Origin of the sequence: Enterococcus pseudoavium NBRC 100491, assembly GCF_001544295.1 — a bacterium.
Classification (GTDB): Bacteria; Bacillota; Bacilli; order Lactobacillales; family Enterococcaceae; genus Enterococcus_A; species Enterococcus_A pseudoavium.
Window position 1 is genome coordinate 1 of the sequence record NZ_BCQF01000001.1, and the last position, 115,343, is coordinate 115,343.

The window sequence follows — 115,343 nt, forward strand, 5'->3', positions numbered from 1 at the left end:
CATCTAAACTTAGATTCCAGTTATTCGGCGCTAGTACTCCTGTATAGCCCGCTGTTAAATTCTCATACATATTAGCTGTAGCGGTTGAATACAGCCCACTAACTGCGGCAGCTTTATTGATTCCTGGAACATAGTGACCAAGATTAATCTTCCACCCATCAGATGTATAATTATTTGCGACATCCCCTGCAAATTTAATCGCCCCATCTGACACAATCCAATGATTTGAAACAAATTCGCTGCGAATGGAGTTGACTAATCTTGCCGCATACACTGTCAATTCCGTTCTACGAGCTTTGTTCAGATCAGACATTCGATTGATCTTAATCGATTTATCTGTCTGATTAGATTTGTATTCTCCAGCTAACACCCTTTTAGAATCCCTGTCCTATCAACTAAATTTTCAAAAATATCATCATTTATGATACGGTTCCCCTGCATTAATCCGGAAAGAGCGGTAAATCTGCTCTACTAAAATCAGTCGCATTAATTGATGTGGATAAGTCATTTTACCGAACGAGATTTGGGCATTGCTGCGTTTTAGGACTTGATCACTTAAACCTAATGAACCGCCAATCACAAAAACAAACTGGCTTTTGCCACTTGTTTGTAATTGATCTAGGGTCGTAGCGAACTCTTCACTGCTAGGATTTTTTCCATTGATGGCTAGCGCGAAGACATATTCTTGCTCTTTAATTTTAGCAAGTATTCGTTCGCCTTCTTTTTCTTTGACTTGCAGCATCTCGGCCTCACTCAATTTTTCCGGCGCTTTCTCATCGGGAACCTCCACTAACGAAATTTTACAGTACTTGGATAAACGTTTCGTGTATTCACTGATTCCTTGAACAAGGTATTTTTCTTTTAATTTACCAACAGAAATAATTTTGATATTCATATTCTTCCACCTTTGTTTCTTTTGATTTTCAGCTAATCTTACCAAAAAATTGGCTCAAGCTATTTTTTTATTCTGACTTGTCCACTGATAGGAAATTAATAAACCTGTTCCTAATTACTTTTTCCACGGACTTATGCACACTAATCACAGGCTTATCCACAGATCCCTGCGCTGTTTTTCCCGTTTTTACAGGATTATTAAATACAAACATACGTTTACAGCTGTTTATCCCCGTTATACACACCCCTGTGGATAAGCTTCTTCAACCAATTAACAAACTTTTCCCTTAGTTTTCCACTAATTTTGTGGAAAACTAACTTTTATCATTTTTCTACATATTCCTCCGAAACTTTTTCATAAAAAAATCAAATCGGTATAGTAGACTTACCTTACAAAAAGATACTATACTTAAAATATAATGTAAAACTTAGTAGAGGTGGAGGAAATATGACAAGAAAAGATATTACACCAACACCCAAAAAGTCACCAGGCTTCTTTAGACGATTTGGGATTAGTTTATTAGGTGGCGTGTTGGGCGCCGTATTAACGATTGGAATTTTTTATGTAGCAAATGGTTCGCTGTTGGCACCAAATAGTCAAAATGCTAGCGGTTCACCGAGTGCAGGGAATACTGAGGTCAGCAATATGAAAGTTGACGTAAATTCTGATATTACAGATGCAGCTAGTAAAGTTCAAAATGCAGTTGTCTCTGTGATTAATTTGCAAAAACAGCAATCACAAAGCGGTTTGGGCGGATTTTCTGATATTTTTGGCAGCGATAATAATGATGAGCAACAGTCTGAAGATAACAGTGGACAATTAGAAGAAGCTTCCGAAGGTTCAGGGGTCATCTATAAAGTGGAAGGAAATACGGCCTACATCGTCACCAACAATCACGTTGTTGAAAAACAGGACGGTCTTGAAATTCTCTTGAAAGATGGTTCAAAAGTTAAAGCTTCCTTAGTCGGCACAGATCCTTATACTGATTTGGCTGTGCTAAAAGTCGATTCTGAAAAAGTAGCAGACATCAAACCCGCTACTTTTGGTGATTCTAGCAATTTGAAAGTCGGTGAACCAGCGATTGCTTTAGGCTCACCTTTAGGTTCACAATATGCTAACTCAGTAACTTCAGGAATCATTTCTTCCTTGAATCGCCAAGTCGTCAATCAAAATGACGAAGGTCAAACGGTGAATATCAACGCGATTCAAACCGATGCGGCGATCAACCCAGGGAATTCCGGTGGTCCATTAGTCAACATGGCCGGTCAAGTTGTAGGGATCAATTCTAGCAAGATCGTCCAGACTGAATCGAATGTCAGCGTTGAAGGAATCGGTTTTGCAATTCCAAGTAATGATGTTGTCAACGTTATTAACCAATTGGAAAAAGACGGTAAAGTCATTCGCCCAGCCCTAGGAATTTCAATGGTCAACCTTTCAGACTTATCCACTGAGCAACTGAGTGAAATCATTAAAGTTCCAAGTTCAGTGACACAGGGCGTCGTTGTGGCAAATGTTCAAGCATCCACACCTTCTGACCAAGCCGGTCTGAAAAAGTATGATGTGATTACTAAGATCGACGATACGGAAGTCGCTTCCGGTGTTGAATTACAATCCGAATTGTACAAACATAAAGTCGGCGACACGGTAAAAGTAACTTACTATCGTAAAGATAAGAAAGAAACAGTTTCAATCAAATTAAGTATTGATTCCAATTCATTGAAATCAACGACTCAGCAAGGGAATAATTAATAAAAAGGAGGGTGTGACAAGATTTTGTCACACCCTCCTTTTTTATTGCCCTACTTCAAATTTTCCACCAATTTTTGCAGTCTCTTCCAACACTAAAATACCTTTTTTCTCTGGGGCATCTGGCAGATTTAATTCCTTCGCTGAACAGATCATCCCAAAGCTTTCAACACCGCGTAAGCTGCCGGGCCAAATCATTTGTCCGTCTGGCATCATCGCACCAGGTTTGGCAACGACAACTTTCTGTCCAGCGGCAATATTGGCTGCACCGCAAACAATTTGTAAAGTCGCACCACCATCGACCTCAGTCTCTGTGATATGAAGATGATCTGAATCTGGGTGCTCCACACAGGTTTTCACATACCCAACTACAAATTTGGGTGACAAGTCAGCTACTAAACGTTCTTCAAAACCAGCTAATTTTAATTGGTTATTTAAAACTTCAACGTCCTTTTCTGTTAACTCTACTTGACCGTTACCATGAATCGGTAAGTACTCAGAAACATTAAAAAAGTTCCAGGCAACAGTTGTTCCATCGATTGTTTGAATCCGAGCTACTGGACCTTTTCGTTCAGCTCTATTTTCTTTATTTTCATCGTTTTTGACGATTACCATCAACGTATCGCCAACATTCTCTTTATTATACGCAAAAATCACGTTTTTACCTCCAGTCATATTCCCCTCGTATCTTAACAAATCTAGCAGGACTTTTGCATGAGATTTTTTTCATTTCTATTTTATAAACGGAACAAATCCCTTTTACCCAAATAAAAAGCTGGTTCCCCAGCTTTTTAATCAGCACTTGGATGAACGATCAAAACATCGCATAAGGCTTCTTTAATAACATAACTAGCAACACTTCCAGTCATGAAGCGTTCGACCGCATTCAAGCCAGATTGTCCTACCATGATCAAATCAATTTCATACTTTTTAGGTAACGTCTTGGCCATCGCTTCTTTCGCAGAGCCATAGGCAACGATTCCTTCAATTTTTTCGTAGCCAAATTCTTTTCCAAAGGCTTTACACTCATTGATCAGATTTTTTGCATCTGCAGCTAATTGATCCATGATATTTTCATTTAATGGGGAGTAACTCATGAATGTATAGATTTGATGATCAATCACATTGGCGACATAGACAGTTCCTTGATTCCGCTTAGCAACAGCCAATGCTTTCTTGAAGGCTTCCATCGCTTGATCGCTACCATCGATCCCAACTAAAATATTTTTATAAGATTGTGTGAACATTTTAATCCCTACCCTTCTACTCGTTGCAAAAAGCCAGCAATTTCATCTTTTGTCTTACGATTTTTATTGACCAATCGGCCTAATTCTTCGCCCTCATTCACTACGACAAAACTAGGGATTCCAAAGATATTCCATTCCGCCGCAACGTCGATGTATTCGTCACGATCGACTTGAATAAATTGAAATTGCGGAAATGCTGCCTCGATCTCTGGCATCTGTGGTTTGATGAAGTTACAGTCTCCGCACCAATCAGCTGTAAAAAAGAAAACATTTTTTCCTTTCTCAGCGTAATCGGCTAACTCTTCAATACTTTTTGGAATAATCATTGCGTCACGACCTTTTCTTTTACTACCTTGATTATACACTTTTCGATCTTTTTGAGAAAGAAGCTTACTCCTAGTGTTTCATACCAGTCTCCTACTTATTTTATGTTAAAATAAGTTTGAACAGAAAACAGCAGGACTCTATACTTGCTGTCTTGCCTCGTTGACGCTTCAGCTACTATCTAGTTAACGAGTAGCCAACTAAAAAAAAAAATTGCTAGAAACAAGGAGGTTGATACTATGGATCAAGTTAAGAAATTTGCCAAAGGGCTTGCGATTGGATCATCGATTGGATTAGCCGCGGGAATTGCGGCAAATCATTACTACCGAAAACAACAAAAGATGTCCCCTGATAAGGTCTTAAATCAAATCAAAGCAGCTTTTTTAAAGGAAGGACCGATCGAAGGGTCGTGGATTTCTTTTGAAACGGAGCATATGCAAAAGTTCGCCATCACGATGAATGTCCTTTCTGGTGGGATCACTCGGACAGAAGATGACCATCTAGTTGCCTATGAATTCAAAGCTGATGCTAAAACCGGTGCTGTACTAAGTATTGAGCGTGTTATTAATGACTAACATAAAAAACGAATGCCTGATCAGAGATCAGAGGGCATTCGCTTTTTTTATGTTAAATACAGCTGCGGACAAAAAAAGAGAATCAAAAAAGACCTCGTCAACTTAACCGAGGTCCTTTAGGTATTAACTTATTTTACTAAACGATAAATGGCATCTGCATAAATTACTGCAGAATTTAAAATATCTTCTACTGACATATATTCGTTGGCTTGGTGCATCGTATCTTCGAAACCTGGGAATTGCGCACCGTAAGCAACCCCGCGTTCTAATAAACGACCAAATGTGCCGCCGCCAATGACTTTTTCTTCTCCTTTGATCCCTGTATGTTCTTCAAAGGTATCTAGCAAAGTCGCTACCAATGGATCATCTGCTGGTACATAGTGAGGAAGCATGTGATGCGCGCCTTCTGTCACCTTCACATCTGAGCCGAATAGTTCTTCTAATTTGGCTTTGATTTCGTCATTTGTCGTTCCTTTAGGATAACGGAAATTCAACGTGATACGGTTATCGTTTTCTTGACCGTCCTTAAAGCTGAAGATTCCAGCATTCATGGTCAATTCACCCATTTTTTCATTGTTGAAGGCTACACCTAATTTTTTACCATAAACATCTTCATGGATGTAGTTTGCGCTGTTTTCAATAAAGGCTTTCGCACCTTTTTCGAAGTCATAGTTGTTTAAGAAGACGGCTAAGAAAGTACCCGCATTTGTTCCTAATTGAGGAGATGCGCCATGAGCAGCTTTTCCGTCTAGGTGTAACGTCACCGTATCGCCAGAGACTTCAGCTTTACCACTGACTGGATTTTTCTCTACATAGTCTGCGAAGTCTTTCGCTAATTTTTCAGTAGCTTCGGCATCGGCAACTTTCACTTCTGCCACGGCATTACCAGGAACCATATTTTCACGTAGTCCCGCTTCAAAATTCACTAAAACATAAGCCGTTCCGTTTGTACCATCGAAATGAGGGATCATCGTAACATTCCCTTTTTCCCCATTGATGATTGGGAAGTACGCATCGGGTGAGAAACCAAAATCAGGTTTTTCTTCATGTTCGAAGTAGTAATCCATATCTCCCCAGCCGCTTTCTTCGTCCGTACCAAAGACGAAACGGATCTTTTTAGAAATTGGCAAACCTAATTCTTTGATGATTTTTACTGCATAATAAGCCGCTACTGATGGGCCTTTGTCATCGCTTGAACCGCGCGCATACAATTTTCCATCGCGAATTTCTGGTTCGTAAGGATCTGAATCCCAACCATCACCAGCAGGTACCACATCTAAGTGACCAAAGATCCCTAAAGTTTCATCGCCGTCACCATAATCAAAATGGCCGGCATAGTTGTCGACGTTTTTCGTTGTGAAGCCATCGCGTTCTGCGATTTCAAGCATTTTTTCTAATGCTTCCACCGGTCCAGGTCCGAATGGTGCTTCTTTGGTTGCTTTGTCGTCCTCACGTTCACTTTTAATCCGTAGTAAAGTGAATAGATCTGCTAATAGATCTTCTTTGCGTGCTTCGACTTCTTTTTTAAAATCGATTGTCATTGAAAGATTCCTCCCTTAATTATAACCACTCTAATGATAGCATTCTCTGGACTAGAATAAAAATGAAAACTCTTTAATAAATCATACGACAGATTGCGACCTTTCCCTTATAATAAAACACATAATAAATAGTAGCCGATTAGAATTGATTAATGCGCTAAAAATAAATTATCGAGTGAAAGCAGGTGACTAAATGATCAAATTAAGCGAAGCTATTTTAACTAAAGTCATCACGAAACGACCAGCCATTTCTCATAAGGGGACCTTTGGCCGAGTCGTTTTGATTGGCGGCAATCAGCAATATGGCGGTGCCATTATCATGAGTGCTGAAGCCTGCATCAAAAGTGGCGCAGGTCTGACGACGGTCATCACCGCAGAAAAAAATCATAGTGCCTTACATGCCCGCCTACCTGAAGCAATGGTTGTTGGTTTTTCCGAAGAAAAGCTAATCACTTCTGTTTTGGAAAAAGCTGATATGATCTTAATTGGCCCAGGCCTCGGTCTGGAGCAAGAAGCCTTGGCTCTTTTAAAAAAAGTATTACAAATGCAACAGACGCGACAGTGGCTAGTGATTGACGGTTCGGCTATTACCCTGTTCAGCGAGCACAACTTGGGCTTAACGATTCCAGAGCAAACGGTTTTTACGCCACATTTAGCTGAGTGGGAACGCTTAAGTGGTCTAAACTTTGCAGAGCAAACCGAGGAGAACAATCGCATTCAGCAAGCTCTCTTAGGCGCTAAGATTGTACTAAAAAGTCATCGCACAACGATTTACGATGAAGCCGTAATTTGCTATCAAAATACCCGCGGGAATCCCGGAATGGCTACCGGCGGCACCGGTGATACGCTGGCTGGAATCATTACGGGTTTCTTAGCTCAGTTTGAAAAAAATATCGAGACCATTGCAGCAGCCGTCTATCTTCATAGCTTGATTGGTGATGAATTAGCTGAACAAAATTATGTTGTCTTACCTACATCAATTAGTGACGCTTTGCCTCGCTATATGAAAAAATACGTAGATGAAAGGAACTAACCATGGAAAAATATCCCGGTTATAAACGCAAGCCATTCTATTATGAAACAGATAAAATGGGGATCATTCATCACTCTAATTACATCCGTTGGTTTGAAGAAGCCCGGGTAGATGCTTTGACCTTTATGGATTGGCCGTTTGAAAAGATCGAAGCTGACGGTATCATGATCCCCGTCTTAGGCGTTAGCTGCGAATACAAAGAAATGATTCGTTTTGGCGATGAAGTCCTGATTAAACCGATCGTTACAAAATACACTGGTACCCGCTTGGACTTTGAATATCGTATTTATAAAGACACTAAATTGGTCACAACGGGAACGAGTCAGCATTGCTTCATGTCCTACGAGACAAATCGACTAGTCCATTTAAGAAAAAGTCACCCCACACTACATGAGCTCTTCCTAGAATATTACGAAACAACCCAAGCTGAACGATAAAAAATGCACGAACCTACTTTTGAGGTTCGTGCATTTTGCGTTTATTATTTATATTTTTTCTTCAAGTATAGATAGAATGGAATACCTAGTAGTGTAATCAAGATCCCGATCATTGCTAATTGGAATTGGTTGATCAATGTCATCACTAAGATGAAGATCCCACCGATGATGGCAATAATTGGAATGATTGGATAAAGTGGCACTTTGTAAGGGCGAACCAAATCTGGTTCTGTTTTTCTTAATTTGATAACTGCGATAAAGACTAATGTGTAGAAGATCCAAATAACGAAGACCAACATATCTGTCAACATATCGAATCCGCCGATCATCATCATAGCGATGGCGATGACTAATTCTAAGATACCTGCGATATAAGGAATTTGGTTTTTGTTTAATTTAACTAATTTGTCAGAGAATGGTAATTGTTTTTCTAGACCCATTGTATAAGGAAGACGCATACCAGTCATTGTGTATCCGTTGATCGTTCCGTATACCGAAATTAAGATCCCGATCGTTACTAATTTACCACCCATGCCGCCGAAGATTTTTCCAGCAACATCCATTGCAGCATTTTCGTTACCTGCTAGTGCAGACATATCCATTGTGCGCAAGAAAGCAAATTGAACTAATAAGTAAACAACCATGATCCCTAAGATCCCACCGGCAATCGCACGAGGTAAATCACGTGCTGGGTTTTTCAATTCTCCAGCGATATTCCCAACGTGGATCCAACCATCATAAGCAAACATTGTTGCTAATAGACCGGCACCTAATGCTGGAGCAAATCCACCCACAGCTGGGCCTGCTTGAACTGGGAAGAGGCTAACCGATACATCACCTTGACGTAATAACCCGAAGATAACGATCAATGCTAAAGGAACCAGTTTACATACTAAAGTGATTGATTGGAACATTCCGCCGGCTTTTGAGCCTAGGAAGTTGATCAACATAATCGATGTAGCTGCGATGATGGCAATCGGAATGATCGCTCCATCACCCATACCGAATAAGTTCTTGAACTGAGTGGCAAAAATAATTGCTAAAGCGGCTACGTTTGCTGGGAAGTAGATAACTACTTGTGCCCAACCTAGTAAGAAACTCCAAAACTCACCATAAGCTCGTTCGATGTAGCGTAACATCCCGCCTGTTTCTGGAATTGCTGCTGCTAATTCTGCACCAGTCAGCCCCGCACAGACACTGATTAAGCCCCCTAAGAACCAAGATAGCATATGTAAGCTCGTTGATCCGGTTACTGCAGCAACACTAGCTGCTTTAAAGAATACTCCCGCACCGATTACAGTACCCATTACTGTCGATAATGCTGGGAAAAATGTCATTGTCCGCTTTAATTCGCCTTCATGCGAAACCACGGCATCTTTTTGGTCGACTGCCATTGTTTTTCCTCCTTAATTGTGAAGCGGCTGTTTGCTCACTTCTTAACTTGATTTTTAAAACAAATAGCAGAAGTTATTCCATAAACGAAATAAAACAAAAAATTGCACTATACCAAGTATTTAATAACTTCTATCATTTGCTCGAAAATTATTTTAACACTCGGAAAGAAAAAGGGAAACGTTATTTTTAACATTTCCTTTTTTCTTATTTACTCCTCATGCTCTATTAAGAAAGCCCTTAATTTTAAGAATTTACGCTATCAAAAGAAATTTTAGTTTCGACACCTTCTGCTTTAAATTTCGCTGATAATTTTTCTAACATTTCATCAGTCATTTTGTCTAAGTCAAAGCTTGGTTGGAAGTCCCATTCTTTGCGCGCATCACTATCGTCAATTGAGTTAGGCCATGAATTTGCGATTCCTTGACGAACAGGATCAACATCATATTTCAATTCAAACTCTGGAATCCGACGACGAATTGAAGCTGCGATTTGTTCTGGATCAAAGGCCATTGCTGTGATATTGAATGAGTTGCGGTGCTCTAAACGACTAGCATCGGCGTTCATTAATTTCACAATTCCTTCAATTGCATCATCCATGTACATCATGTCCATGTAGGTACCTTTGTCGATGAATGAAGTGTAAGATTTATTTTTCAATGCTTCGTAATAAATGTCAACTGCATAATCTGTTGTACCGCCACCAGGTTCTACTTTATATGAGATCAAGCCTGGGAAACGAACGGAACGAGTATCGACACCATATTTAGTATGATAGTAGTTTTCTAATAATTCACCCGCAACTTTAGTTACACCATACATAGTCGTTGGATGCATCACTGTATCTTGTGGTGTGTTATCAGGTTCTGCATCTGGTCCGTAGGCAGCGATTGAAGAAGGGGCAAAGAATTTTGTTTCTGGTCCGATTTCACGAGCGACTTCTAAAGCATTCATCAAGCCAGTCATGTTTAAGTTCCAAGCAAAAGCTGGACGTTTTTCAGCAGTTGCCGAAAGTAAAGCAGCTAAGTGAATGATTGTATCAACTTCATAGCGTTTTGCCATATCTAAAAAGCTGTCATAGTCCGTAACATCTAATTCTTCAAATTGACCATTTTCAACAACTGGGCTACCTTCGATTGTGCGAATATCAGTTGAAATAACATTTTCAACACCTAGATCTTTGCGTAATCTTTCTGTTAATTCTGAACCAATTTGTCCTAATGCGCCTGTAATTAATACTTTTTTCATGAATGTGACTTCCTCTCTCTTTATGTTAAATTTAAAATTTTAATTTGACTGCTTATTTGATGATGTCTAGTTCCTTACCAACTTTTTCGTAAACTTTGATTGCATCGTCTAACATTTCTTTCGTGTGTCCTGCGTTAGGCATGTTACGTACACGGCCTGTTCCTAATGGTACAGTTGGGTAAACGATTGGTTTTACATAGACACCGTTTTCAATTAATTTCTTAGAAAATTCTTGTGCTAATCTTTCATCGCCAACGATTACTGGTGTGATCGGTGTTTCTGAATGACCAATATCATAGCCGATCCGTTGTAATTCTGATTTGAAGTAGTTCGCATTTTCCCAAAGTTTTTCAACGTATTCAGGATGAGTTTGAATTAAATCAATTGCTTCGATACATGCACCCGCAGCTCCTGGTGTTAGTGATGTTGAGAATAGGAATGGACGTGCTTGTGATTTCAACCAAGTGATTAGTTGTTTAGTCCCAGCAACATAACCGCCGACAACACCGATTCCTTTTGATAAAGTTCCCATTTGGAAGTCAATATGATCTTGCATGTGGAAATGTTTGACTGTTCCGCGGCCTTCACCCATAACCCCAGTTCCGTGAGCATCATCCACGTAAGTGATGACATTGTATTTTTCACAAATTTCAACGATTTCAGGAATTTTTGCAACGTCACCGTCCATTGAAAAGACACCGTCTGTGATGTACATTACTTTGTTGTATTCGCCGCTTTCAGTTGCAGCTTTTGCTTTTGCTTCTAAATCTTCCATATCTTGGTGCTTGATCCGAATAATTTTTGCTCCTGATAAGCGAGAGCCATCAATAATTGAGGCATGGTTTAATTCATCTGATAAAATCGCATCGCCTTTTTTCATAACTGCTGAAATCGCACCCATGTTACAGTTAAAACCAGATTGGAAAGCAATGGCCGCTTCAGTTCCTTTGAACTCAGCAATTTTTTCTTCTAATTTTTGGTGAATTTCTAAAGTTCCATTGATTGTCCGAACAGCTCCAGCACCTGCACCATAGTGTTTGGTTGCAGCAACATCAGCATCGATCAATTCAGGTCGTGTTGCAAATCCTAGATAGTTGTTAGAAGCTAAGTTGACCATTTTTTGACCATTTACCGTAATAATCGGCCCATTGCTTCCTTCCAAAACATCGATTGTATTGAACAATCCCTTTTCTTTTAAATCTGCCAAGTTCGTTTCTAAAAATTGATCAAGAACTTTTGAACTCATAACTATTCTCCTCCATACTGATTATTGCGCAATTAAAGTTGTTATTTTTTTGCTCTTAAAAAGCCAGCAGCTTTATTTTTGTTTGCGCTTTCGTAACTTACACACTTAGTTTATAAGCGTTTGATAACGTTTACAACTTTTAGACTCTACAATTTCTTGAATTATAATAAAAGTGAGAGTTATTCTAATTTTTTTTATTCAACAACTAAAAAAAGAAACCTATTCTCTAGTTTATTCTAGATTTTTTTAAATAATCTGAGTAATTTAGCATATTTATAAATTCACAATATTTCGGTATCGCTTTCTTTTTATATGGTAAAAAATTAAAAAACATTGATTTAACAGTATAATATAGTTAAATCTTTTATCTATTTTTATCACAAATAAACTTTTCACCACTCCCGTTAGCTTTTATTTTTTTAAATAACTTTTTCTCATCATTTACAAATAAATAAAAACTGTATTTTCATATAATGGAGATATTTTGGGAAAACTGCTCTCTTTTTTGATTTAAACCGTAAAAAAACTTACCCAAAACTAGCTGAATCTAGTTTTGGGTAAGTTTTTTTGTTTCTAATCAATTATTTAACAATCTTTTTAACCATATCTAACAATCATCTTTGAGTTGTGCCGGATCACTCCGACACAACTCTACTCGCTTTATTATGGTAAATCATTTCCAGCCGCAAAGTACACATCATACCATTCTTGTTTGGTTAATGTAATGTCTCCGCCAGCTGCACTTTCTTTGATGCGGGTTGGATTCATCGTTCCTAAGATCACTTGCATGTTAGCTGGATGGCGCAAGATCCAGGCTGTTGCGATGGCATTCTTATTCGTAGCATATTTTTTCGCTAGTTTTTCTAATAGTTCGTTCAATTCTGGGAACTTCTCGTTATCGATAAAAACTCCTTCAAAGAAACCATATTGGAATGGTGACCAAGCTTGGATCGTCACGCCTTGACGACGCGAAAATTCTAGCACCCCACCATCATGATCGAACGAACGAGTATCAGTCATATTCGTATGCATCCCATAATCGATCATGCCTGTATGCATAATTGAAAACTGCAATTGATTGATCAATAATTTTTGATCCACGTGTGCTTGGAGTAATTGAAATTGTTCTGGATTGAAATTTGATACTCCAAAATGACGTACCTTGCCGCTAGCTTGTAAAATATCAAACGCTTCGGCAATTTCTTCGGGCTCCATCAAAGGATCTGGTCGATGAAGCAGATAGCTATCCAAATAATCAATTTCCATCCGCTCTAAGATTCCATCTACCGAGTCCAATAAATGTTGTTTTGAGAAATCATAACGCTTCTCATCGCCAGTCACGATGCCGCCTTTTGATTGAATGAAAAATTTATCGCGCGAAATTTTTGCTTCTTTCATGGCTGCACCAAAAACTAGTTCGGATTTTCCATCGCCATACATATCTGCTGAATCAATAAAATTGATCTCATTTTCCAAAGCTGTCTCTAAAACTTCTGCTGCTTTAGTAGGCGTTAGCGCTGCCATTCGCATGATTCCTAAAGCAATCGCTGAAGTTTTCCAATAACTATTACCGATTTTTCGTTGTAACATCCGATTCATCCTCTCTAATAACACTTTTGCTTACCTATTAAAGTATAGACTATTTTCCCAAGAAAAAGAATTCTTAGTACTTTATATTTTTCTCTGCTATAAATAATTGGACATGTGACACTTGACCCTCCGATTGTTTCTTCGTATGCTTATTTTTAAAAGGGGGGCGCTTAGATGTACTCAATGCTGAAGAAAATTATTACTGAAAAAGATATTTATCGTCAAATCCAGATTTTAGAACAGTTGCTGAATCACTATCAGCTAACAGCAAAGGAACTCGCAGGGAAAATCAGAACAACTGAGCGTACCATCTTTTCCGATCTTCAGATTATCCGCGAATATCTCCCTGAACACTGGGAGTTAGAAACTGATAATAACGGGATTCAGTTACTTAATTATGCAAACTCATTCACTAATGATCTTTGGGAAACCTTTCTTCCCCACTCAGTGAGCATACAATTCATCAAACAATTATTCTTTTCCAAAGAATTAAATATCCCTGCTTTCCTTGCTGAAACGGGGATCTCCTACGAAACACTTAAGCGCTATCGAAAGAAAATGAATGAGCAGTTAGCTCCTTACAATATAACCATCCGTTTATCGGCACGCCAAGCACAACTTATTGGTGAAGAAAGTGCTATCCGGATTTTTTATCACCGGTTACTGTTACCCTTTACCCACAACAATTACTTTTTTGAAGACTATACCATTCACGAGGAACACTATTTAACCTTTTTAATGAAGGATATTTCTGGCGATTCAGCAGTAAAAACAGAGCAAATCTTCGGTATCTGTTGGTTTTTTATCAATAGTATCCGAATTAAAGCTGGTTGTCGGATCAATCATTTTACATTTTCAGAAAAAGACCCACTTTTTCTGCTTTATCAAACCGCTTTAAAAGACTTATATAAAAAAGAAGGCATTTATCTACAAAATGAAGAAATCTTTTTTGCCTTTTTCTGTTTTTTAGAAAGCTGGAATTACAATAATCGCTTAGGAAAAAAAGTTTCAGAGGTGCTAGCTAAAGAGTATCCACTGTTGCAGAAGAAAACACAACAAACAGTTCAAGCAATCGCTAATGAGCTACATTTACCAGCATTACCTCAAACGACACTCCCAGCCAATTTATTGTTACTCGCGTTAAAATATGCCGAATCGCCGGCACTTTCAAAGCAATTCCAACTCGAATATCAAGAATTACTTCTACAAAGAAATGAAGAATATGCCGTTTTGACGGAAAAAAGTACAGAACTCTTTAACAGTCTGCCTCAATTTTCTGCGATCGGAGATACGACCTATTTCATTAATCTCTTTTCGCTGCTCAGTCAACAAGCCATTTTTACGATTCGACCTCATTCAAAAACGGTCTTCTTTGTTTTTCAAAGTGAACCTGCCTGGAAAGCTTTTCTGCAACAGGAATTAGCAGACCTTTTAGGCAAGCGAGTCAACTTAGTCTCCCTTGAGGTTTCTCAACTGCAAGAAGTAGCTATTCAACCAGGAGATTTGATTCTTTCTAATATCCCATTGGATTCTGCAACGACACCCGTGATCTACTTATCCACTATCCCAACTAAAAATGAGCTCAGTCAACTGACTGAACTCACTTCTAATTCTTATCTTTAATCGAAACGATTAGTCATTTTGGTATTGACTGATCGTTTTTTCCTTTCTGCGAAAAATCCCTTTACTGATCCTTTTCTCGATTTCAACAACGAAGAACAGCAGCAACGCGTTCCCTAAGATTACCAATTGCTGTGTCAGACTAAGTGCTGTCGTTCCAATCAATTGCTGTCCTAGTGGTAAAAAGACAACTCCTAGTTGAAGGACAAAGAGAATACCTAGTGAGATGAACAGAAATTTATTTTCAAAGAAACGGCGATTAATCGCTGGATCAAACTGCTCACGGCAATTGATCATGTAAACAGCTTGACCTAAAACAATACTTTGTAAAAGAATTGTCTGTTGCAATGCTACTCCTTCAAAGCGCATTGACAAGAAGTAAGCCGGAATCATAATCAGCAAGGAAACATACAGGATTCTAAAAAAACTGTAGCCCGATAAAATCCCTGTCTTTGTATCTCTCGGTGGACGAGTCATCGTATCCCGGCTCGCCTTCTCAAAACCTAATGCGTAAGATAGCGTGATTGTCGTTACCATGTTGACCCACAAGATTTGGATCGGTGTCAGCGGCAGCGGTTGATTCATCAGCAAGGCCACAATTACGATCAGACCTTGAGCTAATGCTGTGGGTAAAAAGAAATTGATCGTCTTTTGTAGGTTATCAAAAATTCGACGGCCTTCCTTGACTGCCTTGACAATCGTATAAAAGTTATCGTCCGCTAAAACCATGTCAGCGGCCTGTTTACTGACTTCACTGCCTTTGATCCCCATCGCGATCCCAATATCAGCCTGTTTTAAGGCGGGGGCATCATTCACTCCGTCACCAGTCATTCCCACGACTTCTTCTTTTTTCTGAAGTGCCGTCACAATTCTCAGCTTGTGCTCTGGTGTCGTGCGGGCAAAGACATCTACTTGTCCCACCACTTCAGCCAAGTCATTATCGGTCATTTGGTCAATATCAGCACCCTCTAAAATTTTTGACGTGTGCTTCAAACCAATTTGTTCGCTGATTGCTTGTGCAGTTGCCTTATGGTCGCCAGTGATCATCTTAACAGAAATACCCGCTTGCTGCGCTTTTTCAACTGCTCGAATCGCACTCTCTTTTGGTGGATCAATAATACCTGCTAAGCCAACGAAAGTCAGTCCTGTTAGCTCATCATGAGTCAATTCTGCTGATGATTCGACAATTTTATAAGCAAAACCTAATACTCGCTGTCCCCTGCTAGCTAATGCAAGACCTTGCTTTTCCCATTCAGCTTTTTCAGCTCCCGTTAATTGAGCTTTTTCTAACAGAACTTCGGGTGCTCCTTTAACAAAAATAATTTGGTCTTGCTTATTAGGATGCAGTGTTGCCATATATTTATACGCAGAACTAAAAGGAATTTTCCCTTTAATTGGTTTTAACTTTTGATTTTCTTCAGCAACATATTTCAATAAGGCTAGTTCAGTTGGATTACCTTGAATTGCTTCAACCGTTTGTTCATCTTGTGTCTTTAGATCTTGGCAATTATTCATGATTTCTTTAACGATTTCCATTTCTTCCGTTACGACTTCCGTTACCGTCATCTCATTTTTCGTCAACGTTCCTGTTTTGTCTGAACAGATAACGGTCATCGATCCTAAGGTCTCAACTGCTGGCATTCCCTTGATGATCGCATTTTCCCTTGCCATCTCTTTGACACCCATTGAAAGAATCATCGTTAAAACAGCCGGTAGCCCTTCTGGAATCATTGCCACAATTAACGCGATACTCGCAGCAAACATCAAGTTCCAATCCATCCCGTATCTAAAACTCGTAAAGAATAATAGGAAGATAATCAACGCCAAAATCCCTCTAAAAATTTGTTTGTTTAACTGATGCATTTTTTTAACTAACGGTGTTGTCTGGGCTTGAATCGACTGCAAAGCATGATTAATTTTACCAATTTCGGTATCATTTCCTGTTTCAACCACTACTCCTTTCGCCGTTCCCGTTTGTACTAAAGTTCCCGAAAACGCCATATTCAATTGATCTCCCGCTGATGAGTCCTTATCAATTACCGTAATTACTTTTTCAACGGCTTCTGATTCCCCCGTTAAGATCGCTTCCTCTACCGTCAAATCATGAACTTCAATTAATCGTAAATCAGCCGGGACAACATCACCAGCTTTTAACAAGACAATGTCACCTTTAACCAATTCTTCAGCAAGTAATTGAATTGGTTGGCCCGTACTCAGTACAGTTGCTTCTTGGCCCATCATTTGTTTCAAGCCATCCAAAGATTCCTCTGCTTTCCGCTCTTGCCAATATCCGACCAGTCCGTTTACGATGACTACTAGGAAAATAATGGCGCCTTCGATAAATTCGCCAGTCAAGAATTTTAACAAAGCAGCGATGATTAGCACGACCATTAATAAATCAGTAAAATGTTTCGCGACCTTCTGCCAAGTCTTCAACTGTTTTTTTTCTTCAATTTTATTTGGTCCATTTATCATTCGTCTTGATTCTCGTTCTTGTTTCGTTAAGCCTGCTGTTTGTGACTGACTCTTTTGGAGAGTCGCTTCTGTCGAAAGTTTATACCATTTCATATTGTTTCCTCCATATCATTTAGTTGATACCTTAAGTATACGGAGAAAAGAACCTTTTTAAGGTCGATAATTTCAGATGGGCCTGAAATTATTGTGCAAAAAAATAGTCGCACTCCTGTATTGGAGTGCGACGACCTAACTATATTGGCTTAATATAAAACATTTTATAGTTCACCAGTGTACTAACAATCAAAAACAATCATCTCATACAAACTATCTCTGGATATTTTACTTGAACTTGACCATCAGTTTTAAACAAATAAAAGAGGATCTGACAAGACTTTTGTCAGACCCTCACTTTTCATTATTTAGCTAATGAATCTTTAGCTTGGTCAGCTAGTGCTGTGAAAGCAGCTGCATCGTTAACTGCTAAGTCAGCTAACATTTTGCGGTTGATTTCGATACCGGCAACTTTAAGACCGTGCATTAATTTTGAGTAGCTCAAGCCATTCATACGAGCTGCAGCGTTGATACGTGCAATCCATAATTTACGGAAGTCGCGTTTCTTTTGGCGACGATCGCGATATGCGTAGTTGTATGAATTCATTACTTGTTCTTTAGCTGTTTTAAATAGAGTGTGTTTAGAACCGTAGTAACCTTTAGCTAGTTTTAGTGTCTTTTTACGACGTTTACGAGTTACTGTTCCACCTTTAACACGTGCCATGTTTAATTCCTCCTAATAAATATAAATCATTGAATTTTTAAAGTTGTAAAGCGGGTGCGCAATTATTTCATGCGTGCCAATTGTTGGCGGATACGTTTGTAATCGCCTTTTGATACCATAGACGCTTTACGTAATTGACGACGTTGTTTTTTCGTTTTTCCGTGGAAACGGTGACTTGTAAATGCGCGGAAACGTTTTAAACCACCGTTACCTGTGCGTTTTACACGTTTTGCTAAACCGCGATGTGTTTTTTGTTTTGGCATGACTAAAATTCCTCCTACTTTTCATTTCGCATACTCTTCAACTAGAGTCAAAGAAGCATTCTCAAACTTATTGCTAGTCTTTCTTCTCTTTCGGTGCAAGCACTAAGAACATGCTACGTCCGTCCATCTTCGCTTTTTGTTCCACTGTCGCAATATCGGCAGTTTCTTCAGCTAAGCGATCAAGAACTTTTTGACCAATATCTTTGTGGGTAATGGCACGGCCCTTGAAACGGATCGAAGCTTTCACTTTGTCGCCTTTTTCCAAGAATTTACGTGCATTACGAAGTTTTGTATTAAAATCGTTCACGTCGATAGTTGGGCTCAAACGAACTTCTTTAACGTTAATCACTTTTTGTTTCTTACGCGCTTCACGTTCTTTTTTCTGTTGTTCGAAGCGATACTTCCCATAATCCATGATACGGGCAACCGGTGGTTTTGCACCAGGTGCTACTAGGACTACATCAAGGTTTGCTTGTTCAGCAATTTTTAGGGCTTCTACTTTCGATTTCACACCTAATTGTTCGCCGTCTTGTCCGATCAAACGTACTTCACGTGCACGAATGCCGTCGTTAACCATCATATCCTTTGCTATGGTCATTCACCTCCAAATTTTTTGAGAGAAAAAAAGCGAATAAAAAAACGAGTTCTTTACGAACCCGCACGTAGTTTGACTCATCATCTGACTCGTCATTAACTATCTAGCCCAGCGAGATGTTCGCGTAAGGCGAGAAGCGGGTGCTTCTGCTTTCATTTCTCAACTCTACTAGTATACAAGCTGCGTTTCGAATTGTCAACCGCTTTAGACCTATTTCTATTCATTTTCAGAAACTTTCTATTGAGTTTTCTTTAGTTTGTATGCTAACCTATAGATGGACGCCGTTTTACACCTTGCATGACAGCAACAGAATAATACATAGTTCGAATCCGCAAAGATATTACTACAAAAGGAAGTGATAGGATGGAACAATCCTTTTTTAAAGAATTGATTCATTACAACAAACCAAAGGAATCACCTGTTCGTCTGATCGGTGCCGGCCTTTGTATGATCAGTGTTTTATTCACCGGCTATTTATCCCACCAGCTAGCCATCTCTAGCTACGGCTCTTTAGGTATTTTCACCTTTCTCTATTATCAAAGACTTCCGTTAAAACAATTGATGTTACGTTTAACAATAGTAGGTACTTTTTTGACTGCCGCCAATTTTCTTGGCATGCTCTCGACGCACGCTGTCTGGACCGCACCAATCGTGGTGGCTATGGTTGGGTTTTTAGGACGTTTTTTCTTCCGGCTATACGGCATTGCTAAACCAGGCCCATTTTTTATTGTCATGGTCACGGCAATGGGCGTCAGCACCAATGTTCCCTTAGCTAAAATCCCAGTAATGAGCAGCTACTTCTTTATCGGCGTACTCTTTTCCTTGCTTGGTGCTTTTATCATGCATTTCGTCGAGAAGGATTCCTTCCCTGTAAATCAAGTAAAAAAGACCCTAAAGGAACGGATTAATGAAGATCCAGCAGTGGTCATTGATAGCCTTTTATATAGCGGTATCTTATTTTTTGCCGTCTATCTGAGCATGGGGCTGCAATTGAAGAACCCTTACTGGCTAGTCGTTTCCTGCGCCTCCATCTTACAAGGAGATAACCTGCGGGCAATGGCGCATCGCAATATCCAACGCATTTTCGGTACGATCATTGGGTTGGCCATTGCCGCATTCCTGCTGAATCTGCCTTTATCGGTTTTTGAAACATTGTTAATGATTACGGCCCTGTTTGTAACGGTGGAATATTTCGTGAAACGTAACTACGCGATCGCGCAATTCTTTACCACCCCGATGTCATTGATGCTCTCCATGCTGGTGAAGCAGCAATATCTCTACACCTTGATCCAGTTCCGTTTTCTCGGCATTGTGATCGGCAGTTTGCTAGGCCTACTCGCCGCATGGATGATGACCACCAGCTTGAGTTTTTACAATCGAAAATTTCATTCCAATTAAAAGTGACAAACAGAAAACCGAGTGGGAACACTCGGTTTTTGCTATAATGAGGACTATATAAATTGAAGGAGGCTCCTCTATGTATCGATTGATTGCTTGTGACTTGGATGAAACCTTGTTAGACAAAGGTCGACACGTTTCAAAAAGAACGCAGGAAACAATAAAAATGGCAGAAGCGCAAGGCTTGGTATTCGCACCGGCCACAGGACGCGGTTTTTACTCGATTAAACAAACCTTGGAAGAATTGGATGCTGCAAACAAAGCCAATCACTATATGATCGGTTTTAATGGCGGTGTTGTGGTGGAAAACCAAGGACCTACCATTATCAAGGATTTCCCTATGTCCTACGACATTCTGTCACGCTTGTTTGAATTTGGCTCCAACTATGAGGTGGCGATCCATCTTTACACGTTTGATCAAACCTATGTCTATCATAGTAATCCTGAGGAAGATGCCTACTTAACGACGATTCCTCATGAAAAAAGATTCGATGATGATATTCACTTTTTAAAAGACCAAGTATGTTACAAAGCTTTGTTTCAAAATTTGGACCGCAGCTATTTAGAACAATTAGAGCAGGAAATGCCTAAAGAGCTGCACGATGTATTGGAGATTAGTTATTCCTCTAACCGTTATATCGAATTCAATCCAAAGGGCGTCAATAAAGGCGCAGCATTGCGAACATTAGCAGATCATTTAAGTATCCCAATGAATGAAACCATCGCCATTGGAGACAATATTAACGATCTAGCTATGATTCACGAAGCCGAATTAGGGATTGCGGTCGCGAATGCCGTTCCCGCTGTAAAAGACGCGGCGCAGCATACAACCGTTGCAGATCATGAACAAAGCGCTGTGGCTGAAGTCATCGAAACCTTCATTCTATAATCTATAATAGAAAAAAGCGAAGCAACTCATTTGAGCCTGCTTCGCTTTTAGCGTATTCTGCGCCATAAAATCAAAATCAACCACGCGGATAAGCCCAAGCTGATCACTACTGTAATCACCCACCCAATTTCGGAATGCGTAAAAGGCAGCGGCATATTCATCCCAAAAAAACCAGTCACGATCGTCGGGATCGTTAATAGCAATGACCAGATCGTCAAGATTTTCATCGTGTCATTCAGATTATTGTTCAATAAATTATTGTAGGTGCCGGATAACTGATCCAAGATCTCACTCGATAGTTTGGTCATCTCGACTGCCTGCTTCGCTTCGATTAAGGCATCGTCCAGCTCTTCTTTTTCCTTATCTGAAAAGCTTGAAAAAACAGCCTGAGCCTTGACCTGTTCTAAAAGTACCGCATTTTGCTTCGTGGCCGTCACTAAGTAGACTAACCCAATCTCCAAATCAGACAGTGCCAAAAGATTTTTATTCGTTGTTTTTTCCCGCAATTTCTTATTCAACTGAATCCGTTGGCTATCGACTTCCTCAACTAACGGAAAATAATAATCAGAAATTAAAAAGAGCGTATGAAACAACAAACTCGCGGTACTTTGATTCGGCTCATTTGTCAATAAATTCTCGATAACATTCTCCACATAAGCCGTCCGCTCGTTTACAAAAGAAAAGAAATAATGATCCTTCAAAACAAACGCCATTGGACTCGTTTCATAATGATTGTCCTTCTTCAGCAAGTTCGGCACGTTGAAAATCAGCAGCAAAGCTTTTTCCATCGGATCATATTCTACCCGCGCACGTTCATTATCATCCAGCGCATAGGTCAGCATCTCATCACTGATGGCGAAATCCTCTCGCAATTTCTTTACTTCGTGGGCTTGCGTGCTATCTACATTGATCCACGAGCACATATCCTGATTGAATGTCTTTCTGCTGTCCATCGGAACCCTCCTAGTCTAAATCGCTCTAGTCCAGTATACCAAAAACTTGGCTTCGATAGTTCAATCTCGTTCCTCAACAAAAAAACAGAAACGAAGTCCACTCGTTTCTGTTTTCAATCCCTTATTAGCCTTTAACGCCACCAGCAGTAATCCCTTCAACATAATACTTTTGCATCACCATAAACAACAACGTAATCGGGATCGCAATAATTACACACCCCGCTGTAAAAGGCATAAACCAGTGATTAATTTTATCTGGCTGCAGCATCGTGAATAATCCGATCGCTACGGTATATTTCTGTTTTTGCTGTCCCAGAATCACTTGAGCAAAAATAAAATCCATCCACGGAATCATAAACGTCATTAAGGCCGTATACACTATGATCGGCTTAGACAGCGGCAATGTGATCTTAAGGAAAATATCTTTTTTCGTAGCGCCATCAATCATCGCCGATTCATCTAATGAATACGGAATCGTATCGAAAAAGCCTTTGGCAATATAAAAACCTAACGCGGCTCCAGCGGAATAGACAATGACTAATGCAACCAGCGTCCCATCAAGCTCCATCGCTTTGAGAATATAATACACAGCGATCATGCTCATGAAGGCCGGAAACATATTCAAAACTAACGCTAATTTCAAGAAACGGTTGCGAAACTTAAACTTGATTCGAGAAACAGAATACGCGATGGCTACCGTAATAAAGGTTGAAATAAGACACGTAGCGATGGCGACAATCAGTGTATTCATAAACCAGCGGGCAAAGGGATACGAACTATTGGTGAACAACATTTTGTAATTTTCTAACGTGAAGGTTTTTGGAATAATGTAATTGACCGACATGGCTCCTTCCCCACGAAAGCTGGTTAGGACAACCCATAAAATTGGAAATAGCCAAATCACTGAAAGAATGATCAGCAAGACATAAACAAACGTTAAGGTACGGCGTTTTTGCTTTTTCATTATTGCAGACCTCCTTCATAAGATTTCGAGCGCGTATAGGCCAACAAGCTAAATACCGCACTCAACACAAAGATAATGATCCCGATAACACTAGCCAAATTATAGTCGCTAGCGATGACCGTCAGCTTGTAGAGCCAAGTAACCAGCAAATCGGTATCGCCTGCTTGATACAAAGCAGAATTGTTCGGTTTGCCCTCTGTTAATAGATAGATCACATTAAAATTATTGATGTTGCCAATAAATTGCTGGATCAAATTTGGTGTCATAATCAACAGTATTTGCGGAAACGTAATCGAACGAAAAATTTGGAATTTGTTGGCGCCGTCAATCTCAGCTGCTTCAATCTGCTCAGTTGGCAGATTCATAATGATTCCAGTCGCAATCAACATCGTTACCGGAATCCCGACCCACATATTGACAAAAATAATTGAAAATTTGGCCCAAGTACCATCACTTAGAAATGGCAGCGCATTTGAAATCAAGCCCCACCTCTCTAGCAGCGCATTCACTGGTCCCCAATCGGCCAATAAATTACGCATAATCAGCAAAGAAACAAATTGCGGTACCGCCATCGTAATGACGAAAATTGTCCGAAAGATCTTTTTTCCACGTAAGCCTTTGGTGTTGATCAATAATGCTAACAAAATCCCAAAGAAGAAATTGGTTGCTGTCGCTGCCACGGCCCAGATTAGTGTCCAAGACAGTAACGGCATAAACGTCTCGGCCATACGTCCTGTCAAAATATTTCTAAAATTCGCGAATCCGACCCAGTCAAATAAATGTCCAGGCGGCAAGTGATTATGATCGTAATTGGTAAAAGCCAAAGCGATCATATAAACCAAAGGTAAAATCGTAAACAACAGTACACCGATCAATGGTATGACCATCAGCGTCATATGGAAACGCCCATTAGTCAGTGTCTTCAGATCCTCCCTAAAGCTCGGAATCTTCTTATGTTCCTTGTTCAAGACGAATAATTTACGATTACTCTTTAAGCTGCACCAATAGATATAGAAAAATATTCCACAAAAAATAATAGCTGCTAATCCATAAATCATCAATAACATGGAATTGTCGCCTTCAACAGAAACCTTCATCTTTATTCCATCAATCGTCTGCCACTGCATTCCTTGCGTTTTCGTTCCTAAAGTTATCAAGCCAATAATTCCAGGAACAATCTGATACATACAGGCGATAATAAAGATAATTTCAGCGAATAAAAATAAAAATCCTTTGAAGAACTGCTTATTTAGTAGATTACTGAATCCCATAATCACAAACGACAGCTTTGTTTTGAGATCACCTTCTTTGAACACTTGTTTCATCGAAAATTCTTCGCCGTAAGTCCCGGCTATTTCCATCGACAAAACCTCCCTTTTTTTAAAATAAGTTGGTCAACGATACAAAAAGATTTCGGAGCAAAAAAATGATTTCTTTTGCCCCGACATCTACTAAATCTTACTTATCACCAGAGATATCCTTCACTAACTGATCCAGCTTCGCTTGGTATTGATCTGGCTTGATTTTTCCATTATAAGTATCGCTTAAAACAGCAGCTGAGGCTGTCCAGAAATTCGTCATTTCAGGAATCTTCGGCATAACGACGGAGTAATCCGAACCACTCATGGTAACGACCGCATTCGCTAATTCATCATTCGTCACATAATCGGCTTCTTGAATCGTTGTGTTCGACGGAATAATGTTTCTTGTTTCATCTTTAAATTGTGCTTCTTGCACGGCTTCGCTAGATAAATAAGAAGCAAGCTTATAATCTGCAGCGATTTTCTTCGAATCGCCATCAGCTGGTGCTTGGTTTACTGCATACAGCTTCACACCCAAAAAGGCTTTTTGTTGAACCTCATTGCCGCCGATAGTCATTTTTGGATAAACTGCAATCCCTAAATTATCTTCTCCAACTGCTTCGATGGCTTTTTCTTTATCCCAAGGACCAGATTCGAAGGCTGCAATCTTCTCATTCTCAAATTGTGAAATATAATCGTCCCCGACATTTACAAAGCCAGAATTATCTTTCTGATCAGCAATCCATTGTAAGACTGAAACCCCAGCAGGATTGTTCCAATCCGTGCCTTTCACATCTTCTCCAGTATCACCGAACAGCTTGTCACCGACTGACATAAATAATGGTCCGATTTTATAAGCATCGACAGCCTTCAAATTCGCACCAAATGTCGCGTTTTTAGTGATGTTCTCATAAGAGCTGACTTGGTCTTCACTTAACATTTTTTTGTTATAATACAGAACTTGCGATTCAATACCGTATGGGAACGCATACACTTTATCTTTGTAAGTCGCGCCAACCAATGCCGTTTCTGATTGATCTGACTTGATCTCATCTGCATATTTTTCGGGAATCTCCTGAATGACTCCTGAATCAACTAATTGTCCTAATTGATCATGAGGGAGCGCAAAAACATCTGCGGCGGAGGAAGGATCCTTTTTCACATTTTCCTGTGCTTTCGCATCTTCTGTTTCAACGACCTTCACATTGATATCTGGATTTTCCTTCTCGAAAGCCTCTAAAACTTTTGTGTAGAATTTTTTTGAATCCGTGGTAATCCATAACGTGACATCTGTTTTATCAGATGAGCCGGATGCTTTCTTATCGTCAGAGCCTGACCCGCATGCCGCCAATGTTAAGGCTGCTGCTCCTAACATCACCCCTGATAATAAATACTTTTTCAAATTGCTCTTCATTCTGCTTCCTCCTGCATAAATTGAATTTTTGCTACAAAACACATTATGCAACCGATTGCGCTAAATTGCAAGAGGAAGCGCTTAAATTATTTTATTTTTTTAAATTAAACTATACAAAATGATAAATCATTTCTCATTTTCTCTATATGAAAAGAGCGAAAAACCAATAATAAAGGCTTCCTATAACAAAATACTTACCAAAAGAAACAATTCAATTATTAAAGATATAAATATATTTATTGCAACCGATTGCGCAATATGTGATAATTACACCACAATAATCTATGAGTAAAAGGGAGTATCAATATGGTCGAACTGAATCTGAAGCACATAAACAAAAAGTATCCCAACAACAATAGCTATTCCGTGAAAGATTTTAATCTCAAAATTGAAAATCGTGAATTCATTGTCTTCGTCGGTCCTTCCGGCTGTGGAAAATCCACTACGTTAAGAATGATCGCCGGCCTAGAAGGTATTACTGAAGGTGACTTTGAAATTGATGGCATTCGAATGAACGATACGCCACCAAAGGATCGCGATATCGCCATGGTTTTTCAAAACTATGCCTTATATCCTCATATGACGGTTTTCGAAAACATGGCCTTTGGATTGAAATTACGCAAATATCCGAAAGAAGAGATCAAAAAACGGGTAGAGAATGCCGCGGAAATTTTAGGTCTAACAGAACTATTGGATCGAAAACCAGCCGATATGTCAGGTGGACAACGGCAACGGGTCGCGATGGGACGAGCAATCGTTCGTGATGCGAAGGTCTTTTTGATGGACGAACCTTTATCAAATTTGGATGCGAAGCTACGGGTTCAAATGCGGGCAGAAATTGCTAAAATTCATCAAAACCTTGGCTCTACCACAATTTACGTGACCCACGATCAAACTGAAGCCATGACGCTGGCAGATCGTATCGTAATTATGAATCAAGGAGTGATTCAGCAGGTCGGCTCACCGCAAGAATTGTACAATAGACCCGCAAATAAATTTGTCGCTGGCTTCATGGGTAGCCCAGCCATGAACTTCTTTGAGGTCACTTTCAAAAACGGTCGCATCTCAAATCATAAAGGCCTAGACTTGCCTTTACCAGAAGGACAGGCGAAAATCTTGACGGCACAGGGCTATGAAGGAAAAACTTTGACTTTCGGAATACGTCCAGAAGATATCACCGCTGAAGAGGTTGCTTTAGAAGCCTATGAAAATTCGGTGGTTTCAGCCACGGTGGTTGTCAGTGAACTGCTTGGATATGAATCCATGCTGTATTCAACGATTGGTGATACAGAATTTATTTCTAAAGTAGATGCACGAGATTTCCACAATCCGGGTGAACAAATTGAATTAGCCTTTAATTTAAACAAAGCTCGCTTTTTCGATAACGACACTGAAAAAGCAATCGAATAACTACGGAGGTTTTTATGAACACAGCAGCAATCTATCATCGTACCGAAAGCGAATATGCCTATCTATACACCAATGAACTGATGCACGTGCGGCTGCGTACAGCGCGTGCAGACTGCAAAAGCGTTTCATTAGTCCATGGGGATCCCTATGAATTAGACAAAAAACGTTGGTACCACCAGCCGACAGTCATGCGAAAAACCCTGTCCACGGATCTGTATGATTATTGGGAGGTTGATATTACCGCCCCTCATCGTCGGTTAAGCTACGGTTTTATCGTCACAGGCTATGACGAAACAACGGTTTTCTTCACTGAACACGGTGTTTTTCCAGTTGAGGAAACCTACCTACTGATGGCAAATAATTATTTCCGAATGCCCTTTTTTCATGAAGTCGATCGCTTCAAAGCGCCGCAATGGGTAAAGGAAACCGTTTGGTATCAAATCTTTCCCGAACGCTTTGCCAACGGAGACCCTTCCAACGATCCAGAGGATGTGCTTTCTTGGGACAGTAAAGAATATCCGGGGCGAAAGGATTTTTACGGCGGTGATTTGCAGGGTGTCATTGATCATTTAGATTATTTAAGTGAGTTGGGAATCAACGGGATTTATTTTTGCCCGATCTTTACGGCACCCACCAATCACAAATACGACACCACGGATTACTTAGAGATTGATCCTGCCTTCGGCGATAAAGAACTCTTCCGCAAACTCGTTGAGGAATGCCATCGTCGGGGGATTCGAATCATGTTGGACGCGGTGTTCAACCATATGGGCGACACCTCTCCCCAATGGCGCGATGTCCTCGAAAAAGGCGAAAACTCTCGTTTCAAGGATTGGTTCCATATTCATTCTTTTCCGGTTCACTACACAAAAACTGACGATTTTGAATTCGCTGAAAATATGAATTATGATACGTTCGCCTTTACGCCCCACATGCCAAAGCTGAACACCGCTAACAAAGAAGTTCAGGACTACATTTTGACCATCGCAAAATATTGGATTCAAGAGTTCGATATTGACGCGTGGCGCTTGGATGTCGCCAATGAAGTCGATCATCAACTATGGAAAAAATTTGCCGCAGCCTGCCACGAACTAAAAGACGATTTTTACCTACTGGGAGAAGTCTGGCACAGCTCTCAGCCTTGGCTACAGGGAGATGAATTTACCGCAGTAATGAATTATGCCTTTACCGAATCGATCACGAACTATTTCTTGGAAAGAAAGATTCCGTTAGATAAATTAGTCAGCAATCTAAATGAACAACTGACACTTTATCGTAAGCAAACCAACCAAATGATGCTGAATACGATCGATAGCCATGATACTCCACGTATACTGACCTTAGCTGGCGGCAACAAGGACTTGATGAGACAGGTTTTAGCCTTTCTTTATTTGCAGCAGGGAATCCCTTGTCTTTATTACGGCGATGAAGTCGGTTTGGATGGCGGCGCAGACCCCGGATGTCGAAAATGTATGATTTGGGAACCGGAAAAACAAGATTTACAGCTTTTTGCGTTTGTAAAACAATTGATTGCGTTTCGCCAGGAAAATCAATTCACACTCTGTGAAGGATCACTTGAATGGCAGAAGGTCGATACAAACACGGGAGCATTAATTTTTTCACGGGATATTCCTGATGAAAGCATCATGGGAATCTTTAATACAGGGAATCAAGCTATTTTCGAGAATTCCTCAGGTGAAACTCTGCTGCTTCATTTAGCGAATGTTAAAGAAGACGGCATTGTCATTGAGCCGAATGGCTTTGTAATTTTGAAGAACTAGAAAAAGTTTTTTTATTAGGAGGGAACTATATGCGTCATTGGTGGCAAGAAGTCGTCGTTTATCAAATTTATCCACGCAGCTTTCAAGACACGAACGGAGATGGCATTGGAGATTTGGCTGGGATCATTTCGCGGCTCGATTATTTACAGAAGCTGGGGATCGGAGCGATTTGGCTAAGTCCCGTTTATCAGAGCCCCAACGACGATAACGGCTACGATATTTCAGACTACCAAGCAATCATGCAGGAATTTGGGACGATGGCGGAAATGGAGCAGCTGATCCAAGCAGCCAAAGAACGCGAGATTCGAATTGTTTTAGATCTAGTCGTCAATCATACCAGCGATGAACACAACTGGTTTATTGAAGCCCGAAAAGCAAAAGACAATCCTTATCGTGATTTCTATATCTGGCGCGATCCAGTCAACAGCAATTATCCAAATGACTTAAAGAGTATCTTCAGCGGACCGGCTTGGCAATACGACGAGATATCGCAGCAATACTATTTTCATCTTTTCAGCCAAAAACAACCAGATCTGAATTGGGCGAATCCTGCTGTTCGCCAAGCTGTCTACGATATGATGAATTTTTGGATCGATAAAGGGATCGGCGGCTTTCGCATGGACGTGATTGACCTGATCGGAAAAGTTCCTGATGAAAAAATCACCAGCAATGGTCCCAATCTGCATGACTATTTGCAGGAAATGAATCAGGCGACCTTTGGCGGAAAAGATTTACTGACTGTCGGGGAAACCTGGGGCGCAACCCCTGAGATCGCCAAGCTTTATTCCGATCCTGCACGTGAGGAGTTGTCGATGGTTTTCCAATTCGAACACATTGGTTTAGATGAGGTCGCTGGCCAATCCAAATGGGTCAGCCGCCCCTTTCAGATCAAGGAACTGAAGGACGTCTTTACAAAATGGCAGACTGAATTAGGCGATCAAGGTTGGAATTCACTTTTTTGGAATAACCATGACCTTCCTCGTATTGTGTCACGTTGGGGAAATGATACGGATTACCATGAAAAGTCAGCGAAGTTGTTAGCCATTTTGCTCCATTGTATGAAAGGCACGCCTTACATTTACCAAGGAGAAGAAATCGGCATGACCAATCATATCGTCACGGACATCATAGAGGTCGAGGATATCGAAAGTCGGAATATGTATGCCGAACAGCTCGCTGCCGGGAAATCCAAAGAAACACTTTTAGCAGCAATTAATCAAAAAGGACGAGATAACGGACGAACACCGATGCAATGGGACGCTTCCCCTAACGCTGGCTTTACAGCAGGCACCCCATGGCTCGCAGTCGCACCGAATTATTCCAAGATCAATGTGATGCAGGCTTTACGTGATCCTCACTCCGTTTTCTATACCTACCAAAAATTGATCCATCTGCGAAAAGAGCAGCCGATCATGGTATGGGGCGATTACAAATTATTAACCGAGACAGCCGATGACGTCTTCAGCTATCTTCGCATTTACGAAGACAAGCGCTGGCTGATTGTCACGAACTTTTCAAATGCTCCTCATTCGTTCACTTATCCGAAAGGAGCGTTAGGAAAGGTGATTATTTCAAATTTAGCTACTGATATCCCTCGCGAACCGACCATTAGCTTAGAGCCGTGGGATGCCTTTGTGGTAGAGCTAGGAGAAGAAACATGAGCAAATGGTGGAAAAACGCTGTAGGATACCAAATTTACCCCCGCAGCTTCATGGATAGCAACGATGACGGCATCGGCGATCTGAAAGGCATTCAGGAAAAGCTTCCCTATCTAAAGGAGCTGGGGATCGATTTTATTTGGCTCAATCCTATTTATCAAAGCCCCAATGTCGACAATGGCTATGATATTTCGGACTATCAGGCCATTAATCCTGAGTTCGGCACTCTCGAAGACCTAAAGGAACTGCTTATTACCGCACATAAATTAGGGATTCGCCTCATCATGGACCTAGTAGTCAATCACACTAGCGATCAGCATCCTTGGTTCATTGAATCAAGAAAAAGCCCAGACAATCCCTACCGTGACTACTACTTATGGGCCGATGCGACACCGGAGAAAATGCCGAATGCTTGGCAAAGCTTCTTCGGCGGTTCCACCTGGACCTATGATCCAAATACGAAACAGGCCTATTTTCACGTCTTCGCTAAAGAACAGCCTGATCTAAACTGGAAAAATCCAGCGATGCGGGAAGAAATTTACCAAATGATTCACTGGTGGCTGGACTTTGGGATTGATGGATTTCGTTTAGACGCTATCAGCCATATTCAAAAAGAACCTTGGGACTTCAAGATTACGGATAACCCTTGGGCGCCCTTCATGAATGTTGCCGGAATCGAAACGTATATGGCCGAATTGCGGGATATCTTCCGCAGCTACGACATCATGACTGTTGGCGAAGCAAGCGGGGTGAATAGTAAGACCGCTCCCTTTTGGACCAATGAAGAGAGCGGATATATCGATATGATCTTCGAACTAGAGCATCAGGTACGAACCGGCGAACCCGGCTTTGAATCTGGAGATTTAATGGGCTTTAAAAAGGTCTTGTCACGTTGGCAAAAAGACATGCAGCCCATGGGATGGAATGCTTTGTATATCGATAATCACGATAATCCCCGCAGCAATTCCACCTTTGGCAATGAAACCCGTGAATCAGCAACTGCTCTAGCTACTGCTTACATGCTGTTGAGAGGAACGCCCTTCATCTATCAAGGACAGGAATTAGGAATGACCAACTTCCCCTTTGAATCAATCGAAGAAGTCAATGCGACCGATTCCTTAGCAGCCTATCATACTTGGCTGGAAAAAGGATTATCTCCTGAAGAAGCTCTACGTCTAACCACTCATTGGACCCGTGATCATTCACGAACGCCGATGCACTGGAATCACTTTGGCGGTTTTTCAACGAACCTGCCCTGGATGAAGATTAACCCTAACACGGATAAAATCAATGTTGCCCTTCAACAGGCAGACCCCTTCTCGCCGTTCAACTATTATAAGAAATTGATCACACTGAGAAGATCATTTCCCATGTTCATCGACGGAAGCTATCACATCGAATTAGCAAAACATCCAAAGGTCTGGGCCTATACCCGTAAGCTGAAATCAGAAGAAGCCTATATCATTACCAATTTGAGCGATCAGCCGCAAACTGTTACCCTTCCAAATCGCTGGGTGAACGCACCAGTCACGATCTTATTGGCGAATTATCAAGATCCGTCATGGGGAAAAACAATGACATTACGACCTTTTGAAGCGATGATAGTAAAAAAAGATGCTTAATCAATTAAGATTAAGCATCTTTTCATTATTCGACTACTGCGCCTTGGACTTCTAAAATCTTCTCATCAATCAAACGGATAACCTCATCACGAGCAGCGGCATCATCAACAAAGTTCAATCGATCCCCGTCGATTTGGATCTTAGGACTTTCATTGTAGTCCTCATACCATTGATCGTAGCGGCTGTTTAGTTCTTTGTAATAATCATACAAGGTTGGGTCAAATTCCAATTGTTCATATTCCCGTCCGCGTTTTTGAATCCGCTCCATCATCGTCTCAAAGGATACACGGATGTGCACCAATAAATCCGGATGCTTTTTGTGGGCTGCATAAGGCAATTCCTGCATCATGTTTGCCAATAATTCATCATAGACCTTCACTTCTGTCTCCGTTGCCCGACCAAGATCGGCATTTAGATGAAACAGTAAAGAATCTTCATAGATTGAACGATCTAAGACATTATTGTCATCCTGCATCGCTTTTTTGATGCTGTCAAAACGTTTATTTAAAAAATAAATCTGCAATAAAAAAGCATATTGCTCTGGATCTGCATAAAACAGCGGCAATACCTCATTATCATCAATTGATTCATAAAAAGCCTGACTGCCTAAATGCTCCGACAGCATTGCGGTCAAACTTGATTTCCCTGCTCCAATGGTTCCTGCTAATACGATCACGCTCATAAACCTCCAACTCACTTCATACAAAATATAGTAATAATTTCTCAACTTTTCTAATATACCCCCAATATCTTGTATCGTCAATCAAAATACCTATCCAATAAATCATTTTTTTCTTCTAAAGATTGTTTAAAAAATCGCTGATTTTCAAAAACTTTTCAGTCGTTTCGTTTACTTGTCCGTCTTCTCTGAGTAAAATGGGAAGAGACCAAAGCAGATAATTATTATTATGTAAGGTTTCTATTGGCAATTCTAGTAAAAGATAAAATGAAAACAAATTGTTTTTACTACAAGTATAGTTCTATTAAAATAAATATTAACAAGAATAGTTTAATTATTCTTATGAGAAAGAATGACTCTAAAACGAAATAGGGGTTTTTTGAATGAAATCGATTGGCACGGGTTATGCCAGCGGGAAAATCATCTTAATGGGGGAACATTCGGTTGTTTACGGGGAACCAGCGATCGCCTTTCCATTTTCGGGAACAGGTATCCAAGCAACGATTCGCGCAAATAAAATAGAATCATGGATCGAGTCTAGCTTCTTCCACGGGCCGCTTTCAGAAGCCCCAAATACGATGCGCAACGTGACCGTCTTACTATGGTATTTAGTGAAGCATTTTAAAATTCCAGAACCATTTTATTTAAAAATCGAAAGCTCGATCCCGGCAGAGCGCGGAATGGGCTCTAGCGCTGCGGTTGCAGTTGCTATTACACGTGCCGTTTTTGACTGGATGGAAGAACCCGCTACGCAGGACAAGGTATTACATTTTGTCAATCAAGCTGAAGCGGTTGCTCACGGTAATCCTAGCGGTATCGATGCGACAACCATCAGTGGTACTGAACCGATCCTTTATCAAAAAGGCATCGGCTTCCAGCCTTTCCAGCTAAATATGGATGCTTTTTTAGTCGTCGCCGATACGGGTGTAAAGGGGCAGACACGTAAAGCAGTCAAAGACATTGCCAAATTAATGGAGCTGCGTCCTTATGAAACCAATAAGCAAATGCGCACGCTAGGTAAATTAACCAGTCAAGCGCAAAAGGCCATTTTACAAAACCGACCACAGATTTTAGGTGACTGTATGAATCAGGCACAGGGGTTATTACGATTACTCGGCACTAGCAATCGTCACTTAGATCACTTGATCGAAACAGCTTTAGAAAATCATGCACTCGGGGCAAAATTAACGGGTGGTGGACGTGGCGGCTGCATGATCGCTCTGGCAGAAAATGAGACTAGCGGACGTCAGCTGCAGCAAATTCTATTGGATGCCGGCGCGCGAAATACATGGATCGAAGGGTTAGGTGTGTACGCACATGTTTAGTGGTAAAGCTCGAGCTTATACGAATATTGCCTTGATTAAATATTGGGGCAAGGAAAACCAAGAACTGATCATCCCAATGAACAACAGTTTATCGCTGACATTGGATGCTTTTTATACAGAAACACACGTTACCTTTTCAGAAGAGATCACAGAAGATCAATTCTATTTAGACAATCAACTACAAGATTCGAAAGCGACCTTAAAAGTGAGTCGCTTTCTTAATGTCATCCGTGATAAGGCTGATTGTTCACTGCAAGCGATCGTTAAAAGTAAAAACTTCGTACCGACTGCAGCAGGCTTAGCTTCTTCTGCTAGTGGATTGGCCGCTTTAGCAGGTGCCGCAAGTGCCGCACTAGATTTAACGCTCTCTTCTGAAGAGTTGTCTCGTCTCGCACGGCGCGGATCGGGTTCTGCTTGCCGCAGCGTGTACGGCGGTTTTGCGGAATGGCAAAAAGGCGATTCTGATGAAAGCTCTTATGCCGTCAACATTCCTAGCTATGGCTTTGAAGATGACTTAAGTATGATATTTGTCGTCGTCAATGATGCTCAAAAAGATGTTTCAAGTCGCGATGGCATGCAGCGCACGGTGGAAACTTCTGCTTTTTATGATGGCTGGCTGCAAACAGTACCAACAGATTTAGCTAAGGCGAAGCAAGCAATCGTTGAAAAAGATTTCACTGCTTTAGGCGAAGTAACCGAAGCCAGTGCATTGAAAATGCACGGTACCACTTTAGCGGCGACTCCGCCGTTTACTTATTGGTCAGCGGAAAGTATGAAGGTGATGAACCTCGTCCGTCAAATTAGAAGTCGCGGATTGCCTTGCTACTTCACGATGGATGCTGGTCCAAATGTAAAGATCTTAGTAGAACGTAAAAACGAAGAAACGTTACTACGCGCATTAAAGGAGCAATTGGGTAATCAACAGCTCGTTGTCGCCCATGCGGGTCCTGCAATTGAAATTTTGACGGAGGAGGAAGTGAAATGATCGAAGTATCGGCACCAGGAAAATTATACATCGCCGGTGAATACGCAGTGGTAGAACCGGGACATCCAGCAATTATCGTAGCAATCGATCAATTCATTTCTGTTTCGATCGGCCCTGCTAAAAAAAGCGGCAGCATTCAATCTGCGCAATATAGCGACATGCCAATTCGTTGGACGCGACGCAAAAATGAATTGGTTTTAGATATCCGCGACAATCCGTTCCATTATATTTTAGCGGCGATCCATTTTACTGAAAAGTTCGCACAAGAAAAAGGTAAAAAACTAGCCTTCTTTGATTTGAAAGTAACCAGTGAATTAGATAACTCTAACGGTCGTAAATATGGTTTAGGTTCTAGCGGTGCGGTGACGGTCGCAACAGTTAAAGCCTTGAATGCTTTTTATGATTTGCAGCTTTCACAGCTGGAATTATTCAAATTGGCAACTTTAGCCCATTTAAATGTTCAAGGAAACGGCTCCTGTGGCGACATTGCGGCAAGCTGTTATGGCGGCTGGCTGGCCTTCTCTACGTTTGATCATGATTGGGTATTAAACAAATTAGAATCTGAAAAACTAACTACATTAATTGAAAGTGAATGGCCTAGTCTAAAAATCGAACCGCTAGAAGTACCAGAGGATTTACGCTTATTGATTGGTTGGACTGGTAGTCCCGCTTCGACTTCCGATTTAGTCGACCAAGTTCATCAATCTCGGGACGAGAAGAAAACTTCCTATGAAAACTTTCTTCAAGAAAGTAAAAAATGTGTCGATCAAATGATTCAAGGCTTCAAACAAAATGATGTGACTTTGATTCAAAAAATGATCCGTAAAAACCGTAGTCTATTAAATCAACTGACCAGCCTTAGCAATGTTTCGATTGAAACTGAAGAATTAAAACGCTTGAATGATCTGGCAGAAAAATATGGCGGTGCGGCAAAATCATCTGGTGCAGGTGGCGGCGACTGCGGGATCGTGATCGTTGATAAACGCGCAGGTATTCTTCCTTTGATGAGTTCTTGGGAAAAGGCCGGTATCACCCCACTCCCTTTACACGTCTATCATTTCACGGAGGGCTACCATGAATCGTAAAGATGAACATGTTTCCTTGGCGCGAGCCTTCCATCAAAAACCAAAAGAAAATGATTTTGATGCTGTTCGCATGGTTCACTCCTCTCTAGTCACGACACGACCAGAAGAAATTGATTTGAGTACCGAGATTCTTGGTTTGCAGCTCAGTGCACCCTTCTATATCAATGCGATGACCGGCGGTAGCGAGAAAACTAAAAAGATCAATCATGATTTAGCGCTTATCGCTCGTGAGACAAATTTAATGATGGCTACCGGCTCTGTCAGTGCGGCACTAAAAGATCCTAATGTGGCAGACTCTTACAGTGTGGTTCGTGAAGTAAATCCTGACGGTTTGATTTTAGGTAATATGGGGGCGGGCAGAACGAGTGAGGATGCAAAAAAAATCGTCGACCTGCTTCAGGCTGACGGCATGCAGATTCATGTAAATGTACCACAAGAACTCGTCATGCCTGAAGGCGATCGTGATTTTCATGAGTGGGCGCAAAACATTCAGCAAACAATTCAGCAATTAGATGTTCCAGTGATCGTGAAGGAGGTTGGCTTCGGGATGAATAGAGAAACCATTCAGCAACTCCAGACACTTGGTGTAAAAGCTGTGGATGTTTCAGGGCGTGGTGGTACGAGCTTCTCGCAAATTGAAAATGCTCGTCGCAAAAAACGCGAGTTGAGCTATTTAGATGACTGGGGACAATCAACAGTGATCTCCTTACTAGAAGCCCAAGAATTTGATCCTTTGACCATTCTTGCTTCTGGCGGAATTCGCGATGCTTATGATATTTTCAAAGCTCTTTGTTTAGGAGCAAAAGCAGTCGGTATCTCCGCGACAATTCTCGATCATTTAATCAGCAAAGGTATTGATGCTACGATTGAGATGATTGAAGACTGGAAAGCCCAGCTTCAGCGTTTGTATCTAATGACTAATAAAAAAAAGACCGCAGACTTGATCCATAATCCTGTCATCATTGGTGGGGCACCAAAAGAATGGTGCCAAGCCCGTGGCATTGATTATAAAAAGTTGGCGGTACGCAGCTAATGAACAATTAATAAGAGGATGAGATCATTCGGTCTCATCCTCTTCGTCTGTGAAGATATTTTTTTTAACCAGCGCTTGGGCCTCTTTCGCTTGCCCTTCTAGCAAGGTCCGATAAAGCTGATTATGAATACTAGTATTGTCCTGATAGTCTTCCATTCGTAAAACTTGTTGGCTTAAATGACGTTTGAGCGCTGGCAGCAGCTCATTGTACCACTTTATAAAGAAAGGATTGTCGCTCATTGCTACAATTTGCTGATGAAACGAAAGATCTGCTTCGATATACTCCGAGAACTTTCCCGCCTCCAGCAGCTGATTTCGTTGAAACAAGCTCTCTTTTAAACGGAGCATCTCTTCGTCCGTTTGATTCCTAGCAGCTAGGACAACGGCCTGACTCTCGATCATCGAACGAGCTTGCAAAAGGGACTTTGTTGAAAAATCTCCGATATTACCATTTTTGACAAAGGTACCAGAACCCTGCTTCACTTCTAAAACATTGCTATAAACCAATATTTTAACAGCTTCGCGCAAGGTCGAACGTCCGACTCCGACCGTTTCAGCTAGCTCTTTTTCAATTGGAAGTTTATCTCCGGTTTTTAACTCATTTTGCTTAATGTACTTCTCTAGCTGTTGAATCGTCTCGTTCACCAGATTGCGATTTTTCGTCATTTTCATAGCCTCTTCCTTGAATTGTCAGCAGTAAAATCCCGCTACTCAAAATAATCATACCATATAAAAAGACATTGAAGGTTTGAAAAATATCTACGAAAATCCCTAAAAGAATCGGGATCGCACCACCAACAATATAACCAAAAGATTGTACCATTCCAGTCCATAAGCTAGCTTCCAATGGATCCTCACTTGCTTGCAGTGGCAACAGCATCGCGATCGGAAAATAACCGCCCAAGCCAAAACCAATAATAAGAATGCCGATGATCCATAACAAAAAGGTATTGGTGAATAAACAGCCCATACCCATCACTAGCAAACAGCCACAAATCACTATCCAACTTCTAGCGCTTCCCCAATGATCCATTAAAACAGGAATAACAAAGCTGAAAATCATTTGTATAATGACAAATAAAGTTAAATAGTAGCTTGCTTCCCCGCGCGCAATGCCCTTTTGAACAAGCAGCTCCACCAGCCAGGTACTTACACCATAAAACATCCCCGATTGGAGTCCAAAAAATAAAACCATTTTCCACGCTTGGATTTTCTTTAAAGGAAAATCATTCGAAACATTAGCCGCTGCGGATTGGCTCACCTTCTTTTCCATAGTAAAAGACCAAACGATCCCAGCGATAATCGCTAAAATACTCCAACTACCTAAAGCAAACGACCATGAAACCCTAGCTAATGAAAGGCTAAAATTTGAAGCCGCCGCCGAACCAACACCCATACTGATGGAATAGATACCAATCAACAGCCCTGTTTGCTGCGGGAAATATTCCTTAATCAAGCCTGACAATAAAGGTCCGATGATGGCGATGGAAAAACCGATCACGATTGCCGAAAGGATTAAACTCCAATAATTTGTGAAAACAATCCGACTGGCCATTCCAATTGCTAGTAAGAGCAAGCAAAATAAAATACTACGGTCGCGACCAAAGCGTTGCTGCATTCGCTTCACACCAAAAGCCATGATACCCATGCAAATTACCGGGATACTCGTTAACAGGCTAACCTGAAAATTATTCAGCTGTAAAGCCCGCTTAATCAAGCCGATTAACGGCGGAATCGAAGAAATACCCAATCGTAGATTCAACGCGACGATAAATACGACAAAAATCATCTTTCTATTTTTCATAAAAACCTCCCTTAAATTCATCTGATGTATTTAAAATTCATCATACCATTTAAAAAGAAGGTCTACAAGCTAATGCGGATAATTCTTTTATCGAGTGATTTTCTAATTGATCGTAACTTCTCGCTGGTTCCAAAAAAAGATTTCAAGTCCAGTATTGGATTTGAAATCTTTTAATTTATCATTCTATTATTTTCCAAAAAGACGTTGCAGCCAATTTTTCTTTTCGCCGATCCGAATATTGCCGCTGATCTTTTTGGCATCTAACATTGATTGGAAGAAGATATTGTCTTGTAATAATAATTGATTAATAACCTGTAAACGTCGAAAATGCTTTTTCTTGTTCTCATCAAAGGTCAACTCTTCAGGGATCGTTCCCTGAGTTTCGAGCCGAGCATAGTCTCTTTGGATCATTTTCATTAATTCATATTGCCGCGTGAGCAACTGATTGATTTGTTTAATTTCAGGAAGCGCTACAGACTTTTCCGAATCCGAAGGTGTGAATCTCTTTAGTGCAGCGACATAATCCTGCATGTCTAACATAAAAATATGGTTTGACTTACTTGTCATTAAATTTTTTTCATTCACTAAATAATCAATCAACATACCTAATCGCGCAGTTGATTCAGCCAGCTCATTTATCTCTCGTTTCAGTTTCTCCATGCCCTTCGAATCCTTCCTCTTATCCTAATTCTAGTCTATCGTTTTTCACAGACTATAACAATCAAAGAGGACCATTTTTGCATAAAATAATTGAATTTTTTAAACAAAAACAACTATTGTTATCTCCTTCAAATTTTTCAAGAATACTTTGGAATAGATAGCTAAAAAATAAAAAGCCATTTGAAATCAGATAATCTGATTTCAAATGGCTTTCAAACTTTTTACGCTTTGTAATCGTAAGCTGTTACGATGATTTCTTTCAATTCGCTAATCAATGGTTCTTTCGGGTTAGCCGTTGTACATTGGTCTTCATAAGCTAACTCAGCCATACGATCTACAGTTGTATTCAATGTTTCTTGTGTCACGCCTTGCGCTTTCAAGTTCATGTCGATTCCACAAGTAACACCTAAGTTGTAAACTGCTTCGATCAACGCTTCAACTAATTCTGCTGTTGTATTACCTTTAAGTCCTAAGAACTTAGCAATATCTGCATAGTCGGTATCGGCACGGAAGTAGTCATATTTAGGGAACATTGCATGTTTTTGTGGATCTTTGGCATTGTAACGGATGATGTGAGGCAATAGAATTGCATTCGTACGTCCGTGAGGAATACCGTATTCTCCACCAATCTTATGTGCGATTGAGTGACAAATTCCTAAGAATGCATTGGCAAAGGCCATCCCAGCCATTGCTGATGCGTTATGCATTTTTTCACGTGCTTCTGGATCAGCAGTCTTAACTGATTTTTCAAGATTTTCAAAGACGATCTTGATTGCTTGTAAGCTTAAACCGCGAGTATAGTCAGATGCCATCACAGAGACATAAGATTCGATCGCATGTGTTAATACGTCCATACCAGTATCAGCAGTAACAGAAGCAGGTACTGTCATTACAAATTGTGGGTCAACAATCGCTACATCTGGCGTCAACGCGTAATCTGCTAATGGGTATTTCACGTGTGTTTCGCTATCAGTGATAACGGCAAATGGTGTCACTTCAGAACCAGTACCAGAAGTTGTTGGGATACATACGAACTGAGTTTTTTCTGGTTTGCCGATATTGTAAGTCCGTTTACGAATATCTAAGAATTTTTGTTTCGCGCCGAAGAATGAAGTGTCTGGGTGTTCAAAGAACATCCACATACCTTTGGCCGCATCCATCGCTGAACCACCACCTAGGGCAATTACAGTATCCGGTTGGAATTCATTGAAAATTTCTAATCCTTTATAAACAGTGTTTGTTGAAGGATTTGGTTCTACATCAGAGAATACTTCAATCTTCACATCATTTGAGCGACGTCCAAGAACTTCGCGAACGATGTCTGCGTAACCAAATTGGACCATACCAGGGTCACAAACCAACATAACACGTTCTACGTTTTCCATTTGCGTCAAATATAATAGAGAGTTCTTTTCAAAGTAGATTTTTGATGGTAATTTAAACCATTGCATATTATTTCTCCGTTTCGCGATCGTTTTAACATTGATTAAGTTAATAGCAGATACGTTCTTAGATACAGAGTTCTTACCGTATGAACCACAACCAAGTGTTAGTGATGGAATCATTTCATTGTAGATATCACCGATACCGCCTTCTGCAGATGGTGTATTTACTAAGATACGGCAAGCTTTCATACGCAAACCAAATTTCACTTGTAGGTCTTCATCTTCAGTATGGATAACCGCAGTATGACCTAATCCACCTAATTCTAACATGCCTTGGCACATATCTAATGCTTGGGCTTGGCTATTCGCTTTAACCATTGCTAAAACTGGAGAAAGTTTTTCACGAGATAATGGGTATTCCGCTCCAACGCCATCGATTTCGGCAATCAGCATTTTGGTTCCTTCAGGAACTTTGATGCCCGCGCGTTGTGCGATATCCATTGCTGAATGACCAACGATTGCTGGGTTAACAGCATATTTACCTTCGTTCATTACAGCATCTTCTAATTTTTTCAATTCAGCTTTTTTAACAATGTACGCTTGATGTGCTTCAAATTCTTTTTTCACTTCGTCGTAAATTTCTTTATCAACAATGATTCCTTGCTCAGAAGCACAAATCATCCCGTTATCAAATGTTTTTGAAACAAACAAGTCATTAACTGCCCGTTTGATTTTAGCCGTTTTTTCAATGTATGCCGGAGCGTTACCCGCACCTACACCTAAAGCTGGTTTACCAGTAGAGTAAGCTGATTTAACCATACCTGGTCCACCAGTTGCTAAGACGATTGCAACGCCTGGGTGATTCATCAAGCCTTGAGTCGCTTCGATTGATGGTGTTTCAATCCATTGGATACAGTTTTCAGGAGCACCCGCAGCGATCGCCGCATCACGAACGATTCGTGCTGCTTCTACGGAACATTTTTGAGCTGATGGATGGAATGAAAAGACGATTGGATTTGCTGTTTTCAAAGCAATCATTGATTTAAAGATCGTTGTTGATGTTGGGTTAGTAGTTGGTACAACCCCACAGATAACTCCCACTGGTCCAGCAACTTCGATTAAGCCTTTTTGCTTATCTTCGCCGATGATTCCAACAGTTTTATCATGTTTGATGCTGTTCCAGATATACTCGGAAGCATACATATTTTTGATTGCTTTATCTTCGACAATCCCACGGCCAGTTTCTTCAACTGCCATTTTTGCCAACATCATGTGTTTGTCTAGAGCTGCCATTGCCATTTCATGAACGATATGGTCAACTTTTTCTTGATCAAAATCAGCCATTGCATCCAAAGCCACATTGGCCTTTGTTGCCATTTCGTCGATCATTTGTTCAACATTGATCGTATCTTTCGTTTCTTTCTCAACCGCTTTAGCCATTTGAGTCCTCCTAATAACCTGAATTATTTGTTAATTACTTCACATTTGAATCATACAGCATCCCGGATGATTTGTAAATAGTTTTTGTGATTTTTTTCACACCATTTTTTATCTTTACAAAAGCTGAAAAATAAGCACCTATTTGATGCTTGTTTGAATGCTCTTAAAAGTGACGTACAAATAACACTAGAACTTTTTTCACAAACAATAAGGTGTGCTGTCTTTCTTTATGATGGAATAAGACCCTCATAAATTAATAAGTATAGAATTTAATGAACTTGACTAGATTTAACTACTACTCTTCTTTAAAGACTCTTCAACATATATAACCTTCGTATTTCCTTGAGAAATACCAACACAAAAAAAGAGATGTGACATTTTGTCACACCTCACTATCAAGTCAGAAATTTTTCCTGACTAATCTTCTTTTTTATCTTCTGAGTTTTCTTCTATGACAGTTTCTTCTGAGACAGTTACTTCAGATTCAACCGCTTTTGGTTCAACAGAGGCTGCAGTTGGCTGTACCTTTGCTTGAACGACTTTGATTGACGCACGATCAAAAACTAAAAAGATTCCTTCACAATCCAACGTAACTGTTTTTTCTGTACTGTTGATCTCAGAAATCACACCGTGTAATCCACCAATCGTTACGACATTGTCGCCGACTTTCATCGCATCTAATAAATTTTGACGTTCTTGCTGTTGTTTCTTTTGAGAACGGTTCATCATAAAGAACATTCCCAACATCAACACTAGCAAGATAATCATTGAAAAGCTTCCGCCCATTTAAATTTCCTCGCCTTCTTAAGTAATTCCACTTTTAACTGTAACAAAGTTTCTAAAGTTGTACTAGTCTTTTTACCTAGACTTTAAAAACTTTTTGCGTTTTGCTTGTTAAAGCCGTACTCTTCAAAGAAAGCTTGACGGAATTCTAATAAGTTATCATCCATAATCGCTTGACGAACTTGTTTCATCAAGTTGATCAGGAAGTACAGATTATGATAAGAAGTCAAGCGAATCCCAAAGGTTTCATCGCAATGGATCAAGTGACGAATATATGCTCGTGTGTAATTACGGCAAGTATAGCAATCACATTTTTCATCCAACGGCCGGAAATCGTGAGCATACTTGGCATTCTTAACGACTAACCGTCCAGCAGAAGTCATACAAGTCCCATTACGGGCGATTCGTGTCGGCAAGACACAGTCAAACATATCGACCCCGCGAATCACGCCATCGATCAATGAATCGGCTGCACCCACACCCATTAAATAGCGTGGTTTGTTTTCTGGGATCAAGGGTGTTGTGAATTCTAAGACACGGTTCATCTCTTCTTTTGGTTCACCTACTGAAAGGCCACCAATCGAGTAGCCGGGGAAATCCATGCTGACTAAATCTTTCGCGCTTTGGCGCCGCAGATCTTCAAAACCGGCTCCTTGGATAATCCCGAAGAGCCCTTGGGTTGCTGGATTAGCATGGGCTTTCAAGCCCCGTTCGGCCCAGCGTGAGGTCCGTTCAACTGATTTTTTGACATAGTCGTAACTTTCATCAAATGGTGGACATTCATCAAAGCTCATCATAATGTCGGAGCCTAATTTATTCTGGATATCAATGGCTTTTTCTGGTGATAAGAACATTTTCGAACCATTCAGATGGTTCTTGAAGTGGACGCCTTCTTCAACGATATTCCGCATATCCGCTAATGAGAAGACTTGGAAGCCGCCTGAATCGGTCAAGATTGGCTGATCCCAATTCATGAATTTATGCAGGCCGCCTGCTTCTGCAACTAAATCTTCTCCCGGACGTAACCAAAGATGATACGTATTGCTCAAAATAATTCCAGCACCCATCTCCTTTAATTCTTCGGGTGACATGGTTTTTACGGTTGCCAAGGTTCCCACAGGCATAAACATTGGTGTCGGGAATGTTCCGTGAGGCGTGATGATCTCACCTAGGCGTGCCCCTGTATGTTTTTCTTTCTTTATTAAACGATAAGAAATGGCAGGTTCAGTCATTTAATTTCCTACTTTCTTCTATATGTATATGTTTGCAACTTGTACCATGATACTGGTTTTAAACTGCTTTTGCAACTTTCTGTCCAGAGCTTTAAATATCCTAAAAAAATGAATCCGTTACTCTTCATTAAAAATTTCCCATCAACTTTGATTTTCCTAACTTAGCAGCAAAAAACGCTAAGCTGAAATTCAGCTTAGCGCTACTTCTTAAATATCTTCTGGATCAATTTCTGGTGCTTTATGGAACTTGATCAATTCATTGACGATAATCGGTACGATCGAAAGTAGGATCGCGATTATCCAATGGTTCATACTGATTGGCACTAAATAGAACAATTCCTGCGTCTGAGGAATCAACGCAATCGCGGTAGTGATTCCCAGTGCTAGCCAAGCCATTTGTGCTAATGATTTATTCGTTGCTAAATTCACTTTAAAAATAGATTTACTGCTACGAACATTAAAGACGTGCAAAATAGATGAGTAAGCCAAAACTAAAAAGGCAACTGTTTGACCCACCTCTAGACTTGGCGGTGTAAAGTAACTGACATGGTCAACAAAGGCCCCGATATAAAAACCGATTAAAGTAACTACGGTAAAAACAGCCGCATTCACACCGATTTTTTGCCATAACCCACGTGCGAAGATACCTTCATCACGCGGAATTGGTTTTTCATCCATGATGCCTGCTTCAGCTGGTTCTCTGCCTAAAGCAAAGCCTGGCAGGCCATCAGCTACTACGTTGACAAATAATAATTGAACTGCGGTAAACGGAGCACCCCAACCTAACAGCATCGCAATCACAACAATAAAAATCTCAGAGATATTACAGCTCAATAAGAAATTAATCGCTTTACGAATTCCTTGATAGACTGAACGACCACGAGCAACTGCATCAACGATTGTAGCAAAATTATCGTCGGTCAAAATCATATCTGCAGCGCCTTTAGCCACGTCTGTACCCGCAATCCCCATCGCACAGCCAACATCGCTGGCTTTTAATGCGGGAGCATCATTAACCCCATCACCGGTCATTGCTACGACCGCACCTGTTCGCTGCCAAGATTTAACGATTCGAATTTTATCCTCAGGTGTTACCCGGGCATAAACCGATAGCTCTTTGACTCGTTCATCTAACTCTTGATCCGTCATTTTTTGTAATTGCGCGCCGGATATCGCTTCTTTTCGGCTTTTCATGATTCCCAGTTCTTTTGCAATTGCTCCGGCAGTCACGACATGATCTCCCGTGATCATCACTGTTTTAATCCCTGCTTTTTTAGCACGAGCAATCGCGCCTTTCGACTCAGGCCGTGGAGGATCAATCATCCCAATTAGTCCCATTAAGCGTAGATTTTTTTCCAACGCTTCTGAAGTTATCTCTTGTGGCTCTTCATCATGGATCGCATAGCCGACTGCAATGACTCGTAGCGCTTTTTTACCGAAACGGTCATTTACAATCGCCGCCTGATCAACGTCACCGTAGTGAAATTTAGGCAGCAACACGTCAAAGGCTCCCTTAGTAATAGAAATAAACTTCTTCCCACGCTTATGTACTGTCGTCATCATTTTACGATCAGAGTCAAAAGGGATCTCACCAATTCGGGGATATTTTTCTTCTAATTCGGCTTTCGTATGATAATTTTCTTCCACAGCACGAACAATCGCTGCTTCCGTTGGATTTCCTTTGATTTCTAATTCATTATCATCATTTTCGACAACTACATCCGTACAGAGCGCTGCAATGCTCAGAACTTCCATCGCTTCATCGGTCATTCCCTCTTCAGTGTCAACGACCGAATCACCATGTGTCCAAACACGCCGCACACGCATTTTATTTTGCGTCAATGTTCCTGTCTTATCTGAACAGATTACATTTGCAGAGCCCAACGTTTCCACTGCTGGCAATCTGCGAATAATCGCATTTTTCTTGGCCATTTTTTGTACACCATAGGCCAAAGTCAACGTAACAATCACCGTCAGAGTCTCCGGTACTGCTGCGACTGCTAAAGAAATCGCGGTGATGAACATCTCCAACATTGGTTCGCCTTGCATTTCGCCAATGAAAAACACAAAAGCCGCAGCTGCCAAAGCGATCAAACTAATGCGCTTACCTAGTTGATTTAATCGTATTTGCAGAGGCGTTTTTTGATTTTCATCACTATTCAACAGTCCGGCGATTTTCCCCATCTCCGTCTGCATACCCGTTGAGGTTACGACAGCTTTCCCCCGACCATTGACCACCGTCGAGCCTTTATAAAGCATATTTAACCGATCACCTAAAGCGTCATCATCTTCACCGATATATTCAGGATCTTTTATAACCGGCTCACTTTCACCCGTTAATGCGGACTCTTCTACTCGCAACTGGGAAGCTTCAACAATACGCGCATCAGCAGTAATCATTGAACCAGACTCCAATAGTAATGTATCTCCTGGAACTAATTCCTCCGCATCAATTTCTTCTTGCTTGCCGTCACGCATAACTAGCGCAGTTTGTTTATTCATATCTTGTAAAGCAGATAATGCTTTTTCCGCATTGCCTTCTTGAACAATTGCTAAAACTGAATTGATAACAACAATCGCAATGATTAAGAAACTTTCAAAATAATCACCATGATCCGTAGCAATCGCGGTATACAGCGAAATCACTGCCGCTACTAGCAAAATAATTGTCGTGAAATCTGTTAAGCTATGAAAAAACTTTTTAGCTACTGACTCTTTGGAGGCTTCTTCAAACTTGTTTTTCCCGTTATTTTTTATTTTTTCTTCTACACTACTTGTCGATAACCCATTGTCCAAATCAGCGTTATATTCACTGATTACAGTATCTATCTTCTCTTTATATGGATCCATCCTATTCCTCCTCGCGTTATAAAAATACCACCTATATTATTACTATAACATAGGAAAGAAGTAGAACTCAAAGTATATACCTTATATAATCGTCAAAAAGAAACAAAATAAAATAGTCAAAATAACTAAGTGTAATCGCTTCCATTATTGATAAAGGTATGCTATATTATAGATACAAGGAAGGAGGAACTTAGATCATTCGAAGGATTTCTCGATAAGGAACTAGAAAAAAGTAAACAATAAAGTTGTTAGTAATACAAGATTCACCGAAAAGTTGTCAAAAGTATACGTGTGAAGTATTCTCTATAAATAGTGAATGCGTATCAGAGGTTGAGTAGTACATCAAACACACAAGTAAAAAGATACGTAAGATAAAGATTTTTCTTAAAACTGAATAAAAGTGAAAACGTAGTAAAAACAAATATTTATGTTTATAATCAAGAAATTCATGTAATACTTTGCATGTATCAGAAAGTAATATAAAATTCGAATGAACTAATCCTTCCGAGATTCTAAGAGCCAGGCAGTCGAGAGCCTGGCTTTTTTGTGTGAAAATAGAAAATATTGAAAAAAACTTTCTTGAATGAGTACTTAAAATCTGCCACAGCGTGATTGTGATACAAAGAGACAATTAAGAACCTTACATTAAGCCTTTTTAGTCGCTATCGATAAAAACTTATAGTAATTTTAGCTAGGATTATAAGGAAAGATTTCTTCTAAGGAAAGCTGCTGACTAGCAAATGCACTAGTAGTCATCGTGGTGACTAATCTGGCTAATTGATCGGGAGACTGCAACGTTTTTTCATTCAACCAAGCCATCACCACTCCGATATGTGCATTCACAGCATAATTACTGAGCACTTGACTCAGCATTTGATCGCCTGTTTTTCTATAAATGAAATTACGATAAACATCGATCCCAATTTGGTTCATTTTATAATGAAATTGCGGCCACATAGAACTATTGTTAAACGTTTTAAAGTAAATGGCATGATCATAAATGTACGTAAAGTAGTGCTGATAAAATGCTAGCGGACTCTTTGCAGTATATTTGGCAACCCCCGACAAGCCTTCCATATGATAATCCAAGACCCACTGAAAAAACTCTTCTTTGGTCTCAAACAAACGGTAAAATGTTGAACGACTCACTTTCGCCTTACGAATCAATTCAGAAACTTTGATTTCCTCGACAGATTTAAAGGTTAAAAAATAGGCCAATGCTTCTAACAATCTTTGGTTACTCCCAGATAATTTTCCCATAAATGAAACAGAATTAGAAATTCTGTACCTCCTTTTTTCCTCTGACCTCTCTTAAAATAAAGGTACATTAATGAAAGAGGGAATACAAATGTTTAACAAAATCGATTTCCACACCCACTTCATTCCTAAAACTTATGAAGAATACTATGCCGGGAAAGCAGACGGTGTAACTACGCCAGCTTGGTCAGTAGAAGCTCATTTACAATTAATGGCAGAGAATCAAATAACTCATTCGATTCTTTCCTTATCTAGCCCCCATCCGAGCCTCGGCACACGAGAAGAAACAAGCGCGCTAATTGAAACTATCAATGAAGAAGCAGAAAAAATCAGCCAAGCTTATCCAGAAAAGTTTTCTTTTTGTGCTAGCCTGCCTTTACCCTCGATTGATGACTGCTTAGCAAGCATCGATCGTTTCGCCGATACTGCTTTTGGTTTTTCTTTCCCCACAAACTGCCAAGGGCTTTATCTCGGCGATCAAAAATTAGATCCTTTGATGTCTGAATTAAACAAACGGCAAGCGACAATTATGCTCCATCCAACCGAGCCATACAAACAGCAGATTCGGGCCGGTGAGCTAGTGAAAACACCTTTAATGGAATTTTTCTTTGATACAACTCGGACAATCGTAAATTTGGCGCAAAACCAAATCTTTTCGCGTTATCCTAAAATCACTTGGATTCTTCCCCACGCGGGCGCCTTATTACCAATCATTGCCCAACGGATCACCGAAGGAAATAAATTTTTAGCCGATCCTGATACGCCCAAGCCTGATGACTTGTTAGTCGTCTTAGCACAAAAAAATCTGTATTTTGATTTAGCGGGCATGGTCTTACCTTATCAACTACCAACTTTATTACAAATTGTTGACACCGATCAATTATTGTATGGGGGCGATTTCCCATATACACCGGCTAAATCTGTACAAAATTATGCCCGAAAAATCGAAGAAACTGAGTTGTTTTCTCAAATAGAAAAGCAACAAATTTTTTATGACAATGGCCAAAAGCTTTTACAAAAATAATTTCTTTAAGGAGCTACTACAAATGACTTATCAACAACCGCATCTAGATCATAAGAGCGATCTTTATAAAAATGCAGCCCAAGCAGAAAAAGAACTACTATCCGCCTACGATTTAACTGAACAGGAACATTGGTTTACTTACCAAAAAGAAAACTTGCGAATTCGCGTATCCGAAATTGGTGAAGGCACCCCAGTTGTAGTGGTGCCGGGCAACACCGGCGACATGTTTCCTTTCATCCCTTTACTGGCACAAATGAAAGAAAATAAATTTTTCTTATTTAATCGCCCCGGTGGCGGGCTCAGTGACGGCATGAACCATGAAAAAGTTACTATTCGGCCATTTATCATCGACCTATTTGACCAACTGCTGGCTGAGCTACACTTGGAAAAAGTCACGATTATGGCTCACTCAATGGGCTGCCATTGGTCATTATGGTATGCGATGGCGCGACCTGAACGGGTGGAAAAACTAGTGATGGTCGGAAATCCCGGCCGCGTAATGCTAGGTAAAACACCGCTTCCGCTTAAAATGATGGTAAAACCAATCATCGGTGAACACGCAGTGAAAAAGATGGTGCCCAAGAATTATGAACAGGCCTTAAATGGCTTAAAAATGATGGGGACCAACGAAAAAGCATTAGCTGGCATGCCCGATGAGTTTCGGGAATGCTACTATCGTTTCCAAAATCTGCCAAATTATCAGGAATCGACCCTTTCTTTGCTTCGGACCTTTAACGCCAATGATCAAAATGAAATCAAAGCTACTGAATTGGCCGCGCTAAACTTCCCCGTGGAAATGATTTGGGGCGCCAATGATACTTTCGCAACTTTGGATAAAGGACAAGAAATCGCTGCGGCACTACCAAATTGTCAATTCAACTTGATTGAAGATGCCGGCCACATGCCTTGGATCGATCAGCCCATGATTTGTGCTAAGTTAATCTCACAATTTATTAACTAACGGTTGATCTCCGTGGCGCTTTAAATTACAAACTAGTCGGAAAACTCAACGCTGGTTCAGCTTTTTGCTAAAAAGATAAAAGGAGGTATGACGAAATTCTTGTCATACCTCCTTTCCTTCTATTTCATTATTTAACGAACATCGCATCACCAAAACTAAAGAACCGGTAACGTTCTTCAATTGCATGATGATATGCAGCTAAGGTCTTTTCTCGACCGGCAAAAGCACTCACTAGCATCACTAAAGTCGATTTAGGCAAATGAAAGTTTGTCGAAAAGGCTTGAACGATCTTAAACTCATAACCTGGCGTGATGAAAATATCCGTCCAGCCGCTATCGGCTTTAATCTCACCAGCAAATTTCGTTCCGATTGTTTCTAACGTCCGAATCGATGTTGTGCCGACAGCTATGATTTTTCCGCCATTGGCCCGGACTTCATTCAATTGTTCGGCCGCTTCTTCAGTCAGACGATAGAATTCGCTGTGCATTTGATGTTCCGCGATATTATCAACACTGACTGGTCGGAATGTTCCTAGTCCAACATGCAAAGTTAAATAAACCAATTTCACACCTTTTGCAGCAATTCTTTCGAGCAACTCCGGTGTGAAATGTAAGCCCGCCGTTGGTGCGGCGGCCGAACCGTTTTCCTTCGCATAAACAGTTTGATAGCGCTCTGGATCTTCCAATCGTTCTTTGATGTAGGGTGGCAACGGCATTTCACCCAACGATTCTAGATTTTCTAAAAAGATTCCTTCATAAAAAAACTCTACAATCCGTCCGCCGTGCTCTAATTCTTCCTTTACTTCCGCTCGTAAACGACCATCCCCAAAGACGATCTGAGTACCAACTTTTGCTCGACGCGCTGGTTTGATCAGTGTTTCCCACTCATCCCCCTGCGTATTATTTAACAGTAATACTTCTAAATGACCGCCAGTTTCTGGCTTTTCCCCGTACAAACGGGCCGGTAAGACCCGGGTATCATTCATTACCAAGGCATCCCCAGCATTTAATTCTTCAATGATGGCATCAAAATGTTTATCCTCGATTTGACCAGTTTCCCGATCTAAGACTAATAAACGTGAACTATCCCGCTTTTCTAGAGGGGTCTGGGCAATTAATTCTTCTGGTAAATCAAAATCAAAATCTTCTGTGGTTAACATAGCTTCTCCTCTTTTCCTCCGCTATTCTATCACGGGTAATTGTCATTGAAAAGGACTGTGCTATCTCCTTCTCACAATAAATAGTAAAAAAATTTCTTCATCAATAAATGGGCTACTAACAGAAACCCTCTGAGCTTAAAAAATATTGCTACCTTGGTTCCTGTCACCATTGAGAAAAGCGCTCTTTTATAATCAAATATAACGGTTCCATTCCATTTTTACTGATTAATTTAAGCCAGTCATTTGTCTTTACGCGTTCTTTGTTGCATACTAAAATTACAGAATCATTAGATTTTTTTATATTTGAGCGAGCATCTCTTTTCCTTTGCCTATTATCAAGCCGTATTTGAATTGGATAATTGATGAATTTATGAGAAAGTACAAACTTTTGGTTTTATAGGAATTTCCATTTGATTTTTTAACTTAATTAGGAGTGTGAACAGGAGTGAAAAAAATGATTGAATTTGACCACGTTTCTAAAATATATAATGGAAACAAGGTAGCAGTTGAAGACGTGACTCTCTCTTTTGATAAAGGTGAGTTCATTTGTTTAATCGGTACTAGTGGTAGTGGAAAAACTACCACTATGCGCATGATCAATCGGATGATCGATCCAACTAAAGGAACGATCACGATCAACGGTGAAGATATTCAAAAGAAAAATCCCGTTGAATTACGGCGTCAAATTGGTTATGTCATTCAAAATATCGGCCTGATGCCCCACATGACTATTCGTGACAACATCACCCTTGTCCAACGACTATTGAAAGTGGATAAAGAAGAACAAAATAAAACGGCCGAAAAAATGATTGACCTAGTTGAACTGCCCCGCGAAATGTTGGACCGTTATCCTCATGAATTATCCGGTGGGCAGCAACAACGGATCGGTGTGGTGCGTGCGCTTGCGGCCGACCAAGATATTATTTTAATGGATGAACCCTTCGGTGCCTTGGATCCTATCACCCGTGATTCATTGCAAGACCTAGTGAAAGATCTGCAAGAACGCCTAGGCAAAACGATTATTTTTGTTACTCATGATATGGATGAAGCGTTAAAGTTGGCCAATCGAATTGCAATTATGGACAATGGGAAGGTCATCCAATTTGATACCCCGGAAAATATTCTACAAGATCCCGCCAACGACTTTGTCGAAGAACTTTTAGGTGAAGATCGCCTGTTACAAGCTAAACCAGATACCACTACAGTTGGGGAGATCATGATGAACACAGCTGTCTCGATTACCCCAGAAAAAAGTTTGCAAAATGCCATTCGTTTGATGCGGGAAAAACGAGTGGATACATTGCTTGTAGTTGACGAAGACAATGTCTTAAAAGGTTTCGTTGACGTTGAAACGATTGACCAGGAACGTCGTCGTGGAAATTCTACCAGTGTCGGGGATATCATCAATCCCAAAGTTTTTTACGTAAAAGAATCTGCTTTAGTTCGTGACAGTTTGCAGAGAATTCTAAAACGTGGGGTGAAATATGTTCCTGTTGTCGATGACAGCAAGCATCTCGTTGGAATCTTAACCAGAGTCTCTTTAGTCGACATTATTTATGATGTCCTTTGGGGCGAAGAAGAAACCTTTGGCGATGCGGCTGAAAGTATTACGAACGGGGAGGCGTAAACGATGCAAGCATTCATCAATGAATATGGTGGTCAAATGCTGACAAAAAGTGCTGAACATCTATATATCTCGGCGATTGCCTTAGGCTTGGGCATTTTGGTTGCCGTTCCTTTAGGGATTCTTTTAACGCGCTTACCAAAGATTTCAAGTTTTGTGATCGGAATCGCGAGTGTCTTACAGACTGTTCCTTCATTAGCTCTTTTAGCATTGATGATCCCCTTTTTCGGTGTCGGTAAATTGCCAGCGATCATTGCATTGTTTATCTATTCTTTATTGCCAATCTTACGAAATACTTTTATCGGGATGAAGAATGTGGATAGCAACTACCGCGATGTCGCTAAAGGGATGGGCATGACCAATCTGCAATCCATTTTTGCCGTCGAACTGCCGATCGCTGTCCCAACAATCATGGCCGGAGTCCGGCTGGCGGCGGTCTACGTCATCGCCTGGGCAACCTTAGCTTCTTACATTGGTGCCGGCGGATTAGGTGATCTGATCTTCAGCGGTTTGAATAATTTCCAACCACCTTTGATTATCGCAGGGACTGTGCCGGTTATTTTGATGGCACTGATTGTAGATCTATTGCTCGGTTTCTTAGAAGATCGTATGACCCCTGCGGCATTAAGAAAGGAGGAGTAACGAATGAAAAAAATAAAAATTTGGGCGTTACTTGGTCTTTCATTACTTTTTCTAAGTAGTTGTTCCTTTCCTGGCTTAGCCTCTAATGATAGTGAAGAGACGATTGGGATCACTGGGGGAATCACGTCAGAATCTCAAATTCTAGCGAGTTTGGTTTCCGGTATGATTAAGCATTACACCGATCTAGATACGACCATCATCAATAATCTAGCAACAACAACAATTAATCATCAAGCCATGATGAATCAGGATGCCTCCATCTCGGCCGCTCGTTACACAGGAACAGACTTGACTACTACGCTTGGCTTGCCGGCGGAAAAAGATCCGAAACAAGCATTTAAAACCGTCAAGACAGAATTTGAAAAACGCTATCAACAGACTTGGTTCTCTTCTTACGGCTTTGACAATACCTATGTTTTCTTAGTACGAAAAGACACCGCAGAAAAATATAATTTGAAAAAAGTCAGCGACCTGAAAAAACACGCAGGTGAGTTGAAAGCAGGTGTGGACACAGCTTGGATTACTCGTGAAGGTGATGGCTACGACGGGTTCAAAAAAGCTTATGACTTTGAATTTGCTTCGATTTTACCGATGCAGATTGGTCTCGTCTATGATGCCGTTGATGCTGGAAAAATGGATATCGTTTTAGGTTATTCAACGGATGGACGGATCGCCAGCTATGATCTCGTGATGTTGGAAGACGACCTCAACTTCTTCCCACCTTATGATGCGGCGGCAATCGCGACAGACGAAGTATTAAAGAAAAACCCAAAAATCCGAACAGCCTTAAAACGTTTGGAAGGAACAATCGATACAAAAGAAATGCAAAAATTAAATTATCGTGCCGACAACGATTTAGTTGAACCTTCTGTTGTGGCAGAAGATTTCTTAAAACAGCACAATTATTTCGAAAAGGAGTGAGGCAACAATGGAAAACATGAACACCTTCCAACAATTTATTACTTATTTCCAAACAAACGGCGCCTACGTTTTCAGTCAGTTTGTCCGTCACTTTCTGATTTCGATCTATGGTGTACTGTTCGCGGCAATCGTAGGGATTCCAATCGGGATCTTTATCTCCAAACATTACAAGTTAGCGAACTGGGTGATGCGAATCGCTAATATTATCCAAACGATTCCTTCACTAGCGATGATTTCAATTTTAATGATCGGCCTAGGTCTAGGTGTAAATGTCGTCATTTTAACTGTTTTCCTATACTCATTACTGCCAATCATTAAAAATACCTATACTGGCATGCGACAAGTTGACAAAAATGCCTTAGATGTCGGAACGGGGATGGGAATGACCTCTTGGCAACGGCTTTATATGATCGAGCTACCTTTATCCGTTTCGGTGATCATGGCCGGAATTCGGAATGCCTTAGTCGTTGCAATTGGAATCACTGCTATCGGTGCCTTTGTTGGCGCTGGCGGATTAGGAGATATCATCATCCGAGGAACCAATGCAACTGATGGAACATCATTGATTTTAGCTGGTGCTTTGCCCACTGCATTGATGGCGATTATGACGGATTGGCTGCTAGGAATGGTTGAACGTAAATTAGATCCAGCAACGAAGACGAGTAGATAAATCTAAAAGAGTCGCTTTGTTTGAAAGTAATTCAAACAAAGCGACTCTTTTTAATTACTATTCAACAACTCAAATCCAACCTCTTCATCACAGATACTAAAAAAAGTTCAACGCCTCTCAAGCTTATGCCCACAAAAAAATCATCTTCCTATTCCCTCCGATAATTGCTCCATGGTATCATTTAGTAACAACGACTGTTCTAATATAATAGACAAAAATAAAAGGAATGAATCGTTTTGCTATTTCTCAAAACGATTAGGGTGAAAAATGAAAGGGTTAGTTTGTAAATATTGCGGTGGCAACCACTTTAATAAAACTGAAGAAGGGTATGAATGCGATTACTGTCACACCGTTTACGAGTTAGATGAGACAGTTGAGATTGAGAAGAAGAGCATCCTACCTATTGTTACGCGAATCACTCCGTTACTGATCCTTGTACTTATTTTGGGCAGCTACTACTTTATCTTTGAATCCAAGGGATTTTCACAGATAAGTAAGGTAATTAATCTTCCCGCAACTAACTCGAAAGGGAATGAACGCGGAAAATATTCAGTAAGCCAGTTAAAAAATCCTGAGCGAAATGTACGAATTGCAGAACTTTCACTCAACCAAGAAGAAATCAATCTAGCCAAAGCCTCGATTGCGGAATACGGTGGAGAGCAGACCGGAAAATTCGAACAGCGCTTAGCGGATGCACAAAATGAACATGACCAATTGATAAAAAATCAAGCCAAAGAACCGCCTAAAAAAGATATGATCATCGAAAATCCCGATTCTGAATTCTCGATAACAACCTATTATCGAGAAGCAGGATTTCTCGCAGCCTTCGGACCAGATTTTGATCAATACACCAGTGAGGATATTCTAAGGATTTGGGGGAATCCTGACGAAATTATTACCGACACTCAAAAAATCAAAAAAAATTTAGTTGTCACTTTTGATGAAAATAGCCAGCCAACTTCCTACGAGGCAAAAAAAAATCAGAGCAGACTGGCTACAAGGAAATTTGACTTGGCGTGAAGTCAGAGCACTTATGATCATTGCTCAAGATAGTTCCCACGGCAATTATGACAAGCAATTCAACTACGAGAAACAAGGAAAACCAAATGTCTATTTTGAAAATGATCACGTCAGTTACGTTACCCCAATTGTAAAGTACGTCTCATTCAATCGCCTGCCGGAAAAGTATCCGCGTGCAGGTTTAGGCAAGTATCCAGATGACTTCCCGAAAAATTACAGATCGGATGGCCTTTATCATGAAAAATAAAGAGTGTATGAATTGTGGAAGTACCAAATTTCATCAAGTAGAGAACGGCTGGAAGTGTGACTACTGCGGTTCACTTTATTTAACCCCCAAAAAAGATACCGTACCAAAACCAAGCATTCCACCACCTGACCCTAAAAAGAAAAGTACGAGACTTGTTCTGGGGATAGTGTTTGCGAGTTTTTTCTTTTCAATCGTTTTGCTGACATATTTCAATAGTGTGGATAAAACATCCTATAAACCCATCAAACCGGTTCCAAATTCTTCATTAAAAAAAAGCTTTCCAAGCAATTGGACACAAAATATCTATGATTCTGTAAAAGTCGCCACAGAGTACTATGACGCTGACAATGAAAAATATACTTTCGAAGGCGGTTCAAATTACGAAGAATTAGAAAAACTCGTCGGTACACCAGATACAGTGACTAGTTGGGAAAAATCGGACTACGGTATGCCGCCAAGATCGATGGCTACCTGGAATAAAACCAAAAATAGGGATTACGCTGGAACTAGGATTACTGTCACTTACGAAAATAAAACCAAGATGATCACAGATAAAAACTATCATTAACAGTCATGCACTATCAACAAAAAATAATAGCTAACTCACCTGTGTAGTTCGGTTTTCCGATAGAAAAACTGATAAAAATAGACCGAGCATCTCAAAAAGATACTCGGTCTATTTTTTTAATCTGTCAATTCTTCAAATTGTGAGTTATACAACGCAGCATAAAGTCCATTTTGTGCCAATAATTCTTCGTGGCTACCTTGTTCTTTGATGTCTCCACCTTGCATGTACAAAATCTTATCAGCATCTTTAATCGTTGATAGACGGTGAGCGATCACGAATGACGTTCGCCCTTTCATCAAGTTGTTCATGGCTTCTTGGATCAATCCTTCAGTCCGCGTATCAACTGACGACGTGGCTTCATCTAAGATCAAAATTGGTTTGTCTGCTAAGATCGCACGAGCAATCGTCAGTAATTGTTTTTGACCTTGTGAGATATTAGAAGATTCTTCATTCAGTTCCATGTCATAGCCGCCCGGTAAAGTCTTGATGAAGTGATCGACGTGAGCGGCTTTGGCTGCTGCGTAAACTTCTTCATCAGTCGCATCTAAGCGTCCATAACGCAGATTGTCCATGATGGTGCCTTTGAACAACCATGTATCTTGCAAGACCATCCCAATATTCTTACGCAAATCTGCACGGTTGAAATCTTTGATGTTGTGACCATCGATCTTGATGGCGCCAGAATTGACATCGTAAAAACGCATCAATAATTTAACCATCGTTGTTTTTCCGGCTCCCGTCGGTCCAACGATTGCTACCGTTTGGCCTGGATCAACATGGGAAGTAAAGTCTTGGATGACGATCTTGTCTGGTGTGTAACCAAATTTGACATGTTCAAAGTCAACCATTCCTTCGGCTTTATCAATTTTAACCGGATTTTCAGCTGTCTGATCTTCTTCGTCTTCTTCTAAGAACTCAAAAACTCGTTCAGCAGCGGCCGCCATTGATTGTAATAGATTGGATACTTGAGCAAGCTGCGCGATTGGTTGAGTCAAGTTACGCACATACTGGATGAAGGCTTGGATGTCCCCAACAGTAATCACACCATTATAGGCCATGACCCCACCAGCAATCGCTACACCAACATATCCTAAGTTACCAACAAAGTTCATGATCGGCTGCATCAAGCCAGAAAGAAATTGTGATTTCCAAGCTGATTTAAACAACACATCATTTTGTTCTTTAAATTCTTTCAAAGAGTTCTCTTCATCGTTAAACAAACGAACAATCGTATAACCGCCAATGGTTTCTTCCACTTGCCCGTTAATAACACCTAGATATTCTTGTTGCGTTTTGAAATATTTTTGTGAATTTTTTACTACGATCATAATCAATACTAATGAGATCGGTACGATCAAGATCGCGATTCCAGTCATCTTAACTGAGATAGAAAGCATCATCACGATGACCCCGATAATCGTAAATGTCGAGGTGATTAATTGAGTCAAACTTTGGTTCAATGATTGCCCCAACGTGTCCACGTCATTGGTGATCCGCGAAAGAACTTCACCGGTCGTCCGGCTCTCAAAATAGTTCATTGGCATCCGGTTGATTTTTTCAGAAATCTCTTTCCGCATCCGATACGTGATCTTTTGCGAGATCGTTGACATGATCCAACCTTGAATGATCCAAAATAGTGAAGCGACTACGTATAATCCCAGCATGAACAGTAAGATACCACCGATTTTATCAAAGTTGATATCGCCTGTTCCTTGGTATTTCTTGATTAGCCCGTTAAATAGTTCGGTAATTGCCTTTGATAAAATTTTCGGACCCCAGATATTAAAAATCGTTGAGGCAATCGCGAAAATCATTACAAAGAAAACAGCGATCTTATATGCGCCCAAATACGAAACTAACTTCTTGATGGTGCCTTTAAAGTTTTTCGCTTTTTCTGCTGGCGCAGCAACCCCACGTCCAGGAACATGTCCGCCACCACGAGGGCGATTTTGTTTTTCTTCTGCCATTTTATTCGCTCCTCCTTAATCCGCTTCTTCTATGCCAAGTTCAGCGTTACTTAATTGCGACTGCGCAATTTCCTGATAAACTTTTGACGTTTCCATTAATTCTTCATGACGTCCTTGCGCAACCACGCGTCCTTCATCTAAAACGATGATATTATCGGCATGTAAAATCGTTGAGATCTTTTGTGCGACGATGATTTGTGTTACACCTTTAACATTTTCAGCTAAAGCTTTCCGCAGTGCCACATCGGTTTTATTATCCAATGCTGAGAAAGAGTCATCAAAAATCAAGATCTTAGGATTTTTCGCTAGCGCCCGTGCAATTGATAAACGTTGTTTTTGTCCACCGGAAACGTTCGTTCCACCTTGTGAGATCGCACGGTCAAAGCCTTTTTCATTCGATTTGATGAACTCATCAGCTTGAGCGATTTCCGCAGCTTTCTTCATTTGTTCATCTGAAATATCAGCATCGCCAAATTTGATATTTGACGCGATATCACCAGAGAATAAGACCCCTTTTTGTGGAACAAAGCCCATGATTTCATGTAGCTTATGTTGACTCATCTCACGAATATCAATACCGTCAATCGTGATCCGACCGCCGGTTACGTCGAACAGACGTGGAATCAAGTTAACGATTGTTGATTTACCCGAACCGGTTGAACCGATTAGAGCAGTCGTCTGACCTGGTTTCGCAGTGAAGTTAATATGATGCAGAACATCGGCATCGGCATCGCTATAACGGAATTCGACACCTTCAAATTTCACTTCACCTTTAAAGTCGTGATCGTCTTTTGGTTGTTCTGGATCTTTGATGGATGGTTCAGTATTTAAAACTTCATCCACCCGTCCAGCAGCAACATTGGACCGCGGTAGAATGATCGATACCATCGACAACATCATAAAGGCCATCACGATTTGCATTGTGTACGTAATGAAGGCCATCATATCACCAACTTGAAGTTGACCCATATCCATATTATGTCCGCCAACCCAAACGATTAGGACTGAGATTCCATTCATTAATAGCATCATTAACGGCATCATCAATGACATTGCTCGGTTGACAAATAGTTGTGTTTTCATCAAATCGCTATTCGCACCATCGAAACGTTTTTCTTCATACTGCTCACGAGAAAATGCACGAATAACTGGTAAACCAGTAATGATTTCACGAGAAACTAAGTTCACGCGGTCCACTAATTTTTGCAAAATTTTGAATTTCGGCATCGTCGTAACTAGCAAAGTAACTACTAATAAAAGCACTGCGCCAACGGCTACACCAACAATCCAGCCCATTCCAGTTCCTGTTTTATAAACTCTATACACGCCGCCGATACCTAAAATTGGGGCATATAAAACCATTCTCATAACCATGACGATCCCCATTTGAATTTGTTGGATGTCATTGGTATTTCGGGTAATCAATGACGCAGGAGAGAATTTTTCCATTTCATTGTTTGAAAAAGCTAAAGTCTGTTCATATTGGCCAACCCGTAGATTTCTACCAACCGTCGCTGCAACTAATGAAGCAATCAAACCAACAATAATAGCGGCCACTGCAGATAACAGTGTTAAACCAAGCATTTTGGCACCGGTCTTAATCATATAATCGGTTTGGATTTTCTCAGTGTTAATGTTCAAGGCTTTATATTCAGCTAAAGTCATTTGAATTCCCACAGTCTTCAATGAATCTGCCCCGACATCCCCTAATTCGTCTTTAGTTGCTTTACGTGCAGATTCCACTCTAGCTGGCATCGCATCATTTTTTTCTTTGATGGAGTTGCCAAGCTTTTGTGCTTCAGCTCCCTTTGCCTGGGCTTCTGTCGCTAAACGTTGGGCCTCCGCACCTTTAGCAGCTGCAGTTGCGCCATCGGTTGCTGCAGCTGCAGCTTTTCCGGCGGCTTGGGCTTGTTCCCCTAATGCTTTGGCTTCATCCCCCAGAGCTTGAGCCTTAGCTGCGTCTTTGGCAATCCCTTGATAGTCCGCTAAAATAGCCTTAGCCTCTTTACCGTTGCTACTATCAGTCGCTCGGGTTGAAGCAATCATCATCATTGGCAAGTTAAAGATGTCCGCTAACTTTTCTTTGGTCATGTCTTTTTGTAAATCTAATTTATAAATAGCAACTTTCTTACCATCAATGGTTTGAGTTGCCTCTTTGTAATTGTCTTCGATGGTTTGCTTTTCTTCTTCCGTCATGAAAAGCTCAAGTCCTTGAAGCGTTGATTTTCTAATTTTATCGGGGGTCGACTGCTCCAGTCCCCCTTGTTGAATACCGACATCCACGATATCCGATGTTAAACTCGGCAAGCTTAGATCACTTGAGGCCTGCACGATTAAAAGTAATAATACGGCAATAATTGCGTACCAGTATTTAGCGAGATATTTAAAAATCTTCACTCTTGCTCACCTTCCTCTTCTTCAGATAATTGTTTAGAGTAGCCGACAAACCTAGCTGTCAATTCAAGGTATTTCTTCGTATCCTCTTCACCCATCATTTCAAACACACGAATAATTTTATTCCGCATGTCCAGCTTTTCAGCGGCCGCTACCTTTTTTCCGCTTTCTGTTAAGCGTACATTGATTCGGCGGCGATCATCCGCGTCCATCGTTCGAATAATCAATCCGCGTTTTTCCAAGTTTCCTAACACAGCGGCGATTCGCGCAGTGGATAAATTCAACGTTTCAGCCAAATGTTTAGGATTCGTAGGTTCTCCCAAACGATCCAACACCTTAATGACAATATTTGCTCCTTTGTTGCTCTTTTCCATTTTACTGAACGCCCCATGGCGATTTTCCACCATCAGCTGCATCAGTTCCCGTTCAGCCTCTTCTGCGAATGTCATCAGACTCCTCCTTCTCCAAAAAAATAACAATCATTTTATTAATAGCTAACAGTGTTAGTAATTAATGCTGTTTGATATTACATCTATTAGCGATTAAAATCAACCCTTTTGTTCAAAAAATGAAATGAATCCGTTTCAATCGATTAATCTTTGATTATTTCTTAAAAATTTCGCTTACGAACCGCCTAAAAAAAAGTAGCTCTGATTTAAAAAAACAGTTTGGAAAATCTGCAGACAAAAAGAGCGCCCCGTCATAACGGCACGCTCTTTCACGAACTCACTATTTTTTTAGATGGTAATTATAGGTACTGATAATAATATCGTCGCGATAAGATAAACGGAAGCGCAGACGCATCGCCGTTTGATTATGCAACGAGCGTTTCCACGTTCTATTAGGAACAAATTCTGGAATCAAAACAGTCGTTGTATAATTGTGTTCGCGTGCATTTTTACTTACCCGATCCACGTAACGACTGACTGGGTTAACAATCGAACGATACGGCGAACGAACGACTGAAAAACGAACATCTGGGAATTTTTCTCGAAATTCATGACGAATCTCTTTTTCCTTCTCTTCATTTTCTTCCAAAGAAACGTGCATGGCGATTACATAATCTCCGATTGAACGGGCATAATTAATCGCTCCAATATTCACTTGTGTCACATTACCGACTAGGACAATCACTGTATTTCCTTCATATTCATGTAATTCGACCTCATCTGATAGCCGCAACTGTTCCGCAACATTTTTATAATGTTTATGAACTTGGTAAAATGCAAAAATCAAGATTGGCATAATGATGAAGAAGGGCCAAATATCTGGTAAGCGATACACAAACAAGATGAGAACAATTGCAAAGGAAATCAAAGCACCAATGATATTAGCAATAGATTTTCTGACCCAGTGCTGACCTTCTTTACGCCATTTTAAAACCATTCCGGTTTGCGACAAGGTAAAGGGAATAAATACACCGACTGAATATAATGGAATCAAACGTTCGGTCGAACCTTGGAAAATCAACAATAGAATAATTGAGCCTAACGCTAATGTAATGATCCCATTGGAATACCCCAAGCGATCTCCACGATCTTGATAGCGGTGAGGCAAGAATTTATCCTTTGCCAAATTATAAGCTAAGACTGGGAAGGCTGAAAATCCTGTATTAGCAGCCACTGCCAAAATCAAGGCAGTCACAAATTGTAGCAGATAATAAAAGATGCCTTTCCCAAAAACAGCTTCTCCAACTTGTGACAACACCGTCACTTTTTCAGTCGGAACAATTCCAAACCAATAGTTCAAGAAAGTGATACCAGTGAAGAAGAAGCCGAGAATCACACCCATCATCGCTAAAGTTCCGGCTGCATTTTTGGCCCGCGGTTTCTTAAAGAACGGTACGGCATTACTAATCGCTTCGACCCCAGTTAATGAAGAAGAACCTGATGAAAATGCCCGCAACAGCAGTGCGATTGATATTCCTGGAACTACTGCGCCAACCTGGGTCGTTGCATGCATCGGTGCGGCACCAGAAAAGATTTTTACTAAACCCACGATAATCAAAATAGTAATCACTGTAATAAAGCTGTAGACCGGAACCATCAACAGTCCCGCGCTTTCACGCAAACCACGTAAATTCATCAACATCAATAATAAAACAATAATGACAGAAATTAAAACACGATGATGATACAAGGCGGGAATTGCAGAAGCAATTGCCTCAGCACCAGCCGATACAGAGACCGCCACGGTCAGCATATAGTCGATCAAAAGTGATCCACCTGCGACCAAGCCAGCATTCTTCCCTAAATTTTCACTACTCACGACATATGCGCCGCCACCATGAGGATAGGCATGGATAATTTGACGATACGATAAAATTAGGGACGTCAATAAAACCAAGACTACTGCCGCAATGGGCAAAGAATACCAAATCGCCGCAGTTGATAAGGTAATCAGAACGACCACGATCTGTTCCGTTCCATACGCAACAGAAGACAACGCATCAGATGAAAGCATCGCTAACGCCGCAAAACGTGATAAATTTTGATCATCATTTTCAGACGACTTCAGTGGTCGTCCAACCAGCAAGCGTTTAAGATAATCCACAAGACTCACTCCTTTTTTTATTAATTAACCTATTTATTTTTCAAATAAAACCGCAGATGATTTTCAAAGTCCTGTAAACTTTGATCATCGGAATATTTACCTATTTAGCACTGAATTAACAGCTTTAAAAAAGGCAAACAAGCGAAATATTACTCGTCCTCAGACCAAATGTCAATGCTTTTTCAACGGTTTTTCATAACTTAAGTAAAACATGAAAGCAGACAAAACAACAGAAATACGCTGTTGTTTTGTCTGCTTGATTTTAATGAAAGATTTTGCTCTCATGAGCGACTTTTGTCAGCTTCGTCAAATGCGGCTGCAAGACTGGATATGCCCAGGTTCCTAAGATACCAAAGACGACAAACAGTACGATCATAATGATGATATCTTGGGTTGCGTTTGGCCAATAGATTCCTCCAGCACTCTCACGCAACAAGTTGACAGCATGCGTGAAAGGTAGCCATGGATTGACGGCTTGGAAAAACTTACCGGAGACTTGAATCGGATAGTTCCCACCTCCACCGGAAATCGACAGTACGAGGATAATGATGGCAATCCCCTTACCGACCGTTCCAAACAGAGCCACTAGCACATAAACGATCATCATAAAGGCTAGCGCAACTAAAACAGCAAAAAGGACACTGTAAACCGGATTTTTCACGTAAACCCCTAACAAGAACATATTTCCCAGCGTTACGATCAAAGCCTGACCGACGCTGACCACTAAATACGTCAGCATCCGTGCACCGAACTGCTCCCGTTTTGTATATTTTCCGCGATCTTTTTTATCTAAGAAAAAATCCGTCGTTGTGACACTTGAGAACAACACTGCGCCGACCCATAAACACAAAGCCGTGTAAAACGGCGTACTCGCCGAACCGTTATTCGCGATGGGATAGAGCGTATTGGTCTCTAAATCTACTGGAGTCGTGAAAAAATCACTTTCTTTTTGTGCATCTAGTTTCAATAGTTTTAAGACTTGACCAAAGTCGATCGTCTGGTCCCCTTGTTGGATGGCCTTTGCTGCCTTTTGGATTCCTGCACGTAAGGATGGGTAATCATTTTGGATCAAATCTGTTGCAAGATTCAATGCACTCTCTACTTCCGGCATTTTATCGTTAGCAATTTTTAATCCGCCAGTCAAATCTTTTTTCACGCCCGGCCAATCATTTTGCATGAAGTTAGCGGCCAACGCCAATTTTTCCTCAACAACTGGCAATTCGTTGTTATAAAGATCAACACCGGTATTGATGCCATTGACGATGTCATTCATATGACCATTCAACAGGATATTGGCGTCATGTACTTCTTGACCAATCGCCGGCATTTGCTTTTGATATTTCTCTAAGAAGGTGATGGCATTGCTTACCGTGCCTTCGGTCGAATTCAATAATGAAGTAAAATCAATTTGCTGCGCTTGATCTAAAACACCTTGCGCAGTCGTGATCGTGTTGATCAATTTATCAAGGATCGAGCTGACCGTTTGACCGACTTGTTCTGCGTTAATACTATTGACAACATCGGCTACATTTTTAGCCGCCTGTTGAACCTGCTCCAAAAATTCTTTAGCTTGAGTAATATCGCCATCTTGGATAGCAGTGTTCAAGCGATTTAATCGATCATTCAAATTACTTAAAGTTTGTTTGGCATTTGTTAACAGCGTTAAAATATTGCTTAGTTTTTGACTGGCATCGGTATTCCCATTTTTATCTGCTAAGTCTTTCATATTTTGAATCATCGTTGAAAGTGAATCAAGCGCAGTCTGTTGATCTTGATTGCCTTTAATAAAGCTATTAATCAATTTACCAAGAGTATCTTTTTCTTCTTGGCTCAATTGATTATCTTCTAATGCCGTTTCAATAGATCCTGCTAATGAATTGGTTGTCTCCGCTACTTGTCCAACTGATTGCAAGGTTACTTGTACGCTGCTAGAAATACTTGGTACCGCTGCTTTCAGTTTTTCTGCCCCGTCTTTAGTTGTTGAGGCAAAATCTTCGGCTTGATTTCCCAATTTTTGAACATCTGGTAAGATCGTTTGCACTTGATGAATGATGTTTAACCCTTGTTTTGCTTCATTAATCCCGTCGTTCATCGTCTTTTCAATTTCAGCAAAGTCACTGTCGACTTGGGCGATTTGACTACCCGCTTGTTGAATCTCAGGAATCTTTTGCTGCAGAGTCAAGATGACGCTAGCTTGCTTCTTGATCTCCGGCATTTTTTGATTTAACGTAATCAATTTTTGCCCCATCTCGTCTACTTGAGGTAGATAAGCCGAGAACTCATTGGCTTTTGCTAATTTGTCTTTTAACTCTGGCATTTTCCCCTGAACTTCAACAACTTCTTGAGTATATTTATCGATTTCGTCTAGATTATCATTAGTCGTTAAAATCAAATCTTTGACCTTATTGATGCTGACTAAGTTTGCGTCGATATCGTAACCAATCTCGTTAAAGACCTTTAACAGAGTCGAACTAGCTGTCTTGATAAATTCTTGGCTGATTTCTGTCTGAATCGAGCCTGCCCCCTTGTCGGTAATTTTCGGAGCAATCGCATTGATCTTCTGATTTAGATAGTATTCAATCTTCGGTTTTTTGATATCACCTGAAGTAAAGCTCAATAAATCTTCGGAAAATTCTTTGGGTAAATAGATTCCGGCATAGTACTTCCCAGATTTGACGCCTTCAACAACTTGTTTTTTTGAATCGACAAAGCGCCAGCCTAACTGTTTATTCTTATGCAGATTTTTGACGACTTCTTTTCCAATTTCGACATCTTTATCTTGAAATTTTGCCCCGGCATCGGCACTGTAGACCGCGATCGGTAATTCTCCCGTATTGGCATAAGGATCCCATAGCGCTTTGATATTGAACCAAGCATAAAGAGAGGGGATGATGACCAGTGCAGCCATCAGTAAAATGGCAATCGGATTTTTAGCAATCCGTCGCCAATCTAATTTAAAAAGTGTCCATGTATGTTTTAGAGATTGAAGAACTTTCATTGATTTCACCTACTATTTTTTCTCGCTGAACTAATGTAGCACGGAATTTCGGCTAATTTCAATTCTCTCAAGCAGCTGAAATCACCTTTTTTGACATTCCTATTCATTTGTCACAATTGTATCCCTTTTCACTCGTGGAAAGCTAAAGAAACGCTTAAAGAACTAATTTTTTCATCTTAATAAAGCGATCTAAAAGCTGATCGGTCAATGCTTCAATTTGTTCTGAATCACCCGTTTCTGCTGCTAAATTCAAAATGGGGGTCACTTCCAGATCAAGCAAACGAATCGGTCGAACTTGCTTACCTTCTTGTTCCAGAGTCACCGCCGGATGAGGAACCTTATCCCCACAAGGTCCTGCTATCAAATAAGCCAACTGATAGTCACCGTCAAGTTCTCGCAAACGATAATAGCCGTCTGCTAAGTCTTCAGTACCTTCAAAATTTTTTCTTACTAACAGCCACTTTTGTTGATCCATTTTAGTCCACCTGCTTAATGATGAGCTTGCCAGCAGCGGGGTGGCCTTCTAGTTTTTCATGCGCCGCAACCACACTGGCTAACGTAAAGGGCAGCACCTCCGCAATCGTTAAGTGAAGTTTATCAGCTAATTCTGCTAATTCGGTTAATGCTTCATCATCTGAATACTCTTTGGAAGGGGCAAAAGATAAATAATTTCCGCTCTTTTTCGTTTTGCTCGGTAGGGCATTTAAGGCCACAAAGTTTCCGCCTTCTTTCATGATCTGCTGCCCTGCTTCCCCAGCCTGACCACCTTTAGTCGCATCAATGACCGTATCTGCTTGATCCGCGAACTTTGCTCCGACATCCGTCTCATCATAAGCTGCAAATTGATCAGCTCCCAAACTACGCACCAAAGCTTCATTTCGTTTAGAGGCCGAGGCCAGCACCGTTTTGCCTTGTTGCTTCAAAAATTGAAGCAGCAATGAACCGACTGCCCCCGATGCTCCTTGCACCATGACGGTCTCACCAATTTTAGCGCCTAATAGATGCGTGACTAAATTATAAGTGGTCAGCCACGGTGTCACCGCTCCTGCAGCCATCTCCCACGACATAGTTGCTGGTTTTTTTACGACTTTTTTTCCAGGAACCACGACTTCTTCACCATACGTTCCGCCAATCGCATGAATGATTACTTCATCGCCAACCTTAACATGAGCAATTTTATTACCGACCTCGGTCACGATCCCTGCCCCATCATTCCCTAAAACATAAGGAAACTTCAGTGTCCGAAATTCACGCATCTTTCCTTGACGCAGTGCCACGTCATATGGATTAATCGCAAAAGCCTTTAATGCTACCCGCACATGGCTCTCGTCAACCGGCCGTGCCTCCGCCTCGATCTCGATTAGTACGTCTTTTGCTGTCCCATAATCTTTCATCGCAAAACGTTTCATTTTTCTCCATCCTCTCTTGTTAAAACCATCGGCTGAAAACGAATTCCAGAAACTACCTCTTCCTGCCCCACACAGCGAAAACCTAGTCTTTTATAGATCGGAATAGCGTAAGGAGAAGAATTGACCGTCAAGTGATTCGGTGTCAATGCTAAAAGCATCGCTTGATACAGCTTCTTTGCTATTCCTTGCCGATGATACGTTTCATCGACAAAAAGCAAAGCGATATGAGCTGGGAGTCTGACCGCTAGAACACCCACAATTTTATGATCCTCTTTCCCACACCAAATCCGAACTTGACCAGTTGTAACTTCCTTTTCGAGCGTTTCAGCCAGATACAGCATAAAATGAGTAATTCCCTCATCAGAATAATCCGGTGCTTCAAAAGTCATAAATACTTTTTTTATCAGCTTTTTAGCTTCAGGGAGCTCTCCTTCACTCAGCTGTGAAATATCAAGCGTCATCTTCTACTTCCTCTCCTGTATCTTTACTTTCATTTTAGCGGTAATCTTTAACTTGTTCCAACAATAAGGCACACCTCACATCCGCGAGGTGCGCCTTATTTCTTAATTTAATCCAATTCGACTTTTCCTGTATATAACTGGTAATACATTCCATGCTCGGCTAATAGACTCTCGTGGTCGCCGCGTTCAATGATTCGTCCATGATCCATCACCATGATCACATCTGAATTTTGAATCGTTGATAAGCGATGGGCAATCACAAAGACGGTTCGGCCTTCCATCAAGCGATCCATACCAGATTGAACAATCCCTTCTGTTCGGGTATCAATACTTGAAGTGGCCTCATCCAAAATCATGACTGGCGGATCAGCAATCGCTGCCCGAGCAATCGCTAGTAATTGGCGCTGGCCTTGTGATAGTCCTTCACCATCCCCCGTAATGACGGTCTCGTATTTTTCAGGTAAATGTTGGATAAATGTATCTGCATTAGACAATTTTGCGGCTTGATAGACTTCTTCATCAGTCGCACTTAAATTTCCGTAACGAATATTTTCTTTGACCGTTCCGGTAAACAAATGTGTATCTTGCAACACGACCCCTAGAGAAGATCGTAGTGAATCCTTTTTAATTTTCTTGACATTGACACCGTCATAGCGAATTTTACCATCTTGGATATCATAAAAACGATTGATCAAATTCGTGATGGTAGTCTTGCCCGCTCCAGTTGCGCCAACGAAAGCCACCTTCTGACCCGGCTCTGCATACAAATTGATATCATGTAGAACTAAATGATCGTCCTCGTAACCAAAATTAACATCTTCAAAACGAACATCTCCAGTCAAGCGGACATAAGAAATGGTTCCATCTTCATGAGGATGTTTCCAGGCCCAAGTGCCGGTCCGTTCTTTAGTCTCAATCAACTCACCTTTGACTTCTTTGACATTTACTAACGTCACATAACCATCATCAACTTCGGATTCTTCATCTAACAATTGGAAAATCCGGTCAGCACCAGCCAAAGCCATAATCACAAAATTGATTTGCTGTGAAATTTGACTGATGGGTCCATTTAACGAACGACTCAATTGTAAGAATGATGCAATCATTCCGACAGTTAAGGCGGAGACACCATAAACAGCAAACAATCCTCCGACAATTGCGACTAAAACGTATTGAATGTTCAACAGATTCATCATGATCGGCATTAACGTATTCGCCGTGGCATTCGCTTTTGTGGCACTTTCCTGCAGCTGATCATTGATCACATCAAATTCCTGCATAGCGACTTCTTCATGATTGAATACTTTTACGACTTTTTGCCCGTGGATCATTTCTTCGATATAGCCGTTGACTTTTCCTAGAGAACGTTGCTGCTCACCAAAATAGCGTCCACTTCGATTCGTAATAAAGCGTAGCATTACGAACATCAATGAAACCGAAGCAATTACAAAACACGCTAAAGGAATACTCAATGAAAACATCGCGATAAAAACCGAAACAAAAGTTACTAGTGCCATCATCAAGTTAGGAATACTTTGTGAGATCATTTGCCGCAAGGTATCTGTATCATTCGTAAAATGACTCATAATATCCCCATCAGCATTTGAATCAAAGTAGCGCAATGGCAAGGTCTCTAAATGTTCAAACATTTGATCACGAATTTTTTTCTGTGTTCCTTCTGAAACTTTTACCATGATCAAGTTATATGAAAGCGTCCCGGCAATCCCAACGACATAAATCAAGGCCATCGTCATGATTGCTTTTAAGAGGCCTGTGAAATTCGGATTATTTTGGCCAATCAAAGGCGTGATATAATCATCGATTACAACTTGTAAAAACAATGAACCCCGTACATTAGCAAAAGCGCTCAGTAAAATCATGAAAAAGACAACCACTAATTGTACTTTGTGTTCTTCAGCCATGATTTTCAGCAAACGTTTGATGGTTCTTAATGGGCTTGATTGAGCAGTGGTCTTCTTATTCATCATGTCCACCAAAACCTTTCTGTTGGGATTCAAAGATTTCTTGATAAATAACATTATTTTCAAGTAATTGAGCGTGCGTTCCAATGCCATTAATCTTTCCATCATCTAAAACAACGATGCGATCGGCATCTTGGATCGAACTCACCCGCTGCGAAATAATGAACGTCGTCGTCCCAGGAATTTCTTTAGCTAGTCCCTCACGAATCGCGCGATCGGTTTTGGTATCGACAGCACTAGTAGAATCATCTAAAATTAAAATTTTCGGTTTTTTCAACAACGCCCGCGCGATAGTTAAACGCTGCTTCTGTCCGCCGGAAACATTATTGCCGCCTTCAGCAATCAGCGTGTTGTATTTTTCAGGAAACTCTTGAATAAATGAGTCTGCCTGAGCAATCGTCGCAGCCTGGATGACCTCTTCTTCAGTAGCTTGCTCGTTACCCCAACGCAGATTTTCAATGATTGTTCCACTGAACAATACATTGTTTTGTAACACCATCCCTACCTGATCGCGTAACGTTTCTAAATCATAGCGACGAACATCATGACCGCCGACTTTGACGACACCGTGGGTGACATCATAAAGTCGTGGAATCAATTGAACTAAACTAGATTTTGAACTCCCGGTTCCGCCAACAATTCCGATTACCTCACCTGAAGCAATTTTCAAATCGATCTTTTCTAAAACTAGCTTATCCATATCATCTTTGTAACTGAAACAAACATCGTTAAATTCCACCGATCCATCAGGAACTGTGGTCAAGGGATTGGTTCCATTTTTCAAGTCACTCTCTTCGCTCAATACTTCGGTGATTCGAGTGGCTGAAGTTCGCGCAATCATCAGCTGAACAAAAGTCATCGACAGCATCATTAAACTCATCAAAATTTGCATCGTGTAGTTGAACATACTGACTAATTCACCCGTAGTCAGATTGCCTTTATCTACAATCAATTCCGCTCCCAGCCAAGAAAGCAAGAGCATACAAGTGTACACCGCGACTTGTAGCAATGGCATATTGAAGGCTACGATCCGTTGCGCTTTAGTAAAATTATCAAAAACCAGTTGTGAAACTCGACTAAATTTTTCTTCTTCATAATCTTCTCGTACGTACGATTTCACAACACGAATCCCTTGCAGATTTTCATGCACAACATTGTTCAAACGGTCATAGGTGCGAAAAACCTTTTCAAACAATGGATGCGCAAAACGAATAATCAAGCCCAACCCTACAATCATAATTGGAACGATCACTAAATAAATCATCGATAATTCCCGATTGATGTGGAAAGTCATTACGAGTGAAAATATTAAAATCAAAGGGGAGCGAACTAAAATCCGAATCACCATTTGATAGGCGTTCTGCACGTTCGTTACATCCGTCGTCATCCGCGTAATCAAACTCGAACTAGAAAAGCGGTCGATATTTGAGAAGGAAAAACTTTGAATCTGCTCAAATAAATGATGTCGCAGATTTTTTGCAAAACCTGCAGAAGCAATCGCGGCTGTTCTTCCACCTAATGTCCCCATCGCTAACGCAAATAAGGCACAAAAAAATAGCAAACCTCCGTAACGTAAAATGGCATTGGTATCACTTTTTTCAATTCCATGGTCAATCAATCCTGCCATAATCAAAGGCATAATAACATCCATGAAGACTTCTCCCATCGTAAATACGGGAGTCTGTAAACTCTGTTTCTTATATTCACCGACATTCGCCAGCAATTTTTTTAACATCTACTCAATTCCTTTCTATCGTCCAGCAGCTGTCGCCGCTTCTGGGTAGTATTCGAATAAATTATTGCCTGATATTGCAACTGCGCGCTATTACTAGTTACTCATTATAGAAACTCACTAGCTATAAGTATAATGAGTTTCTTGCAAAAACTCTAACAAATTAGCCCTTTTTCATAAAAAAGAATAAGGGGTGTGACAAAAATCTCGTCACACCCTTTATTTCGAATCACTGGTATTTCAAAAGGAACTTTCTCGAAAATAAGCCAAACATTTCTGTTCGGACCGCCCTCACCTTTAGTCCATTGTATTGTGAGTAGCTACGAAGCTTGTTTGATTCAAATAAAATTCCCTACCGATTGATTGATCAGAAGCATCCTCGTTAACGAATATTTTTTACATAGGAGCCAATCGTTGAGAGGTCACTCTCAGTTAGAAAATCATCCACAATTTTTAAGTTTCCATAAGCATAATTCTTAATTGGATAGTTGGCAACCACTAGATCGTATTCCTTAAAATGATCAGTGCATTCTAAAGATAAAGCCGAATTTTCATAGACCTGCGTTACCACCCGGTAATAAAAACGACTTTGAATCAACTCTGCCAGCATTTCCGCATGATTTTTGCCAGAATCGCTCACGACTAAAATTTCTACTTTGGTCGATTGAAGGTCTAATGAACGGGCTAACCCTTGCCACTCCTTAAACAGAACGGTAACCACTGAAAAATAAAAACTACTGAACCAAGGATCACCCGTAACACGTTCCATTCGCAAGAGTAATTGATGGACATATTTTGTAAAATGGGGATACTGTGTCTTAGCATTTCTAGAAAAATACGCCGCTGAATCAAATAGAATCGATTGTGTATAGGGATATACCTGATAACTCGTATGAATTCGTAATAGTTTTTGAACAAGAATCTTTCGCTGCATTTCTTCTAATGATAATTCATAGACACTCTCCAGCTCACCGATAAAACTGACTAATTGTTCTGAAATCATTTGGCAGCTAGGCTCAAAGCGCGTCAGGAAACAAGAACAAAATAAACTATTGGCCACTTCATAATACCAATGTTCCGTAAGAATGTAATTTGAATCCTCTAGAATTCTTTGAGCAGCCGGCCGCAAGGTAAACAGCTCCTCCATCAACTCGGGACTCAAACCTAATCGTTCTTTTTCCGATAAGACAAATCCTTGTGAAGTCCGAACGATGATAATCGCCAACAAATAACTGCTCTCCAACATTTCTCGGTCGTTATAGACAATCCCGAAAGAATCATTGGCAGTTTTGATAAACTCAATGATCTTTCCGCGATCAACTTCAAAAGGCCATTCATTCAAGCCATATTTTTCCAAAAAGAATTGAACATAAAAGACTCGGACCCACCGTTCCTTTTCCGCTGTAATCTGGAAAGGCTTGCGCTCTAAGGTTAAGCCTTTGTCTTGCAAAACTCTGTCGATCTGCTTAAGCATTCGATAAAAGGTTGCTTCACTAATATACAATTCGTTAATCCAGTAATCCATATCTTCATTGGGACGAAAAAAGAGCCGCTCTAAAAAAATAAAAGCTTCCGATTCTTCCATTAAATTCCGAGCCAATTGCCGGGTCTTATTGTGCAGCGCATTATTTAAACGCAAACCATTTGTACGAGAATACTCGATACCGACATGTTCGCTCCAAAGATCGTTGATCGCTTCGACATCCGTTAAAATCGTTTTTACTGAACAGTCTAATAACTCTGCAACCATTTCTGGATTTTGCCATCCAATCAAGTCTCGTAAAATACCGATAATGGCCAACCGTCGTTGGGTTGTGTTTTTAAGTAATCTTCGCACAATAATCCCCTCCACAATCAATTATAAAAATTATTCAAACAAAATACATTCTCATATATTATAGTATTCTTTTGTCATTATATCATAAAATAATTGTGCCAAAACGAGAAGAACGCTGAATTTTAGTTAACTTAAATCAATAAATAATAGTATTGTTTAACGATTCCATTATTTTTATTTTTTACGTTTACTTCAGTCTTTAACCCCCAGGCAAATCAACAGACTGGATCGAAAATAACAAAAACAGGCTATTTTTCAGCCTGCTCTTTCCAATCTTTTTTTCAAAATATAGCGAAGGATATGAGCGCTGATCATTGTTGTAAAAACAAATAATGTGATAATTTTTATCCCTGTTGGAACGTAGCCAGGCGGCCCTGGTACACCGACCATCGCTCCAATTATCATCAAACATATACCACCTAAATTATAGGTAATCAAAAGTAATTTATTGATTTTCTGAATCCGCTCCATGATTCCCTTCCCCTTTCGAAACCCATCGCTCATTTAGTGCGTACTTAGTGTAAATATTCTACGAATCTGCTAAATAGTCTAAAAAACTAGGCTCAGCTTGTCCTAAGAGAACCGTAATACTTTTCCGATAAAGCTTGCTAAGGCAATCAGTTGATTGTAATCAGGAGTACTCTTGTTCAATTCTCACTTAGAAATTGTTTGCGGTGTAACATGTAGCAGTTCTGCAATTTGTTTCTGGCTCAGCTTTTTTCTTTGTCGAAAATATCTAAGTTGTTCACCGATTTCGACCATCATACTCCCCTCATTTCTTTTCTCTTTCATTACACTTATTATACAATGGAAAACTTTAAGTTTACTACGAAATCGATGATCGAAAATTCGGTGCACAGCCAAAAAAGGACACAACGAATCGTTGTATCCTTTTTGGCTGTAGACCTATCAAGGCTTGAGAGCCCCAGTAGAAGTTGTAACCCTTTTTTAGAATCACCACTAAAAATTTTGGGAAAATCCATATAGTTGTTCGAGCTTCCTCATTACGCTAGTTTTGAACAATTTAAAAGGGCGCAGTGTATCACCGCCCCCTTTTAAGCCACAAATATCTACTTTATGTAAAATTCGGTGCAACTGCCGACAAACCTTCAATTCCGACACTAATCTGTAGGGCTGCATCGACTTCTGCCATCAAACAATGATCCAAATGACAAACCTTTTCCTTCAACCGTGATTTATCAATTGTACGAATTTGTTCCAATAAAATTACTGAATCCCGTTCAATTCCTGTGTCGTTTGATTTGATTCCGATATGGGTTGGCAGTTTAGGCTTCGCCATTTGAGCTGTGATCGCTGCGATAATAATTGTTGGGCTGAAATGATTACCCAAATTATTTTGAATCACTAACACCGGGCGAATCCCCCCTTGTTCAGAACCAATAACTGGCGATAAATCTGCAAAATAGATATCACCACGTTTAACCATAATTTTCCTCCCAAAGATCATAAGTATTTTTATTTGATTATTCTTGATAAATTCTTGGCACACGCTCTGAAAGCATGCAGCAAACTTCATAATGGATTGTTGCTAAATGATCGGCTACAGCTTGCATCGTAATCTCTTGACCATTGTTTTTACCGATTAAGGTAACTTTTGTTCCAACTTTAAACTCCCGTGGCAAGCGAATCATCAACTGGTCCATACAAACACGTCCAATAATTTCACAAAACTCACCTTCAACCAATAATGAAAAACCTTGCATTTTGCGTAGCCAGCCATCCGCATAACCGATTGGAACCGTTCCGATCCACTCTTTTTCCGAAGTATCATAGGTCTTCCCATAACCAACACCTTCACCGGCTGCCAATTCTTTTACTTGGATCAATTCAGAAACTAGTTCCAGTGCAGGTTTCAAAGGATAAGTCTCTGGCAATTCATGACCTGATGGATTCAAGCCGTACATCCCGACACCGTACCGAATCATGTTTCCAGGCATTTCTGTATCATGCCACAAAGCGGTCGCACTATTACTCGAATGAACATAACGCGGTAAATGGTCTAGCGTATCTGTGACCGCTTTAAAACGCTCTGCCTGTTTATGCCAATAAGCAGTATCTTTTTCATCTGCCGTGGAAAAATGTGTAAACAAGCCTTCCCAAATCATATTGGGGGAAGCTTCGATCATTTCTGCTGCTTCTTTGACCTCCGCAGGTGTTAGGAAGCCGATCCGTCCCATTCCTGTATCAACTTTGATGTGGAGCTTAATCGGTGCGGTTGTTTCTTCTAAATCTTTCAAAACTTCTTGCGCTTCCATCAACCAGTCTTTGGTAGCAACTGTGATTGATAAATCATAGTCCACTACTAGAGACAAATAACTTGGAAAAACGACGCTTAACACTAAGATTGGTTCAGTAATACCGGCTTCCCGCAATTCGATCGCTTCATCTAACGTTGCGACACAAAATCCGGTGGCACCTGCAGCTAGTGCAACTTGTGCCGTTGCGACTGCTCCGTGACCGTAGCCATCGGCTTTAACGACCGCAAACAATTCAACTCCTGCTGCCAAACGCTCCACTTCATGTTTGATATTTTCTTTTAATGCTTTCCTATGTATGATAGCTCTTGTAGGTCGATGATAGGTAACAACCATAAACTAAGTATCCTTCTTTCTATTCTTCTAGCAATACTTGTGCAATCGCTAGGTCCTCTGTATGGGTCAAGCTGACAAAAACTTTCCCCTGATGAGGTGATTTGGTAAAGGCGGGTGCTCCATTGTCATCGCGTAAAATCTCTAAATCTTGAAAACTAACTTTTCCGATCCCAGTTCCCCACGCTTTAGAAAATGCTTCTTTGCACGCATATCGCCCTGCTAAAAATTCTACCTGACGATGGGGAGAATGGCTAGCAAAAAGGGTTTGTTCTGCCGGAGTTAATATCCGTTCCACAAAATGTGGCCGCCGTTCGATAATTTTTGCGACCCGGTCCAGCTCTGTCGCATCAATTCCGATCCCTTTGATCATATTTTCAACCCTTTCACATAATACCTTTATTTTACCAAAGACTTTTTTAAATGCTACGATTTTTTTTAAATAATTCTTACAACCTTTTTTAAATCAAATAAAAAACCATCAATCAAAAAGATTGATGGCTTTAATCAGTCACACAATTAATCGTTTGAGTTGTTACGGATCACGAAGCCACGTTTCTTGTCATTGCTGTGATTCGTATTTTTGTTGTTGCTGCGTTGCTTGTTGTTCCCGTAGTTTTTATTTTTGTTACGGTCACGGTCACCACCACGGTCTTTACGGTAGTTATCCTTGCCACGGCTGCCGCCACGGTTATTCCCACCGCCACGTTTGCCGCCGCCACGATTAAAGCCGCCTTTTTTATTTGAAGGCAATGGGCGTTCCGGTGTGATTTTCACAGGAACGGCATCAGCAGGATCTTTGGCTGTCGTCTTCAATAATAAAGCCGCAAGCTCTTCTGGTGAATAAGTTGCTAATAATTCTTTGGCTGATTCATTGTATTTTTCTAGGCTGTCAGAATTTTCTTCCATTTGGCTTTGGATTTGTTCCATCGCTGCGCCTAATTGACCTTTGAAGGCCTCTTTTTCGGTTGGCGGACGCATTGGGTTCATGCGTTTCTTCGTCAAGTTTTCGATCACGTGCAAGTAGCCCATTTCGTTTGGTGTAACGAATGTTACCGACATACCACCTTTACCAGCACGACCAGTCCGGCCGATCCGGTGAACATAACTTTCTGGATCTTGTGGAATATCATAGTTGTACACGTGTGTAACACCTGAAATATCCAAACCACGTGCGGCAACGTCTGTTGCTACTAAGATATCTAAATCGCCACGTTTAAATGAACGCAATACGCTCATCCGTTTTTGTTGCGACAAGTCACCGTGGATGCCTTCTGCTTTGTAACCACGTGCTTCTAATCCGCGTGCCAATTCATCAACACGGCGTTTTGTACGTCCGAAGACAATAGCTAAATCGGGCGTTTGAACATCAAACAAGCGAGTCATAACATCAAATTTTTCATAATCTTTCGCCCGAACATAATATTGATCGATCAAATCAGCCGTCATTTCTTTGGCTTTGATTTTCACATGTTCAGGATTTTTCATAAACTTCACGCCGATTTTTTTGATTGCATCAGGCATTGTTGCTGAAAACAACAATGTTTGGCGTTCTGCAGGGACTTTACTGATGATTTTTTCGATATCTTCTAAGAAGCCCATGTTCAACATTTCGTCAGCTTCATCTAAGACAAGTGTTTCAACTGTTTCTAATTTCAAGGTGTGACGGTTGATATGATCTAGCATCCGACCAGGCGTCCCTACAACGATATGTGGACGATCTTTTAATCCACGAATTTGACGGCCGATATCGGCTCCGCCGTAGACAGCTTGAACACGGATTTTTTTATCACGACCTAAACGATACAATTCTTCTTGTGTTTGGATCGCAAGTTCACGGGTTGGTGAGATTACTAAACCTTGCAACGCATTGTTGGTCGTGTCGATCTTGTCTAACATTGGTAAACCAAACGCGGCCGTTTTACCAGTCCCTGTTTGAGCCTGACCAATTACGTCTCTTCCTGCTAATGCTAATGGAATCGTTTGTTCTTGGATCGGTGTTGCTTCTTCAAAACCTGCGCGTTCAACCGCTAATAATAATTCTGGTGCTAATTTTAGTTCTTTGAATTTCAAATGATATCCTCCTAATGTCTGTTGACCTTATCATTTAGAGCGTATGGTCTGGTATCCACGTTCGGTCTGCAACTGTCCCTATAGTTGCCGTCCTTGGCGATACTACCGAAAAACCGCTCTGCGAAGTCAGGCGGAAGGATCATCTCTCACAAAAAGTGGTTGCGACATCGTCCGCTAAGAAAAATGCCCCAACCACTTCCTAAAATAATTGGTAAGCCGACGAATCGATCGTCAGCGAATCTTTAATTTATTGGATGACTCATTCAATCATTACTTCATTTCTCGGCAATGGCTCATTTTAGCACATCATTTCATTTTCTGCAAGTTTTCACTACGCCTACAAAAATTCCACGACTTCAATCAAGCCCATTCCGTTGCTGCCTTTCAAAACAATGCTGTCTTCTGCTTGCAAACTGTTCTTGATTGCAGTCATCAATTGCGACTTGTCATTTTTACTAAAATAATGGACTGATAAAGTTGGATAACGATCTGCTAGGGCTAGTTTTAAGCCTTTCATTTCATCGCCATACAAAAAGATCTCTTGGAAATCTTGATCGTTGATGTGCTCCACCATACTGGTATGCAGAGAAAACGAGTTAGTGCCCAACTCCAGCATGTCCGCCAAGACGGCCAAACGGCGACCTTCAGTTGGCAGCTTTGCGAATGTATCCAATACTAGTCCCATCGCTGTTGGATTCGCATTGTAAACATCACTTAAAATGTCTGCACCATTGCTAGCTTTCAACCACTGTGTTCGATTTTGAGTGACTTGAACATATGCCAATCCTTGAAAGATTTCATCGTTATTCAAACCGAACCAACGGCCAATTGCCATAGCGATCAACGCATTTTGGACGTTGTAGCTGCCAGGCAGCGGGATTTGGTAGCCGGTGTCATCGACAGAAAAAACCGTGGCACCTTTACTTTCATTTAAAATCGTTGCGGCGATATCGCCTTCTTGGATTCCAAAAGTCTTAATCGTCTGGGACAAAGAATGTGTCCGCTCTTCTAATAATGGTTCATCTGCCGGAATGATCAACAGACCATCTGCCGATAAACCTGTCGTAATTTCCAACTTCGCTTCGGCAATCTTCTCACGCGAACCTAAATTTTCAATATGAGCTTCCCCAATGATCGTGATGGCGGCAACATCCGGTTCAGCCAACTCAGACAAAACGCTAATCTCGCCAGCGTGATCCATTCCCATCTCCAGAATCAACTTCTCAGTTCCTTCCGGCATATGCAAGATCGTATAAGGCAAGCCAATATCATTATTATAATTACCTTGTGTTTTATATGTCCGAAACTTTTGGCTAAGGACTGATTCAGTCATATCCTTGGTCGTCGTTTTACCATTCGAGCCAGTAATTGCGATCACATCTGGATTTTCTTCTAATAAATAATAGCTGGCTAACGCTTGAAAGGCCAGCAGCGTATCCTTTACTAGAATCACCGCGATACCTTCAGGCGCAGTCTCCGGAGCGTGGCTCCACAGCGTTGCAGTTGCTCCGTTTTCGATTGCTTTTACTACAAACTCATGGCCGTCGTTAGTTCCTTGTAACGGAATAAACAGATCACCGGCCTTAATTTTTCGTGAATCGAATTCGACACCAGTAACGGTCACCTCGTTTTCCGTCAATACTTCCCCTTGAACGGCCCTGCTGATGATTGTCGTTGAAAAATTCATGGTGTTCCTCCCAATTTTTTGTTTCTGACTACTAGAAAAAAGCTTTATGTATTTACTTGTAACTTAAAAATAGCAATCAACTGCTCCTTTGTAACAACTATAAGACAGCTAAAAAGTTTCATTTAACGATTTCTTCGCATAGTTAAAAGGAACTTGAAACATAATTCGTGAAGACTTATGTTTCAAGCCCTGCCTATGCTAAAACAGCTGCTTGGTTATTCAAACGTCGCTTGTAATTCATGGCGTTTAAGACCCAATTGAATCAATTCTTCAATCAAATCACCATACTTCAAGCCCATATTTTCCCATAATAATGGGTACATACTGAACTCAGTAAAGCCAGGCATCGTATTTAACTCATTTAAGAATAATTCATTTTTATTGGTCAAAAAGAAGTCGCAACGGCTCAAGCCCGATCCGCCTAACATCGTGTAAGCTAATTTTGCATACTCCCGAGCTTTTTGCATCACTTCTTTCGGCACTTCTGCTGGAATCGCCATTTGAATCGTATTATCGATGTACTTAGCATTGTAATCATAGAAGGCTACTTCCTTCACGACTTCGCCAGGCAACGTTGTTCGAACGTCATCGTTGCCTAAAACGGCAACCTCAATTTCACGAGCATCGATTCCTTGTTCAACTAATGCCCGCGAATCATACCGATAGGCTTCTTTCAAGGCATTTTGTAGTTCTTCGCGATTCTCAGCGCGGCTAATTCCGACGCTAGAACCCATATTCGCTGGTTTGATAAACATTGGATACAACAAGGTTCCTTCACATTTATCAAAAACTTGTTTAGGGTTTTCTTTCCATTGATTCTTTAACACCGGTACATAAGGTACTTGTGGAATCCCAGCTGCCTGCAAGATATACTTCGTCATAATCTTGTCCATCGCACAAGCACTAGTCATCACGCCAGCCCCTACGTAAGGCATATCTAATGTTTCTAAAAAGCCTTGAATCGTTCCATCTTCACCATTTGGTCCGTGCAAGACTGGAAATACAATCGCATTTTCTTCCTTTATATCGCCAGCAGCGATGACTTTGCCGCTGAAACCTTCAACAACGTGTCCGGTTGGGTCCCAAGTCAACCGCAATGTCTCATCTGTTTCTGGTGCTTCCATTAATAATGGTCCTTTGACCCATTGGCCGGTTTTATCAATATAAACAAGCTGTACTTGATAATAGTCAAAATAAACCGCGGAAATAACTGAAAAAGCCGATAAAATTGCAACATCATGTTCCGGACTCTTTCCACCATAAAGTAAAATAATTTTCACCTGAGTATCCTCCATTACTTTCTGATCCCTAACATTTTAGCACAAAAATCAAAATCCCCAAAAAGAAATTTTACAAGTATTACAAAACTTATCATTTAGATTACGTTAAAGACTGTTGAATGAACCCTCCCAGCACTTCCTTAAAATGAGCACGATCTGCGTCGGTAAAAGGTTTTGGACCCTTGGTGCGCTGTTTTGCTTGCCGCATCTTATTTCCAATAAAGCGTTGTGTCAATAACGAGTCAATATTCATTACGGTATATTCCAGACCAGTCTGATGTAATACATGGGCCGCCTTTGCAAGTGTCAACGAAGCTAGGCCGTAATCTTGCGTAATCAAAATATCTTCTGGCTGAAGTACGGAAACAATTTTAAAGTCAGCTGAATCAGCCCCGCGATCGACATAAATAAACTCCACAAATGCTGGATATTCTTTTTTTGAATAATGATCAATGCTGGTAACGATCACAACGCTCAATCCATACTCTTTGGCAACCGCGATCGTCGTCTCTTTTACTGGCGAACCATCGCCATCAATCACTAAACGCATTTTCCATCGTCCTTCCAACTACTTATCAACTGCTATGTAATAATCCGATCAAAACTAAGTTTACCATATCCATCAACACCATAAGCTCAGCTAAATGCTGATTATTCACTAAAATGACCTTGTTGTAAAGGATCATTAAAAATTTTAATTGCCCGCATCGAAAAAACTGTGTCTAATAAGGAATCACCGTCAGAGCTTGGCGCAATTCTTCGGCTAAATGCACTTTTTTATACGCTGCAAAATCTGCTTGATGTTTATTCAATACGCTGCGCATCTTCATTGGGACAAAAACCTCAGCCAGCTGATTAGCTAAAACAAACTCCCGAGTGATCCCCCATTCATAATAATAGCCAACGGGACGGCAGCTATAAATCGTATCATGAATCCTTTGATCGGCAAAACGGCGATGAGTATGACCGAAGACTACTTGTTGAAGATTATCGTATTGATTCAACAATTCACCTAATGCCTGTGAACCTAAAAAAGCATTCAGTTTATTCCAAACTTGGTACTTGCCTTCCAAATGAACAATAAACTCCTCTTTGGGTACAAAGTGGGTCGCTAAAATGACTTGATAGTTCTTGTGAGCTAAATCATCTAGGACACTCCGTAATTGCTGTAAAAGAAATTGGTCAACCGTCTGATCATCAGAAAAACGCTCAATGATCCGATCATACCAATAAATATTTTTGATTGAACGAATTTTTTGCGGATCGTCCAACTCAGAAAAGCCGTAATCATACCAACCGTTGAAGCCTAACAAGACTGTTTGCCGATTCAGCGGTAGATACCGCAAATTTAAAAAATGACTATCTGGGTAATGTTCGATCATCTGCTCGCCTTTGATATTCCCCATTTCATGATTTCCTAGATTAAACGTCGTAGGTAAACCTCTTTGCCGGAAAAAATGATTGACTGCTAAGGTTTGTTCAATTTTATTGGCCGTATCGCCAGCAAAATGCAGGCGCGTTATCCCTTCTTCAGTCAATAATTCAAACAGTTGAGTTAATTCTTCAACACCAAAGTGATTAATATCTGCATGCAGATCTGTGACTACGGCTAATTTCCCCATCTCGCCGCCTCCTTCTTCCCGTTTACTTTACACAACTCGACGCAATAATGCGAGTTAAATGCTGAGTCAATAATTAGTTTTTTTTCGGTCTGTGCTATACTTAAATTAAAAGAATTTAAAGGGGTGGATCGTGATGGTCACGTATCAAAATCTACAAACCGATTTATTGCAAGCGCTTGATTTACACATCGATATCTTGAAAGAAGTCGATGATATTGAAAGGGAAGAATTGCCAGGTTTTTTATTTATGATGCGCAGTTTAGGATTTATGTTGGATCGAGCAGCGTTAGTCTTAGCCAGCGGGGATGACGAAGAAATGTATTATATGATGTTCCAGTACTACAGCCTGCTAACAGAACTAAAATTTAATTTAGCCATGAATTTCCCTCATGCTAAAATTCAAGGAGAACCACTCATTGAAACAGTCAATCAGTTTCCTGACAGCTATGGAAAAGAAATGAAAGCCTGGTGGGAAGCAAAAACGGGACTGATAGTGGAAGAAACAAAGCAGACGATTGAATTAAATGACTAAAATCAAACGCGCGGATGAACCAGGAGGCGATTGTATGCGAATTGCGGTATATTGTGGGGCTCACTTGGGAGGTGATCCAGCCTTTCAAGTAGCCGCAGTTGCACTCGGGCATTGGATTGTTGAACAGGATTATGAACTTGTTTATGGTGGTAGCAAGCTGGGCTTGATGGGAATCATCGCTGACAGTGTCTTAGACAAAGGCGGAACCGTAATTGGGGTCATGCCTGAATTTCTGCAAAATCGCGAGCGGATTCACCCAAGAATCTCCCAAATGATCACCGTCGCTGATATGACCGAACGAAAAAAGGCAATGCTGGCAGCCAGCGATGTTTGTTTAGCTTTACCTGGCGGTGTCGGGACACTGGAAGAAATCAGCGAGGCTTATTCTTGGGCCAGAATCGGGCAAAACGATCAACCGTGTATCTTTTTTAACGTTAATCATTATTACGACCCGTTGCAAAATTTTTTTGATCAAATGGTGGAACAGGCATTTTTATCAAAAGAAGACCGATCATTAGCACTATTTTCTGATTCATTAAGTGAAATCAAAAGCTTCATTCACGAATATTATAAAAAATAACCCCAGACTGTCCATCCAGCATGGGGTTATTTTTTATATAGTCATTTCAGGATATAAGAAGCGCAACACATCTAACGTCAAACGGCGACTTTTTCCGCTGTAAGGATAAATATGCATGTGCATCATTGGATTGAAGTTGGCTTCAATAATGCCGTAGTCGTCTTTTGATTCAGACGGTTTGTTTTTATCTGGGATGATCAAATCGATCCCACTGATCCGAGCCCCTAAGACATCTACCGCAGCGACCGCTATTTTTTTATAACTCTCATGCATCTCATCGGTTACATCGATTGAATCTCCACCAGTTGAGACATTCGAGTTTTCACGTAAGAAGACCTGTTGGCCCTTTTCCGGCACACTATCAATGTTCAAGCCTTGCTCTTTTAACATCAATTGTTCCAACTCACCTAATTGAATTTTTTCCAGCGGAGAACGATGATTCAGCCCCCGCAAAGGACTTTCATTTTTTTCAGCCACTAATTCTGCAATGGTTCTTTCACCGTCTCCGATCACATTGGCGGGAATCCGCAACAAGACCGCCTTCACTTTGTGATCAATTACGAAGAAACGGTATTCCGTTCCTGGCAGAAATTCTTCAATGATAATTTCAGCATCTTCTGCAAAGGCTAACGCCAATCCCGTATTGAAATCCGTGATAGACGTCTCGCCTTTAAAAATCGTAATCCCTAACCCGTAATTGGTTGATTTAGGCTTAATGACAAAAGCTTTTTGGGCAAAACGTGGATATGCCTTTTTAGCGGCCTCTAGCGAATTAAACGTCTCACCTTCCGGCACGCGAAAACCCGCTCGCTCCAGCATGATTTTAGTGACTGTCTTATTTTCCATCAACAGTGGAGCAATATAAGTATCTTTACTGGTCATATTGCCATTCTTAACTAATTCTTGATGCTCTTGATGTTGTAGCTTCACGAACTGATCTTGACGATCTAGCACTTCTGTTTCAATTCCCTTTTGCATCGCATCAAACAAAAGATTTTGTGTTGATAGTTCCATTTCACGGAAACCCGCCAATTGGTAAGGGCGTGCCCAAGCTTGATCATAGAATTTCCGGCCCAATTCAGTAGCCACAGCAGCTTGCCCCTCAGCTTCGTCCAAAGCCAGAATTCTGGCAGCCAATGTTTCTTCCGGATGTTCTAACCACGCCTGATATTTTTTTACTCGTTCGGCACCGTCTAATTCTAATTCATTGATCATTTCCAACATTTCAGTAAAGATCCGTTGGCCTTCAGCTTCATAAGCTGTTGCTTTAGCCGGATGTTCCAATGAGACGGCATCACTGATTCGATTCCCCTCAGCTACCCATTCATCCGCGGATAATTTTTCCTCTGCCCATAATAAATAGAGCATAAATAAATGAATAAACTCAATCTCATCAGCATCGATTCCTACCCGATCAAACGGATTCAAATCGATATTCCGTAATTCTACATAACGAATACCTGTATGGAAAAGATCAGCAACTTTTTTCCCACCCCGCAAACGAATCGGTGCATAAAACTCTTTTTCCTCTGATAAACGGCCTTGAGCGACATTTTCTGCCAAATCTTCACTGTAACGGGCTAAACTTTCATAAGAAACTTGGACATCTGCTTTATTGACATAGCCGTAATGGCTCGTTCGAATACTGCGAACTGGCTCATTCGGACGATCTTCCTCATCAAAATAACGCGCTTCGCTTAGTGGGCTGGCACCAAATAAATAAGTCAACAACCAGCGATAGCGTAGAAAATTACGAGCAATCTTCATGTATAGACGCGTTTTAAAGTTTTCTAGTGAAGCTTCTTCGTCTTGGGCTAAGAACAATTGGTTAACCAAATCTAAACCATATTCAAAATTGAAATGAATCCCGCTCACCATTTGCTTCCGTTTGCCATATTCTCTGGCTAAATAGCGGCGATATAAAACATCTGCATGACTTTCTAGCTTAGCAATTTGAATATCTTCCTCTTTTTCAGGCAATGCTGGCGGCATGGAAAACGGCCACATCATTTCATCTTTAGCCATACTCCGCTGTGCCACATCATGGATTGCTTCTAAGTAGGCCAATACTTCTTCGACTGACTCAGTCACAGGTGTGATTAATTCTAATTGTGATTCAGAAAAATCTGTTTGGATATAAGGATGAAAACTGCGATTGCCCACATTGGCCGGATGATCAGTCCGCACCAAATCACCAGCCAAGGTTACTCGCTGGCTCTCCTTTTCAATCCCATAACGTGCTTGTAACAAGAAGGGTTTGACCTTTTCTTGTATCATCATTTTTTTTGTATTCATTGTTCATAGCCTCCCACGCTACATTATATAGAAGAACCTCCAGAAACAGAACGGAAATGCTTAAAAAAAAGTATAGCATTTAAGATTAAAATATGATTAAATAATAATAACAATAAATTAATTGTGCGGAGATTCACTTGATGCTTTTATTCAAAGAAATGGAGGTCGCATCTATGAAAGAGAAAGAGTCGTTAGTTATGAATGAAACGTCGCATCTGTGCCATAAGGACGAAGAAACATTGACTATGTTACGCCCCCATCGTCAGCACCAATTCCATTGCGATACCCATCAGCTGATGGATGCCAATACCCGACAAAATAAAGTCAGTTTGCATGTTCCACCTTATTTTCAAAATACACAAAAGAACTGTTGAGAAAACTCAACAGTTCTTTATTTACACTTCTTTCAATAATCCTTTAAACAGGCCAACCGCAAAATCATTTGGATCAAAGACTTCCAAATCGTCAATACCTTCACCTAGACCTACTAATTTCACCGGCAGATGCAGTTCATTTCGAATTGCTAACACAATCCCCCCTTTTGCGGTACCATCCAGCTTCGTCAAAACTAAACCAGTAACATCCGTCGTTTCTTTAAACTGACGCGCTTGGACTAACGCATTCTGGCCCGTTGTTGCATCCACGACTAGTAAAACTTCATGGGGGGCCGTTGGAAACTCGCGCTGAATCACACGTTTGATTTTTTCCAGCTCATTCATCAAATTCACTTTATTTTGTAAACGTCCAGCCGTATCAATCAGCAAGATATCATAGTTTTCTTTTTTCGCCTTATCGACCGCATCGAAGACCACTGCTGCTGGATCCCCACCGGCATTGCCGCGGACAACTTCAACTCCCGAACGTTCGCCCCAAACGACCAACTGATCAATGGCACCCGCTCGGAAAGTATCCGCCGCAGCCAGCAAGACTTTCTTACCTTCATTCTTGTATTGCTTCGCAAGCTTGCCGATACTCGTGGTCTTCCCTGTACCGTTAACGCCAACAAATAAGATGACACTTAAACCATCTGGTTGCAAGTTAATCTTATTGATCTCATTGATCCCTTCTGCTTCATAAATATCGACTAGTTTTTCAATAATGATATTTTGAATCTGAGCAGGCTTCTTGGCATTTTTCAATTTAACTTCCTGCCGTAGCGAATCCGTCAATTTAATCGCGGTATCAAAACCAACATCGGCACCAATTAGGGTTTCTTCTAATTCTTCGAAAAAGTCTTCATCTACGCGGCGGAAACGAGCAAATAACTCATTCATTCGTTCCCCGAAAGATTTACGGGTTTTTTCCAACCCTTTATCATATTTTTCTTGAACTGTTTCGGTCGCAATTGACTCTGACGCTTCGGCAAGCTCCTCTACTTCAGGTTCGGCCAAAGGCTCAGATGCTGCCACTTCTACTTCAACCGCTTCAAGCTCCGGAGTCTCTTCTTCAAGCACTTCGATTGTTTCCGGTTCGGTTGTTTCATCCGTGATTTGCTCTTCCGACGACTCCACTGTTTGCTCGGCGGTCTCCTGCATCTCAGGAGAAAGATCCGTCAGAGCCACATCCTCAGCATTTCGCTTATCATTTTCTTCATCTGCCGGTTCATTTGTGGCTTCTTCCACTGAATTTATCGCGGTATCAACACTGCTGGTTTCAATGCTAGTTGACTCATGAAGCTCATTATCAGCTGCCACTTCAGTTGGGGCTTCCGTCTCTTCCGGTACATCCACTTTCTTTTCAGGTTCTTCAGTTGGCTCACCTGTGAAAGCTTTTTTTATTCGATCAAATAATCCCATTTAAACTCCCCCTTCTATTGCAATTCATCGAAAATAATTTTTTGAATGGCATGGGCAACCCCATCGGCTTGATTCGTTTTCGTTACGAAGTTCGCCGCTGACTTCACTCCCTCAGTCGCATTTTCCATCGCTACGCCCATTCCAGCATAATTGATCATGGATAGATCATTCGCTTCATCTCCTAAAGCCATCATCTCATTGGCTTCAATCCCTAGATGTTCACCTAAAACGGACAAACCGAAAGCCTTCGTTACACCCTTTGGCATAAATTCCAATAAATTAGGTCGGGTTTTAAAGATTTCATAACGCTCAGTTTCCTCAACCGGAATCAATTGCATCTTTTGATCGAGGTATTCAACATCAATCGCTGAGACCACTTTATTATACAAAGCGTCTACTTCTAATGTTTCTATCGTTTTAGGAACAAAGGTCAAGGCTTTATTCATCGTCGGGTAGATTGAGGGGTGCTCCGGTGCCGTTTCAAGTTGGAAACACAAAGCGTCTGATAAGACATCCATCGGTAAGGCTAATTTTGTCAACAGTTGATAAATGTGTTGGACATCCGTAAGTTCCATCGCTGTTTTACCTAAGATCTCACCGGTATTGGTCTGGATCAAGCCCCCGTTAAAGGTAATTGAATAATCATCCGCGTTCAATAAATCTAATTCTGCCAAGTAATCCTTAATGGCAATCAGCGGGCGGCCTGTACAGATGACGACCTTTATCCCTCGAGCCTTAGCCTGGGCTAGGATTTCTTTGTTTTTATCAGAGATCGTCTTGGCATCGGTCAATAAGGTACCATCTAAATCAATTGCGATCATTTTTATCATTTTAGCGGTTCTCCTTCTCCTGTTGGAAATTTTCCATCTTCTTTGACTTCTTCCAAACGCACCGAAATAATTTTCGAAACGCCGGACTCTTGCATCGTTACGCCATAAAGTACATCGGCTGCCTCCATCGTACCTTTACGATGGGTGACAACGATAAATTGCGTATCATTTTGAAAAGCACTTAAATAGCGACCAAAACGGATGACATTGGCATCATCCAATGCCGCCTCCACTTCATCCAAGACACAAAATGGAACTGGGCGAACTTGAATGATCGAGAACAATAAGGCGATTGCCGTCAATGCTCGTTCACCACCGGAAAGCAACGATAAACTTTGCAGCTTTTTACCTGGCGGTTGCGCTTCAATTTCAATTCCTGTGTTCAACAAGTCCGTTGGATCGGTCAAAACTAATTCTGCTCGACCGCCCCCAAACATATTGGGAAAAACGAGCTTGAACTTTTCGCGAATCGCTTGGAACGTCGTATAAAAACGAGTTTTCACTTCGTCATCCATCTCGTCCATCGTTTCAAAGAGCTGCTCTTTAGCGGACAGCAAATCATCTCGTTGAGTCGTCAGGAAATCGTAACGTTCTTCGACTTGCTGATATTGTTCGATAGCATTTAAGTTGACTGGGCCTAATTTTTCAATCGCTTGTTTCAAGCGGCTGACTTCTTTTTGGGCAGCTTGCTGGTCAATCTCAGGATCAGCTTGGTCCGCAGCACCTTCAAAGGTTAAACTATATTCTTCTTGCAAATAGGTCAACGCACTATCCAATTTTAATTCGTAACGATTTTTTTGAACATCCGCTTGAGACTGACGCGCCAACAAACTTTTTTGTTCACGATTGGCTTCGGTCAACGCATTATCCGCTTGATCCACTTGCTGCTGCAAGCTCTGGCGCGTTTCTTTCCAAATCGTTAACTGTTCCTGCAGGTGTTCTTTGGCAGTCGCTAACTCCGTCAAGCGCTGATTCAAGCTTTCTTCTGATTCCTCATGACCAGAAGAATCACTAGATAACGCCAATAGTTGGTTTTCTAGACTAGCGATCTGCAGGGTTAATTCCTTGAGCTGTTCTTCGAAACCTAACGCTTGTCGTTCTAAGTAAAGCAAGCGTTCATCCAATACAGCGTAATCTGCCTGCAAACGGCTCAAGTCGGTATTAATGCTGGCACGGCGTTCTTCCAACAAATCACTTTCCGCATTCAGCTGCTGAATTTCTTGATTGATTTGATCTTGCCGTTCTTTCAATGTAACTTGCTGATTTTCCAAGGCGATCTTTTGCGTTTGATACTCTGTCAAAAAACTTTCTAATTCTTTGGCTTCATAAGAAAACAGCGTTTGTTCTTTTTGTAAACGAGCCAAATCATTCGCAACTCGTTCTTCAACGCTTTGCACTTCTTGATAGGCCAAGCGCGTTTGCTCGCCTTGAGTTCTTAATTCTTCTAGTGCTTCCGTCTGTTCTGCTACTTGCGTCTGCAGTTGATGAACCACTTGTTCTTTTGCTTGCAGCGCTTGATTGATCTCTTCGTAGCGCTTAGTCCATTCGGCTAATTCACGTCCTTGATTAAAGAGATTCCCGCGATTTCCTTGCTTGGTGGCACCACCGGTCATCGAACCGCCGGCATTCATCACATCACCCGCTAAAGAAACGACTCGAACTTGATAGCGCAGCTGACGGGCCAAATGATTGGCACTGTCCAAATCACGAGCGATCACGATTGCTCCTAATAAATTTTGCATCACTGGTGTAACCTTTTCAGAAAAAGCGACTAGCTCACTAGCAACACCTAAAAAACCGTCCTCATCTTTGATTGCTTGATAATGCAAAGCACTTAAACTACGGGGTTTAATCGTCGTTAGCGGCAAGAAAGTCCCACGACCACTGCGCTGTTGTTTTAAAAACGTGATTCCTTGACGCGCATCCTTTTCCGTTTCAACAATGATGTGTTGCGCCGCTGCCCCTAAGGCTGTTTCAATCGCCAAGGCATATTCAGCTGGTACTTCGATCAATTCGGCCACCGCACCAACAATGCCACTTAGCTGATCTTTATGCTGTAAGACACTACGGACTCCTTGATAAAAACCACTGTAGTTTTCTTGGATCTCTTGTAAACTCTTTTGACGTGCCCGAGCCTGCTGAACTTGGCTCATTAAGTCATACATCAGTTGCTGCTCTTTTTGGAATTGTTCTTGAGCCGTATTTTTTTCTGCAGTCAAACGGCGATAATTTTCTTGCTCTTCCGCTAAACGTGCCGCTAATGCTTGCGTCTTTGCTTGGGTTGCCGTTTTTTCCTCTGTCAATTTCGTCAATTGCTGCTGCAAGTCCTCAAACTTAGTGAGACTTTGCTGATTTTTAGTCGTTTCTTGGGTATACTGTCGTTCTAAATACTTCAAGTCGTTACTGACATTGGCGGACTCCTGCATTAACTCGACATACGTCCCGCGTAAATCTTCCAACAATTCTTTCGGCGATTTTTGATATTTTTCTGCTTCGGCTTGCAACTGCTGGATTTTCGCTGCTAAGGCTGCTTTCTCCGCTTGTTTTTCCTTTTGCTGAGTTTGAACATCCTGCAAGTTTAATTCAGCCTCTGTTTTTTTCTTCTGCTGCTCGTTTAAGGCTACCCGATACTCGGTACTAGTTTTTTGGGTATTTTTTGAGCGTTCACTTAATAATTCCTTTTGACCCTCTGTCTGCTTTAACGCTTCAACTAAATGTAGCAGTTGTTGTTGCCCGGTTTCCAACTGTTCATCAAGTGATCCACGTTTTTCCCGCAGCCGACCTAATTGTTTTTCCGTTTGTTGGATAAAACGATTTTTTTCTTCGGCTGTTTTTGCTAGCTCCTCATAGTCCGTTTTAGAGGCTTGCCAAACTTCCCGCGTTTGTTTGATTTTTGCTACTGTCAAACTAACATCGGTAGCGGTTAATTCTTTTTTTAGCGCTAAAAACTCCTTGGCCGCTTCACTTTGGGCAGCTAAAGGAGTCAGCTGATCTTCTAATTCATAAACGATGTCTTGGACCCGACTTAGATTATCCTCGGTCTCGAAGAGTTTCTGCTCGGCCTTCCGTTTGCGCTGTTTATATTTCAAAACACCTGCGGCTTCTTCAAAAATCCCTCGACGGTCTTCTGGTTTACTGGCAAAGATCGCTTCAACTTTCCCTTGAGAAATAATCGAAAAAGATTCTTTGCCTAAGCCTGAATCCATAAATAACTCTTGAATATCTTTCAAACGGCAAGCCTTTTTATTGATAAAAAAGTCACTTTCTCCCGTCCGCCGATAACGTCGGGTCACGCTGACTTCACTAAAAGCCAAGGGCAAGTAGTGATCCGTGTTATCTAATACCACCGTTACTTCCGCAATATTTAATTGTTTACGGGAATCCGAGCCGGCAAAAATAATATCCGGCATCTTCCCCCCACGTAAACTTTTGGCAGATTGTTCGCCTAAAACCCAGCGAATCGCTTCGGTGATGTTGCTTTTTCCACTACCATTTGGTCCAATAACCGCTGTTACTCCTTGCTCAAATTCGATTTTTGTTCGATCAGCAAAGGATTTAAAACCGGCGATTTCAATACGTTTTAAATACAAAATGTTCCTCCTAAAAATTCCTCAGGAAATCACTGCTACTTAGCAGCAAGTTTAGCCAATGCTTTTTCCGCCGCATCTTGTTCCGCTAATTTCTTCGATTTACCTTGTCCCGAGCCAATCAAGCGCTCATCGGCATAGACATCAATCGTAAAAATGCGTTCATGGGCTGGACCTTCTTCATTAACTAAGCGATAATCAATCGACACATCGCCGCTTTTTTGTAAGACTTCTTGCAAACGGGTCTTATGATCCATTTCTCGGGTGAAGTCCCCCGCTTCGATTTTCGGAAAAATGACCGCTTTAATAAAGCCCAGTGCCGCATCATAGCCCTGATCCAAATATAGCGCTCCTAAAAACGCTTCGAATAAGTCACACAACAAAGCTGCCCGACCGCGGCCGCCCGAGTTTTCTTCTCCTTTACCAAGTAAAATGTAGCGATCAAAATGACATTCCTTCGCAAATTTTGACAGACTTTCTTCCCGCACAATCGCTGAACGCAGACGGGTCAAGCGTCCTTCTGGTAAATGTGGATAATGATGATACAAATAGTCCGATACTTGAATTTCTAAGACCGCGTCCCCTAAAAATTCTAACCGTTCATTGTCTGAAATATTCATATTACGGTGTTCATTCACATATGATGAGTGGGTAAACGCCTGTTCCAATAAGTTCACATCGTGAAAAACGATGTCGTAGTTTTCTTTTAATTCATTGATCAACTGTGTATCCATGGGCTCATTCCTTTTTTTGAGATTTCCATCACGCTTTATTATACTGTTTTTTCCTTGAATTTTAAATCAGAAGTGATGATAGTAAGAAATTTTCAAGAAGTTCTACTCGTTTTAACCCCTTTCAGCAAAAGTAATTAGGATTCACCCTGAAAACTTTAAGCTTAAAAAAAGTATGCCAGCGATTGCTAGCATACTTTTCATGTTAAGCTTGATTGTTTTCCATAATGTAATCAACTGCAGCTCCAACTGTTTCAATTCTTTCTGCATCTTCATCAGAAATTTCTGTTCCGAATTCATCTTCCAATTCTAAAACAAATTCCATGATACTGATTGAGTCTGCATTCAAGTCGTCTTTGATACTCAATTCAAGAGTTACTTTGTCTTTATCAATTTCAAAGTGATTTGAAATGATTTCAGTAACTTTATTAAATACTTCTTCACGAGTCAACAACATTCACCTCCACTTAATCAACTACTATTCGGCTATCTTTTACCAGAAGGTCACAGTTCATTTTACTGATGTTTATCTGCTTTGTCCACCTTTTTTGGCAAATTAACTAGCGCTTACTCGCCTTTGGGCGTTTCGAAAAATTCGACTAATTGGCCGACAACATTCGTTTCCAACATCGTGTGGATTTGGTCAATCGTATTGGCTACTGCTTCTGGCCCAGTCGAACCGTGCGTTTTGATAACAGGGGCTTTTAGGCCAAATAACACCGCACCTCCATGGGCAGAATAATCTAATTTATCCTTCAAGCCATATAACGTATCTTTTAGCATCGCAGCACCTAGTTTACCTTTGATACCGGCCTCATTGATACTGCCTTTAAGCAGACTCATCAAGCCCATCGCTGTTCCTTCAATCGTTTTTAACACAGCATTTCCTGTGAACCCATCCGTCACAACCACATCAGCAACACCATTCAATAATTCACGTGCTTCCACGTTACCAATGAAATGGATACTTTCTTCCGCTTGTAACAATTTGAAAGCTTCTTTGGTTAATTCGCTCCCTTTGGTTTCTTCGGTCCCATTATTTAACAGACCTACCCGCGGATTAGTAAGCCCCCGGACGTGTTTAGCATAGAACGAGCCCAAAATCGCATATTGATGCAGATGTTCGGCCTTATTTTCTGCATTGGCCCCCAGATCCAACATGTCAAACCCAGCATCACCAGCCAATACAGGAAGTGTCGACATCAAGCCAGGCCGTTCGATTCCTTTGATTCGACCGACTACAAATAAGCCGGCTGCTAATAAAGCGCCCGTATTCCCAGCTGAAAAGATCGCATCCGCTTTGCCTTCCTTAACTGCCTGGGCCGCTAAGACCATTGAAGCATTCTTTTTACGGCGAATTGCTTTAACTGGTTCATCATCGCTATTGATTTTCTCATCGGTATGAATAATCGTAATATTTTTTTCATTAGTGAGATATTGGCGAATCGCATCTTCTTTCCCATATAATTGGAATTCAATCTCTGGGTGTTTTTTTTGCGCTAACATGACGCCTTCGACAATTGCTTGCGGCGCGAAATCGCCGCCCATTGCGTCTACAGCAATTTTCATGAAAAATTCTCTCCTTTATTCTTAACTACACCTTCTGCTAATTAGAGGATTGAATACTCCTCACTAATTAAGCTGGCTGTTTTTCCCTACAGTATAGCATATTAATCAAAGTAGGTTTCTCCGGTTTCGGTAGGTTTTAATGTTTCGGCTAATGGGGCAAACGCCGGCTGCTGACGCCAGTCTGGGATTTGCCAAATTCGATTTGCCTCATCCCGAGCCACCTCTAAGACATTGGCATCATTGACCAGATCAGCGATTAGAAATTGCGGCAAACCCGACTGACGGAAACCAAAGACTTCTCCCGGCCCACGTAATTCTAAATCTTTTTCACTCAAAACAAAGCCATTATTGGTTTCCGTCATGATTTTCATTCGTTCTTTACCTAACTCATTTTTAGGACTAGCAACTAAAATACAATAAGAAGCATCCGAGCCGCGTCCCACCCGGCCCCGTAACTGATGGAGCTGTGCCAGACCAAAACGATCGGCATCCATAATAAACATCACTGTCGCATTCGGTACGTTGACACCCACTTCAATGACGGTAGTCGAGACTAAGATCTGACTTTGGTTTTCTTTAAAAGTTTCCATGATCGTCTCTTTTTCAGCATTTTTCATTTTCCCATGCAAGAGACTGACTTGATAATCAGGCGCATAGTATTCCTTCAAATGCTCATAGATTTCTGTCGCATTTTTTACGTCCAATGCTTCAGATTCTTCAATCAAGGGGCAAATCACGTAAAGTTGATGCCCTGCTTGCAATTCTTGTTTGGCCCAATCTAACGTATGCTCCAATTGCTTCGGTTTAATCCAACTAGTTTTGACCGGAATCCGGCCAGCCGGCATCTGATCAATAATCGACACATCCATCTCACCATATGCCGTGATCGCTAACGTTCGCGGAATCGGTGTTGCCGTCATAAATAAGACATCGGGATGCAAGCCTTTTTCTCGTAGCACTCTGCGCTGATTAACGCCAAAGCGATGCTGCTCATCGGTGATGACTAAACCAAGATTGGCGAACTGCACGTCGTCTTGAATCAATGCATGAGTCCCGATCACTACATCGATTTCACCATTTTGTAAACCGGCTAAGATTGCTCGGCGTTCCTTCGTTTTCGTCGATCCGGTCAATAACGCCGTCGTCAATTCTAATGGATCAAATAATTGATTCAAACTTTCTAAATGCTGTTGCGCCAAAATCTCCGTCGGCACCATCAACGCCCCTTGAAATCCGGCCGTCATTGTCGCGTATAAAGCGATCGCTGCAACTACCGTCTTTCCGCTCCCAACGTCTCCTTGCAATAGACGCTGCATATGTTTCTTACTCCGCAAATCATAACAGATCTCATTAGTCACACGTTTTTGCGCATCCGTTAACTCAAAGGGCAATTTTTTCGTGAACTGTTTTAAGCGCTCCACATCATAACGGACGGCCAATCCATTTTTCTCACTACGTTCGCTTTTTTTTAAGCCTTGCATTCGCATTTGGAATAGGAAAAACTCTTCAAAAACTACTCGCCGCTTCGCCTGCTGGTTCTCCGCCGGGTCTTTAGGAAAATGCATCGCCCGCATCGCCTGTTTGCGAGGCATTAACCGATATTTTTCCAATAGATAAGCCGGTAGATTTTCTTGGACTTGATCACCAAATTTCTCAAAAGCCACTTTGATCAAATCGACTAGGGTGCTTTGCCGAATCGCCTTCGTTACATGATAGATTGGGGCGTATTCTTCCGTCTGTTTTCCCCCTAAGATCTTCATTCCAGTCAGCGCTTTCCGCTTGGCATCCCATTTCCCATAAACTGCCAATTCCTCGCCGACTTCGATCTTATCCTTTAAATAAGGCTGGTTAAAAAAGGAGACCATGAAGACTGCATGATCTTGCATCATTCGAAACTGCAGCCGGCTTTTTTTATAACCAAAGCGGCTGACTACGGGAGCTGAGACGATCACACCCTTTAAAGTGACCTTTTCCTGATCATTGATTTCCAATAGATTTTTTTCTTGGATATCCTCATAACGAAACGGATAATAACCTAATAAATTCTCAATCGTCACGATTCCTAACTCCGTTAAAGTTTGGGCCCGCTTCGGTCCAACTCCCGGCAGTACTGTGACAGAATCTTGAATCGTCATACTTACCCTCCCTTCTTTTAACCTACGGATTTGTTTAGCTAAACAGCAAAAGGAGCGTGCCAGATACTCTTGGCCCACTCCCTCCGACTTTTACTAATTATTCTGCTGAAAGCAAGTATGGATAAACTGGTTGTTTACCATCGTGGATCTCAACTTCCAGATCCGGATAGCTTGCTTCGATCGCTTCACTTAATTTTTCAGCTTCTGCTTGCGTACCTTCTTCACCAATAATGATCGTGATGATCTCAATGTCTTCACTAATCATTTTAGTCAATGTATCGAAAGCTGCTTGATACTTGTCTGCTTCAGAAAGAACGATTTTACCATCGATCATTCCTAAATAGTCACCTTCATGGATCTCAACCCCATCGATTGCTGTATCGCGAATCGCATTGGTAATTTGACCACTGACAACTGAATCCAGCATTTCTGTCATGGCTTGCTTGTTTTCTTCTAAACTTTGATCACCATTGAAAGCCAACATCGCTGTCATCCCTTGCGAAACTGTTTTGCTTGGCACAACTGCGACAGGAATATCAGCGACTTCTGCCGCTTGATCAGCTGCCATAAAGATATTTTTATTGTTTGGTAAGATCACGACTTGATCGGCATTGACTTCTTCAATTGCCTTTAGAATATCTTCTGTACTTGGGTTCATCGTTTGACCACCACTGATCACAAAATCAGCACCCAAGCTCTTGAATAATTCTTGTACGCCTTCACCAGCTGCAATCGCAATCACTGCAAAAGGTTTGCGTTCAGCCGGCATTGCTTCAAAAGCTGCTACTTCTTCGTCGTGCTCTAAGATTGTTTCATGTTGCAAGCGCATATTATCAACTTTTACTTTGATCAATGCACCAAATTTTTGACCATAGTTCATCACTTCACCGGGATGTTCCGTGTGGACATGAACTTTAACGATTTCATCGTCATTAACGACCAATAATGAATCGCCGATGCCATCTAAATAATTACGGAAGGCATCATAGTCAAATTTGCTGTCAACGGTTGGCCCTTCGCCTAGGCGCACCATGATTTCGGTACAGTAACCGAACTTGATGTCTTCAGTCGCCAATTGACCTTGAATGCTACGATGATGTTCCGCATTGACCATCTCGTCCATTTCAGCGGGACTTGGTTCATAGGTTTCATCCGCTTGGAATTCACCGTTCAATGCACTTAAAAAGCCTTCATAAATGAACAACAGTCCTTGACCGCCACTGTCGACCACGCCAACTTCTTTCAAGACTGGCAACATGTCAGGCGTTTTATCCAATGCTTTTTTACCATATTTCACAACGGCAGTCATGACTTCAATCACGTCATCAGTTTGTTTGGCTTTACGTTCACCTGCTTTAGCAGATTCGCGGGCTACAGTTAAAATTGTTCCTTCGACTGGTTTCATCACCGCTTTATAGGCTGTTTCCACCCCATGAACGAAAGCTTGTGCTAATTCTTCAGCATTTAATGTATCGACATCTAAGATTGCTTTAGAAAAGCCCCGGAATAATTGCGACAAGATAACGCCAGAATTGCCCCGCGCTCCCATCAATAGTCCCTTTGCTAATACGTTGGCTAATTCCCCAACTTTTTCTGAAGCAGAATTAACGACCGCGGTCGCACCGCTAGTCATTGATAGATTCATATTGGTTCCAGTATCGCCATCCGGCACTGGAAATACATTTAATGAATTGACATATTCTGCATTGACTTGCAGACGTTTAGCGCCAGCCTCAACCATTTCTTGGAATTGACTCGCGCTGATTTCTGTTACCTTCACTTACTTAGTCCTCCTTAAGAACGCTGCCCTTAGTCAGGCAGAACACGTACACCTTGAACATAGACATTCACTGAATTAGCTGTAACTCCAAGCATCGTTTCCAAATTATATTTCACTTTTTCTTGGACATTGCGCGATACTTCCGAGATCTTCGTGCCGTAGCTGACGATCGTATAGACATCGACTGCGATTCCGTTCTCTTCTTGACGTACAACAACGCCGCGTGAATAATTTTCTTTTCTTAAAATTTCTGTGATATTGTCTTTGATTTGATTTTTACTAGCCATCCCGACGATACCAAACACGTCAGTAACTGCACCGCCGACAACCGTCGCGATGACGTCGTTTGAAATTTCGATCATACCAGTCTGTGTATTGATTTTCACAGCCATAGTTGTTAGCCTCCTTAAATAGGCCTAATTGCCCATTTTTTCTACTATAATAGTTTATCATAGCCCTATGACAAATAAAAGAAAGTTCCATTGCGGTTTGCTGATAGGGCATTGCCTGCTGTCCGCAAATTTTGTTCAACTTCCTCGCATCAAAACTTTTGTTAAAAAAATTACGCTAACAGAGTATAATTTACCTGCAAATCCTTAGATTGTCAATCTTTCTAAAAAAATTCACTTGCTAATCTTGCTAATCTATGCTATTTTATTTTAGTATGAGCCAAAGAAGCGCTCCTAAATCAAGGCAAAAGGAGGAAACAACACATGGCAAAAGTTTGCTATTTTACTGGTCGTAAAACAAGAAGTGCAAATAACCGTTCGCACGCTATGAACGCTACTAAACGTACTGTAAAACCTAATTTACAAAAAGTTCGCGTTTTAGTGGACGGAAAACCTAAAAAAGTTTGGGTCTCAACTCGTGCTTTGAAATCTGGAAAAGTTGAGCGCGTTTAATATTATTTATAATTAAAGAACCCAACAAACCGTTCGTAAATGAACGGTTTTTTTGTGTATTTTTTTATACTCACTGCTCTTGTCTCGGTCTAGTTGGTAATTCTACGGCTTAACCGACCTCGCCCACCTCTTATTTAGCTTAGGACAAAAGCCTTTTGGGATTAGTTAAGTTTTCAACAAAAAGGCAAAACTTTGCTTGAGTTTCATAGCTCTTTCACAATATTTAACGGTAATTATGGTAAAATTTGGATAGTCTGTTGAAAGAAGTTTGGTGATTTTTATATGAAAAACTATCTTAAAAAAAATCGTTGGTACTTGCTGGTTAGCTTTTTCCTACCGCTAGTATTGATGGTAATCGTTTATTTAACAATCGGTATCTATCCTGGGTCAAGCCGCAGCATCTTGGCTAGCGATGCTTTTTCCCAATTTTCAAATTTCCATGCCAGTTTCCGGAATATGCTTTTAGGCAAACAAGGGCTTTTTTATAATTGGAATGCCTCGCTGGGATTGAATTATTTATCTTTGGTCTCGTATTATTTAGGCGGTTTTTTTACGCCACTGGTTATTTTCTTTCCCAATCAATTAATGCCCGATGCCTTGTATTTCCTAACACTGTTGAAGATTGGCTCGGCTGGATTAGCTTTTTGGTTTTATGCGAAAGGCAGTTTCAAATTGCCGGATTGGTCACGGGTCGCATTGAGCGTCACGTACGCCTTGATGTCTTTTGCCATTGCTCATTCTGAGATTATCATGTGGCTGGATGCCTTCGTCTATTTACCGCTAATTATTTTAGGCATCAATCGAATCATGGATGAAAAGAAACCAACCGTTCTTTTTGTTTCTTATTTAATGTTGTTTTGGACCAGTTTTTACATGGGCTTTATGATTGGTATCTTTTCAGTACTATATTTTATCGCCCGTTTGCTTACCAATTGGAAGGCCTATAAAAAAAGCATCCTTCCTTATGGGATCACTTCCCTTTTAGCAGGTTTTGCTTCCATGATCATAATCTTGCCTTCCGTGCTAGATCTGCGGACCAACGGTGAAGAATTAACGCAAATCACAACCTTTAAAACAGAAGCGACCGGCTGGTGGGATTTTGTCGCGAAGAATTTGATTGGCGCTTACGACACGACAAAATATGGCTCGATCCCGTTTATTTATATCGGTTTACTACCCTTGGCTCTTTGTCTATTTTTCTTCATTTGTAAAAAAATTCCTTGGAAAAATAAATTGGCCTATGGTGGTGTGGCTGCGCTTTTGATCGCTAGTTTTTACATTCAGCCATTGAATTTATTCTGGCACGGGATGCATGCACCAAATATGTTCTTGTTCCGCTACGCTTACTTACTGTCCTTTTTAGTCATTACTTTAGCAGCCTGGGGTTGGGAAAAATTAGACCGTGATAATACGTTGCAATTAGTCGCCGCTTGCCTGTTGCTAATCGCCCTTTTCGCAATATTTTGGGGCCTGAAAGGCAAAAACTACGAATACCTTAAAAATAGCTCGTTATACATCACCATTGCTTTCTTAGCGGTCTATGCACTACTCTTTACTGGTCGTTATTTTGATAAGTTACCGATCAAAGCACTGAGTATTTTACTATTGCTTTTCATGAGTACTGAGGCTTTTATCAATAGTGATTTTATGGTGCGGGGGATTTTAAAAGATTGGAATTACGCTTCTCGCAGTCTGTATACTGAACCATATCCCTCCATTAAAGGATTAGTGGACAGCACCAAAGCGGATAATGACACCTTTTATCGCCTAGAAAATCTTGATCCGGTTTCTTCTAATGATGCTTTTAATTATGGCTATAGCGGAATCAGCATGTTCTCGTCGATCCGCAATCGTCATTCTTCCGGCTATCTGGATCAATTGGGCTTCCGTTCAAGAGGAACCAGCCTGAACATTCGTTACCAAAATAATACCCTGTTGGCAGATGCCTTTACTGGAATCAAATACAATATCGCCAAAACGAAAGATCTAAATAAATTTGGTTTTACTAAAACCAAGAGTGCCGGTGAATACAATCTATTTGAAAATAGTTACAATTTACCATTGGCTTTCACTGCGCCAACGAGTATCGATCAATTAAAAGCATTGCCAAATGATAACCTTGGTACTCAAACGCAATTATTTAATGCTTTGTCGCAAGAACAATTCCAATATTTCCAATTCTTGCCGATGACCCAGATCGATACAAAAAATGCGACGGTCACGAACGCCGGCAACATCATGACAATTACGGAAAAACAAGGGAATGTCGCCAAAGATGTCACTTGGAAAGTTCAAGTTCCAGCAAACACTCAAGCTTACCTAAGCCTTTATCCGTATGATTTTGCTGAATTGGAAAGTTCAACCGCGACGGTCTCCGCCAATGGTCAGACTCGCCAAGCACAAATTGGAATCAACGGACAATACTACGATTTAGGCTATTATCCTAAATCAACGATGGTGACCTTTACCGCCAGCTTCTATGGGACAAAATCCATCAGCTTCCAGAATCCGCAAGTATTAGCCTTAGATACGGTCGCCTATCGCCTAGCTGTAGACAAGATCCAGGACAACGGGGTGGAGATGAAGGCCGGCAAGCACAGTGCTGAAGGAACGGTAACTACTCAGAAAACTCAGACTTTAATCACGACGATCCCCTACGATGAAGGCTGGAGCGCTAAAATCGATGGGAAAAAGGTCAAAACGAAAGCTTTCCAAAATGCCTTCGTCAGCATTCACGTGCCAAAAGGCCAACATAAAGTGACCTTTACTTACTTACCAAAAGGCTTGATTGCTGGTGCAAGCTCCTTTGTGATCGCCATCGGGCTGTTTATTCTTTATCAAAGGTCCCTGACTCCAAAGAAAATAAAACGTAAAAAATATCGTCATTAAAAAAAAGCCTCGCATAACCACTGATAACTGGTTATGCGAGGCTTTTTCTATTGATATTTGACTTCCGCTAAATAAAGCCCTTCCGGATGCGCCGTGGGACCAGCAACATTCCGATCCTTCGCTGCGATAATCTGTGGGATACTATCTGCTGGAATGCGACCATTACCGATTTTCAGCAAGGTACCAACTAAAATTCGGATCATTTTATATAAAAAGCCATTGCCACGAAAAACAAAGGTTAGCTCTGTTTCGTCTTCATTGACCAATAAATCCGCTTGGTAGATCGTCCGCACCTTATCTTCAATCGAACCGCCCGTCGCACAGAAAGAAGTAAAATCATGCGTTCCCAATAGATCTGGCAAGGCTTGTCGAATCAGTGTCAAATCGAGGGGATAAGGATAGTAACTTGCATAAAAGCGGCGAAACGGACTGCGGGGCTTAGCAATTTGAACCTTAAAGTGGTAGGTTTTTTCCACCACGTGATAGCGAGCATGAAAATCATCTGCAACGATTTCCACCGAAGAAACTGCAATATCCTCAGGAGTTTGTGTATCCAGTGCAAAACGCATCCGTTCTAACGGCCGCGCTTGCGGATAATCAAAATGGATCACTTGTCCCAACGCGTGAACCCCCGCATCAGTTCTTCCTGAACCAAAGATCGTAACTGGTGTCCCATTGTTCATTTTCGTCAATGTTTTTTCCATTACCTCCTGAACAGTCCGACCATTTGGCTGTCGTTGAAAGCCATTAAAATTTGTCCCATCATAGGCGATGATCGCCTTATATCTAACCATTGTAATTCTCCTTTTTATCACAAAGAATTAATCATTTCAAAAAAATACTGAAACGTAACTAGTAGTTTCAGCCGGAGTCATTATAACAGCTTTTAATCAGGATTCCAATCTGATCAAAACTACAACCTATTAAAAAACTGCAGCCAAAATCCCTACAGGAACGTTGACTACAGTCGACTGTTTATTTAACTTCGCAAGAAAATCAAGACAATCGTTGCAGCAGCAAAGGTAATTAAAACCAAAGTATCGCGATTAGCCCACTGCAATTTACGATATTTGCTGCGTCCTTCACCACCCCGATAGCCGCGGGCCTCCATTGCTGTCGCAAGATCTTCTGCCCGATTAAAACTGCTGACAAACAACGGGATCAATAAAGGCACGATTGCTTTAACCTTTTGAATCAAGTTGCCATCGTTAAAATCGACACCCCGAGCCCGCTGAGCATTCATGATTTTTTCCGTCTCATCCATCAACGTTGGGACAAAACGTAAAGCGATCGATAACATCAATGCAATCTCGTGGACCGGCAAATGAAGCTTTTTCAACGGGTTCAACAACGATTCGATTGCATCAGACATCGATAACGGTGGTGTCGTCAACGTCAACAAAGTCGACATGAAAATAATCAGAACGAAACGGCAGAAGATAAATAGACCATTCTGGATACCATAAGACGATAGACTAAAGACACCCCAAGACCAGTACAAAGTTCCCCCACGGGTAAACAGCATCTGCAACGCAACAGTGAAGATAATCAACCAGATCAATGGTCGAACTCCTTTAATAAAGAAATTCAAATTAATCTTGGAAAGTAGCACTGCCACCATCGTAAAAGCAGCTAAAAATAGATAACTTTGCCAATTATTAGCTAAGAAAATAATCCCAATAAAATAAAAGCTAGCTACTAACTTCGCTCGTGGATCCAGACGATGGATCAAAGAATCTCCAGGAATATAACGTCCAAAGATCAATTTATTCATCATGAGCAGGACCTCCTGCAAATTTTACGATCCAATCTGCTAATTCATTTTCAGTCAAGGGCAGTTTATCAAATACGGACCCTCGTGCCTGCATTTTTTCGGCAAAAGCACTGGCTTGCGGCACCCCTAATTGCTTTTCCTTCAACCAAGCGACATCTTCAAAGACGGACTGAGGATCCCCATGCTTCACCACATGACCTTTTTCTAAAACATAAACATAGTCAGCAAAATTGGCGACATCATCCATTAAATGGGTAACTAAAACAATGGTCATCTTTTTTTCTTGATGCAAACGCCAAAACATTTCCATCATTTCTTTTCTTCCCAGCGGATCTAAGCCTGCTGTCGGCTCGTCTAAGACCAAAACTTCTGGTTCCATAGCTAAGACCCCGGCAATCGCTACTCGGCGCATTTGCCCCCCAGAAAGCTCAAATGGTGAACGTTCAAGATACTCTTCCGCCAAACCAACTAATTTTAAATTTTCTTTTGCCAGCGCCAATGCTTCTTCTTCACTAGCACCAAAGTTTTTAGGACCAAAAGCGATATCCTTAGCAACGGTTTCTTCGAATAGTTGCGCCTCAGGAAATTGAAACACAATCCCAACTTTTTTGCGAACTGGTCTCAAATTTTTATTGTCTGTCGTTGGCGTGATAGTCCGATCACCAATAATCACCTTTCCCTCAGTAGGTTTCATCAAGGCATTCAAATGTTGCAGCAAAGTCGATTTCCCGCTACCCGTATGGCCCACTAAAGCAGTGTAAGAACCGGCTTTAATATTTAGATCGATATCATAAAGCGCGCGTTGTTCAAAAGGAGTATTCGGTTGGTAAACGTAGCTTACTTTTTCAAAACGGATGTCCATAACCACTCCATCATCCCTTCTTCATCTAAATAATTCGTTGGGACAGTTACCCCACGTGCTTTTAAGGCTGCTTTCAATTTCTCAGGAAACGGCAGATCTAATCCTAACGCCACCAGCTCAGGTCCGGCTGAAAAAATTTCTTCGGGCGTTCCTTCTTGATACAACTCACCTTCACGCATCACTAAGATCCGATTGGCACTAGCCGCTTCATCGATATCGTGAGTAATCGAGATAACAGTTAGTTCACTTTCTTCTTTGATCTTGCGAATCGTTGCAATCACATCGTCGCGTCCTTCTGGATCCAGCATACTGGTTGCCTCATCCAAAATGATAATATCTGGTCGCAATGCTACTACCCCAGCGATTGCTACCCGTTGCTTTTGTCCACCAGATAAACGCGCCGGTTCACGTGTTGCAAAATCCTGCATCTTAACTTTTTCCAAGGCATCTTGGACCCGCTTTTGCATTTCACTTCGTTCGATCCCTTGATTCTCCAAACCGAAGGCAACGTCGTCCTCAACGGTAGCTCCAACGAATTGATTATCGGGATTTTGAAAAACCATTCCAACCATTCGACGAATATCCCAAACAGATTCTTCAGACAGTTGCATTCCTCCAACTGTGACACTTCCCTTTTGGGGGAGCTGCAAACCATTGATTGTTTTGGCTAAGGTGGACTTGCCCGATCCATTGTGCCCGACAATCGCAATCCACTCGCCTTTTTCAATAGAAAAACTAATATCCTTCAAAGCAGGTGCTGCATCTTCTTGATAGCTAAATTCAATTTGATTGATTTCAATTATTGGCTCCATCGTTACACCTTTCCACTTCTTTGCAAATCTGTTCTAAGCCTAGCAAAAAAGACTGGTTTTATCAATCCTTGTTACTCGATAAAATGCTTTTGTATACCGATCTGTCTTGACAGTATTTTTGGGTATAAAAAAACACTTTATGATGAGTGCCGGCTTCCCAGTTTTCTGGGAAGCGGCGCTGAGCTAGACTCGGAGAAATAAATCTCCAACATCATAACACTCTAAAAGAATCATCTATAAAGTGAAGAGTGATTATTATACAAGTTCTAAAACAACCATAGGGGCGTTGTCGCCGCGACGAGGTTCAGTTTTTAAGATACGAGTGTATCCACCTTGACGTTCTGCGTAACGAGGAGCAATGTCGTTGAATAATTTTTGTAATGCAGTTTCAACAACGATTTCTTCGTTTTCTTCACGAACATCAGCGATTTCATTACGTACAAAGCTAGCAGCTTGGCGACGTGCATGAAGATCCCCGCGTTTTCCTAAAGTAATCATCTTTTCAGCAGTTGAACGAACTTCTTTCGCACGAGCTTCAGTCGTAACGATACGTTCGTTGATAATTAAGTCAGTTGTTAAGTCACGCAACATTGCTTTACGTTGGCTAGATGTGCGTCCTAATTTACGATAACTCACGTAGGTTTCCCTCCTTTGTCAACAATATTAATCGTCTTTACGTAGTCCTAAACCAAGATCATGCAATTTAGCTTTCACTTCTTCAAGTGATTTACGACCTAAATTACGTACTTTGATCATTTCTGGTTCAGATTTATTCGTCAATTCTTGAACCGTATTAATTCCGGCACGTTTCAAGCAATTGTACGAGCGTACAGACAAGTCTAGTTCTTCGATGGTCATTTCTAACATTTTTTCTTTTTGAGTTTCTTCTTTTTCTACCATGATTTCAGCATTTTTAGCTTCATCTGTTAGATTTACAAAGATATCCAAATGTTCTGTTAGAATTTTCGCTGCAAGGCTCAATGCTTCTTGAGCAATAATTGATCCATCAGTCCAAATTTCCATCGTTAATTTATCGAAGTCATCACGACGACCAACTCGCGTATTTTCAACTTGATAGTTGACTTTACGAACTGGTGTATAGATAGAATCGACCGGAAGGACACCAATTGGCATATCTTCCTTTTTATTTTCGTCTGCTTGAACATAGCCTCGACCAGGTTTTACTGTTAGACGAGCATGGAATGTCGCGCCTTCAGCAACAGTACAAATGTACATATCTTTATTCAAGATTTCAACGTCGCTGTCAACGATAATATCGCCGGCAGTTACCGTAGCTGGTCCAGTAATATCGATCTCAAGGGTTTTTTCTTCTTCAGCGAATAGCTTCAGCGCTAAACCTTTGATATTCAAGATGATTTGTACAACGTCTTCTCTTACACCTTTGATGGTCGAAAATTCGTGTAACACTCCATCGATTTGAATATTGGTAATGGCCGCGCCCGGTAAAGAAGAAAGTAGAATACGACGTAGAGAATTACCTAAAGTAGTTCCATAACCTCTTTCCAAAGGTTCAACAACGAACTTGCCATAATCTCTGTCTTCATCAATTTTTGTGATTCTTGGTTTTTCGAATTCAATCATTCTTATTTTTTACCCCTTTCAAAACGAAAAGTGTCTTGTTCAATGACGTTTCCGGTAAACTCATAGAGTTGGGCACTCATTAAACACGACGGCGTTTTGGAGGGCGGCATCCATTATGAGGTACTGGAGTCACGTCACGAATTGCAGTTACTTCTAAACCAGTTGCTTGCAATGAACGAATCGCTGCTTCACGACCAGAACCAGGTCCTTTAACAGTTACTTCAACACTTTTCAATCCATGTTCCATTGCAGCTTTTGTTGCAGTTTCAGCAGCCATTTGAGCAGCGAAAGGAGTTGATTTTTTACTTCCTTTGAAGCCTAATGAACCAGCAGATGACCATGCTACAGCGTTACCGCTAGCATCAGTAATCATGACGATTGTATTATTGAATGTCGAATGAATATGAGCGATACCAGTTTCGATATTCTTCTTCACACGACGTTTACGATTGACTTTCTTTGCTACCATGAAGATTTAAACCTCCTTCACTAATTATTTTTTCTTGCCAGCAATAGCGCGAGCTGGGCCTTTACGAGTACGAGCGTTGTTCTTAGTGTTTTGTCCACGTGTAGGCAAGCCACGACGATGACGGATTCCACGGTAAGAACCGATTTCCATCAAGCGTTTGATGTTTAAGTTAGTTTCACGACGAAGATCGCCTTCAACTTTTAATTTATCGATTTCAGCACGGATAGCGTCTGTTTGTTCGTTTGTTAAATCACGTACACGAACGTCTTCAGAAACGCCTGCATCGGCTAAAACTTTTTTCGCTGTAGTATTTCCAATACCGTAAATATAAGTAAGTGAAATTACCACGCGTTTATCACGAGGAATATCTACTCCTGCAATACGAGCCATACTTAATTACACCTCCAATTATCCTTGACGTTGTTTATGTTTTGGGTTTGCTGGGCAAATCACCATAACACGTCCATTACGACGAATTACTTTACAATGTTCACACATTGGTTTTACTGATGGTCTTACTTTCATGATTATACCTCCTGAAGTTTTACGGAGTACAACTTACTTAAAGCGATAGGTAATGCGACCACGGCTCAAATCATAGGGAGAAAGTTCAACTGTAACCTTATCTCCAGGTAAGATTCGAATGTAATACATCCGGATTTTACCAGATACGTGTGCTAGAACTTCGTGTCCGTTTTCCAACTCGACTTTAAACATTGCATTCGGCAAAGTTTCGACGACTGTTCCTTCGATTTCAATCATATCTTCTTTTGCCACGCAGAGTACCTCCTTGTAGTTGTTTCGCATTTTCACACGATAAAATGGCGGAAACTGCAGTTCCCACCCTAATTCTAAAGTTAACTTCTAAAAAAGCTAGAAGTCAGACTGACAAATTCTATCACAAAACATCGAACTTGGCAAGACAAACTGCATCTCAAGTCGGCAGGCAAAATTATTTTTCGATAATCTTTTCTACATCCGCAAATACGGCATCAATTTCCCGATCTCCATCAACTGGATACAACAGACCTTCTTCATCATAGTAAGCTAAAATCGGTTCACTGTTTTTAATGTTCACAGTTAAACGATTTTTAACGGTTTCTGGCTTATCATCTTCGCGTTGATAGAATTCATGACCACCACAGCGATCGCAAGTTCCTTCAACTTTTGTAGGGTTGAAGATTTTATGATAAGTAGCACCACAATTGCGGCACATGAAGCGTCCTGCTAAACGTTCAACCAACACTTCTTCTGCTACTTGAATTTCAATCACAGCATCAATCTTTTTATTCAAGTCCGTTAACATTTCAGCTAATGCTTGGGCTTGATCTAAAGTACGAGGGAAGCCGTCCAATAAGAATCCTTGATCCGTATCCTTTTGAGCTAAACGTTCCTTCACGATACCGTTAGTAACTTCGTCTGGAACCAAATTCCCTGCATCCATATATGATTTTGCTTTCAATCCGAGTTTTGTCTCGTTTTTGATTGCTTCTCGGAACATATCCCCCGTGCTGATATGCGGAATATTGTACGTCGCAACAATTCTTTCTGCTTGTGTTCCTTTTCCTGCCCCTGGCAGACCCATTAAGATCAGGTTCATTGATTTCCCTCCTAAGTTATTACCAAAGGATTCATTTTTCTGCAAAGATGAATCCTACCTGTATTCATGCATCCTATAAAACTTTTAGACTTTTGACCTCTATTAGTCACAGCGAAGCGAGAACGGCGTTGAGGAAAACCTCAACACGCGAATCTACTCTTCATCCATGAATCCGACATAACGTCGTTTCAGCATAAGTCCTTCTAATTGTTTCGCTGTTTCTAATGCGACACCCACAACGATCAAAAGACTGGTCCCGCCTAAACCGATTGATTGAGGCAAATTCCAAATCATTTGTGCGATAATCGGTAGTAACGCAATTAGTCCTAAGAAAATAGCACCAACAACGCTTAAACGCATCAAAATTGCAGAAACATATTCTTCTGTTCCTTTACCTGGTCTTACACGAGGAATATAACTTCCTTGCTTTTGTAAGTTCTCTGCTAATTTTTCAGGGTTAACCTGAACAAAGGCATAGAAGAAGGTGAAGGCAACAATCAGAACAGTATAAATCGCGGCACCTGGAACTGTGTTATAGCTGAACAGCTTAGTTAACACTTCATACCAGCCCTCCGCACCATATTTACCGGCTAATGCTTGTAACACCGCATTGGGCGTTGCAATGAATGAGCTGGCAAAAATTACTGGGATAACTCCAGCAGCATTTACTTTTAATGGTAGATAACTGCTTGTTGGAGCGCCAACGACTTGTTTTGTATATTGAATCGGAATTTTTCTTTCTGCTTGTTGGAAGTACGTTACGAAAACGACAATCGCAACAATTGCAATAAGTAAAATTACGACAAAAATAACTGATTTCCAAATATCACTAGGATCGATATTTACAAAATAGTCATCGTAGATATCCATGATGCTTTGTGGTAACCGTGAAATGATCCCCGCAAAGATAATCATAGATACGCCATTACCGATACCTTTTTCTGTAATTTGCTCTCCCAACCAAGTAACGAACATCGTTCCGGCTGTAAGAATGATACCGATCGTAACAAAAGTTTGAACATTGCGATTAGGCACGAAACCAAATTGAGCAAAATAATCAAAACCAGCCGTGATACTGACAGACTGAATGAAAGCTAACACTAATGTTAAATAGCGAGTTGCTTGATTTAACTTTTTGCGTCCAACTTCCCCTTGTTTTGACCATTCGACAAACTTAGGCACGATATCCATCTGCAACAACTGAATAACAATTGAAGCCGTGATATATGGAGAAACTCCCATCGAAAAGATCGAGAAGTTTTGCATGGCAGAGCCACTAACCATATTCAGCATTCTGAAAAATGGCATTTCACTCAAACCTTGCAAGCCATGTGCATCAACGCCGGGGACAGTGACTTGAGCACCGATCCGGAAAACAAGAAGTACTAAAACGGTGAATAATATCCGTGATCGGATGTTCTTAACTTTGAAAGAATCTTTTAAAAGTTTGAACATTAAATCACCTCGATTGAACCACCAGCAGCTTCGATTGTTTCTTGAGCACTTTTAGAGAATTTAGCCGCTTTAACAGTTAATTTTTTATCTAATGATCCGTTTCCTAAAACTTTAATTCCAGCTTTTTCGTTTTTCACGATTCCAGCTTCAACTAAAGCAACTGGTGTTACTTCAGTTCCATCTTCAAAACGGTTTAAGACATCCACGTTGATAACAGCATATTCTTTACGATTCACGTTAGTAAATCCGCGTTTTGGTAAACGACGGAATAAAGGCGTTTGACCACCTTCAAAACCTAAACGTACACCGCCGCCTGAACGAGCCTTTTGACCTTTTTGACCACGTCCAGCTGTTTTTCCGTTACCTGATGAAGTACCACGTCCAACGCGGTTGCGAACTTTACGTGAACCTTCGGCAGGTTGTAATTCATGAAGTTTCATTATATTTGGCACCTCCTTAGATTTTAATCATCATTAAGTTGTTAAACTTCTTCTACGTCCACTAAATGAGAGACTGTGTTAACCATACCTTTGATTGCATCATTGGCAGGTTTAACGACAGTGCTGTTCATTTTTTTAAGACCCAACGCTTTAACAGTGTCACGTTGGTTTTGAGGACGTCCGATAATACTGCGTTTTAAAGTAATTTTTAATTCAGCCATTTCTTTCGTCCTCCTTAGTTAGCTAAGTTTTCAACAGAGATGCCGCGTAATTCAGCTACGTCTGCTGCTTTTTTTAATTGAGTTAAGCCTTCAACCGTTGCACGAACAACGTTGATTGGTGTGTTTGAACCTAAAGATTTAGAAGTTACATCGGCAACCCCAGCTAATTCCAAGACGGCACGAACTGGTCCACCAGCGGCAACTCCAGAACCTTCAACGGCTGGTTTCATTAAGATACGTCCGCCGCCGAATACACCAATAACTTCGTGAGGAAGCGTAGTTCCTACCATTGGTACTTCGACTAGGTTTTTCTTAGCGTCTTCGATTGCTTTACGAATTGCTTCAGGTACTTCTTGTGCTTTACCAGTACCAAAGCCTACATGACCGTTTTTGTCACCGACAACAACTAGTGCTGCGAAACGTAGACGACGTCCACCTTTAACAACTTTAGTAACACGGTTGATCGCTACAACGCGGTCTTCTAATTCCAAATGTTTTGGATCGATATAAACCATGAATGGTGTTCCTCCTTCTCCTAAAATTCTAGTCCATTTTCGCGAGCTGCTTCAGCTAAAGCTGCTACACGGCCATGGTAAAGGTATCCACCACGGTCAAAGACTACTTTCTTAATACCTTTTTCTGATGCACGTTCTGCTACTAATTTCCCAACAGCTTGTGCTTGTTCAGTTTTTGTTCCACCTGAAATTTCTTTATCCAAGGCAGAGGCACTTGCTAGCGTCACACCCGCTACGTCATCAATTACTTGCGCGTAGATGTTTTTGTTAGAACGAAAAACGTTCAAGCGTGGGCACTCAGCAGTACCAGAGATCTTACCGCGAACGCGCATGTGGCGTTTTTGGCGTGTCTTATTTTTATCTGGTTTTGAAATCACAATTGTCACCTCTTTGATTAAGCTGGCCTAAGCCGCAAGTAGGTTTGACCTACTATTTACCAGTTTTACCTTCTTTACGACGTACGTATTCGCCAACATAACGGATACCTTTGCCTTTATAAGGTTCTGGAGGACGAGTTCCGCGGATTTTCGCAGCTAATTCGCCTACTACTTCTTTGTCTGATCCCTTAACCACTACTTGAGTGTTTGCAGGAACTTCAATTGTAACGCCTTCTGGTGCTACGATCTCAACTGGATGTGAGTAACCTACGTTTAAAACAAGTTTTGATCCTTGTAATTGTGCACGGTACCCAACCCCGATTAATTCTAATGCTTTTTGGAACCCTTCTGAAACACCAACAACCATGTTATTGAAGTTTGCACGAGTTGTTCCGTGGATTGTTTTCATTTCTTTGCTGTCGTTTGGACGAGTAAATGTTACTTCGTTTCCTTCGATACTCATTTTGATATCAGAAGAAAAAGTACGAGTTAATTCACCTTTAGGTCCTTTAACAGTTACATCGTTCCCGTTTTGAGTTACTTCAACTCCTGCAGGTAAAACGACTACTTTATTACCAATACGGCTCACTTAAAGACACCTCCTCATGGATTGTTTGATCTTACCAAACGTAAGCTAGCACTTCGCCGCCAACGTTTTTACCTCTTGCTTCTTTATCAGTAACTAAACCTTCAGAAGTAGAGATGATTGCGATACCTAAACCATTTAATACTTTTGGTACTTCGTCAGCTTTGACGTAAGCACGCAAACCTGGTTTAGAAATACGTTTTAAGTTCGTGATAACACGTTCGTCATTTTTACCGTATTTAAGGAAAACACGGATCATGCCTTGTTTGTCATCTTCGATATATTCAACATCACGTACGAAACCTTCACGTTTAAGGATTTCAGCGATGTCACGTTTGATTTTTGAAGCAGGTACTTCTACTGTTTCGTGTTTTACCATGTTGGCATTACGAATACGAGTTAGAAAATCTGCAATTGGATCTGTCATGACCATTGAACTATTTACCTCCTTTATGCGAGTTTATTTTACCAGCTAGCTTTCTTCACGCCGGGAATTTGACCTTTGTAGGCAAGTTCGCGGAAGCAAATACGGCAAAGATGAAATTTACGATAAACTGAATGTGGACGTCCGCAACGTTCGCAGCGAGTATATTCTTGCGTTGAATGTTTTGCAGGGCGTTTGTTTTTAGCAATCATTGATTTTTTAGCCAATTTTTTCGCCTCCTTGATTAT

108 protein-coding genes and 1 other annotated feature (1 of these 109 running past the window's edge) are annotated in these 115,343 nt (G+C 40.9%); of the genes, 29 read left to right on the forward strand and 79 right to left on the reverse strand.

The features are described from left to right. Together EP1_RS00005 and rlmH are read right to left on the reverse strand one after the other, a co-directional pair. The coding region (locus tag EP1_RS00005) for an SEC10/PgrA surface exclusion domain-containing protein (protein WP_157065563.1) at positions 1–370 on the reverse strand (370 nt) is incomplete at its 3' end. Between the two features lie 45 nt (positions 371–415). Continuing rightward, a complete protein-coding gene (gene rlmH, locus EP1_RS00010) occupies positions 416–895 on the reverse strand; it encodes a 23S rRNA (pseudouridine(1915)-N(3))-methyltransferase RlmH (RefSeq protein ID WP_067621592.1) in 480 nt (159 codons plus the stop codon). A 447-nt stretch (positions 896–1,342) separates the two neighbouring features. Between rlmH and EP1_RS00015 the strand changes: the two genes are divergently transcribed. Then, entirely contained in the window at positions 1,343–2,644 is a 1,302-nt protein-coding gene (locus tag EP1_RS00015) for a S1C family serine protease (protein ID WP_067621595.1), read from the forward strand. Positions 2,645–2,686: 42 nt separating this feature from the next. Here EP1_RS00015 and ytpR read toward each other — a convergent pair whose 3' ends face one another. The 3 genes from ytpR to EP1_RS00030 all read right to left on the reverse strand — a co-directional run bounded on the left by ytpR (position 2,687) and on the right by EP1_RS00030 (position 4,253). Next, positions 2,687–3,298 carry a YtpR family tRNA-binding protein gene (gene ytpR, locus EP1_RS00020; RefSeq protein WP_067622014.1) on the reverse strand — a complete coding sequence of 204 codons (612 nt, stop codon included), beginning with the start codon at positions 3,296–3,298 and terminating at the stop codon, positions 2,687–2,689. A 134-nt stretch (positions 3,299–3,432) separates the two neighbouring features. Then, the gene (locus tag EP1_RS00025) at positions 3,433–3,888 is read right to left on the reverse strand and encodes a universal stress protein (protein WP_067621597.1); all 456 of its coding nucleotides are present in this window, start codon (positions 3,886–3,888) and stop codon (positions 3,433–3,435) included. Between the two features lie 8 nt (positions 3,889–3,896). Then, positions 3,897–4,253, reverse strand: coding sequence for a thioredoxin family protein (locus EP1_RS00030; protein ID WP_083507458.1), 357 nt, complete (start codon positions 4,251–4,253; stop codon positions 3,897–3,899). A 198-nt stretch (positions 4,254–4,451) separates the two neighbouring features. Between EP1_RS00030 and EP1_RS00035 the strand changes: the two genes are divergently transcribed. Then, positions 4,452–4,787 (forward strand): PepSY domain-containing protein, encoded by a 336-nt coding sequence (locus tag EP1_RS00035; RefSeq protein WP_067621599.1) that lies wholly within the window; start codon positions 4,452–4,454, stop codon positions 4,785–4,787. 128 nt (positions 4,788–4,915) lie between these two features. On the opposite strand, the gene pepV is transcribed toward EP1_RS00035, so the two are convergent. Beyond that, entirely contained in the window at positions 4,916–6,328 is a 1,413-nt protein-coding gene (pepV, locus tag EP1_RS00040) for a dipeptidase PepV (RefSeq protein ID WP_067621601.1), read from the reverse strand. Positions 6,329–6,521: 193 nt separating this feature from the next. Here pepV and EP1_RS00045 point away from each other — a divergent pair, with 193 nt between their 5' ends. Together EP1_RS00045 and EP1_RS00050 are read left to right on the forward strand one after the other, a co-directional pair. After that, positions 6,522–7,361: an NAD(P)H-hydrate dehydratase gene (locus EP1_RS00045; protein WP_067621603.1), complete on the forward strand. Its 840-nt coding sequence runs from the start codon at positions 6,522–6,524 to the stop codon at positions 7,359–7,361. Positions 7,362–7,363: 2 nt separating this feature from the next. Next, positions 7,364–7,798, forward strand: a complete 435-nt coding sequence (locus tag EP1_RS00050; protein WP_067621605.1) for an acyl-CoA thioesterase — start codon at positions 7,364–7,366, stop codon at positions 7,796–7,798. A 44-nt stretch (positions 7,799–7,842) separates the two neighbouring features. On the opposite strand, the gene EP1_RS00055 is transcribed toward EP1_RS00050, so the two are convergent. The 4 genes from EP1_RS00055 to EP1_RS00070 all read right to left on the reverse strand — a co-directional run bounded on the left by EP1_RS00055 (position 7,843) and on the right by EP1_RS00070 (position 13,274). Further along, positions 7,843–9,192: an APC family permease gene (locus tag EP1_RS00055; protein ID WP_067621607.1), complete on the reverse strand. Its 1,350-nt coding sequence runs from the start codon at positions 9,190–9,192 to the stop codon at positions 7,843–7,845. A gap of 244 nt (positions 9,193–9,436) precedes the next feature. Further along, positions 9,437–10,438 carry an NAD-dependent epimerase/dehydratase family protein gene (locus EP1_RS00060; protein WP_067621609.1) on the reverse strand — a complete coding sequence of 334 codons (1,002 nt, stop codon included), beginning with the start codon at positions 10,436–10,438 and terminating at the stop codon, positions 9,437–9,439. Between the two features lie 52 nt (positions 10,439–10,490). Then, a complete protein-coding gene (locus EP1_RS00065) occupies positions 10,491–11,684 on the reverse strand; it encodes a glycine C-acetyltransferase (RefSeq protein ID WP_067621611.1) in 1,194 nt (397 codons plus the stop codon). Positions 11,685–12,347: 663 nt separating this feature from the next. Further along, positions 12,348–13,274, reverse strand: a complete 927-nt coding sequence (locus EP1_RS00070; protein WP_067621613.1) for an aldo/keto reductase — start codon at positions 13,272–13,274, stop codon at positions 12,348–12,350. Between the two features lie 174 nt (positions 13,275–13,448). On the opposite strand from EP1_RS00070, the gene mafR reads away from it, so the two are divergent. After that, complete coding sequence (gene mafR / locus EP1_RS00075) at positions 13,449–14,897, forward strand: global transcriptional activator MafR (RefSeq protein ID WP_067621615.1); 1,449 nt, start codon at positions 13,449–13,451, stop codon at positions 14,895–14,897. A 9-nt stretch (positions 14,898–14,906) separates the two neighbouring features. On the opposite strand, the gene EP1_RS00080 is transcribed toward mafR, so the two are convergent. From EP1_RS00080 to infC, 4 genes are all read right to left on the reverse strand, one after another. Continuing rightward, a complete protein-coding gene (locus EP1_RS00080) occupies positions 14,907–17,462 on the reverse strand; it encodes an HAD-IC family P-type ATPase (protein ID WP_067621618.1) in 2,556 nt (851 codons plus the stop codon). A gap of 304 nt (positions 17,463–17,766) precedes the next feature. Then, the gene (gene rplT, locus EP1_RS00085; protein WP_010747118.1) at positions 17,767–18,126 is read right to left on the reverse strand and encodes a 50S ribosomal protein L20; all 360 of its coding nucleotides are present in this window, start codon (positions 18,124–18,126) and stop codon (positions 17,767–17,769) included. A 62-nt stretch (positions 18,127–18,188) separates the two neighbouring features. Then, entirely contained in the window at positions 18,189–18,389 is a 201-nt protein-coding gene (gene rpmI / locus EP1_RS00090) for a 50S ribosomal protein L35 (protein WP_010742869.1), read from the reverse strand. A 73-nt stretch (positions 18,390–18,462) separates the two neighbouring features. Further along, positions 18,463–18,987, reverse strand: a complete 525-nt coding sequence (gene infC / locus EP1_RS00095) for a translation initiation factor IF-3 (RefSeq protein WP_010747120.1) — start codon at positions 18,985–18,987, stop codon at positions 18,463–18,465. 27 nt (positions 18,988–19,014) lie between these two features. Then, positions 19,015–19,142, reverse strand: a sequence feature (ribosomal protein L20 leader region). A 205-nt stretch (positions 19,143–19,347) separates the two neighbouring features. Between infC and EP1_RS00100 the strand changes: the two genes are divergently transcribed. Both EP1_RS00100 and EP1_RS00105 read left to right on the forward strand, forming a co-directional pair. Continuing rightward, a complete protein-coding gene (locus EP1_RS00100) occupies positions 19,348–20,382 on the forward strand; it encodes an FUSC family protein (protein ID WP_067621620.1) in 1,035 nt (344 codons plus the stop codon). A 79-nt stretch (positions 20,383–20,461) separates the two neighbouring features. Further along, complete coding sequence (locus EP1_RS00105; RefSeq protein WP_067621621.1) at positions 20,462–21,271, forward strand: Cof-type HAD-IIB family hydrolase; 810 nt, start codon at positions 20,462–20,464, stop codon at positions 21,269–21,271. A gap of 47 nt (positions 21,272–21,318) precedes the next feature. Here EP1_RS00105 and EP1_RS00110 read toward each other — a convergent pair whose 3' ends face one another. The 4 genes from EP1_RS00110 to EP1_RS00125 all read right to left on the reverse strand — a co-directional run bounded on the left by EP1_RS00110 (position 21,319) and on the right by EP1_RS00125 (position 25,903). Further along, entirely contained in the window at positions 21,319–22,224 is a 906-nt protein-coding gene (locus tag EP1_RS00110) for a magnesium transporter CorA family protein (protein ID WP_067621622.1), read from the reverse strand. Positions 22,225–22,348: 124 nt separating this feature from the next. Next, complete coding sequence (locus tag EP1_RS00115) at positions 22,349–23,188, reverse strand: sugar ABC transporter permease (RefSeq protein WP_016179578.1); 840 nt, start codon at positions 23,186–23,188, stop codon at positions 22,349–22,351. After that, on the reverse strand, positions 23,188–24,549 hold the full coding sequence (locus EP1_RS00120; RefSeq protein ID WP_067621623.1) for a carbohydrate ABC transporter permease: 1,362 nt from the start codon (positions 24,547–24,549) through the stop codon (positions 23,188–23,190). Before EP1_RS00120 ends, EP1_RS00115 begins: the two co-directional genes overlap by 1 nt. Positions 24,550–24,646: 97 nt before the next feature. Beyond that, positions 24,647–25,903, reverse strand: a complete 1,257-nt coding sequence (locus tag EP1_RS00125) for an extracellular solute-binding protein (RefSeq protein WP_067621626.1) — start codon at positions 25,901–25,903, stop codon at positions 24,647–24,649. Positions 25,904–26,209: 306 nt separating this feature from the next. Between EP1_RS00125 and EP1_RS00130 the strand changes: the two genes are divergently transcribed. The 4 genes from EP1_RS00130 to EP1_RS00145 are packed head-to-tail and all read left to right on the forward strand — an operon-like array spanning position 26,210 to position 32,374. After that, complete coding sequence (locus tag EP1_RS00130; protein WP_067621628.1) at positions 26,210–27,313, forward strand: ABC transporter ATP-binding protein; 1,104 nt, start codon at positions 26,210–26,212, stop codon at positions 27,311–27,313. Between the two features lie 14 nt (positions 27,314–27,327). Next, the gene (locus tag EP1_RS00135; RefSeq protein ID WP_067621630.1) at positions 27,328–29,094 is read left to right on the forward strand and encodes a glycoside hydrolase family 13 protein; all 1,767 of its coding nucleotides are present in this window, start codon (positions 27,328–27,330) and stop codon (positions 29,092–29,094) included. A gap of 29 nt (positions 29,095–29,123) precedes the next feature. Further along, positions 29,124–30,755: a glycoside hydrolase family 13 protein gene (locus tag EP1_RS00140; RefSeq protein WP_067621631.1), complete on the forward strand. Its 1,632-nt coding sequence runs from the start codon at positions 29,124–29,126 to the stop codon at positions 30,753–30,755. Continuing rightward, complete coding sequence (locus EP1_RS00145; RefSeq protein WP_067621632.1) at positions 30,752–32,374, forward strand: glycoside hydrolase family 13 protein; 1,623 nt, start codon at positions 30,752–30,754, stop codon at positions 32,372–32,374. Before EP1_RS00140 ends, EP1_RS00145 begins: the two co-directional genes overlap by 4 nt. A 25-nt stretch (positions 32,375–32,399) precedes the next feature. Here EP1_RS00145 and EP1_RS00150 read toward each other — a convergent pair whose 3' ends face one another. Further along, positions 32,400–33,056: a deoxynucleoside kinase gene (locus EP1_RS00150; RefSeq protein ID WP_067621634.1), complete on the reverse strand. Its 657-nt coding sequence runs from the start codon at positions 33,054–33,056 to the stop codon at positions 32,400–32,402. A gap of 380 nt (positions 33,057–33,436) precedes the next feature. On the opposite strand from EP1_RS00150, the gene mvk reads away from it, so the two are divergent. The 4 genes from mvk to fni are packed head-to-tail and all read left to right on the forward strand — an operon-like array spanning position 33,437 to position 37,481. Then, entirely contained in the window at positions 33,437–34,378 is a 942-nt protein-coding gene (gene mvk / locus EP1_RS00155; protein ID WP_067621637.1) for a mevalonate kinase, read from the forward strand. Then, the gene (gene mvaD, locus EP1_RS00160) at positions 34,371–35,363 is read left to right on the forward strand and encodes a diphosphomevalonate decarboxylase (protein ID WP_067621639.1); all 993 of its coding nucleotides are present in this window, start codon (positions 34,371–34,373) and stop codon (positions 35,361–35,363) included. The genes mvk and mvaD overlap by 8 nt, the downstream gene beginning before the upstream one ends. Further along, positions 35,360–36,448, forward strand: coding sequence for a phosphomevalonate kinase (locus EP1_RS00165; protein WP_067621641.1), 1,089 nt, complete (start codon positions 35,360–35,362; stop codon positions 36,446–36,448). The genes mvaD and EP1_RS00165 overlap by 4 nt, the downstream gene beginning before the upstream one ends. After that, entirely contained in the window at positions 36,438–37,481 is a 1,044-nt protein-coding gene (gene fni, locus EP1_RS00170) for a type 2 isopentenyl-diphosphate Delta-isomerase (protein ID WP_067621642.1), read from the forward strand. Before EP1_RS00165 ends, fni begins: the two co-directional genes overlap by 11 nt. A 24-nt stretch (positions 37,482–37,505) precedes the next feature. Here fni and EP1_RS00175 read toward each other — a convergent pair whose 3' ends face one another. The 8 genes from EP1_RS00175 to EP1_RS00210 form a co-directional block, all read right to left on the reverse strand. Continuing rightward, positions 37,506–38,153 carry a FadR/GntR family transcriptional regulator gene (locus EP1_RS00175; RefSeq protein WP_245630566.1) on the reverse strand — a complete coding sequence of 216 codons (648 nt, stop codon included), beginning with the start codon at positions 38,151–38,153 and terminating at the stop codon, positions 37,506–37,508. Further along, on the reverse strand, positions 38,089–39,285 hold the full coding sequence (locus EP1_RS00180) for an MFS transporter (protein WP_067621646.1): 1,197 nt from the start codon (positions 39,283–39,285) through the stop codon (positions 38,089–38,091). Before EP1_RS00180 ends, EP1_RS00175 begins: the two co-directional genes overlap by 65 nt. 186 nt (positions 39,286–39,471) lie before the next feature. Beyond that, positions 39,472–39,945 carry a hypothetical protein gene (locus EP1_RS00185; protein WP_067621648.1) on the reverse strand — a complete coding sequence of 158 codons (474 nt, stop codon included), beginning with the start codon at positions 39,943–39,945 and terminating at the stop codon, positions 39,472–39,474. Between the two features lie 221 nt (positions 39,946–40,166). Beyond that, a complete protein-coding gene (gene adhE, locus EP1_RS00190) occupies positions 40,167–42,770 on the reverse strand; it encodes a bifunctional acetaldehyde-CoA/alcohol dehydrogenase (protein ID WP_067621650.1) in 2,604 nt (867 codons plus the stop codon). Positions 42,771–43,187: 417 nt separating this feature from the next. After that, complete coding sequence (gene yajC / locus EP1_RS00195; RefSeq protein WP_067621652.1) at positions 43,188–43,556, reverse strand: preprotein translocase subunit YajC; 369 nt, start codon at positions 43,554–43,556, stop codon at positions 43,188–43,190. An 83-nt stretch (positions 43,557–43,639) separates the two neighbouring features. After that, a complete protein-coding gene (gene tgt, locus EP1_RS00200; protein ID WP_010747142.1) occupies positions 43,640–44,785 on the reverse strand; it encodes a tRNA guanosine(34) transglycosylase Tgt in 1,146 nt (381 codons plus the stop codon). A gap of 207 nt (positions 44,786–44,992) precedes the next feature. After that, complete coding sequence (locus EP1_RS00205; RefSeq protein ID WP_067621655.1) at positions 44,993–47,635, reverse strand: cation-translocating P-type ATPase; 2,643 nt, start codon at positions 47,633–47,635, stop codon at positions 44,993–44,995. A gap of 687 nt (positions 47,636–48,322) precedes the next feature. Then, complete coding sequence (locus EP1_RS00210; RefSeq protein WP_167540735.1) at positions 48,323–48,865, reverse strand: TetR/AcrR family transcriptional regulator; 543 nt, start codon at positions 48,863–48,865, stop codon at positions 48,323–48,325. Positions 48,866–48,983: 118 nt separating this feature from the next. Here EP1_RS00210 and EP1_RS00215 point away from each other — a divergent pair, with 118 nt between their 5' ends. Together EP1_RS00215 and EP1_RS00220 are read left to right on the forward strand one after the other, a co-directional pair. Further along, complete coding sequence (locus EP1_RS00215) at positions 48,984–49,916, forward strand: amidohydrolase family protein (protein WP_067621659.1); 933 nt, start codon at positions 48,984–48,986, stop codon at positions 49,914–49,916. 22 nt (positions 49,917–49,938) lie between these two features. Then, positions 49,939–50,877, forward strand: coding sequence for an alpha/beta fold hydrolase (locus EP1_RS00220; protein WP_067621662.1), 939 nt, complete (start codon positions 49,939–49,941; stop codon positions 50,875–50,877). Positions 50,878–51,004: 127 nt separating this feature from the next. Here the strand turns inward: EP1_RS00220 and queA are convergent, their stop codons facing one another. Further along, complete coding sequence (gene queA, locus EP1_RS00225; protein WP_067621663.1) at positions 51,005–52,036, reverse strand: tRNA preQ1(34) S-adenosylmethionine ribosyltransferase-isomerase QueA; 1,032 nt, start codon at positions 52,034–52,036, stop codon at positions 51,005–51,007. 454 nt (positions 52,037–52,490) lie between these two features. On the opposite strand from queA, the gene EP1_RS00230 reads away from it, so the two are divergent. From EP1_RS00230 to EP1_RS00255, 7 genes are all read left to right on the forward strand, one after another. Next, positions 52,491–53,663: a betaine/proline/choline family ABC transporter ATP-binding protein gene (locus EP1_RS00230; protein WP_067621664.1), complete on the forward strand. Its 1,173-nt coding sequence runs from the start codon at positions 52,491–52,493 to the stop codon at positions 53,661–53,663. Positions 53,664–53,666: 3 nt separating this feature from the next. Continuing rightward, positions 53,667–54,302, forward strand: a complete 636-nt coding sequence (locus tag EP1_RS00235; protein WP_067621665.1) for an ABC transporter permease — start codon at positions 53,667–53,669, stop codon at positions 54,300–54,302. A 3-nt stretch (positions 54,303–54,305) separates the two neighbouring features. After that, positions 54,306–55,223, forward strand: a complete 918-nt coding sequence (locus EP1_RS00240) for an osmoprotectant ABC transporter substrate-binding protein (protein WP_067621666.1) — start codon at positions 54,306–54,308, stop codon at positions 55,221–55,223. Between the two features lie 7 nt (positions 55,224–55,230). Further along, positions 55,231–55,893 carry an ABC transporter permease gene (locus EP1_RS00245; protein WP_067621667.1) on the forward strand — a complete coding sequence of 221 codons (663 nt, stop codon included), beginning with the start codon at positions 55,231–55,233 and terminating at the stop codon, positions 55,891–55,893. Between the two features lie 267 nt (positions 55,894–56,160). Further along, positions 56,161–56,913, forward strand: coding sequence for a DUF4947 domain-containing protein (locus EP1_RS13715; RefSeq protein ID WP_281176155.1), 753 nt, complete (start codon positions 56,161–56,163; stop codon positions 56,911–56,913). A 13-nt stretch (positions 56,914–56,926) separates the two neighbouring features. Beyond that, on the forward strand, positions 56,927–57,160 hold the full coding sequence (locus tag EP1_RS13720; protein WP_281176156.1) for a hypothetical protein: 234 nt from the start codon (positions 56,927–56,929) through the stop codon (positions 57,158–57,160). After that, entirely contained in the window at positions 57,150–57,728 is a 579-nt protein-coding gene (locus tag EP1_RS00255) for a hypothetical protein (RefSeq protein WP_067621668.1), read from the forward strand. The genes EP1_RS13720 and EP1_RS00255 overlap by 11 nt, the downstream gene beginning before the upstream one ends. A 116-nt stretch (positions 57,729–57,844) precedes the next feature. On the opposite strand, the gene EP1_RS00260 is transcribed toward EP1_RS00255, so the two are convergent. From EP1_RS00260 to EP1_RS00360, 21 genes are all read right to left on the reverse strand, one after another. Further along, positions 57,845–59,695, reverse strand: coding sequence for an ABC transporter ATP-binding protein (locus tag EP1_RS00260; RefSeq protein ID WP_067621670.1), 1,851 nt, complete (start codon positions 59,693–59,695; stop codon positions 57,845–57,847). A gap of 15 nt (positions 59,696–59,710) precedes the next feature. Beyond that, positions 59,711–62,092 (reverse strand): ABC transporter ATP-binding protein, encoded by a 2,382-nt coding sequence (locus EP1_RS00265; RefSeq protein ID WP_067621671.1) that lies wholly within the window; start codon positions 62,090–62,092, stop codon positions 59,711–59,713. Further along, positions 62,089–62,538, reverse strand: coding sequence for a MarR family winged helix-turn-helix transcriptional regulator (locus EP1_RS00270; RefSeq protein WP_067621672.1), 450 nt, complete (start codon positions 62,536–62,538; stop codon positions 62,089–62,091). Before EP1_RS00270 ends, EP1_RS00265 begins: the two co-directional genes overlap by 4 nt. A gap of 280 nt (positions 62,539–62,818) precedes the next feature. Next, complete coding sequence (gene kimA, locus EP1_RS00275) at positions 62,819–64,642, reverse strand: potassium transporter KimA (protein ID WP_067621673.1); 1,824 nt, start codon at positions 64,640–64,642, stop codon at positions 62,819–62,821. 262 nt (positions 64,643–64,904) lie between these two features. Further along, positions 64,905–67,640 carry a YhgE/Pip domain-containing protein gene (locus tag EP1_RS00280; RefSeq protein ID WP_067621674.1) on the reverse strand — a complete coding sequence of 912 codons (2,736 nt, stop codon included), beginning with the start codon at positions 67,638–67,640 and terminating at the stop codon, positions 64,905–64,907. Positions 67,641–67,794: 154 nt separating this feature from the next. Then, positions 67,795–68,115, reverse strand: coding sequence for a hypothetical protein (locus EP1_RS00285; protein ID WP_067621675.1), 321 nt, complete (start codon positions 68,113–68,115; stop codon positions 67,795–67,797). Between the two features lies 1 nt (position 68,116). Continuing rightward, positions 68,117–69,049 carry an NADP-dependent oxidoreductase gene (locus EP1_RS00290; protein ID WP_067621677.1) on the reverse strand — a complete coding sequence of 311 codons (933 nt, stop codon included), beginning with the start codon at positions 69,047–69,049 and terminating at the stop codon, positions 68,117–68,119. Beyond that, the gene (locus tag EP1_RS00295) at positions 69,046–69,510 is read right to left on the reverse strand and encodes a GNAT family N-acetyltransferase (protein WP_067621680.1); all 465 of its coding nucleotides are present in this window, start codon (positions 69,508–69,510) and stop codon (positions 69,046–69,048) included. The genes EP1_RS00290 and EP1_RS00295 overlap by 4 nt, the downstream gene beginning before the upstream one ends. Positions 69,511–69,617: 107 nt before the next feature. Further along, complete coding sequence (locus tag EP1_RS00300; protein WP_376717050.1) at positions 69,618–71,495, reverse strand: ABC transporter ATP-binding protein; 1,878 nt, start codon at positions 71,493–71,495, stop codon at positions 69,618–69,620. Beyond that, the gene (locus EP1_RS00305) at positions 71,488–73,227 is read right to left on the reverse strand and encodes an ABC transporter ATP-binding protein (RefSeq protein WP_067621689.1); all 1,740 of its coding nucleotides are present in this window, start codon (positions 73,225–73,227) and stop codon (positions 71,488–71,490) included. Before EP1_RS00305 ends, EP1_RS00300 begins: the two co-directional genes overlap by 8 nt. Before the next feature lie 379 nt (positions 73,228–73,606). Continuing rightward, positions 73,607–75,061, reverse strand: a complete 1,455-nt coding sequence (locus EP1_RS00310) for an AcpB/EbpR/MafR family transcriptional regulator (protein ID WP_067621690.1) — start codon at positions 75,059–75,061, stop codon at positions 73,607–73,609. A 255-nt stretch (positions 75,062–75,316) separates the two neighbouring features. Further along, complete coding sequence (locus EP1_RS00315; RefSeq protein ID WP_067621691.1) at positions 75,317–75,532, reverse strand: hypothetical protein; 216 nt, start codon at positions 75,530–75,532, stop codon at positions 75,317–75,319. 183 nt (positions 75,533–75,715) lie between these two features. Continuing rightward, positions 75,716–75,853: a helix-turn-helix transcriptional regulator gene (locus tag EP1_RS13640; protein ID WP_311796520.1), complete on the reverse strand. Its 138-nt coding sequence runs from the start codon at positions 75,851–75,853 to the stop codon at positions 75,716–75,718. A gap of 283 nt (positions 75,854–76,136) precedes the next feature. Then, positions 76,137–76,508: a type II toxin-antitoxin system PemK/MazF family toxin gene (locus EP1_RS00325; protein ID WP_067621692.1), complete on the reverse strand. Its 372-nt coding sequence runs from the start codon at positions 76,506–76,508 to the stop codon at positions 76,137–76,139. Positions 76,509–76,545: 37 nt separating this feature from the next. Continuing rightward, entirely contained in the window at positions 76,546–77,673 is a 1,128-nt protein-coding gene (gene alr / locus EP1_RS00330; protein ID WP_067621694.1) for an alanine racemase, read from the reverse strand. Positions 77,674–77,692: 19 nt separating this feature from the next. Continuing rightward, positions 77,693–78,043: a holo-ACP synthase gene (gene acpS, locus EP1_RS00335; RefSeq protein WP_067621698.1), complete on the reverse strand. Its 351-nt coding sequence runs from the start codon at positions 78,041–78,043 to the stop codon at positions 77,693–77,695. A 146-nt stretch (positions 78,044–78,189) separates the two neighbouring features. After that, positions 78,190–79,743 (reverse strand): degradosome RNA helicase CshA, encoded by a 1,554-nt coding sequence (cshA, locus tag EP1_RS00340; protein ID WP_067621700.1) that lies wholly within the window; start codon positions 79,741–79,743, stop codon positions 78,190–78,192. A gap of 337 nt (positions 79,744–80,080) precedes the next feature. Further along, positions 80,081–81,430 carry a UDP-N-acetylmuramoyl-tripeptide--D-alanyl-D-alanine ligase gene (locus EP1_RS00345; RefSeq protein ID WP_067621701.1) on the reverse strand — a complete coding sequence of 450 codons (1,350 nt, stop codon included), beginning with the start codon at positions 81,428–81,430 and terminating at the stop codon, positions 80,081–80,083. 215 nt (positions 81,431–81,645) lie between these two features. Then, positions 81,646–82,710: a D-alanine--D-alanine ligase gene (locus EP1_RS00350; RefSeq protein WP_067621702.1), complete on the reverse strand. Its 1,065-nt coding sequence runs from the start codon at positions 82,708–82,710 to the stop codon at positions 81,646–81,648. A gap of 100 nt (positions 82,711–82,810) precedes the next feature. Further along, positions 82,811–83,260, reverse strand: coding sequence for a YaiI/YqxD family protein (locus EP1_RS00355; RefSeq protein WP_067621704.1), 450 nt, complete (start codon positions 83,258–83,260; stop codon positions 82,811–82,813). 172 nt (positions 83,261–83,432) lie between these two features. Further along, a complete protein-coding gene (locus tag EP1_RS00360) occupies positions 83,433–84,332 on the reverse strand; it encodes a metallophosphoesterase (protein WP_067621705.1) in 900 nt (299 codons plus the stop codon). Positions 84,333–84,465: 133 nt separating this feature from the next. On the opposite strand from EP1_RS00360, the gene EP1_RS00365 reads away from it, so the two are divergent. Together EP1_RS00365 and EP1_RS00370 are read left to right on the forward strand one after the other, a co-directional pair. After that, a complete protein-coding gene (locus EP1_RS00365; RefSeq protein WP_067621706.1) occupies positions 84,466–84,864 on the forward strand; it encodes a hypothetical protein in 399 nt (132 codons plus the stop codon). Between the two features lie 34 nt (positions 84,865–84,898). Beyond that, on the forward strand, positions 84,899–85,444 hold the full coding sequence (locus EP1_RS00370) for an LOG family protein (RefSeq protein WP_067621707.1): 546 nt from the start codon (positions 84,899–84,901) through the stop codon (positions 85,442–85,444). A 33-nt stretch (positions 85,445–85,477) separates the two neighbouring features. Here the strand turns inward: EP1_RS00370 and gshAB are convergent, their stop codons facing one another. Further along, entirely contained in the window at positions 85,478–87,739 is a 2,262-nt protein-coding gene (gene gshAB / locus EP1_RS00375; RefSeq protein WP_067621708.1) for a bifunctional glutamate--cysteine ligase GshA/glutathione synthetase GshB, read from the reverse strand. Positions 87,740–87,936: 197 nt separating this feature from the next. On the opposite strand from gshAB, the gene EP1_RS00380 reads away from it, so the two are divergent. Then, complete coding sequence (locus EP1_RS00380) at positions 87,937–88,113, forward strand: hypothetical protein (RefSeq protein ID WP_245630567.1); 177 nt, start codon at positions 87,937–87,939, stop codon at positions 88,111–88,113. A gap of 21 nt (positions 88,114–88,134) precedes the next feature. Here the strand turns inward: EP1_RS00380 and ftsY are convergent, their stop codons facing one another. The 9 genes from ftsY to EP1_RS00425 form a co-directional block, all read right to left on the reverse strand. Further along, complete coding sequence (gene ftsY / locus EP1_RS00385) at positions 88,135–89,535, reverse strand: signal recognition particle-docking protein FtsY (RefSeq protein ID WP_067621710.1); 1,401 nt, start codon at positions 89,533–89,535, stop codon at positions 88,135–88,137. Between the two features lie 14 nt (positions 89,536–89,549). Continuing rightward, positions 89,550–90,365 (reverse strand): Cof-type HAD-IIB family hydrolase, encoded by an 816-nt coding sequence (locus tag EP1_RS00390; protein ID WP_067621711.1) that lies wholly within the window; start codon positions 90,363–90,365, stop codon positions 89,550–89,552. Further along, positions 90,362–93,955 (reverse strand): chromosome segregation protein SMC, encoded by a 3,594-nt coding sequence (gene smc / locus EP1_RS00395; protein ID WP_067621712.1) that lies wholly within the window; start codon positions 93,953–93,955, stop codon positions 90,362–90,364. Before smc ends, EP1_RS00390 begins: the two co-directional genes overlap by 4 nt. Positions 93,956–93,990: 35 nt before the next feature. Continuing rightward, positions 93,991–94,686, reverse strand: coding sequence for a ribonuclease III (gene rnc / locus EP1_RS00400; RefSeq protein ID WP_067621713.1), 696 nt, complete (start codon positions 94,684–94,686; stop codon positions 93,991–93,993). Between the two features lie 202 nt (positions 94,687–94,888). Then, on the reverse strand, positions 94,889–95,134 hold the full coding sequence (gene acpP / locus EP1_RS00405) for an acyl carrier protein (protein ID WP_067622023.1): 246 nt from the start codon (positions 95,132–95,134) through the stop codon (positions 94,889–94,891). Positions 95,135–95,250: 116 nt separating this feature from the next. Next, positions 95,251–96,252 (reverse strand): phosphate acyltransferase PlsX, encoded by a 1,002-nt coding sequence (gene plsX / locus EP1_RS00410; RefSeq protein ID WP_067621714.1) that lies wholly within the window; start codon positions 96,250–96,252, stop codon positions 95,251–95,253. Between the two features lie 101 nt (positions 96,253–96,353). Further along, positions 96,354–98,387, reverse strand: coding sequence for an ATP-dependent DNA helicase RecG (gene recG / locus EP1_RS00415; protein ID WP_067621715.1), 2,034 nt, complete (start codon positions 98,385–98,387; stop codon positions 96,354–96,356). A 97-nt stretch (positions 98,388–98,484) separates the two neighbouring features. Continuing rightward, positions 98,485–100,167 carry a DAK2 domain-containing protein gene (locus tag EP1_RS00420; protein ID WP_067621716.1) on the reverse strand — a complete coding sequence of 561 codons (1,683 nt, stop codon included), beginning with the start codon at positions 100,165–100,167 and terminating at the stop codon, positions 98,485–98,487. Positions 100,168–100,196: 29 nt separating this feature from the next. Beyond that, positions 100,197–100,559 carry an Asp23/Gls24 family envelope stress response protein gene (locus EP1_RS00425; RefSeq protein WP_010742791.1) on the reverse strand — a complete coding sequence of 121 codons (363 nt, stop codon included), beginning with the start codon at positions 100,557–100,559 and terminating at the stop codon, positions 100,197–100,199. Between the two features lie 321 nt (positions 100,560–100,880). On the opposite strand from EP1_RS00425, the gene rpmB reads away from it, so the two are divergent. Next, positions 100,881–101,069: a 50S ribosomal protein L28 gene (gene rpmB, locus EP1_RS00430; RefSeq protein ID WP_010747188.1), complete on the forward strand. Its 189-nt coding sequence runs from the start codon at positions 100,881–100,883 to the stop codon at positions 101,067–101,069. Positions 101,070–101,351: 282 nt separating this feature from the next. Further along, positions 101,352–103,958 (forward strand): YfhO family protein, encoded by a 2,607-nt coding sequence (locus EP1_RS00435; RefSeq protein ID WP_067621718.1) that lies wholly within the window; start codon positions 101,352–101,354, stop codon positions 103,956–103,958. A 47-nt stretch (positions 103,959–104,005) separates the two neighbouring features. On the opposite strand, the gene truA is transcribed toward EP1_RS00435, so the two are convergent. The 20 genes from truA to rplE all read right to left on the reverse strand — a co-directional run. Continuing rightward, the gene (gene truA, locus EP1_RS00440; RefSeq protein ID WP_067621720.1) at positions 104,006–104,752 is read right to left on the reverse strand and encodes a tRNA pseudouridine(38-40) synthase TruA; all 747 of its coding nucleotides are present in this window, start codon (positions 104,750–104,752) and stop codon (positions 104,006–104,008) included. 185 nt (positions 104,753–104,937) lie between these two features. Beyond that, positions 104,938–105,735: an energy-coupling factor transporter transmembrane component T family protein gene (locus tag EP1_RS00445; protein WP_067621723.1), complete on the reverse strand. Its 798-nt coding sequence runs from the start codon at positions 105,733–105,735 to the stop codon at positions 104,938–104,940. After that, on the reverse strand, positions 105,725–106,594 hold the full coding sequence (locus tag EP1_RS00450) for an energy-coupling factor ABC transporter ATP-binding protein (RefSeq protein WP_067621725.1): 870 nt from the start codon (positions 106,592–106,594) through the stop codon (positions 105,725–105,727). Before EP1_RS00450 ends, EP1_RS00445 begins: the two co-directional genes overlap by 11 nt. Next, positions 106,570–107,406, reverse strand: a complete 837-nt coding sequence (locus EP1_RS00455) for an energy-coupling factor ABC transporter ATP-binding protein (RefSeq protein ID WP_067621728.1) — start codon at positions 107,404–107,406, stop codon at positions 106,570–106,572. Before EP1_RS00455 ends, EP1_RS00450 begins: the two co-directional genes overlap by 25 nt. 255 nt (positions 107,407–107,661) lie before the next feature. Then, on the reverse strand, positions 107,662–108,042 hold the full coding sequence (gene rplQ, locus EP1_RS00460; protein ID WP_067621730.1) for a 50S ribosomal protein L17: 381 nt from the start codon (positions 108,040–108,042) through the stop codon (positions 107,662–107,664). A gap of 27 nt (positions 108,043–108,069) precedes the next feature. After that, entirely contained in the window at positions 108,070–109,008 is a 939-nt protein-coding gene (locus tag EP1_RS00465; protein WP_010747196.1) for a DNA-directed RNA polymerase subunit alpha, read from the reverse strand. A 79-nt stretch (positions 109,009–109,087) separates the two neighbouring features. Beyond that, positions 109,088–109,477 (reverse strand): 30S ribosomal protein S11, encoded by a 390-nt coding sequence (rpsK, locus tag EP1_RS00470; protein ID WP_016179483.1) that lies wholly within the window; start codon positions 109,475–109,477, stop codon positions 109,088–109,090. Positions 109,478–109,501: 24 nt separating this feature from the next. Then, a complete protein-coding gene (gene rpsM / locus EP1_RS00475) occupies positions 109,502–109,867 on the reverse strand; it encodes a 30S ribosomal protein S13 (protein ID WP_067621732.1) in 366 nt (121 codons plus the stop codon). Between the two features lie 18 nt (positions 109,868–109,885). Next, positions 109,886–110,002: a 50S ribosomal protein L36 gene (gene rpmJ, locus EP1_RS00480; RefSeq protein ID WP_010742772.1), complete on the reverse strand. Its 117-nt coding sequence runs from the start codon at positions 110,000–110,002 to the stop codon at positions 109,886–109,888. A gap of 33 nt (positions 110,003–110,035) precedes the next feature. Beyond that, positions 110,036–110,254 (reverse strand): translation initiation factor IF-1, encoded by a 219-nt coding sequence (infA, locus tag EP1_RS00485; protein ID WP_010742771.1) that lies wholly within the window; start codon positions 110,252–110,254, stop codon positions 110,036–110,038. A gap of 175 nt (positions 110,255–110,429) precedes the next feature. Then, the gene (locus tag EP1_RS00490; protein ID WP_067621734.1) at positions 110,430–111,077 is read right to left on the reverse strand and encodes an adenylate kinase; all 648 of its coding nucleotides are present in this window, start codon (positions 111,075–111,077) and stop codon (positions 110,430–110,432) included. A gap of 153 nt (positions 111,078–111,230) precedes the next feature. Continuing rightward, entirely contained in the window at positions 111,231–112,532 is a 1,302-nt protein-coding gene (gene secY, locus EP1_RS00495; RefSeq protein WP_067621737.1) for a preprotein translocase subunit SecY, read from the reverse strand. Beyond that, positions 112,532–112,972 (reverse strand): 50S ribosomal protein L15, encoded by a 441-nt coding sequence (rplO, locus tag EP1_RS00500; protein ID WP_067621738.1) that lies wholly within the window; start codon positions 112,970–112,972, stop codon positions 112,532–112,534. Before rplO ends, secY begins: the two co-directional genes overlap by 1 nt. Before the next feature lie 41 nt (positions 112,973–113,013). After that, on the reverse strand, positions 113,014–113,193 hold the full coding sequence (rpmD, locus tag EP1_RS00505) for a 50S ribosomal protein L30 (RefSeq protein ID WP_010747202.1): 180 nt from the start codon (positions 113,191–113,193) through the stop codon (positions 113,014–113,016). Positions 113,194–113,207: 14 nt separating this feature from the next. Next, positions 113,208–113,708, reverse strand: coding sequence for a 30S ribosomal protein S5 (gene rpsE / locus EP1_RS00510; protein WP_067621740.1), 501 nt, complete (start codon positions 113,706–113,708; stop codon positions 113,208–113,210). A 20-nt stretch (positions 113,709–113,728) separates the two neighbouring features. Beyond that, the gene (gene rplR, locus EP1_RS00515; protein WP_083507461.1) at positions 113,729–114,085 is read right to left on the reverse strand and encodes a 50S ribosomal protein L18; all 357 of its coding nucleotides are present in this window, start codon (positions 114,083–114,085) and stop codon (positions 113,729–113,731) included. A gap of 52 nt (positions 114,086–114,137) precedes the next feature. After that, on the reverse strand, positions 114,138–114,674 hold the full coding sequence (gene rplF, locus EP1_RS00520) for a 50S ribosomal protein L6 (RefSeq protein ID WP_067621745.1): 537 nt from the start codon (positions 114,672–114,674) through the stop codon (positions 114,138–114,140). 31 nt (positions 114,675–114,705) lie between these two features. After that, positions 114,706–115,104, reverse strand: a complete 399-nt coding sequence (gene rpsH, locus EP1_RS00525; protein WP_067621747.1) for a 30S ribosomal protein S8 — start codon at positions 115,102–115,104, stop codon at positions 114,706–114,708. Between the two features lie 32 nt (positions 115,105–115,136). Beyond that, entirely contained in the window at positions 115,137–115,322 is a 186-nt protein-coding gene (locus EP1_RS00530) for a type Z 30S ribosomal protein S14 (RefSeq protein ID WP_028020384.1), read from the reverse strand. A 17-nt stretch (positions 115,323–115,339) separates the two neighbouring features. Beyond that, on the reverse strand, positions 115,340–115,343 hold the final stretch of the coding sequence (rplE, locus tag EP1_RS00535; protein ID WP_067621749.1) for a 50S ribosomal protein L5. It continues 536 nt past the right edge of the window; 4 of the gene's 540 nt are visible here — the last part of the coding sequence; its start codon lies off the right edge, out of view; it ends in the stop codon at positions 115,340–115,342.

Bases quoted from the DNA above. Each gene is read 5' to 3' on its own strand.
- rlmH (WP_067621592.1), bottom strand. From the start codon at position 895: ATGAATATCAAAATTATTTCTGTTGGTAAATTAAAAGAAAAATACCTT.
- EP1_RS00015 (WP_067621595.1), top strand. From the start codon at position 1,343: ATGACAAGAAAAGATATTACACCAACACCCAAAAAGTCACCAGGCTTC.
- EP1_RS00025 (WP_067621597.1), bottom strand. From the start codon at position 3,888: ATGTTCACACAATCTTATAAAAATATTTTAGTTGGGATCGATGGTAGC.
- EP1_RS00035 (WP_067621599.1), top strand. From the start codon at position 4,452: ATGGATCAAGTTAAGAAATTTGCCAAAGGGCTTGCGATTGGATCATCG.
- pepV (WP_067621601.1), bottom strand. From the start codon at position 6,328: ATGACAATCGATTTTAAAAAAGAAGTCGAAGCACGCAAAGAAGATCTA.
- EP1_RS00045 (WP_067621603.1), top strand. From the start codon at position 6,522: ATGATCAAATTAAGCGAAGCTATTTTAACTAAAGTCATCACGAAACGA.
- EP1_RS00050 (WP_067621605.1), top strand. From the start codon at position 7,364: ATGGAAAAATATCCCGGTTATAAACGCAAGCCATTCTATTATGAAACA.
- EP1_RS00055 (WP_067621607.1), bottom strand. From the start codon at position 9,192: ATGGCAGTCGACCAAAAAGATGCCGTGGTTTCGCATGAAGGCGAATTA.
- EP1_RS00060 (WP_067621609.1), bottom strand. From the start codon at position 10,438: ATGAAAAAAGTATTAATTACAGGCGCATTAGGACAAATTGGTTCAGAA.
- EP1_RS00065 (WP_067621611.1), bottom strand. From the start codon at position 11,684: ATGAGTTCAAAAGTTCTTGATCAATTTTTAGAAACGAACTTGGCAGAT.
- EP1_RS00070 (WP_067621613.1), bottom strand. From the start codon at position 13,274: ATGTTACAACGAAAAATCGGTAATAGTTATTGGAAAACTTCAGCGATT.
- mafR (WP_067621615.1), top strand. From the start codon at position 13,449: ATGTACTCAATGCTGAAGAAAATTATTACTGAAAAAGATATTTATCGT.
- EP1_RS00080 (WP_067621618.1), bottom strand. From the start codon at position 17,462: ATGAAATGGTATAAACTTTCGACAGAAGCGACTCTCCAAAAGAGTCAG.
- rplT (WP_010747118.1), bottom strand. From the start codon at position 18,126: ATGGCACGTGTTAAAGGTGGAACAGTAACTCGTAAACGTCGTAAAAAG.
- rpmI (WP_010742869.1), bottom strand. From the start codon at position 18,389: ATGCCAAAACAAAAAACACATCGCGGTTTAGCAAAACGTGTAAAACGC.
- infC (WP_010747120.1), bottom strand. From the start codon at position 18,987: ATGACCATAGCAAAGGATATGATGGTTAACGACGGCATTCGTGCACGT.
- EP1_RS00100 (WP_067621620.1), top strand. From the start codon at position 19,348: ATGGAACAATCCTTTTTTAAAGAATTGATTCATTACAACAAACCAAAG.
- EP1_RS00105 (WP_067621621.1), top strand. From the start codon at position 20,462: ATGTATCGATTGATTGCTTGTGACTTGGATGAAACCTTGTTAGACAAA.
- EP1_RS00110 (WP_067621622.1), bottom strand. From the start codon at position 22,224: ATGGACAGCAGAAAGACATTCAATCAGGATATGTGCTCGTGGATCAAT.
- EP1_RS00115 (WP_016179578.1), bottom strand. From the start codon at position 23,188: ATGAAAAAGCAAAAACGCCGTACCTTAACGTTTGTTTATGTCTTGCTG.
- EP1_RS00120 (WP_067621623.1), bottom strand. From the start codon at position 24,549: ATGGAAATAGCCGGGACTTACGGCGAAGAATTTTCGATGAAACAAGTG.
- EP1_RS00125 (WP_067621626.1), bottom strand. From the start codon at position 25,903: ATGAAGAGCAATTTGAAAAAGTATTTATTATCAGGGGTGATGTTAGGA.
- EP1_RS00130 (WP_067621628.1), top strand. From the start codon at position 26,210: ATGGTCGAACTGAATCTGAAGCACATAAACAAAAAGTATCCCAACAAC.
- EP1_RS00135 (WP_067621630.1), top strand. From the start codon at position 27,328: ATGAACACAGCAGCAATCTATCATCGTACCGAAAGCGAATATGCCTAT.
- EP1_RS00140 (WP_067621631.1), top strand. From the start codon at position 29,124: ATGCGTCATTGGTGGCAAGAAGTCGTCGTTTATCAAATTTATCCACGC.
- EP1_RS00145 (WP_067621632.1), top strand. From the start codon at position 30,752: ATGAGCAAATGGTGGAAAAACGCTGTAGGATACCAAATTTACCCCCGC.
- EP1_RS00150 (WP_067621634.1), bottom strand. From the start codon at position 33,056: ATGAGCGTGATCGTATTAGCAGGAACCATTGGAGCAGGGAAATCAAGT.
- mvk (WP_067621637.1), top strand. From the start codon at position 33,437: ATGAAATCGATTGGCACGGGTTATGCCAGCGGGAAAATCATCTTAATG.
- mvaD (WP_067621639.1), top strand. From the start codon at position 34,371: ATGTTTAGTGGTAAAGCTCGAGCTTATACGAATATTGCCTTGATTAAA.
- EP1_RS00165 (WP_067621641.1), top strand. From the start codon at position 35,360: ATGATCGAAGTATCGGCACCAGGAAAATTATACATCGCCGGTGAATAC.
- fni (WP_067621642.1), top strand. From the start codon at position 36,438: ATGAATCGTAAAGATGAACATGTTTCCTTGGCGCGAGCCTTCCATCAA.
- EP1_RS00175 (WP_245630566.1), bottom strand. From the start codon at position 38,153: ATGAAAATGACGAAAAATCGCAATCTGGTGAACGAGACGATTCAACAG.
- EP1_RS00180 (WP_067621646.1), bottom strand. From the start codon at position 39,285: ATGAAAAATAGAAAGATGATTTTTGTCGTATTTATCGTCGCGTTGAAT.
- EP1_RS00185 (WP_067621648.1), bottom strand. From the start codon at position 39,945: ATGGAGAAACTGAAACGAGAGATAAATGAGCTGGCTGAATCAACTGCG.
- adhE (WP_067621650.1), bottom strand. From the start codon at position 42,770: ATGGCTAAAGCGGTTGAGAAAGAAACGAAAGATACGATCAATGTTGAA.
- yajC (WP_067621652.1), bottom strand. From the start codon at position 43,556: ATGGGCGGAAGCTTTTCAATGATTATCTTGCTAGTGTTGATGTTGGGA.
- tgt (WP_010747142.1), bottom strand. From the start codon at position 44,785: ATGACTGAACCTGCCATTTCTTATCGTTTAATAAAGAAAGAAAAACAT.
- EP1_RS00205 (WP_067621655.1), bottom strand. From the start codon at position 47,635: ATGGATCCATATAAAGAGAAGATAGATACTGTAATCAGTGAATATAAC.
- EP1_RS00215 (WP_067621659.1), top strand. From the start codon at position 48,984: ATGTTTAACAAAATCGATTTCCACACCCACTTCATTCCTAAAACTTAT.
- EP1_RS00220 (WP_067621662.1), top strand. From the start codon at position 49,939: ATGACTTATCAACAACCGCATCTAGATCATAAGAGCGATCTTTATAAA.
- queA (WP_067621663.1), bottom strand. From the start codon at position 52,036: ATGTTAACCACAGAAGATTTTGATTTTGATTTACCAGAAGAATTAATT.
- EP1_RS00230 (WP_067621664.1), top strand. From the start codon at position 52,491: ATGATTGAATTTGACCACGTTTCTAAAATATATAATGGAAACAAGGTA.
- EP1_RS00235 (WP_067621665.1), top strand. From the start codon at position 53,667: ATGCAAGCATTCATCAATGAATATGGTGGTCAAATGCTGACAAAAAGT.
- EP1_RS00240 (WP_067621666.1), top strand. From the start codon at position 54,306: ATGAAAAAAATAAAAATTTGGGCGTTACTTGGTCTTTCATTACTTTTT.
- EP1_RS00245 (WP_067621667.1), top strand. From the start codon at position 55,231: ATGGAAAACATGAACACCTTCCAACAATTTATTACTTATTTCCAAACA.
- EP1_RS13715 (WP_281176155.1), top strand. From the start codon at position 56,161: ATGAAAGGGTTAGTTTGTAAATATTGCGGTGGCAACCACTTTAATAAA.
- EP1_RS13720 (WP_281176156.1), top strand. From the start codon at position 56,927: ATGATCATTGCTCAAGATAGTTCCCACGGCAATTATGACAAGCAATTC.
- EP1_RS00255 (WP_067621668.1), top strand. From the start codon at position 57,150: ATGAAAAATAAAGAGTGTATGAATTGTGGAAGTACCAAATTTCATCAA.
- EP1_RS00260 (WP_067621670.1), bottom strand. From the start codon at position 59,695: ATGGCAGAAGAAAAACAAAATCGCCCTCGTGGTGGCGGACATGTTCCT.
- EP1_RS00270 (WP_067621672.1), bottom strand. From the start codon at position 62,538: ATGACATTCGCAGAAGAGGCTGAACGGGAACTGATGCAGCTGATGGTG.
- EP1_RS00280 (WP_067621674.1), bottom strand. From the start codon at position 67,640: ATGAAAGTTCTTCAATCTCTAAAACATACATGGACACTTTTTAAATTA.
- EP1_RS00285 (WP_067621675.1), bottom strand. From the start codon at position 68,115: ATGGATCAACAAAAGTGGCTGTTAGTAAGAAAAAATTTTGAAGGTACT.
- EP1_RS00290 (WP_067621677.1), bottom strand. From the start codon at position 69,049: ATGAAACGTTTTGCGATGAAAGATTATGGGACAGCAAAAGACGTACTA.
- EP1_RS00295 (WP_067621680.1), bottom strand. From the start codon at position 69,510: ATGACGCTTGATATTTCACAGCTGAGTGAAGGAGAGCTCCCTGAAGCT.
- EP1_RS00300 (WP_376717050.1), bottom strand. From the start codon at position 71,495: ATGAATAAGAAGACCACTGCTCAATCAAGCCCATTAAGAACCATCAAA.
- EP1_RS00305 (WP_067621689.1), bottom strand. From the start codon at position 73,227: ATGTTAAAAAAATTGCTGGCGAATGTCGGTGAATATAAGAAACAGAGT.
- EP1_RS00315 (WP_067621691.1), bottom strand. From the start codon at position 75,532: ATGGAGCGGATTCAGAAAATCAATAAATTACTTTTGATTACCTATAAT.
- EP1_RS13640 (WP_311796520.1), bottom strand. From the start codon at position 75,853: ATGAAAGAGAAAAGAAATGAGGGGAGTATGATGGTCGAAATCGGTGAA.
- EP1_RS00325 (WP_067621692.1), bottom strand. From the start codon at position 76,508: ATGGTTAAACGTGGTGATATCTATTTTGCAGATTTATCGCCAGTTATT.
- alr (WP_067621694.1), bottom strand. From the start codon at position 77,673: ATGGTTGTTACCTATCATCGACCTACAAGAGCTATCATACATAGGAAA.
- acpS (WP_067621698.1), bottom strand. From the start codon at position 78,043: ATGATCAAAGGGATCGGAATTGATGCGACAGAGCTGGACCGGGTCGCA.
- EP1_RS00345 (WP_067621701.1), bottom strand. From the start codon at position 81,430: ATGAATTTTTCAACGACAATCATCAGCAGGGCCGTTCAAGGGGAAGTA.
- EP1_RS00355 (WP_067621704.1), bottom strand. From the start codon at position 83,260: ATGCGTTTAGTGATTGATGGCGATGGTTCGCCAGTAAAAGAGACGACG.
- EP1_RS00360 (WP_067621705.1), bottom strand. From the start codon at position 84,332: ATGGGGAAATTAGCCGTAGTCACAGATCTGCATGCAGATATTAATCAC.
- EP1_RS00365 (WP_067621706.1), top strand. From the start codon at position 84,466: ATGGTCACGTATCAAAATCTACAAACCGATTTATTGCAAGCGCTTGAT.
- EP1_RS00370 (WP_067621707.1), top strand. From the start codon at position 84,899: ATGCGAATTGCGGTATATTGTGGGGCTCACTTGGGAGGTGATCCAGCC.
- gshAB (WP_067621708.1), bottom strand. From the start codon at position 87,739: ATGAATACAAAAAAAATGATGATACAAGAAAAGGTCAAACCCTTCTTG.
- EP1_RS00380 (WP_245630567.1), top strand. From the start codon at position 87,937: ATGAATGAAACGTCGCATCTGTGCCATAAGGACGAAGAAACATTGACT.
- ftsY (WP_067621710.1), bottom strand. From the start codon at position 89,535: ATGGGATTATTTGATCGAATAAAAAAAGCTTTCACAGGTGAGCCAACT.
- EP1_RS00390 (WP_067621711.1), bottom strand. From the start codon at position 90,365: ATGATAAAAATGATCGCAATTGATTTAGATGGTACCTTATTGACCGAT.
- rnc (WP_067621713.1), bottom strand. From the start codon at position 94,686: ATGGATACACAGTTGATCAATGAATTAAAAGAAAACTACGACATCGTT.
- plsX (WP_067621714.1), bottom strand. From the start codon at position 96,252: ATGAAAATTGCTGTAGACGCAATGGGCGGCGATTTCGCGCCGCAAGCA.
- recG (WP_067621715.1), bottom strand. From the start codon at position 98,387: ATGACGATTCAAGATTCTGTCACAGTACTGCCGGGAGTTGGACCGAAG.
- EP1_RS00425 (WP_010742791.1), bottom strand. From the start codon at position 100,559: ATGGCTGTGAAAATCAATACACAGACTGGTATGATCGAAATTTCAAAC.
- rpmB (WP_010747188.1), top strand. From the start codon at position 100,881: ATGGCAAAAGTTTGCTATTTTACTGGTCGTAAAACAAGAAGTGCAAAT.
- EP1_RS00435 (WP_067621718.1), top strand. From the start codon at position 101,352: ATGAAAAACTATCTTAAAAAAAATCGTTGGTACTTGCTGGTTAGCTTT.
- truA (WP_067621720.1), bottom strand. From the start codon at position 104,752: ATGGTTAGATATAAGGCGATCATCGCCTATGATGGGACAAATTTTAAT.
- EP1_RS00445 (WP_067621723.1), bottom strand. From the start codon at position 105,735: ATGATGAATAAATTGATCTTTGGACGTTATATTCCTGGAGATTCTTTG.
- EP1_RS00450 (WP_067621725.1), bottom strand. From the start codon at position 106,594: ATGGACATCCGTTTTGAAAAAGTAAGCTACGTTTACCAACCGAATACT.
- EP1_RS00455 (WP_067621728.1), bottom strand. From the start codon at position 107,406: ATGGAGCCAATAATTGAAATCAATCAAATTGAATTTAGCTATCAAGAA.
- EP1_RS00465 (WP_010747196.1), bottom strand. From the start codon at position 109,008: ATGATTGAATTCGAAAAACCAAGAATCACAAAAATTGATGAAGACAGA.
- rpsK (WP_016179483.1), bottom strand. From the start codon at position 109,477: ATGGTAGCAAAGAAAGTCAATCGTAAACGTCGTGTGAAGAAGAATATC.
- rpsM (WP_067621732.1), bottom strand. From the start codon at position 109,867: ATGGCTCGTATTGCAGGAGTAGATATTCCTCGTGATAAACGCGTGGTA.
- rpmJ (WP_010742772.1), bottom strand. From the start codon at position 110,002: ATGAAAGTAAGACCATCAGTAAAACCAATGTGTGAACATTGTAAAGTA.
- EP1_RS00490 (WP_067621734.1), bottom strand. From the start codon at position 111,077: ATGAACCTGATCTTAATGGGTCTGCCAGGGGCAGGAAAAGGAACACAA.
- secY (WP_067621737.1), bottom strand. From the start codon at position 112,532: ATGTTCAAACTTTTAAAAGATTCTTTCAAAGTTAAGAACATCCGATCA.
- rplO (WP_067621738.1), bottom strand. From the start codon at position 112,972: ATGAAACTTCATGAATTACAACCTGCCGAAGGTTCACGTAAAGTTCGC.
- rpmD (WP_010747202.1), bottom strand. From the start codon at position 113,193: ATGGCTGAATTAAAAATTACTTTAAAACGCAGTATTATCGGACGTCCT.
- rpsE (WP_067621740.1), bottom strand. From the start codon at position 113,708: ATGGTTTATATCGATCCAAAACATTTGGAATTAGAAGACCGCGTTGTA.
- rpsH (WP_067621747.1), bottom strand. From the start codon at position 115,104: ATGGTCATGACAGATCCAATTGCAGATTTTCTAACTCGTATTCGTAAT.